The following is a 90,401-nucleotide window of genomic DNA, read 5'->3' as shown; positions in this document are numbered from 1 at the left end:
CGATTGCGTCACACATGACCACCGAGGTCAACGCCTGTCCGTTTCCTGAAACAATTTCTCCACAGCTTTGTCCACAGGCTGTGAGGATCGGACCGTCGCTGTGGACAACGCTCTCACAGGCTTGGCCCACCGCCCGCATTCTTCACAGTTCCTGCTGGTCAGAGGGCATTTTCGGGACTCTGTGACGGGGGTCACTCGGCGGTTCCGGAGTTGGCCGTGCGGGGGTGTCGGGGAGCCTCGGTGGTCCTGAACGTAACAAGGGCAGGGCCCCCGGATCAACCCGTCATCCACAGGTTGTGGGCGGCTGGGTTTGACCCCCTCTTCGAGCAACGCGTACCGTTGCTTGGTCACCCCCGGTGTCGACCGGTGCCGCATGTCCACGACTGTCCGGCCAGATCCGTCTGGCCGGCCTTGCGTGGGTGGGCGGTGCCAGCCGAAACAGAGCTGCCCGTCGTGTTGGGCATCGGCGGTGCAGACCAGCCGGACCAACTGTCCTGAACCCATCCTCCAGGGGAGATAAAGCTCGTGAGCAAGCGTACCTACCAGCCGAACAACCGCCGCCGTCACAAGGTGCACGGTTTCCGCCTGCGCATGCGGACCCGCGCCGGCCGCGCCATCCTGTCCTCGCGTCGTCGCAAGGGCCGCGGCAAGCTCGCTGTCTGAGCCTGCTGCTGAATCTGCGCGGCCTTGCTGCCCCGGGAGAACCGCCTCACCTCGGGTGACGACTTCCGGAACGCTTCTCGCAAGGGCCGCCGCGCCGGCTCGAAGACGCTCGTCGTCCACCTCTGGGTGGCCGACGGCCCCACCACTGATCCGGCCCGCGTCGGATTCGTGGTGAGCAAGGCAGTCGGCAACGCGGTCACCCGCAATCGAGTGCGACGTCGTCTACGTCATCTGGTCCGGGAGTTGCTCGCGCAGCTCCCGGATTCTGGCGTGCTCGTGGTCAGGGCCCTGCCGGCCGCCGCGGACGCGTCCGGCGATCGCCTGGCTGACGACCTGACCCACTGCCTGGCCCGGGTGGCGCCATGAAGTACCTGCTCATCGGGCTCCTGAAGGCCTACCGACTGCTGATCAGTCCCCTGTACGGTCAGGTGTGTCGCTTCCACCCGAGCTGTTCGGCCTACGCGCTGGAGGCGGTGACCCGACACGGGTCCATCCGCGGCAGCTGGCTCGCCGTACGCCGCCTGGCCCGTTGTCACCCGTGGTCCGCAGGGGGCTACGACCCGGTCCCCCCTGCTCGTTCCACCCCGGTGGAGGATGACCCCACCACCCCTCACAGCCCTCTTCAAGGAGTCTGAGTGTCCTTCATCGGCGACATCGGCCACTTCATCATGGTGCCGCTGTACTACGTGATCTCCGTCGTGCTGGTCGGCTTCCACAAGCTGTTCAGCACCTTCATGGACCCGGCTTCCGGGGCGGCCTGGGCGCTGTCGATCGTCGGCCTGACGCTGGTCATCCGGGCCGCACTGATCCCGCTGTTCGTGAAGCAGATCAAGTCCTCGCGCAACATGCAGCTGTTGCAGCCGAAGGTGAAGGAGCTGCAGAAGAAGTACGGCCACGACCGTGAGCGTCTGGCGCAGGAGACGATGGCGCTCTACAAGGAGGCGGGCACCAACCCGTTCGCGTCCTGCCTGCCCATCCTGCTCCAGATGCCGATCTTCCTGGCGCTGTTCCGCCTGCTCGACCAGGCCGCCAAGCACGGCAAGGCGCACGGTGTCCTCAACGAGACGTTGGCCAAGCAGTTCGGCAACTCCGAGCTGTTCGGCGTGCCGATCGCCGGCACCTTCCTGAAGGCCGACGGCGACCACGGTCTCCAGGTCCTGGCGCTGTTCTTCGTGCTGGCGATGCTGGTGACCACGTTCACCACCCAGCGCCAGCTGATGACGAAGAACATGCCCGCCTCGGCGATGACCGGCCCCTACGCCCAGCAGCAGAAGATGATGCTCTACGTGCTGCCGGTGGTCTTCGCGATCGGTGGCGTCGCCTTCCCGATTGGTGTCCTGATCTACTGGACCGTCTCCAACCTGTGGACGATGGGCCAGCAGTTCTACGTGATCCGCAACAACCCCGTGCCCGGCACGCCCGCCGCCGAGGCCAAGGCCGAGCGCGACAAGCACAAGGCCGAGCGCAAGGCGCTCAAGAGCGGTGCCCCGGTGCAGGTTGACGGTCTCAACGAGACGGCTGCCGCGACGGAGGAGCCGAAGGCCCAGCCCCGTGTCCAGCCCAAGAAGCAGACGCGCAGCCAGCGGAACACCAAGAAGAAGAACCCCCCGAACAATCGTTCCTGATCGAAACCGAGAACCAAGGAGTTCCACACGTGACTGACGAAGTGACCGAGGAGAAGGCCCGCCCCTCTCGTGTCGAGCGCCTCGAGCACGAGGGCGACATTGCGGCCGACTACCTCGAGGAGCTGCTGGACATCGCCGACCTCGACGGCGACCTGGACATGGACGTCGAGGGCGATCGGGCCGCGGTCTCCATCGTCGGCGCCGACCTCAGCCAGCTGGTCGGTTCGCGCGGTGAGGTCCTGGAGGCGTTGCAGGAGCTGACCCGTCTCGCGGTCTACCGGGAGACCGGTGAGCGCTCTCGCCTGATGCTGGACGTCAGCGGCTACCGGGCCGACCAGCGAGCGACGCTGGTGAAGCTGGCCCAGGCGACGGTCGCGCAGGTGAAGGAGTCCGGCGAACCGGTCTCCCTCGACCCGATGACGCCCTTCGAGCGCAAGGTGGTGCACGATGCGGTCGCCGAGGGCGGATGCCGCTCGGAGTCCGAGGGCGTCGAGCCTCGCCGCCACGTCGTCGTTCTCCCGGCGTGAATGTGACGTCCTGATCGTGGTTTCACGTGAAACACCCTCCGCGCCGCCGGCCACGCCGGATGTGGCCCGGAGGGTTTTCTCATCGGAGCGCCTGCCGTTGATCGAGGCGTACGCCGCGAGCCTCGCCGACGCGGGAACAGTGCGTGGCCTGATCGGTCCACGGGAGGTGCCCCGCCTGTGGGAGCGTCACCTGCTGAACTGTGCCGTCCTCGCCGAGGCGATCCCTGAGAGCTCTACGGTGTGTGACATCGGCAGCGGTGCGGGCCTGCCGGGCCTCGTGCTCGCCGTGGCTCGACCTGACCTGCGGCTCACGCTCGTGGAGCCACTGATGCGACGGACGACCTATCTGTCCGAGGTGGTCGAGGAGCTCGGGCTGGACACGGTCGAGGTGGTTCGCGGCCGCGCCGAGGTGCTGCACGGGGCGCGAACCTTCGACATCGTGACGTCACGTGCCGTGGCGCCCCTCGACCGGCTGCTGGAGTGGTCGATGCCCCTGGTCGCCGACCACGGTCAGCTGGTGGCGATGAAGGGATCGTCGCTCTCCGAGGAGATCGAGGTGGCTCGGACCGTCCTCTCCCGGTTCCACTGCACCGAGCCGGAACCACTCACCTTGGGCACCGGCGTGATCGACCCTGAGACTTTTGCGGTGAGGGTGGCATGGGCGGAGGGTCGGAGGGTAGGTTTGGTCGCTCCGGCCACGTCCGCGAGCAAGAAGAAGAACTCGGGTGCTGGGGGTCGAAAGGGCCAGCGGAGCGGCGGTCGTCGCTGAGCGCAGTCCGCGCTTGCACCATTCCCGAGAAATAGTTATCCACCGGCAATTTGCCGTCTGCTGAGCGTGGTTCTCCACAGAAGCAGGACCACTATCCACAGGAAGGTCGTCCCGTGGTTTCACGTGAAACGTCCTCATCGGCACCGGGATTCGTCGTACGGACCGCCGCGGACCTGGCCGAGAACACGCCGGGCTTCCAGGACGAGACCACGCCGCTGGCCCGGGCCACCGAGCACTCCATCCTGGCTCGACGTACGGCGTACGGCCGCTCCTCGGTCGGTCGACCGGCTCGCACTCGCGTGATGGTGGTGGCCAACCAGAAGGGCGGCGTCGGCAAGACCACCTCGGCGGTGAACCTGGCGGCCGCGCTGGTGCAGCTCGGCCAGCGGGTCCTGCTGATCGATCTCGACCCCCAGGGGAATGCGTCCACCGCGCTCTCGATCGACCACCATCGCGGCATCCCGGGCACCTACGACATGCTCGTCGACGGGACTCCCCTGCAGGAGGTCGCCCAGCAGAGTGGTGACCTGGAGAACCTGTTCGTCGTCCCGGCGACGATCGACTTGGCGGGCGCGGAGATCGAGCTGGTCTCCGCCGTGGCCCGCGAGAGCCGCCTGCACAAGGCGATCAACGCCCATCCGCTCGTCGGGGGCGAGGAGGCCGGCGAGGATCGATTCGACTACGTGCTGATCGACTGCCCGCCGTCCTTGGGGCTGCTCACCCTCAACGCACTGGTCGCCGGCGAGGAGATGCTGATCCCGATCCAGGCCGAGTACTACGCCCTCGAGGGTCTGGGCCAGCTGCTCGAGACCGTGGAGATGGTCAAGAAGCACCTCAACAACCGTCTCGAGGTCTCCACCATCCTGATCACGATGTACGACGCTCGCACCCGGCTCGCGGCGGGAGTGGCGGACGAGGTGCGGGAACACTTCGGCGACACCGTGCTGAAGACGTCGATCCCCCGCTCGGTGCGCGTCTCGGAGGCCCCGTCCTACGGCCAGACCGTGATGACCTACGATCCGGGATCACCAGGCGCACTCAGCTATCTCGAGGCCGCGCGCGAGGTGGCGACCAAGGGAGCGAAGCCATGAACCAGAAGCAGACGCAGCGACGCGGGTTGGGCCGAGGACTCGGCGCGCTGATCCCAACCAGCCCCGTGGTCGAGGAGCCCGAGGCACGCAGGGACGACCACGCGTCCGATGCCGCCTCGTCCTCCTCTTCCTACGCCACTCCGTTGCGATCGGGTGGCGCCACGCCGACCAACGGGTCGGATCGGGCGGCGTCCACGTCGTCGTCCGCTCCCGCGGCCGACCCCTCGGCTGCCGCCGACGGCCAGGACGTCGCGCCCGCCGACTCCGTCGAGGAGCCCGCGCTGGTCGCCGGGGCCTACTTCGCCGAGCTGCCGCTGACCAGCATCACCGCGAACGCCCGCCAGCCCCGCCAGGTCTTCGAGGAGGAGGCGATGGCGGAGCTGGTCCACTCGATCCGCGAGGTCGGGCTCCTCCAGCCCGTCGTCGTACGCCGTCTCGCGCAGGATGACGCGAAGGGTGAGCCCGCCTACGAGCTGATCATGGGTGAGCGTCGTTGGCGCGCCTCGCAGGAGGCCGGGCTCGACGTCATCCCGGCGATCGTTCGCCAGACCGACGACAACGACATGCTCCGCGACGCGCTCCTGGAGAACCTGCACCGATCGCAGCTCAATCCCCTGGAGGAGGCGGCGGCGTACGGCCAGATGCTGGAGGACTTCGAGTGCACGCACGAGGAGCTCGCCAGCAGGATCGGCCGTTCCCGCCCCCAGATCAGCAACACGCTGCGCCTGTTGAAGCTGTCGCCGGCTGTCCAGCGTCGGGTGGCCGCCGGGGTGCTCTCCGCGGGTCACGCGCGTTCGCTGCTCGCGGTCGAGAATCCCGACATCCAGGACCGGCTCGCCCAGCGGGTCGTCTCCGAGGGCATCAGCGTCCGTGGACTCGAGGAGATCGTTGCCGTCGGTGACCACGGTGGCAAGGGTCCCCGCACGCAGCGCAGCAAGCCGTCCGCCCCCGGCCTGAGCGAGCTGGCCGATCGGCTCTCCGACCGACTGGAGACGCGGGTCAAGGTCGACCTTGGCCGCAGCAAGGGCAAGATCACCGTGGAGTTCGCCTCCATGGAGGACCTGCGGCGGATCATGGACATCATGGACCCGCGCAACCGTAGCGACAGGCCGATCTAGCCACAAGTCGTTTTGTCGACAAAGCGACAAGACGACAGATCGCTAGGTCTATAAACGTCGCAATCCCGGGTCCGCGCGGGAGCTGCGAGGGCCCGGTGGGACGGGCGAGCCAGCTCAGCCCTTCTTGGCGGCGCGCTTGGCCGCCCGACGGGCCGCGCGTTCCTTCTTCTCCGCGATGTCGAGGCGCTCGGCCTCCTCCGGGGTCGGCGCCGAGCCACCGTGGGAAGCGGGAAGCCACCACGCGCCCTCGGGCTGCTCCTCCGCGGGATAGCTGCGGATCGTCTCGTCGAGCAAGGCCTCGAGCCGGCGCTTCAGCTCGGCAGTCTCCGACACCGGGTCCTTGCCCGTGGGGAACATCGGCTCGCCGACGGCCAAGGCGATGGTCTTTCCGCGCGAGAAGTCCTTGGGGTGGTCCTTGGTGATCAGTCGGTGCGTGCCCCACATGATCACGGGCAGCAGCGGAACGCCGGCCGCGGCCGCGATCCGGACGGCACCGGACTTGATCTCCTTGATCTGGAACGAGCGCGAGATCGTGGCCTCCGGGAAGATCCCGACCGCCTCACCCTCCTTCAGGTAGCGCACCGCGTCGTGGAACGACTGGATGCCCTCGCCCCGGTCGACCTCGATGTGGTGCATCGACCGCATCACGGGTCCGCCGACGGGGTGGTCGAAGATCTCCTTCTTGGCCATGAACCGGACCTTGCGGCCGGAGGGGTTCGCCGCGAGACCGCCGAAGACGAAGTCGGCGTACCCGATGTGGTTGCAGGCCAGCAACACCCCACCCTTGCGCGGCACGTGCTCGGCACCGGAGAAGGTGAACCGCAGTCCGAGCGCCCGGAAGGCCACCTTTGCGGTGGCAATGATCGGCGGGTAGGTGAAGTCGCGCAACGGAGCTCTCCTCGACGTGGTGGAAGCACTAGCATGGAGCATCAGTGGTCATCGTGCACCGCCAGCACCCCATCTGAGAACGCACACCCACGAGCAAGCGAGGCAGCCCATGTCGCGCAGGACGGTTCCGCTCACGCTCGACAACCTGGACGGACTGCCGAGCGGCTGTCGACGCTGCCTGTTCTGGGAGCTGGACCCGGTGCGCCGACAGCGCCTCGACGACGACGAGAGCGTCGAGCAGAAGCAGGCCTGGCTCTCGGAGGTGCTGCGTGACTGGGGATCCTGCGGGCGGGTGGCCCTCGTCGACGACGAACCGGTCGGACACGTGGTCTGGGCGCCGACTCGCTACGTCCCGGGGGCGAGCAACTTCCCCACGGCGCCGGTCTCACCGGATGCCGTGCTGCTGACCACGGCGTACGTCGACCCGGAGTGGCGCGGGCACGGCATCGGACGCCTGTTGATCCAGGGCCTGGCCAAGGACCTGATCAAGCGCGGGGACGTGCAGGCCGTCGAGGCCTTTGCCTCCACCCGGAGCGGACCGTTCGGTCACTGCGTGGTGCCCCAGGGGTTCCTGGCCAGCGTCGGGTTCAAGACGCACCGGACGCACCCGGTCCATCCGCGGATGCGGATGGAGATCCGGTCGATGCTGACCTGGAAGGACGAGGTGGAGCTGGCGATCGAGCGTGTGCTGGGCGTCGTACGTCCGAAATCACCAGCGCCGAAGGCAGCCCCTGGGGGACTGCCTCCGGCGCGAAGCGGACTGGGCCGATCAGGACTGGGCCGATGAGGACCGGACCGATCAGGACCGGGCCGGGATCGACTCAGTTGATGAACTGGTCGAGCTCCTTGAGCAGCGCAGCCTTGGGCTTGGCGCCGACGATGGACTTCACGACCTCACCGTTCTGGTAGACGTTGATCGTGGGGATGCCGGTCACGCGGTAGCTCGCCGGGGTGACGGGGTTCTCGTCGACGTTGAGCTTGAAGAAGCCGAGCTTGTCGCCGTGCTCTCCGGCGATCTCGTCGAGGATCGGGGCGACCTGGCGGCACGGGCCGCACCACTCGGCCCAGAAGTCCACGAGGACGGGCTTGTCTGACTTGAGGACCTCGGCGTCGAACTCGGCGTCGGTCACGGCTGCAATGTTGCCCACGGTTATCCCTTTCTGGTTCCCGGGCTGTCCGGGCTGGAAGCTTGGACTGGTGTTGCTCTGATGGAACAGCAAGCCACCGACGATCATTCCCGCGGCGGCAGACGTCGGCCCGACGTGCGGGCCCAGCGGTCAGGCTCCGGCGGTCTGCGCGGCCTCGATGACGGCCTCGGCCTCGACTGCCGTCTCGGCACTGGCAGCGGCGTGGTCGAGGTCGGCGATGTAGCGCTCGGCGTCGAGTGCGGCCGAGCAACCAGTGCCGGCAGCGGTGATCGCCTGGCGGTAGTGGTGGTCGACCAGGTCGCCGGCGGCGAAGACGCCCTCGATGTTGGTGCGGGTGGAGGGGTGGTCGACCAGGACGTAGCCGTTCTCGTCGAGGTCCACCTGGCCGGTCAGCAGCTCCGAGCGCGGGTCGTGCCCGACGGCGATGAACAGGCCGGTGACGTCGAGCTGACGCTCCTCACCGGTCACGGTGTCGCGCAGGGTCAGGGACTCGAGGCCGTCGGTGCCGTTGATCGAGGCCACCTCGGAGTTCCAGGCGATGTCGAGCTTCGGGTCGGCCAGGGCGCGCTCCTGCATGATCTTGGAGGCACGCAGCTCGTCGCGTCGGTGGATCAGGGTCACCTTCGAGCCGAAGCGGGTCAGGAAGGTGGCCTCCTCGACGGCGGAGTCCCCGCCGCCGACCACGGCGATGTGCTGGTCGCGGAAGAAGAAGCCGTCGCAGGTGGCGCACCAGGACACTCCGCGGCCCGACAGCTCCGACTCGTTGGGCAGGTCGAGCTTGCGGTAGCCGGAGCCGGTGGCGAGGATCACCGAGCGGGCGAGGAACTCACCGTCGGCGGTGCGCACCACCTTGGGCGACGCGGTCAGGTCGACCGAGACGACGTCGTCGGCGATCAGCTCAGCGCCGAAGCGCTCGGCCTGCGCTCGCATCTCGTCCATCAGTGCCGGGCCCATGATCCCGTCCCGGAAGCCGGGGAAGTTCTCCACCTCGGTGGTGTTCATCAGCGCGCCGCCGGCGGTCACGGACCCCTCGAAGAGCAGGGGCTGCAGGTTGGCACGGGCGGCGTAGACGGCTGCGGTGTAGCCGGTCGGCCCGGAGCCGATGATGATCACGTTGCGGACGTCGTTGCTCATGGTGCGGTGGCCTCCCTGGCCTGTCGTCGATCGGGGCTGGAAAACCCGGGTGCTGGAACGGTACGTCCCTGCACAACCGATCCTAGAGGTGGATCATTCCTCGAGCGGCAGCGAGAGGGAACGCACCGGCTGCTCCGAGTCGGAGCCGCACACGTAGACCTCGACCCGGCGCTCCGAGGGCGTCGGCGGCAGGTAGAGGACGACGGCGTCCTTGCCGCGGAAGCTGGCCGGGCGGACCAGGCTGTCAGGGGGTACGTCGTGGGGCACGCACCGCTGCGCCAGGCGGAGTGCGCTGCGTTCCGATCGCTGGGCGTCCTTCAGCTCCTGGGTCCGGGGGCGTGGTTCGAGACCCTTGATGTCGGGCAGCGGGACCGACTTGGCGGCGTAGCCGGGAGCGCTCTCGGCAGCGTTCGGGGCCTCTGACGGCGGACGGACCGAGTCCTGGCTCCCACTGCCCGCGCCGCTGCTGGGCCGGGCGTCCTCCGCAACGCCCGAGTCGGCGTCGCCGGAGCCGGACTGCTGCGCGCTGGGAATCATCTGGCTCACCCCGAAACCGATCGCCACGACCGCCGCCGCGGAGAGCAGGTACGCCGGCCAGCGGCGGGGCCGTCGTGACGGCGCGGAGCCGATCGCGACGACCTCGTCGGTGCCGATCGCGACGACCTCGTCGGTGCCGGGAGAACCGGTCTCGGCCGACAGCTCGGCGAGGACCCCGTCGAGGCGCGCGACGACATCGGCCGGCATCGGCTCGTCGTGGCGCGCGGCGGCCAGCAGGCGGCGTACGGCCTCCTGCTCGGCGTCGCTCAGCTCGGGCTCGGTCAACGGGGACTCACCTCCTGGGGTCGCGGTCACGGGTGGGAAGGGACACTGCATCACGCCGGTCGTCGGGGTGGCCCGCGGGAAGGATCCGTTGATGGGACGGCCGAGGGGCCGGGCGGGTTCCCCGGCGTGGGGGGAGTCACCTCCGGTGCGCGCAGGACGCCCAGCAGGGGCGCCAGCCTGGCCCGCCCCCGAGCGCAGCGTGACTTGATGGTCCCGACCGCACACTCGAGGATCTCGGCGGCCTCGGCGACGCCGTACCCCTCCATGTCGACCAGGACGAGGGCGGCGCGCTGCTCCTCGGGCAGGGTGCGCAGCGCGTCCAGCACCACCGCCCGCTGCTCGGAGTCACTGGCCGCCTGCTCGGGCGTGGCGGCATCGTCGGAGGTGCTCAGCGCCCCGCGCCCGGCGTGCTCCTCGAGGTCGTCGGGCAACGCGTCCGCGGCGCGCACCTTGTTGCTGCGGATCCGGTCGAGGCAGGCATTGACGACCACGCGGTGCAGCCAGGTCGTCACCGCGGCGTCCCCGCGGAAGCCGTCGGCCCGGCGGAACGCGGAGATCAGGCCGTCCTGGAGCGCGTCGGCCGCCTCCTCGGGGTTGCCCATGGTGCGCAGCGCCACCGCCCAGAGCCGGTCGCGGTGGCGCGCGAACAGCTCCCCGAAGGCGTCACGATCACCGTCGACGTGCGCGCGCAACAGCTCCAGGTCGGTCCGGGTCATCCCCGGACCTGTACCTCGGCGATGCGTCCACGAAACCTGTCCTCGTGGGGAACCGAGGTCAACCACACCACGACGTAGCGGCCGGTGACGTCCTCCTCGGGACTGAGCTGGACGCGCCGATCCGACGAGACACCGGTGGCCACCGGGGTGAGGTCGTCCACCCGGGTCGGGGCCGTGGTGCCGGAGGTGACGTAGAGGTCCATCGCCGTCGGGTCGGCGCCGACGCGGACGACGACGTTGCGGACGAGGTGGTTGCGGCCCAGGTCGAGCACGATGCCGACCCCGGGCTTGAGGCCGTCCGGACCGAAGTCCTGCAGGTAGCCCGAGGTCTGCCACGAGGTGCCGGGGTCACCGTCGACGGCCAACCCGACGTCCTCGGGATTCTCCTGCGCAGGACTGCCCCACGGATCGAGGTCGCGCGCACCGGCCACCTTGATCGTCGAGATCGTGCCGTCGGTCCGCGAGGCCGTGCCGGAGTCGTCGGCGGGATCGGAGGAGTCGGTGCTGCGCCCGCGGTTGAAGGCATAGATCGACACCACCAGGATCACCAGGGCCGCGGCGATGATCCACGCCGTCCGCATCCAGTTGCGCCCGGGGACGGTGTCGTCCTCGGTGTCCTCCTCCGCGTCGAACGAGGGCGGCACCGAGCCGGTGCCGGTCTCCCACGGCCAGTAGCCGGTGGCGGCGTCGGCTCCCGGTCGCGTGCGACGGGCGGCCTCGCCGTTCGCCGGCTCGGGAGCGAAGAGCGGGCGCTCGGGAGCCTCCTCGAACGGTGGCGGCGGAGGTGCCGGCTCGGGATCCTTCTGCAGCCAGGCGAGGTCCTCGATGTCGTCGTCGAAGACGGGAACGCCGGCCACGGTCTCCTCGGCGGGCGTGGGGGTGGGCGGGGGTGCCTCGGGGGTCGGCTCCGGCGTCGGCTCGGGCTCGGGCTCGGCCCGGGGGCTCGGCTCCGGGTCCGGGGCCAGCACCAGTGCCTCGATCCTCGGGATCCGCGGGTGGGTGTTGCCGCGGGTGTGCGCGGCCTCCGCCTCGGCCATCGCGGCCGGGTCGCCGACGTACTCCATCAGGGTGGCGGCGATCGCGGCGGCCGAGTCGTAGCCGTGGTCGTGGGGACCGGGGTAGGGACTGAGCACCTCGTCGCACAGCGTGTCGAGGATGCGCGGGACCCCCGCACGGACCTGACGGGGACGCAGGGCTCTGCCGTGCTCCTGCGGCGCGGGCTTCACCGTGGAGGTGGAGATGCCCGGCCACTTGCCGGTCAGCGCGGCGTAGAGGAGTCCGGCCAGGTCGACCACCTCGGTGGTGGTGCGCCCCTCGGGGAGGCCGTGCAGGGCGGCGTCGACCGCGAAGCCGATCACCTTGACCGCCCCCCGGTCGTCGATCATCACGTTCTCCGGGACGAGTCGGCCGTGGGCCACCCCGGCGGCGTGGGCGTGCGCGATCATCTCGCTCACCTCGCCGATCACCCAGGCCGCGCGACGCGGCGCCAGTGGGCCCTCGGCGAGCATGTTGTTCAACGACACGCCCTGGCCCCACTCGTTGACCACGTAGCAGGTGTCGGCGAAGGTGCCGATGTCGAGCACCCGCAGCATCCGCCGGTCGAGCAGGGTGGCGGACCGTCGGGCCGCCGCGCGCAGCTCCTCGGCGCGTGGGTCGTCCTCGTTGATCAGGTGGAGGGCGACGTGGCGGGCCAGGATGTTGTCCCAGGCCAGCCAGAAGTGGGCGCCGCGGGCCTCGTTGAGGAGGTCGATGAGGCGATAGCGGTCGACGATGACCTCGCCCGGCCCCATACGTGTCGGCACGAACGCCCCCTCCTCCCCTTCCAGCACCCTGGATGAGCTCCTTCGGGTCATCGTAGGCCGGAACTCAACCCCGGCGTGGGAGGGGAAGCCGCTGAGTCACGGCGGCGACCAGCTCGTTGACCTCCTGGATGCGCATCAGCCGGGCCAGGACCAGGAAGCTGACCCCGTCCGCGGCCGCCACCAGCGCCAGGAACACGACCGAGGCGACCAGGCTGTCGGGCTCGAGCAGGGCTTCGTAGCCCCGGGCCACGGCGTACGCCGCCAACGCAGCCACCAGTGCGGCGATCACCACCCGCACGAGGAAGCGGGCCAGGGCCGGGGTCTGCAACCCGCCGAGGACGTGGCGCAGCAGGAGGTAGGACCCGCAGGCGCCCACGCCGTACGCGCCGGCGTACGCGATGGCCAGCGCGGGCGCGGTGAACGCCGCGTCCGTCGTGCTGACCAGGGTGATGGCGAGGACGATGTTGACCACGGCGATGACGCACTGCACCCAGAAGACCGTGCGGGTGCGCTCGAGGGCGTAGAAACCGCGCAGCATCAGGTAGTGGACGGTGAAGAACAGGATGCCCGGTGCGAAGAGGGCCACGGTGGGAGCGAAGTCGTCGTAGGTGTCCGCCGCCGCGCCGTAGCCCCAGACCACGCGCGAGATGTCGTGGGACAGGATCGGGAGCAGCAGGGTGAACGGGACGATGAACGCGAGCGTGGTGCGCAAGGTGTGGGACAGCGAGCGGGCCAGCTCGGCCGGGTTCCTGTCGGCCGCGCTGCGCGACAGGGACGGCAGCACCGCCGTGGCCAGCGACACCGTGATGATGCCGTGCGGGACCATGGTCAGCAGGAACGCGCCGGAGTAGATCGTGTAGCCGGTCCCGCCGGAGCCGTCGGCGGTGCCGCTCGAGGCGAGGCGTACGACGACGGTGTAGGCGATCTGGTTGACGATGACGAACAGCACGGTCCAGGTGCCCAGGCGCAGGGTGTGGCCGAGCCCGCTGCCGCGGAAGTCGAAGCGCGGTCGATAGGTGAAGCCGCACTTCTTCAGGTAGGGCAGCAGGATCAGGAACTGGGCCACGATGCCTGCGGTGGCGCCCAGGCCCAGCAGCGCCTCCTCGCCGGGGCTGTAGGCGCCGACGGCCGACGGGCCGAAGACCAGCAGGTAGGCGACCAGCACCACCATGGAGATCACGTTGTTGGCGATCGGCGCCCACATCATCGGGCCGAACCGGCCACGGGCGTTGAGGACCTGGCCGACCAGCACGAACATGCCGTAGAAGAACACCTGCGGCAGGCAGTAGCGGGCGAAGACGATCACGCTCTCGCGCTCGTCACCTGCGTGGCCGCTGTCGAGGTAGAGCGCCATCACCCACGGCGCCGCGATGACGAGCACCGCCGTCACCCCGGCCAGGAAGAGCCCGGCGAGCGTGATGACCCGGTTGGTGTAGGCCTCGCCGCCGTCCGGATCGTGCTTCATCGCCCGCACCAGCTGGGGGACGAGCACGGCGTTGAAGACGCCACCGGCCAACAGGATGTAGAGCATGTTGGGGATCGTGTTGGCGATGTTGAAGAGGTCGGCGTGGCCGGCCGTGCCGAGCGCGGCCGCCAGCAGGAAGGTGCGGATCAGGCCGCTGAACCGGGAGACGATGGTCCCGGCGGCCATCACCGCGCTGCTGCCCAGGACCGACTTCTGACTGGTGCTCAACCGCCCACCTCGCCCTGGGCCGACCTCTTCCTGCGGTACCGGCGGATCCACCGCACCGGGATGGCCAGGAACAGGATGCCCACGCCGACGCCGAGGATCACCCAGATCACCCTGCCGACGCTGTTGGAGCGCACACTCATCTGCTCGGAGCTGCCCACCGGCCTGCCGTGGAGGTCGGTGGCCAGCAGCTCGACCGGGTGCACCCCGATCGATTGCGCCTCGGCGTCGAGCTGGATGGTGCGCGACGCATTCGCGCCGAGCTCGATCTCACCCGGGGCCAGGATCTCCAGGTCATCGTGGGTGTGGGCGACGATCGCGACCGTGACCGGCACGTCGAGCCCGTTGGTCACGGTCACCGCGAAGGGGCCGTTGGCCGCGGACAGGATCACGAACTCCGGGGCGTCGATGGTGACCAGGTCGAGCCGGTCCTGGAGCCACCCGCGCGCGGCGATGGCGCGCCGCTGCGCCGAGGTCTGGTCGTCGCGCACCATGTAGGAGGTGTAGCTGAGCGCCTCGGCGAGGCTGTGGCTGGCGATGGTGTCGCTGCTGGTGACGATGTCGTCGAGGGTGGCGCCGGCGGTGATCAGCTCGTCCGCCGCGGTGAGGAGGGTCGGGCTGAGCTCGCGGACCTCCTGGCGCTCGGGGTAGTCAAGGTGGTCGGCCTCGACGCGGGGGCCAGCGGTGTTCCTGGAGAGCCTGCGGAGGTCGATGAAGGGCTGGTCGAGCCCGCTGAAGAACGCCTCCGGGTTGGCCCCCGGGTCGAAGTCGGAGGGCAGGTTGGCGACCAGCGCCTGCTTGCTCCCGGAGAGCGACCTGACGCTCGCCTCGGCCAGCACCCGCTGGCGGGCGTCGAGGGCGTTCAACGTCTCGCCCTCCTGCACCACCATCAGGGCGGGGTCGTAGACGGACATCGTGTGGCGCCCGACCTGGAGTGTGGACGGGACGTTGATGTCGTCCGTGGCCCCGGGCACCGCCTCCGACGACATCAGCATCAGCGTCCTGTCGTCGATGGCGTCCAGCGCGTCCACCGGCAGCAACCCGGACGGCGGCACCACGGCCGGGGTCGACGGGATCGAGCGCGCGGCCAGGGATCGCTGCGACAGCTTGCGGGCCCGGTGCAGGAGCGACTCGTCGTACGTCGCAGCGGCGGCGACGTCGAGGTCGCCGTAGGGAAGACCGAGCACCTGGTTGTCGTCGGCGACGGAGACCACCGTGTCGAGCCACTCCTGGGCCGGCATGGTGAGGTTGGAGTCGGCCGACGATCCGGCCGGGTCCTCCTCGGTCTCCTCGAGGGCACGGGGCTCGTTGCCCCCGGCGAGCTGCTCCGCCGCGGAGAGGACCGACGGGTCGACCAGCATGGTCACCGGCGCACCTCCGGTGCTGGAGAGCAGGGAGGCCAGGTTGGCCAACCGTCCGTCGGTGTCCAGCTCCTGGGCCCAGGTGGCCTCGTCCGCGAGCGACCCGTCGGCGTTGCGGGCCACGGGGCGGCGGATCGGGACGACGACGGAGGTGGCGACCTTGGCGTTGCCCGGCCCCATCAGGGGGATGAAGGTGCGGGCCCTCCCGACGGCGTTCTCCGGGCGTCCGTCGTCGGTGGCGCCCAGGGCCTGCACCCCGATCTGGTAGCTGCCCTCGGAGCCACTGATGCGGGAGGCGACCACGGACCGGGGCAGCCGGATCCTCCACGTGCGGGTCTCCCCGGGCTCCAGCACCGTGGTGCGGGAGTCGAAGTTGCCCTCGGTGGTGATCCGGTCGCCGAAGGGCAGGCGTGGGTCGGACTCGGAGGCGAGCTCGACCTCCTCGGACGTGGTGAAGGGGGCGTAGGAGAGGCGCGGGTAGACCTTGATGTCCTCCCAGACGTCCAGGGAGTCGTTGGTGACCGTGCCGGTCATCGTGATCGCCCCCTTGCGGGGGATCACCGCCGGGGACAGCGAGTCGATGGTCAGGGTCAACGGGTCGGCCTCGGCCCGTGGCCGCTCCGACGCCGCGGAGGCCAGCCCCGCTGACGCGGGATCCTGGGCCGCGGTGGCCACCGACCAGGGCCCCAGGAGCGAGCCCAGCACCGTCAGCGCGATCACCACTGGCAGGACGCGTGCTGCTGCCACTGGTCGGATCACGGCGCCGACTCTATCGGCCCGCTGGAGGTCTACCCTGTCTCCCGTGTCCAGTCCCACCCCTTCCCCGATTCTCGTCAGCGACGTGCAGCAGACCGTGACCCGGGAGCTGCAGCGGATCGCGCCGATCATCGACGAGCTGGGCGCCCGTTTCACCGGGGCCGGACACCAGCTGGCGCTGGTCGGTGGCCCGGTCCGCGACGCGATGCTGGGCCGGTTGCAGAACGACCTCGACTTCACCACCTCGGCCCACCCCGACGTGACCGAGAAGCTGCTGAAGGGCTGGGCCGACGCGATCTGGGACATGGGCCGCAGCTTCGGGACCATCGGCTGCCGCAAGGGCGAGTGGCAGGTGGAGATCACCACCTACCGCTCGGAGGCGTACGACGCCGGCTCCCGCAAGCCGGAGGTGGCCTACGGCGACTCCTTGGCCGGTGACCTCGGCCGGCGTGACTTCACCGTCAACTCGATGGCGCTGACCGTGCCCGACCGTGGGTTCGAGGATCCCTTCGGGGGCATCGTCGACCTGGCCTCCCGCGTGCTGCGCACCCCGGGTCGCCCGGAGGACTCCTTCTCCGACGACCCGCTGCGGATGTTGCGGGCGGCTCGCTTCGCGGCGCAGCTCGGCTTCGACGTGGCGCCGGAGGTGGTCGCCGCGATGACGGAGATGGCCGGCCGGATCGAGATCATCTCCGCCGAGCGGGTGCGCGACGAGCTGGTCAAGCTGATCTGCGCTCCGTTCCCACGGCGGGGGCTGCTGCTGCTGGTCGAGACCGGGTTGGCGTCGTACGTCCTCCCGGAGCTGCCGGCCCTGGCCCTCGAGCGCGACGAGCACCACCGCCACAAGGACGTCTACGAGCACACGCTGATCGTGCTCGAGCAGTCGATCGACCAGGAGTCCCGGCTCGGCGGACCCGACTTCATCTCACGGTTCGCGGCGCTGATGCACGACGTCGGCAAGCCGCGGACGCGTCGCTTCGAGGCCGGCGGGGTGGTCACGTTCCACCACCACGACGTGGTCGGCGCCAAGATCACCAGGAAGCGGATGAAGGCCCTGCGCTTCTCCAACGACGAGGTCGAAGCGGTCTCCAAGCTGGTCGAGCTGCACCTGCGCTTCCACGGCTACGGCGAGGGCGAGTGGACCGATTCCGCCGTGCGTCGCTACGTCCGCGACGCCGGTGACCAGCTCGAGCGGCTGCACATCCTGACCCGGGCCGACTGCACCACCCGCAACCAGCGCAAGGCAAACCGGCTGCGGGCGGCGTACGACGACCTCGAGGCCCGCATCGAGCGGCTGTCCGAGGAGGAGGAGCTGGCCTCCATCCGGCCCGACCTCGACGGCACCCAGATCATGGAGATCCTCGGGATCCCGCCCGGCCGCGAGGTGGGCGAGGCCTACAAGTTCCTGCTCGAGCTGCGGATGGACGACGGCCCCCAGTCGGAGGAGGCCGCGCGCGACGCACTGCTGGCCTGGTGGGGCTCCCGCAGCTGAGGCGGCCGGGGCGGTCCATACCGTGAGCATGCTGGAACAGGTTCTCGTTGCTGGGCTAGCGTCGCGCGGCATGAGCGACGTCAAGCCCCTGATCGAGGAGTCCATCGAGATCGACGCCACCCCGGAGGCGGTGTGGGCGCTGGTCACCGACCTGCCGCGGATGGCGTCCTGGAGCCCGCAGGTGGTGAAGACCATCGTGCGTGGCGACGGCATCAGCCTGGGCACCAGGGCCGTCAACATCAACCGGCGCGGATTCCTGGTGTGGCCCACCCGGTCGAAGGTCGTCCGGCTCGCCCCGCACACCGACTTCGCCTTCCAGGTCCTTGACAACAACTCGGTCTGGTCCTTCCAGCTCGAGCCGACCACGGCCGGCACCCGGGTGACCCAGCGCCGGGAGGCACCCAACGGCACCACCAGGATCTCGAGCGTGCTCGTCGACAAGGTGCTCGGCGGCCAGGACACCTTCCAGAGCGAGCTGCGCGACGGCATGAGGCAGACCCTGCGCCGGATCAAGGCCGACGCCGAGCGGTGAGCCGTAGGCTTGGGCCATGAAGAGCGACCTTTTCGACCAGGCGAACCTGCGCGTCCAGAGCAACGAGCGGTTCACCCTGCAGAACGACCAGATGTTGCGCGTGGGCCTCGGTCCCGACGTCCTTGCTGCCAAGGGCGCCATGGTCGCCTACACGGGCCAGGTGCAGTTCCACCACGAGAAGTCCGGGTCGATGGCCAAGCTGGCCAAGAAGATCGTCACCAGCGAGGACGTCTCGCTGATGCGCGTCACCGGGCAGGGTGAGGTCTACTTCGCCTCGGACGCCGGCTACGTCTTCCTGCTCGAGCTGGAGAACGAAGGCATCAGCCTCAACTACCGCAACCTGCTCGCCTTCGACGCGAACCTGACCTGGGACATCAACCGGGTCAAGGGCGCTGGGCTGATGACCGGCGGCCTGTTCAACACCACCGTCGGCGGGCAGGGCACCGTCGCGGTCGCCTGCATCGGCAAGCCGACGGTCTTCGACTGCTCCCAGCAGCCGGTGTTCGTCGACCCGAACTCGGCGGTCTGCTGGTCGGCCGGCCTGGCCCCGGGCATCAACAGCTCGATGAACATGGGCTCGATGCTGCGTGGTGGCTCGGGCGAAGCCGTGCAGTACGTCTTCCACGGCCCGGGGTTCGTCGTGGTCCAGTCCTTCGAGTGGACGCCGGTCGCGACCGGGGCACGCTGATGAAGAGCCGGATCTTCGACGCCGAGCACTTCCCCGTCCGCAGCGAGGAGCGCTGGGCGCTGCAGAACAACCGCACCCTGCGCGTCGGCCTGGGCCCCGACGTTCTCGCTCCGAAGGGGTCGATGGTCAGCTTCCTCGGCCAGCTCGCCTTCCACCACGAGAAGGCCGGGTCGATGGGCAAGCTGGCCAAGAAGGTGGTCACCGGTGAGGACGTCTCGCTGATGCGGGTCTCGGGGCGGGGTGAGGTCTTCTTCGCCCAGGAGGCCGGCTACGTCCACCTGCTGCACCTCGAGAACGAGGGCGTCAGCGTCAACTTCCGCAACCTGCTCGCCTTCGACTCGTCACTCACGTGGGACATCAACCGGGTCAAGGGCGCCGGGCTGATGACCGGGGGACTGTTCAACACCACCATCGGCGGCACCGGCACGATGGCGGTCCACGTGGTCGGCAAGCCGATCGTGCTCGACTGCTCGCAGCAACCGGTGCACGTCGACCGCAACGCCGCGGTGTGCTGGTCGGCCGGCCTGACACCGACGACGCACAACTCGATGAACATGGGCTCGATGCTGCGCGGCGGCTCGGGCGAGGCGGTGCAGATGGTCTTCCACGGGCCGGGTTTCGTCGTCGTACAGGCCTATGAGTGGCGGCCACCGCCGGCCCCGGAGAAGAAGGGCGGCGTGCTCGGCACGATCGGTGACCTGATCCCGTGAGAGTGCCCTCCGACCGGTCCTCCGGCCGTTAGGAAAATGCCCCGGGAAGTGGCTATCGTCACAGCATGACGAACCACGACGAACTCGCAGGAGTCAGTGAGGCACAGCAGGCCGCGATCGCGGTCGTGGAGGCCCACGCCGCGCACAACTACCACCCCCTTCCGGTGGTGGTCTCCGAGGCCAGCGGTGCCACGGTCACCGACATCGACGGCAAGGTCTACCTCGACTGCCTGGCCGCCTACTCGGCGGTGAACTTCGGCCACGCCAACCCGAAGCTGACCCAGGTCGCCAAGGACCAGCTCGACAAGGTCACGCTGACCAGCCGCGCCTTCCACTCGGCCGCACTCGGTCCCTTCGCCGAGGCCCTCGCCCGGCTGGCGAAGAAGGACATGATCCTGCCGATGAACACCGGTGCCGAGGCCGTCGAGTCCGGCATCAAGGTGGCGCGCAAGTGGGGCTACGAGGTGAAGGGGGTGGCCGCCGACCGGGCCAACATCATCGTCGCCGAGGGCAACTTCCACGGCCGCACCACCACCATCATCTCCTTCAGTGACGACCCCGAGGCGCACGACAACTACGGCCCCTACACGCCCGGCTTCACGACCGTGCCGTACGGCGACGCAGACGCGATCGAGGCGGCCATCGACGAGAACACGGTCGCGGTGCTGATCGAGCCGATCCAGGGGGAGGCCGGCGTCGGCATCCCGCCCGCCGACTACCTGCCGCGGGTTCGTGAGATCACCACGGCCCACAACGTGCTCTTCATCGCCGACGAGATCCAGTCGGGTCTCGGCCGCACCGGCGCGACGTTCCAGTGCGACAACGTGGGCGTCGTGCCCGATCTCTACCTGCTCGGCAAGGCACTCGGCGCCGGCATCGTGCCGGTCTCGGCCGTGGTCGGCAACAAGGACGTGCTCGGCGTGCTCCAGCCGGGCCAGCACGGCTCCACCTTCGGTGGCAACCCGTTGGCCGCCGCCGTCGGCCTGGCCGTCGTCGAGCTGCTCGAGACCGGCGAGATGCAGGAGCGGGCGCGCACCCTGGGTGAGCGCCTCGACTCCGGCCTGCGCGCCTTCGAGGGCAAGGGTGTCACCGAGGTGCGGTGCCAGGGCCTGTGGGCCGGCATCGACATCGACCCCGAGGTGGCCACCGCTCGTGAGGTCTGCCAGCGTCTGCTCGAGCGCGGGATCCTGGCCAAGGACACCCACGGCCAGACCGTGCGCCTCGCGCCGCCGATCGTGATCACCGAGGAAGAGCTCGAGTGGGCGATCAACCAGTTCGGCGAGGTCCTCACCGAGCTCCTCACCTGACCACCTGCGCCGTCCTGCTGCGCGAACGGGCAACTCTTGCTGCGCGAACGGGCAACTCTTGCGCGCCGAACACGCAGTTCTTGATGCCCTGACGTCGGATGCCGACACCGCTGCTCGCCGTACGCCGGCCTGCCCGGCCCCGGGTGTGGGCCGAGCCTGCAGATGCAGAACCGCCGCCCACCCCAGACAGGGGTGAGCGGCGGCTCAGTCAGCAAGAACTGCCGGTTCGGCGCGCAACAATTGCCCGTTCGCGCAGCAAGAGTTGCCCGTTCGCGTCACTCTCCGGCGATGAACTTCTCCAGCTGGGCGCGACCCTCGGTGTCCTCGATCTGGACCGGCGGGGACTTCATCAGGTAGGCCGAGGCCGGGATGACCGGGCCGCCCTGGCCGCGGTCCTTGGCGATCTTGGCGGCGCGGACGGCGTCGATGATGATGCCGGCACTGTTGGGGGAGTCCCAGACCTCGAGCTTGTACTCGAGGTTCAGCGGGACGTCACCGAAGGCGCGACCCTCCAGGCGGACGTAGGCCCACTTGCGGTCGTCGAGCCACGCCACGTAGTCGGAGGGACCGATGTGGACGTTGCGGCTGTCCTTGAGCCCGGCCAGCGAGCCGGTGAGGTTGGAGGTGACGGCCTGGGTCTTGGAGACCTTCTTGGACTCCAGGCGCTCGCGCTCGAGCATGTTCTTGAAGTCCATGTTGCCGCCGACGTTGAGCTGGTAGGTGCGGTCCAGCGTGACGCCACGGTCCTCGAACAGCTTCGCCATCACGCGGTGGGTGATGGTGGCGCCGACCTGCGACTTGATGTCGTCACCGACGATCGGGACGCCGGCGTCCTCGAACTTCTTGGCCCACACGGGGTCGGAGGCGATGAAGACGGGCAGGGCGTTGACGAAGGCCACGTTGGCGTCGATCGCGCACTGCGCGTAGAACTTGTCGGCCTCCTCCGACCCCACGGGGAGGTAGGAGACGAGGACGTCGACCTCGGCGTCCTTGAGGACCTGGACCACGTCGACCGGCTCGGCGTCGGCCTCCTCGATGGTCTGGAGGTAGTACTTGCCGAGACCGTCGAGGGTCGGGCCACGCTGGACGATGACGCCGGTCGGCGGCACGTCGGTGATCTTGATGGTGTTGTTCTCGGAGGCCTGGGTGGCCTCGGCCAGGTCGAAGCCGACCTTCTTGGCGTCGACATCGAAGGCAGCCACGAACTTGACGTCGGAGACGTGGTAGTCACCGAACTTGACGTGCATGAGCCCGGGAACGCTGCTCTCCGGGTCGGCGTCCTTGTAGTACTCGACGCCCTGGACCAAGGAGGTGGCGCAGTTGCCGACTCCCACGATTGCTACGCGTACCGAACCCATCGGTTTTCCTCTTCCTGCTCTGGTTGTGGCTGTGATGCCCTGTGTTCTGATGCCGGTGGTGCTTGACGATCTTGTGACGACTGCTGTGGCGGACTGCTGCGGGGCTCAGGTCTTCTCGGGCCGGGGCACCGGCTCGACCGACTGTTGCCTGCGCTCAGCGTTGATCAGGTCGGAGAGCCAGCGGACCTCACGCTCGACCGACTCGACGCCGTGGCGCTGCAGCTCGGAGGCGTACTGGTCCATCTCCTTCTGGGTGAGCTGGAGCTGGGACTGCACCTTCTCGAGACGCTCCTGCAGGCGGGTACGACGACCCTCCAGGACGCGCAGCCGGATCTCCATGTCGGTGCGCCCGAAGAAGGCGAACCGGATGTCGAAGTTGTCGTCCTCCCACGCGGTGGGACCCACCTCCGACATCAGGCGGACGAACTCCTTGTCGCCCGTCTCGGTCAGCTGGTAGACGATCCGCGGACGCCGGGTGGTGACCGCGGCCGGATTCTTGACGGTGCGTTCCTCGATCCACGAGGCCCGCAGCATCTTCTTCAGCGCCGGGTAGAGCGAGCCGTAGGACAGCACCCGGCCCCACCCGAGCATGAGGTTCAGGCGCTTGCGGAGCTCGTATCCGTGCATGGGTGACTCATGCAGCAGTCCGAGGACTGCCAGCTCGATCGTCTCTCCGCGCCTTGCCACCGACCTATCGTAGCGATATATCGACCATGGTTCTAAATATTTGCCGATCGGGGGTGTTGCTGGTCACTGATCCGGGTGAACAAGGGCTGTCCGCGTACTCTTGCTGATCGGTCCATGACGCACCCGTGCCCCTGCGGTACGACGCACCCCCCACGGAGATCCACAGGTGACTGGAAAGCGCAAGGCTGCCTCGTCGGCGAGCAGGAGGAAGTCGACGGGGAAGCCGCAAGACTCCACCGTGAAGCGACGGCTCAAGAAGACACTGAAGTGGACCTCCGTCAGCGGCCTGGTCCTGGTCCTGGTCGGCGCCATCTCGTTCGTCGTCCTCTACAACATGATCGAGGTCCCGGACCCGAACGCCGACTTCCAGACCCAGACGACCTACGTCTACTACGACGACGGCAAGACCGAGCTGGGGCGCTACGCCCAGCAGAACCGCAACTCGATCCCGCTCAAGGAGATGCCGGGCACCATCAAGGAGGCCGTCGTCGCCGCGGAGAACCAGAGCTTCTGGACCGACAAGGGCATCGACCCGAAGGGCATCCTGCGCGCCGCGTTCAGCAACGCCAGCGGCAACGCCAGGCAGGGTGCCTCCACGATCACCCAGCAGTACGTGAAGATCCTCTACCTCAGCCAGGAGCGCTCCTACACCCGCAAGGTGAAGGAGGCGATCATGTCGCTCAAGCTGCAGCGCCAGCAGAGCAAGGAGGAGATCCTCGAGGGCTACCTCAACACCATCTACTTCGGGCGGGGTGCCTACGGGATCGACGCTGCCGCCAAGACGTTCTTCGGCGTCCCGGCCAAGAAGCTCACCCTCCGGCAGAGCGCCGTGCTCGCCTCGGTGATCAACAACCCGACCCGGTTCGACCCGGCGAACGGCAAGTCGAACAGGCGTGATCTCAAGGGTCGCTACGACTACGTGCTCAGCTCGATGGCCAAGACCGGGGCGATCAGTGCGAACAAGGCCGACAGGGCCGCGCGCAGGCTGCCCAACTTCCCCGAGATCAAGAGCGAGCAGACGTACGCCGGCCAGAAGGGCCACATGCTCGAGCTGATCAAGAAGGAGCTCGTCCGCCTGGGCTTCGACGAGCAGCAGATCAACGGTGGTGGCCTCCGGGTGACGACCACGCTCGACCAGCAGGCCATGCGGGACGCCGAGGAGGGCGTCAACGAGGCCCGCCCGGCCGACCGTCCGGAGCTGCACGTCGCCTCTGCCAGCGTCGAGCCCGGCACAGGAGCGCTGCGCAGCTTCTACGGCGGCCAGGACTACCTGAAGTCGCAGATCAACTGGGCCGTCGCGGGCGGCCAGCCGGGCTCCACGTTCAAGGCGTTCGCGGTGGCGGCCGGCATCAAGCAGGGCTTCTCGCTCAAGGACACCTTCGAGGGCGACTCGCCGTTCTACTACGAGAGCGGCGTCAAGGGGCCCCGCAACGAGGGCGTCGGACCCGACGGCCAGGGCAACGACTACGGCACGGTCAGCCTGCTGACCGCCACCGAGGAGTCCATCAACACGGCCTTCGCCGACCTCACCGAGTCGATGGACAACGGCCCCGAGGCGATCCTGGACATGTCCCAGAAGATGGGCATCCCGCGCTGGAAGCGGAACGCCGGCGGCCTGGACCACCTGCACAACTCGCCGGGGCTCGAGGCCAACATGGGCATCGCGCTGGGATCCGCCACGGTCAGCCCGATCAACATGGCCAACGGCTACGCCACGATCGCGAACGGTGGTGAGGCCGCGCCGGTCTACGTGATCGAGAAGGTCGAGGACCAGGACGGCAAGCAGCTCTACCGTCACAAGGTGCACACCGAGCGCGTGCTCGACGAGGACGTCGCGGCCGACGTCTCCTACTCGCTGCAGCAGGTGGTCACCACCGGGACCGGCGCCAACGCCCAGTCCCTGGGTCGCCCCGCCGCCGGGAAGACGGGCACCGCGACCAACGGCGACGACGAGGTCTCCTCCTCGTGGTTCGTCGGCTACACACCGCAGATGTCCACCGCGGTGATGTACGTCCGTGGCCGGGGCAACGAGAGCCTCGAGGGCTACCTCGAGCCGTTCTACGGCGCGACCTACCCGACCCAGACCTGGACCGCGATCATGTCGCGGCTGATGGACGGCCTCGAGGTCGAGGACTTCCCGGAGCCGGTGTTCGTCGACGGGGAGGCGCCCGACGAGGGCCACGCCCCCTACACCCCGCCCCCGCCGCCCCCGAAGACCAAGAAGCCGGAGACCAAGAAGCCCGAGCCGAAGCCGACCAAGACCGAGGAGCCGGAGAAGCCGAAGCCATCGAAGACGACACCCCCGCCGACTGAGGATCCCTCAACGAGCGACAGCCCCTCGAATCCCATCCCGACAGGGCCGTCCGAGCCGACCGACTCGACGACCACCAAGCCGAAGTCGAGCCCGAAGCCAGCTTCCGACGGCGGGTGACGCGGGGGTGAGTGGCGCACACCCCGACGACGTCGCCGCGCCGTCCCGGGAGGACCCGGCCGCGGCGGCGTTGAGCGAGGGCATCGGCGGCCCCGTGGGTGACCACGCCGCGCCTCACCGGTGGTGGACGCCGGTGCGCGTGCTGCTCGCCATCACGGCGGTGATGTTCGTCTTCGGGATGCTGCAGAAGGTGCCGTGCTGGGACACCCAGTGGACCGACAACGACACCCGCTACTCCCGGATGTGCTACTCCGACGTGCCCTACCTGTACGTCGGCCGCGGCTTCGTCGAGCTGAACTGGCCCTACTCCGACGACGAGGAGACCCGGGCCCGGTTCGACGTGATGGAGTATCCCGTCGGCATCTCCTACTTCGCCTGGGGCACCGCCTGGGTCACGCACTGGGTGAGTGGCTCACCCGACATCAGCGACCGGCCGGAAGTGCCGGTGGGAGATCTCTACGGCGACCCCCAGGTGCTGGAGGAACGCAACAACTACGTGGCGGTGACCGCGGTGGTCCTCGGCGGGGCGGCACTCCTCGGCGCGTGGTTCCTCGCCCGCACGAACCGGCGACGGCCGTGGGATGCCCTGCCCTACGCGCTCTCGCCGGTGCTGGTGTTCAACGGCCTGGTCAACTGGGACGTGTTGGCGGTGGCGTTGGTGGCCGGGGCGCTCTGGGCGTGGTCGCGCGACAAGCCCGTGCTGACCGGCGTCCTGATCGGCCTCGGCACGGCCACGAAGCTCTACCCGCTGTTCCTCCTCGGCGGGGTGCTGGTCATCTGCCTGCGGCGACGGGCATGGACCGACTTCTTCGCCGCGACCGTCGCGGCGGCCGGGGCCTGGGTGCTGGCCAACGCGCCGGCGTACGTCTCGGGGCCCGATGAGTGGAAGGTCTTCTGGACCTTCAACTCCGAGCGGGGTGCGGACCTCGGGAGCCTCTGGCTGGTGCTCAGCCAAGCCGGTCACGACTTCAGCGACCACGAGATCAACAAGGCCTCGTGGATCTTCTTCATCGGTTGGTGCGCGGCGGTCCTGGTGATCGGGCTGCTCGCCCCCCAGACGCCACGGCTGGCCCAGCTGGGCTTCCTCGTGGTGGCCGGCTTCCTGCTGGTCAACAAGGTCTACTCACCGCAGTACGTGCTCTGGCTGCTGCCCCTGGCCGTGCTGGCCCGTCCGCGGTGGCGCGACCAGATCATCTGGCAGTCCGGTGAGCTCCTCTACTTCTGCGCTGTCTGGTGGTATCTCGGCGGTTTCCTGCAGCCCGGCTCGGGGGACCACGCCGGCTTCTACTGGCTGGCGATCGTGCTCCGGATGGCGTGCGAGGTCTATCTGGTCGCGATCGTCGTCCGCGACATCCTGGTGCCGCGCCACGACCGGGTGCGGCACCAAGGAGTCGAGCCTCCACGCTCCCGGCGACTTCACGATTCGGCCACGCACTCGCCCCGGGCCTCCTAGGGTGAGTCGAGGAAACGGAGGAAGTGAGGTGGGCCATGAGCGGGTTGCATCGTCGCCTCGCAGCAGCGGGTGTGAACGCCCTTGCGGTGGCTCTCATCCTCGCGCCTGTCTCCGCCGGGAGCCCCGCGCAGGCTGAACCGTTGTCATGCCGGGGTGAGGTTCCGACCATCATCGGCCAAGCCGGTCAGACAGTGTCCGGCACCGACGGGGTGGATGTGATCGTCACCCAGGGCGCTTCCGAGGTCCACGCCGGTGCCGGCGACGACCTGATCTGCGTCACGAACATCGCGGATGCCCACAACCCTGGTCGTGTCGAGATCCTGGCAGGGGCTGGCGACGACACGGTCGACGCCACAGCCGCGCGAGGTGTCGTCCCCACGGCCGTCCTCGGCACGGGGGAGGACACCTACCTGGGTGGACCGGGCCGGGACTGGGTCGAGGCTGCCGGTTACTGGGACGAGCCCGACCCGGCCGAAGGTCATGACAGCATCCTCACGGGTGACGGAGCCGACTACGTCCTCACCGGTGGCACCACTGCGAGACCGGACGGCGACCGCATCGACCTGGGGGCCGGCGCTGACGAGATCGAGGTCACCGGGGCGCTCGTGCCGGCGGCCTGGACGGCAGGAAGCGGCACCGACCAGCTGACCGTCGTGCGTCTCCAGCCGCGTGGAACGTGGGTCTTCGACAACTCGTTGGGCCGTGCCAGCCATGACGGATCGCTGATCGCCACGTGGACATCGCTGGAGCGGTTCGAGTTGCAACAGGCCCGCTCCAGTCGCATCTCCTTCCACGGAGGCTCCCGGAGCGAGTTCCTGAGCACGCTCGTTCCCCTCGACCACGTGGCCCTTGGCGACGGGAATGACGTCCTCCAGCTTCGGACGGACAGGCTGCGCGACGGGACTGCGATGCGGGTCTCCGGCCAGCGTGGCGACGACCTGCTGCGGCTCGGGCACGGCTACAACCAAGGCGCCGTCGATCTCGACCTGGCCGCGGGCAGTCTCAGGTTGACGCGTCCGGGCAAGTCGGGCTCCACCTCCACGGTGCGTGGCTTCGAGCGGACCCACGTGTTTGCCATGTGGGCCCGAGTCCTCGGGACACGGCGGAATGACGAGATCGGGTGGAACGCCTGCAAGGGCTCGGTCAAGGGTCGGGGCGGGGACGACACCCTGGCCTACCTGCGGATCCAGGAGAACTCCTGCGGTTACATGGGCGATGCCGCGGACATCCCGATCCGCGGAGGCCGCGGAGACGATCGTCTCCTCGGTGGACTCATGCCGGACGTGCTCATCGGCGGCCCGGGAAGCGATGTGGCCCGTGGGCGTCGAGGCAACGACGTGTGTCGAGTCGAGTCGTCGAGGGGTTGCGAACGGCGTTGACCGGCGGGTGGTCATCGACGGGTGCCGCAGGGTCAGGCGATGACGACCCGGTCGAACGACGTCGCGGTGTAGCGGACCCGCACGTCGATCTCGTCGCCCACCGCGGGCACCGGAGCACCGAGCGGGCTGAACAGCATGCTGGCCTGCATGTGGGGCGGCTCGGCGAAGAGCCGCTGCTTGCCGCCGATGCTGTACGGCGACCGAACGAAGCCGGCTGCATCCATGCCGCCGCGGGCGATCGCGCCGGCCCGGGCCTTGATCGTGCTCGCACCGGTCGGTGACTCGAGACCGATGCCGTGCGCAGTGCCTCCGCTGACGACGAGGATCGTGCCGGCCTTGGGCGCCGTACGTCCCCGGTAGCCGAAGAGGTCGCCCTTCTCGACGTGGTGCACGTCGAGCACGGTCGAGCGCACCTGCAAGGCACCGCGGTCACCCAGCCACAGGTCGGTGCCGATGCGCGGTCGGATCGTGTAGTCGGGCCAGGTGCGGACCAGCTGGACCAGCTCGGAGTCGCTGAGGTGGCTGACCCAGATGGTGGTGGGCGGAAGTCCCGCGGCGACCGCATCGGTCATCAGGCGCTGCACCTCGGAGAGGTGGGAGGCACCCTCCATGGGCAGGTGGAAGGCGACGCCTTCGAAGCGGGCCTGCGGGTGTGAGCGCAGCAGGTCGCCCGCCTCGCGCAGCTCGCGGGGCTGGAAGCCGTGGCGGAGCATGGAGGTCATCCGCTCCAGGACGAAGCGGGCCTCGGGGTCGCGTTGCAGCAGCCCGACCAGGTCCTCGACGCGTCCGACGGTGTGGATCAACCGCGGGTTCGGCTCGGCGGGAGCCTCGAAGGAGCGCCACGGGGTGAGCACCAGCAACGACCCGGGGAACGCGTTCTCCACGTCGGCGATCTCGGCGTAGGTGCCCACGGCCAGCGTGTCGACACCGAGGTGCCGCGCCTCGACGGCCAGCTGGGCGTTGCCCAGGCCGTAGCCGTTCCCCTTGGCCACCGGCACCACCTCGGGCTGGGTGGCCAGGATGCGGTGCTGGTTGGCGCGGAACCGGGCCGCGTCGACGTAGAGGGTCAGGGACATCGCGTCACCGCCTGCTCATGTAGAGCTCGAAGAGCTTGTGGATCGCCCGGTTGATCGCGAAGTCCCACTCGCCGGCGTACTCGACGGCCTCGCCACCGGTGCCGACCTTGAACTGGATCAGCCCGACGTGGCTGTCGTCGGCGTCGAGGGTGTCGGTGATCCCGCGCAGGTCGTAGACGTCGGCCCCGGCGGCCAGCGAGTCCTGGATCATCGCCCACTGGGCGGCGTTCGACCCGCGGACGTCACGCTTCTCGGTGGACGAGGCGCCGTAGGAGTACCAGGTGTGGGCACCGACGCGGATCCAGATCGTCGCCGCCACTAGGTCACCCTCGTGCCGGGCGAGGTAGAGCCGGATCTCGTTGCCCTCGCCCTGCCCGGAGAGGGCGTCGAACATGGTCCTGAAGTAGGACAGGGGTCGCGGTGTGAAGTGGTCGCGCTGCGCGGTGTGCACGTAGAGGTCGTGGAACGCCGCCAGGTCGGCCGCGGAGGACACGTCGCCACGGGTGACCTCGACCCCCGACTTGGCGGCCTTCTTGATGTTGCGACGCCACTGCTGGTTCATCCCCTTGAGCACGTCGTCCTCGGTGCGCGCAGAGCCGTCCTCGTGGCGCAGCGGGATCACGAAGTTGAACTGCGGCTGCCCGGCCGCGAAGCCGCCCTCGGCGACCAGCTGCTTCCAGCCGAGCTCGTTGAGCTGGCTGACCACCTGCGCGCCGACCTGGTCGCGCTCCAGCGGCGCGACCTCGCCCAGTCGGCGTACGGCGTCGTCCGCGATGCCCTCCTTGACCTGGGCGGCCGACCAGCGGGCGGTGACCACCGGGGGACCCATGCGTACGCCGAACGCCCCGGCCTTGCGCACGTGGGTGACCATCGGTGCCAGCCAGCAGGCGAGGTTGGGGGCCGACCAGTCGATGACCGGGCCCTCCGGGAGATAGGCCAGGTAGCGCTTCACCTTGGGCAGCTGGCGGTAGAGCACCAGCGCCGCGCCGACCATCTCCTCGCCTCCCGACCCCCGGGTCGAGGAACCGAGGGACGAGGCGTCCCGAAACCACCCGATCGACTCCCGGCGCCACTCGGCCTTCACCTGTCCCCAGGCGGGCGTCTGCAGGAAGCTGGCCGAGCGCTGGTCGCGCAGGAAGGTCAGGTGGTCGTCGGCCGAGATGGTGCGGACGGTCAGCGGGGCGGCGGTGGAGGAAGACACGCGGCCGAGGCTACCGGGCGGCACGGCCGAGTGAACCCCCACGTCACTCGATGTGTGCCCCGGCACCTGCCGGTCCCCGGTTGCCCCGTTCGTCGGCTCAGGAGTACCCCGCTGCCGGCCAGATACACGGATCGGAAGAACTTCTGGCGCAGAGGTATCTGCAGAAGGTGCTGACACACCTGTACTGGTGTGACCACAATGCAGGTGATGAGCTCCCCTCCGCGTGACTCGGCGCGCCCGGCCGGTCAGGTCTGGGCGGACGCTGCCTCCTGCTTCCGTGGCTGGTCCGAGGGCGACACCGGCGAAGCCGGGCTGCACGGCCTGGTGGAGGTGATGACCCCGGTGCTGTGGCACGTGGTGCGGGCCTATCGCCTGCCTCCGGACCTCGCCGAGGACGTCGTGCAGACCACCTGGCTGGCGCTGGTACGTCGCCGGGACGCGATCGACGACCCCGTCGCGGTCGGCGGATGGTTGACCACCACGGCCCGGCGCGAGGCCTGGCGGTTGTCGAAGGTGAAGGCGAAGTCGATCCCGGTCGACGACGAGGACATCGCCGTGCACCTGCCGCGGCAACGCTCGGCCGAGTCCGAGGCCGTGGAGTCCGACGAGCAGGACCGGTTGTGGCGGGCGGTGGACGGTCTCCCGGAGCGTTGCCGCCGCCTGCTGCGGATCGTCGCGTTCGAGAACCGGCCCAACTACACCCAGGTGGCCGAGACGCTGGACATGCCCGTGGGCAGCATCGGCCCCACGCGCAGTCGCTGCTTGGCGAAGCTACGGATCGCCCTCATCGGAGCCGACTCGGAGGCCCTCTCATGATCAAGGGAACGGACGGACACATGGGCAGGGACACCCTCCTCGGCCTCGTGCGCGAGGTCTGGGAGCGTCGGGACCCGGTGCCGGACGGCATGGTCGAGCGCATGCAGGCGGCGGTGGCCGCCGAGTCCGCCTTCGCGGGCACCGATCTCGACCTCGAGCTGATGGTGCTGGTCTCCCGCCAGGACGAGCTGGTCGGAGCGCGGGGCACGGCGGCGTACACATTGCGCTTCAGCAGCGACGACGTCGACCTGCTGGTGCGGGCCGTCGGCACCGGTGGGGGTGAGGCCAGGCTGGACGGTTGGGTCTCCCCGGCCGGGCCGCTGCGGGTGCAGGCGGTGACCGTGCCCGACGACGGGCGGAGCTGGCAGGTGGACAGCGACGACACCGGCCGCTTCGAGTTCACCGGGCTGCCGGCCGGCCACATCCGCCTGCAGCTCGCTCCCCACGACCGGGCGCTGAAGCCGTTCGGCACCCCGACCTTCGAGATCTGAGGACCCCCCATGCAGGCGAAGAGCCCCGACGAGCCCGAGCAGGTCGACAAGCCGCATCGTTCCTTCGACCGCGAGCCCGAGCCGCCCCCCAAGTGGCGGATCGCGCCGGTCGACGGCCGCGTGCTCGACCCGGCCACGGCCCTGGTGGTCAAGGGAGTGCAGCCCCGGTCGACGGTGTACGTCGGCCCGCGACTGACCATCTCCTTCGCCAACGACTACGCAGAGACCCTCGACGTGCTGCGCGACGTGGCGGCTGACCTGGGGTGGGACGTCGACCCGGACGACGGCGGGGGGCCGACCGACGGGCGCTTCGGGGTGAGGCGGGTGAGCCTGTCGGTGTCGTCGCGTCGAGCGGCCCTCGCCCCGGACGGTTGGATCCTGCTGCAACAGGCGCGGGCGAAGTACGGCATCGACCGGCTGCGGGGAGTGGGGCTCGACCACGTGATCTCGGTGGCATCCACCGAGTCGAACCCGTTCCACCAGGGCAACCCGTTCCACCAAGGGAACCCGTTCCATCAGGGGAACCCGTTCCATCAGGGCAACCCTGCCCGTGGCAGCAGCTCGGCCGCGGTGTCGACCTACGGGCTGCCGGGCAGCGGAGGACGTCAACCGATCGCCTACGTGGGGCCGAAGCCACACCGGTGCACCGACGAGGAGCTGACCGGTCGGCGACCGGTGGTGGCCGTCCTCGACACCGGGTGCGCCCCGCACCCGTGGCTCGACGGAGTGGTCGAGACCGACGTGAGGCTGGACGGTCGCCCGATCGGCCACACCGACCAGGCAACGGACCCGGAGATCATGGGCGACCTGGTGGGACCCCTCGACGGATCCATCGACACGCTGTCGGGCCACGGCACCTTCATCTGCGGTCTGGTGCACCAGGCCTGCCCGGATGCCGACATCCTGGCCTGGCGGGTGGTCTCGTCGGAGGGACCGATCGTCGAGTCGGAGCTCGTCCTGGCCCTGTCGCAGATCGCCGAGCTGGCTCGCCGGCACCGCGAGGGAGAGGAGGGCGGGCGACGCATCGACGTGCTCAACCTGTCGATGGGCTACTACCACGAGACGCCTGAGGACGCGCTGTTCGACCCGACCATGCACGACATCCTCGAGGACCTGGGCCGCAGCGGCGTGATGGTGGTCTGCTCGGCCGGGAACGACGCCACCAGTCGCCCGCTCTTCCCGGCCGCGTTCACCCCGTGGCACGACGGTCGGGGACCCTACGCCGCCGCCGCCGACGTCGTACCCCTCGTGTCGGTCGGTGCCCTCAACCCCAATCAACGCACCGATGCCCTGTTCAGCAACGCGGGGCCATGGGTCCGGACCTACGTCCCCGGCGCTGCCGTGATGTCGACGATGCCCGGCTTCCAGGGCGGGTTCCAGTCGATGGCGGCGACGACCGCCTACGGCCGGTCCCGCGACTCGATCGATCCCGACGACTTCCGGGGTGGCTTCGCGGTCTGGAGCGGCACGTCCTTCGCGGCGCCGTTGCTCGCCGGGATCCTGGCGGCCAACCTCCAGGGCGAGCTCGAGGCTCCCGGCGAGACCGTGACGCCGGAGACGGCCGTGAAGCGCGCGTGGGCCGTGGTGGAGAACTGCACGGGGATCACGCCATGATGGGGCGTGCTCTCGAGTGAGGAACTGCATCAGCGCGGCGTAGCCGCGATGAACAGGGGGATGTTCTCCCGAGCCAGGCAGCTGCTCGAACGCGCCCGGGGCATGGTCCGTGACGACGTGGACCTGCTGGCCCGCATCGACCTGAGCCTGGCCCTGGTCCGGAGTGAGACCGGTGAGTCCCGCCAGGCGCTCGAGCTGTTGCGCGACGTCGCCGCCCGGCCCGGGATCGAGGCTGAGACCCAGGGGCTGGTGCACAGCCAGGTCGCCTTGATCCACATGTTGCGTGGCGACAACGACGAGGCGTTGACCTGGTTCAGGTCCGCGATCGGCGCCCTGACCGACGACCTCCCGCTGGGACGCGCACACCTGAACCGCGGCGGTGTGTACCTGCAACAGGGGCGCACCCGAGAGGCCATGGACGACTTCGAGCTGGCCGGAGCCAGGTTCACAGCGGCCGGAGACGCCTCTTCTGCGGCCATGGCCATCCACAACCTGGGCTACATCCAGCTCCTGGTGGGTGAGCTGGCAGCCGCTCTGAAGAGCATGAACCAGGCCTACGCGGTGCTCGCCCAGGAGAGCCCGGTCGTGCGCGCCACCTGCGAGCAGGATCGTGCCGAGGTGTTGATCGCGGCCGGGCTGGTGACCGAGGGACGTGCCGCGCTCGTCGAGGCTGCCCGCGCCTACTCCTCCCGTCGTCTCCACCAGCGCCGAGGAGACGCGATGCTGGCGCTGGCCCGGACCCTGGTGCTCGCGGACCCTGCCGAGGCACTGGCCTCCGCGCGTCTGGCAGGAAGGCTCTACGACCGGGTGGGCAGCGACGCGTGGCGGGTGCGCGCAGACGCGGTCGCCCTGGCCGCCGAGGTCGAGCTCGGCCGCAAGGGGCCGTCGCTGATCTCGCGTGGAGACTCGATCGCCGATGCCCTCGACGACCAGGGCCTGGTCTCGGCGGCGGCGCTGGTTCGCCTGCACACTGCTCGGGTGCACGTCCGCCGTGGGCTGCTCGACGACGCCGGTGCACGGATCCGCCGGGTCCGGCTGGGCAGCTCGTCGCCGTTGGGGGTGCGGTTGCTGGCGCGCACGGCACGCACCGAGCTGGCCACCGCACAGGGCCGTCGCAGCTCGGCGCTGCAGCAGGTCCGTGCGGGTGTCTCCGACCTGCATGCCTGGCAGAGCACCTTCGGCAGCCTCGACCTGCAGACCGCCGTGGTGGGGCAGGGCCGGCGCCTCGCGGTGCTCGGTCTCGGCCTGGCCGTCGACGCCGACGACCCGGCCGTGCTCTACGAGTGGTCCGAACGCGGCCGGATGCTGGCCAGCCGGATCCTGCCGGTCCGGCCACCGGTCGACGACCAGAGCGCTGCCGACCTCGCCGAGCTGAGGCAGCTGCAAGCCGGGGGTGACGACGTGAAGGTGCCGCGTCCGCGCCGTGAGGCCGAGCTGCGGCGTCGGGTCCGGGAACGAGCCTGGCACAGCCCCGGCTCGGGCGAGGTCACCGAGCCGGCTCCGTTGGACGACGTACGCCGTGGGCTCGGCGCCGACACTGCGCTGGTCGCGTGGGTGATCAGCGACGACCGGGTGGTCGGACTGGTGGTGACCGACGAGGGCGAGTGGGTCACCGAGCTGGGCTCCTTCGCGCGGGTCCGCACCCTGTTGGCCGGCCTGCTGCCCGACCTCGACATGGCCGCGTCGAAGCTGCCGGACGGCTTGGCCGACGTGGTGCGTCAGGGACTGTCCGCGCGCCTGGAGTCGCTCTCCGACCTGCTCGTGGCGCCGCTCCTCGACCACCTCGGCGACCGGTGCGTGGTGGCCACTCCGTCCGGTGGGTTGGCCGGGACCCCGTGGAGCCTGCTGCCCGGCCTGGTCGGCCGGCCTCTCACCGTGGCCGGCTCGGCAACCGCGTGGCTGGGGGCTCGACGGCAACCGCTGGGCCTGACCCGGGTGGGGCTGGTCGCCGGACCACGGGTCCCGCGCGCGGTCGAGGAGGTGACCGCGGTGGCCCGGCGCTGGGCTGGTGCCCGGGTGCTGACCGGGGAGGACGCCACCGCGAAGGAGGTCACCGCCCTGGCCGGGCAGGTCGACATCCTCCACGTCGCGGCGCACGGGCGGCACTCCGCGGAGAACCCGTTGTTCTCGGGACTGGAGCTCGCCGACGGCCCCTGGTTCGGCTACGACATCGATGCGCTGCCGAACGTGCCTGCCGTGGTGCTGCTGTCGGCCTGCGAGGTCGGCCGCTCGTCGGTGCGCTTCGGTGAGGAGCTGATCGGGATGACCGCCGCCTGGCTGCATGCCGGGGCGCGTTGCGTGATCGCCTCGCCGACAGCGGTTGCCGACGACGCGGCGCACGACGTGCTCACCCAGCTCCACGCCGGGCTGGCTGCCGGTCTCGACCCGGCCGCTGCGCTTGCTGCCGCGGTGGCGAAGGGGGCGTCGTCCGGTGCGGGGTCAGGCAGTGCGGGGTCAGGCAGTGCGGGGTCAGGCAGTGCGGGGTCAGGCAGTGCGGGGTCAGGCAGCGCGGTGGCACCTTTCGTCTGCTTCGGCGCCGCCTGGTGACGCGAACGGGCAATCGTTGCTGCGCGAACGGGCAGTTGTTGTTGCGCGAACGGGCAATCGTTGACGGCGTACGGCGGCCATCTCGCGGATGCGCGCGGATCACTGTCACCAGGTGACTGCAGATCGCGCGTGAACCCGGCCGACGGGGTCGGGCCGGCATGGTCGGCGTACGCCGCTCAGAGGCGCTCGCGCAGCCAGGTGAAGTCGGCCAGGTGTTCCTCGGCACCGCCCGGGGTCTCGCAGACTGCCGGGGCCTTGGCATCGCGGATGACCGAGGCCAGCAGGTCGGGCTCGATGCGGCCGGCTCCGAAGTTGGCGTGACGGTCGGCACCCGAGTCGAAGTCGTCGCGCGAGTCGTTGGCGTGCACCAGGTCGATGCGCCCGGTGATCGCCAGCACGTCGTCGACGATCGTCTCCAGGCTGTTGCCGCCGGCGTGGGCGTGGCAGGTGTCGAGGCAGAAACCGACCTGGTCGGCCTGCTCCTCACCCTGGATCGCGTCCCACACGCCCTTGATCCGCTCGAGATAACGCGTCATCGCGTTGTCCCCGCCGGCGGTGTTCTCGATCAGCAGCGGGATCTTGAGGTCGGTCGCGGCGATCGCCTTGCGCCAGTTGTCGAAGCCGATCGACGGGTCCTCGTCATCCTTGAGGTGGCCTCCGTGCACGATCAGGCCCTTGGCGCCGATGGAGGCCGCGGCGTCCATGTGGGACTGCAGCAGCTTGCGGCTCGGGATCCGCAGCCGGTTGTTGGTGGTGGCGACATTGATCAGGTACGGCGCGTGCACGTAGAGGTCGACGCCCGCCGCCTCGGCGTCGGCCTTGAGCCCCTCGGCGCCCCCGGCGTACTCGATGACCGGGCCCTTGTAGCTCTGCGGGTTGCCGAGGAAGAACTGCACCAGCGTGGTGTCGCGTGCCTTGGCCTCCGCGATGGGGTCGGTCTGGTCGACGTGGGCTCCGACAGAGATGCTCATGGGCTCCATCGTAGGAGGCCACCGGGAGACGGCGTACGCACGTCAAGAACACGCAGTTCGAGCATCAACAATTGCCCGTTCGCGCAGCAAGGATTGCCCGTTCGCGCAACAAGAACTGCCCGTTCGCGTCAGGTGATGTCGGCGGTGACCCGGGTCAGAGTGTCGAGGTCGCAGTTCCCGCCGGTCTGCACCAGCGCGATCCGGCGCCCCTCGAGCTGGTCGCGGTCGGCGAGCATTCCGGCCAACGCGAGGGAGCCCGCGGGCTCGGCCAGGTTGTGGGTGGTGCGGTAGGTCAGCGCCATCGCCTCGGCGGCCTCCTCCTCGGAGACCCGCACGATGCGCGCGGCACCACGGTTGATGATCTCGACGGCCACCGGGTCGGGGGTCCGGCACGCCACCCCGTCGACGAACGTGTCGGCGCTGTCGGTCGACACCGGGCGGCCGGCCTCGAAGGACAGGGCGTACGCCGGGGCGCCGGCGCTGACCACGCCGACGATCTCGGTGCGCAGGCCGAGCAGGTCGCGCACCAGGATGTTGGCGCAGATGCCGGATCCCATGCCGACCGGCACATAGATCGTGTCCAGGCCCGAGACCGCCTCGTGGAGCTCCGCGGCGTACGTCGCGATGCCCTCCACCAGCCAGGCGTGGAACGGCGGCACCATCAGCAGGCCGCGCTCGCCGGCCAGCTGGGCGGCGTGCTCGCGGGCCGCCTGGAAGTCGGCCCCGTGCTCGATGACCTCGGCACCGTGACCGTCCATGGCGTCGACCTGGTCGGGATTGTTGCCCTCCGGGACGACGATCGTCACCGGGACGCCGTACCTGGACCCGGCGAAGGCCAGGCTCTGGCCGTGGTTGCCCCGGGTGGCCGAGATGAGTCCGCTGGGCGCAGGCATTCCCGAGACCCGCAGGCGCTCGAGGAAGTTCAGCCCACCCCGCACCTTGAAGGCGCCGGTCGGTGAGTGGTTCTCGTGCTTGATCCAGGTCTCGGTGCGGGTGAAGCGCTCGATGAGCGGCCAGCGGTAGGTCGGGGTCGGAAGGACGTGGCGACCCACGACGGAGCGGGCGTAGCCCAACGACGTCGGCGTGATCACAGGAGCCTCACCGGTGCCGGGGGCGACCACCGGGCGTCGTGGGCTGGTCGGGTTCCTCGTCTGCGACCCGACCGGTTCCTTCCCGGCGAGCGCGGTAACCCGACTGGGCCGGGCCGGCGTGGTCGAGGCCTTGATCTGCGCCAGGGTCAGCGGGATCTCGTCGCGACCGGCCTCCCCGCTGATCAGCTGGTCGGCGAACTCCTGCAGCCGGGTCAGTCGGCCCATCGCGACCTGGTTGCCGATGCCGACGCGCTCGGCGTTGAGCAGCTTGTGCAGCATCGGCACCGAGAGACCGATGATGTCGGCGAGGTCGGGGACACCCAGCCCCATGAGCTGTTGCACCTTGGTCGCGAGGACGTCGATGGAGTCGCCGTACATCTCGGCCTGCTGGCGGCGCCGAGCCGCGAAGATGTCGTTGCCTGGGCCGTGCCCCGGGTCGTTCATCGACTCCCCCTTCCGTCGTGGCCAAGGCTACAGACCATGGACAGGATGTCGGGGCTTCGGCTGGCGATGTGGAAAAGTGGGGGCCATGACGCGTTCACGACGGCTCGCCGTGCCCCTCGGTGCCGGCCTGGCCGCCGCGTGCCTGCTCGCGCCGGCTGCTGCCCACGAATCCTCGGCTGACGAGAAGCCGATCGTGCTCGGGGACTCCTACGACACGACCACCGTGGTGGAGCCCGGGCTGCACCCGTTCGTCCCGCCGGCGAGCAACGCGGAGGGCTACCTGAGCGTCGAGCGCACCATCGACAACTCCACGATCTGGCTCGGCGAGACCCTGCTCAGCCCCGAGCCGGTCGAGACCAGCTACTTCGTCAGGCCCACGACCGACGAGTCGGGCCAGAGCTGCGGCACGGGTTGGTCGGTGGAGGCCACCTACTACTTCCACGAATTCCTCGGTGGCGGTGGCTTCGGTTCCGCGGCCTGTCGCAAGAGCGACCAGGTCACCTTCGTGCACAACGGACCGCTCGAGGGTGATCTCTCCGGCGCAGAGGCGCAGCTGGTCGTCTGGGAGGAGCCCCCGGTCACCGACCGCTCGATCCTCCCGCCACCGGCGATCACCTCGAAGTGGTCCGCCAAGGCCCCGCCGGCGAAGGGAACGGTCGAGCTCGGCACCGACTTCGCCTCCGCGCCCGAGCTGGCCGGCGGCAGGTGGGACGTGCACGTCGACCCGGGCAGGACGGCGCTGTTCAAGGTGCCGCTCGACTGGAACCAGCACATGCAGGTCCACCTGACCTACGACGGCGTACGCACCGAGCAGAGCGTCCCGATCGAGCCCGTCCTCATCACGCCGATCGGCGCGACGTCCTACTGGGGCGACCACTTCGCCGGGAAGGACGTCGAGGCGCCGGACTTCACCGACCTCAACCTCGCCTACAGCGGTCCCGAGGGTGCCGGCGCGGTGTCCCCGTCGATCACCTGGCGCAACCGTGAGGAGAGCGGGATCAAGGCGGCCTTCCCCGGCAACTACTACGTGCTCCTGCGGATGAACAAGAACAACGTGGACGACAAGGCCAACCCGAAGAACGGCGCCGACATCACGGTCGGTGTCAAGGTGATCACCGACAAGCCGCCGCGCTCGCCGTACTCCCAGGACCCGGAGCCGATCCCGGACCTGAACGGGGAGGAGCCGGCTGACGAGGAGAGCGAGACGAAGGCGTCCGACTCGTCCTCGTCGGCTGACACCACGTCGTGGGGAGCAGTCGGGGGACTCTTCGGTGGCTCCGCGGTGATGGCTGCGGCAGGCTTCGTGGCGCTCGGCAAGCACAGGAGGAGTCGCGCATGACCGTGTGGGCAACCGAGTCGTGGGGCCTGGTCTGGGCGCTGGTCGTCGCCGCCGCGGTGCTGACCGTCGTGGGGATCGTGCTGCTGCGGCGCCAGTGATCCGGGCGGCGGTGATCAGGCGGCGGTGGTCAGGCGGCGGTGATCCGGGCGGCGGTGATCAGGCGAGCATCAGCCACAGCGCGCTGCCGGCCATCGCGATCGCAGCCACGAAGCAGATGATCGCGACGATCAACGCGGGACTGGTGCTGCTCGACGAGGACGACGAGGCCATGGTCGCCGGGTAGGTCCCACCGGTGGCCGCCGGGCCGACGAACGCCGCCCGGCCCGCTGAACCGTGCCCGGAGCTGGCGGGTGCGCTCGATCCTGCTCCGGAGTGGGCCGGTCCGGGGTGCGCCGGGCCGGAATGTGCCGGGCCGGGGTGGGCCGGGCCGGCGTAGCTGTTGGGTCGGCTGCGAGGGCCCCCGCTGTGGGCGCCGCTGTGAGCCCCACCGTGGGCGCCGGAGCTGTCCGGCCGTGCGCCTGAGTGGGCGCCCGACTGCGGTCCGGGTGGCCCGAAGGGGGAGGACTGCTGGGGGAACGGCGTGGGCGTGGCGAAGCTGGCCCCCATCGCGTTGCCCGTGGTGTAGGACGGGTAGTACGACGGGGGCGGCGGCGCCACGTCGACGAGCTGGTTGAACACCTCGGGGGGCTCGGAGTCGCTCTGCCACGGCGTACCGGGGGGCACGCCGGCCGAGCGCAGCAGCTGCAGCGCCTCGGACGCTGTCGCCGGACGCTTCTCGGAGTCCTCCTGGGTGAGCGCCTCGAGGAACTCCCGGTAGGGGCCGTCGGGAGCACCCTTCTGGTGACGCGGACTGAGGCCGGTGAGCATCTGGATGCCGACCACGCCGAGTGCGTAGAGGTCCTGCTGCGGCTCCGGCGCCGCCCCGTGGGCCTGCTCCGGTGCCATGTAGCCGTCGGTGCCGATGGCGCCGGGGAAGCGGGTGAGGCGCACCTCGTCGATGAGCGCGGCGACGCCGAAGTCGCCGAGACGCACGTGGGGACGACGGGTGCCGGTCGGCTCGAGCAGCAGGTTGGCCGGCTTGACGTCGCGGTGCACCACGCCGGCCGCGTGCACGGCCTCGAGCGCCTGGAGAGTCTGGTCGAGCACGACCGCGGTGTAGCTCTCGGGCAGCCTGCCGTGGTCACCGAGCAGGGTGTGGATCGATCCGCCCTTGACCAGGTCCATGGTGAAGATGACCAGGTTGTCCTCGGCGGCCCAGCCGCTCGGGGCGACCACGTGGGGGTGGCGGATGCGCACCGACTGCTCGCGCACGAAGCGCAGCAGCATGCCACTGTCGTGCTGGCCGAGGAGCTTGGCGGCCACGAAGGTCTGGCTCTTCAGGTCCCAGGCGCGCCACACGGAGCCCATGCCGCCGGCGCCGATCTGGTCGATCAGCACGTAGCGGCCGGCGAGCGGCGTGTTCCCCATCGAAGTCATCGGGGCACACCCTACCCACTTCGTGACGGTCTACTCGTGCTCCGGCGACCGGCGCGTGCGGGGTGGACGTCGACGGATTACCCCGGATCCGCGCTGCGCTGATAACCTGCACTGTCCTCGTGGCCCTGTGCCCCCGAGCGGTACATCCCGAGAACATTCGCAGAGCCCTCCTGCCACGGAGAGACCGTGGCCGCTGAGTCCAGAGGAGGTGGAGACCGCTATGCGTGCATATGAAGTGATGGTCATCCTCGACCCGAACCTCGAAGAGCGGACGATCGAACCGTCCCTCGACAAGTACCTCAACGTGATCCGCAAGGATGGCGGCTCCGTCGAGTCCGTCGACGTCTGGGGACGTCGCCGCCTCGCCTACGAGGTCAAGAAGAACGCCGAAGGCATCTACGCCCTCATCTCGCTGCAGGCCGAGCCGGCCACGGTCAAGGAGTTCGACCGCCAGCTCTCGCTGAACGAGTCGATTCTTCGCACCAAGGTCCTGCGCGCCGCCAAGGCGTGATCCGGCGTACGCCGGCAACGGCATCGGTGGTTGAGGAGGTCGCTCTGCGGCCGTCTCGAAACCCGCTGTGGACAACTCTTCACAGTGTCGGTGCCGACGTACACCATGGACCTCGACACACTCGATTGAATCCAGAGGAGACCTGAGATGGCAGGCGAGACCGTAATCACGGTGGTTGGCAATCTCGTTGACGACCCGGAGCTGCGCTTCACCCCGTCGGGTGCGGCCGTGGCGAACTTCCGGATCGCGTCGACGCCGCGCACCTTCGACAAGCAGAGCAACGAGTGGAAGGACGGCGACGCGCTGTTCCTGAGCTGCTCTGTCTGGCGACAGGCCGCGGAGAACGTTGCCGAGTCCCTGCAGCGCGGCATGCGTGTCGTCGTCCAGGGTCGCCTGAAGGCCCGCACCTACGAAACCCGCGAGGGTGAGAAGCGCACGGTCTTCGAGATCGACGTCGAAGAGGTCGGTCCCAGCCTGAAGTACGCCACGGCCAAGGTCACCAAGGCATCCCGCGGTGGCGGCGGTGGCGGTGGCTACAACCAGGGCGGCGGCTACAACCAGGGTGCTCAGCAGAGCGCTCCGGCCAACGACCCGTGGGCCACGCCGGCCCAGGGGCAGTCGCAGGGTCCGTCCGGCAACTCGGGTCCCTCGGACCCGTGGGCCGCTCCCGGTGTGTCATCCGAAGAGCCTCCCTTCTGAGGAAGGCTCCCGGCCCGCAGGGGCCACGGTCGCTCAGACCACCAGCACCACAACAAGTTCATCAGCCAGTACCCATTCCGGCGTGAGCCGGGCTCGAAAGGAGCACCACAATGGCAAAGGCAGTGATTCGCAAGCCCAAGAAGAAGGTTTGCCAGTTCTGCAAGGAGAAGGCGACCGGTGTCGACTACAAGGACACCACCCTGCTCCGCAAGTTCATCTCGGACCGCGGCAAGATCCGCGCCCGTCGGGTGACCGGCAACTGCGTGCAGCACCAGCGCGACGTTGCGATTGCGGTCAAGAACGCCCGCGAGCTCGCCCTGCTGCCCTACACGTCCACCGGTCGCTGAGAGAGGATTTGCGAACATGAAGCTCATCCTGACTCAGGAAGTTGACGGCCTCGGCGCCCCCGGCGACGTGGTTGAGGTCAAGGACGGCTACGGCCGCAACTACCTCATCCCGCGTGGCCACGGTGTCCGCTGGACCCGCGGTGGCCAGAAGACGATCGACTCGATCAAGGCTGCGCGCTCGTCGCGTGCCGTGCGCGACCAGGACCACGCCGCGGAGGTCAAGACCAAGCTCGAGGCCTCGCCCGTGCAGGTTGCTGTCCGTGCTGGTGAAGGTGGCCGTCTCTTCGGTGCCGTCACCGTCGCCGAGATCGCTGACGCCCTGTCCGCGACCTCCGGTGAGAGCGTGGACAAGCGCACGATCGTGGTCACCAACCCGATCAAGTCGCTCGGTGCGCACACCGTTTCGGTGAAGCTCTACGAGGGTGTCTCCGCCACGGTGGCGCTCAACGTCGTCGCCGGCTGACCCAGCTCCACACGTTCCACCGGTTCGGCCCGCTGCCCCTCGGGGTGGCGGGCCGTTCCGCATTCTCTGCGACCTTCGCATGCGCCGCCGCCGTGCCCGGCCCGGTGGGGTGGCCGCCGTGCTCGGCGCCGTGGGTGGGCCTGGTGCGTCATACGTGCGGGTCGCTCGGGCAGCCGCTTTGTATGACGTTGCGCTGGGGGGCCCCGGTGCGTCATACGTGCGGGTCGCTCAGGCAGCCAGTTCGTATGACGTTGCGCTGGGTGGCCCCCGTGCGTCATGCGTTGCGGTCGCTCGCGCTGCTGCTTTGTATGACGTTGCGGTGGGTGGCCCCCGTGCGTCATGCGTTGCGGTCGCTCGCGCTGCTGCTTTGTATGACGTTGCGGTGGGTGGGCCTGGTGCGTCATGCGTTGCGGTTGCTCGCGCTGCTGCGTTGTATGACGTTGTGGTGGGTGGGCCCGGTGCGTCATGCGTTGCGGTTGCTCGCGCTGCTGCGTTGTATGACGTTGTGGTGGGTGGGCCCCGTGCGTCATACGTGCGGGTCGCTCGGGCAGCCAGTTCGTATGACGTTGCGGGGCGCGGCCAGGATGACGTTGCGGGGCACGGGCAGGGGGGCGGCGAGGGTGGCTGTTCAGTCGCGGGCGGCGACGTACGGCTTGGCGTGGGCCGCGAAGAGGTTCCAGATGAACCAGATCCACAGCAGCACGAACGCCACGTCGGCATAGCCGAGCAGCACGTCGTTCTTCGCTGCGTCGGCGACGGGTGGCATGGCCGCGACGATGCAGGTGGCCCACATGATCACGCCGAACCGTCCGGCGAACTTGGGGTCCGGGTCCTCCTTGGCGGCGGTGGCCAGCGAGCGCGAGGCCAGGAAGATGAACAGCAGGTCCGGCAACGAGACCGCCCACTTCAAGGCGAGCTCGGCGTCCTGGAGATGATCCTTGGCCTGTGGGAACCAGACCGCCAGCGCGACAACCGCGCAGACTGCCGCCGACGTGAGCAGGGTGGTGCGTTCGGGAAGGCGGATCGAGACCAGCCCCCAGATGACCATGGCCCAGCCGATGAAGTCGGGGAGGATGTCGACGGTGCCGAGGGTGTCGATCGCGACGATGACGAGGCCCATGGCCATCTTCTGCAGGGGGGTCATCCCGTTGCGCTCGGGGCGGCTGCGCTCCGCCGACTGGTCGCTCACGCGCCGAACCCTATCCGTCGGGTCTTCTCTCGGCCCCCACCCCTGCGAGTAACGCGGTGTCCATGTCACTTCGCGAGCGATCGGTCACCTGCGAAGTGACCACAGCACCGCACAAGTGCCGCCGTACGGGGACCGGGTGGCGCCCATCCGCGGAGCGGTGAGCCGAACCGAGCGACGGGTCAGCCGGCGCCGAGGCGCATCCACGCGTCACTGCGCGCGCGCAGGCCGAGGACGACGGCCCGGCCGAGCATGAAGCCGAAGCCGAACGCCACCCAGAGCCAGGTCAGGTCGTCGGCGAGCAGGGCGAACGGCGTGTAGACGATGAGGACGGCGAGCCCTCCCCAGGCGAGGTAGGTGCCGTCCCCTGCACCGATGAGCACACCGTCGAGCACGAAGACATAGCCGGCGATCGGTTGGGCGAGAGCCGCGATCAGCAGCACGGGGACCAGCTGCTGGATGACGTCGCGGTCGTTGGTGAAGAGGTGGCCCAGCACCGGGCTGAGCGCGGCCAGACCCAGCCCGGTGACCACCCCGGAGGCGAGCCCCCACTGGACCATCCGCCGGGTGATGTCTCGGGTCCCCGTGGCATCACTCGCGCCGAGGTAGCGCCCGGTCAGTGCTTGGGCAGCGATGGCGACGGCGTCGAGGACGAAGGTCAGGAACCCCCAGATCGTCATCGCCAGCTGGTGGGTGGCGATCGGGGTCTCGCCACCGGCCTGCACGGCGGCGTACGTCGTGACCAGCAGGGCGGCGCGCAGGGTGAGGGTGCGCACGACGAGGGCGATTCCGGCATGGGCCGCGGTGCGGATGCCGGGGAGGTCAGGGCTCAGCGTCGCGCCTTCGCGACGGGCGCCGCGCACCACGACGACCAGGAGGATCAGCGCGGTCAGCACCTGCGCGATCACGGACCCGAGCGCGGACCCGCGCAGGCCGAGCGCGGGCACCGGGCCCGCGCCGTAGACGAAGGCGAAGTTGAGGATGACGTTCAGCAGGTTGCCGATCACCGCCGCGACCAGTGGGGTGCGCGTGTCGAGCATGCCGCGGAGTACGCCGGTCGCGGCGAGCATGACGAGCAACGGCGTCGTGCCGAGGAAGGCGATGCGCAGGTAGTCGCTGGCCTGGTCGGTGACGGTGCCGTCGGCGCCGAAGAGCGTGACCAGCCACGGAGTGCTCCACATGCCGACGACCGTGGTGACCACGCCGATGATGACGGCCAGCCAGATGCCGTCGATGCCCTGGCTGATCGCGGCACGCAGGTTCCCGGCACCGATCTGTCGGGCCACCGATGCGGTGGTGCCGTAGGCGAGGAAGACGCACAGGCCGACCGCGGTCTGCATCACCGCTCCGGCGATGCCGAGACCGGCCAGCTCGGAGGTTCCCAGGTGACCGATGATGGCGGCGTCCGCGAGCAGGAACATCGGTTCCGCGATCAGGGCGAGGAACGCCGGCACCGCGAGGTGCAGGATCTCCCGGTCCACGCCCTTGGGGGCACGGGTCTCGGGGGCGTCGGCACTCACCCGCACACCCTAGCGGCCGTAAGAGGCACCGGTGCTTCTGGTCATGACCTGATGGGGAGTGGTGGTGCCTGTGTGTAACTGGTGCGTATCTGTGGGTAGTCGAAGCGCCAGGGCGCCATGTCGACAAAGTTACATGCGGCTGTCCGGTGACTGGAAGGTGAACAAGAAAGTTGCCCACAAGTTTTCCTCCACAGCGTGGGAGAGGCGTTTGTGCAGGTCAGGCGGCATGTGTGACGCGTGGTTTCACGTGAATCCACAGGTGCCTCCCCAGGCTGTGCACAAGTCGGGGCGTGTCGTCCACGGCGAGTCGTGGGTTATCCCCAGCCCCTGTGGATAACCCACTTTCACTTGCCGAGTTTTCCGACGTACGGTCACACGTCCGCAACTTTCAGGGCCCCTTGTCGGTGGTCACATCTAGCGTGCTGGCCAGCCCAGAATCGGCCGGAAGGGGAGCGTGAGCGATGAGCATGACTGATCACCAGAATGACCTGCCTCCGGAGCCGGAATGGGGCGATGGCCCCTCGTCGTACGAGCCGGGCGAGGCGCCGCGGGGACCCAACGACCGCACCCCTCCGCAGGACAACGCCGCCGAGCAGAGCGTGCTCGGCTCGATGCTGCTCTCCAAGGACGCGATCGCCGACGTCAGCGAGGTGATGCGAGGCACCGACTTCTACCGTCCGGCGCACGAGATCATCCACGACGCGATCATCGACCTCTTCGGTCGCGGCGAGCCGGCCGACCCGGTCACCGTCGCTGCGGAGCTGCAGCGCCGGGGCGAGCTGCAACGCATCGGCGGGGCACCCTACCTCCACACGCTCTCGGCCAACGTGCCGATCGCAGCCAACGCGGGTTACTACGCCGAGATCGTCCGCGAGAAGGCGATCCTGCGTCGCATGGTCGACGCCGGCACCAAGATCGTGCAGATGGGGTACGCCGGCGAGGGCCAGGTCGACCACATGGTCGACAACGCCCAGGCCGAGGTCTACAAGATCACCGACAAGCGTTCGTCGGAGGACTACGCGCCCCTGGTCGACATCATGGAAGGTGTCCTCGACGAGATCGAGGCGATCGGAAACCGTGAGGAGGGCATCTATGGCGTGCCCACCGGGTTCGCCGACTTCGACGACCTGACCAACGGTCTGCACAAGGGTCAGATGATCATCATCGCGGCGCGTCCTGCCATGGGCAAGAGCACCCTCGCTCTCGACCTGTGTCGCGCGGCGTCGATCCACAACGGCCTTGCCAGCGTCTTCTTCAGCCTCGAGATGGGCCGCTCCGAGATCACCATGCGCCTGCTCTCGGCCGAGGCGAAGGTGCCGCTCAACCACATCCGCAACGGCAACATGACCGACGACGACTGGGCGAAGCTGGCGCGCAAGATGGGCGAGGTCTCCTCGGCGCCGATGTTCATCGACGACTCGCCGAACATGACGATGATGGAGATCCGCTCGAAGGCGCGGCGGCTCAAGCAGAACCACGACCTGCGCCTGATCGTGATCGACTACATGCAGCTGATGAGCTCGGGCAAGAAGGTCGAGTCCCGCCAGCTCGAGGTCTCGGAGTTCTCGCGTCAGATCAAGCTCCTGGCCAAGGAGCTCGAGCTCCCGATCATCGCGTTGTCGCAGCTCAACCGTGGTCCCGAGCAGCGCACCGACAAGCGCCCGATGATGTCCGACCTTCGGGAGTCGGGGTGCGTCACGGCTGACACCCGCATCATGCGCGCCGACACCAACGCGGAGGTCACCATCGGTGAGCTGATGGAGTCGGACGCCAAGGACATCCCAGTCTGGGCACTCGACGACCGCCTCAAGCTCGTGCCGCGCACGATGACCCACGCGTTCCCGAGCGGCACCAAGGAAGTCTTCGAGCTCACCCTCGCCTCCGGGCGCACGGTCAAGGCCACCGCCAATCACCCACTCCTGACGTACGACGGGTGGATGCCGCTCGGCGAGTTGGCTCCGGGAGCGCGGGTCGGTGCGATTCGTCACGTGCCGCCGCCGCTGCAGATCACCCCTCGCGACGAGGACGAGATCGTGCTGCTTGCCCACATGCTCGGTGACGGCTCGTTCGTGAAGCGCCAGCCGATCCGCTACGCCAGCATCGACGAGGCGAATCTCAAGGCCGTGGGCGACGCGGCGTCTCGGCGCTTCGGCATCACGCCGATCCGTGATGACTACGAAACTGCGCGCGTGACCACGCTGCGCCTCCCTGCTCCCTATCGACTTGCCCGGGGACGCCGCAATCCGATTGCAGCTTGGCTCGACGAGGATGCGCTCTTCGGTCTGCGCAGCCATGAGAAGTTCGTCCCGGAGTGGGTCTTCAGTCTGCCGAAGGAGCAGGTCGGTCTCTTCCTGCGCCACATCTGGGCGACCGATGGCTCCATCGGCTACGACGCGAAGAACAATCTGGGACGTGTCTACTACGCATCCACCAGCCGCCGACTGGTCGACGACCTCGCACGTCTCCTGGGCCGGTTCAACGTCTTCACGCGGGTGAAGCGGGTGCGCAAGCCTGGATATCGGGACGGCTGGCACCTCTTCGTGTACGGCGCGGAGAACCAGCTCCGATTCTGCGACGAGATCGGCGTCCATGGATTGCGAGGTGCGAAGGCCGATGCCTTGGCCGAGAAGCTGCGTGACGTTCGCTCCAACACCAACCTCGACACAGTTCCTGTGGAGGTGTGGGGGAGAGTCCGGGAACTCCTGACCGAACAGCAGGTGACTCACCGTGAGTTCGCGTCGGCCATGGGCACCCAGTTCTGCGGATCGACGATGTGGAAGCACGCACCCAGTCGGGAGCGACTCTCCAAGGTGGCCGGGATCCTGGACGACGCAGACCTCGAAGTGCTCGCGACCAACGACGTCTACTGGGACTCGATCGCTTCCATCAAGTCACTTGGCGAGCAGCCCGTGTACGACGCCACCGTGCTCGGCGTACACAACTTCGTGGCCGAAGGGATCGCGCTGCACAACAGCCTTGAGCAGGATGCGGACATGGTCATCCTGCTGCACCGCGAGGATGTCTACGAAAAGGAATCCACTCGCCCGGGTGAAGCGGACCTGATCGTGGCCAAGCACCGTAACGGTCAGACCCGTGACATCACGGTTGCGTTCCAGGGCCACTACAGCCGCTTCGTCGATATGGCTCACTGACACTGCTGTCGAGCCATAGTCGAGCACTTGGGCGACGACCTCGCGCGGGTCTTGTCGCGCTTGAGCTCCAACAGATTGAAATTGCCATCGGCGTCGATTGCCAGCAGGTCCAGTCGTGAGCCGTACGGCGTGATCACCTCGCTGCCGATCGACTGGGTCAGGGAGACGAGGTGGGCGAGGACTTGGCGTCGCTTGGCGCCGAGGCGAGCACAGGGCTGTCATCACACTGGATCGCGATAACACGCTGAGTGACCATTGGATCATGGTGAGTGATGACGTGCGGGGCGACTACGCGAGTTTCATGCGGGCGCGTCGCGCGATCCTGGGGTTGTCGCAGCGAGATCTTGCCGAGCGATCAGGTGTCAAGCAACCGCTGATCGCAGCCATCGAGTCGGGACGGCGCCATCCCTCGCCCCAGGCACGTGCCCGCTTGGAACGGGCGCTGACCACACGCCCGTCGGTGGCCTTGGCAGCGCGGCGTCAGCAGGTCCGGGAGCTGTTCGAACGCGCCGGCCTGCCCGAGCCTCGGGTCTTCGGATCGGTGGCCCGCGGAGATGATCACAGCGACTCCGACATCGACTTGATGGTGGAGTTCTCCGATGCGCACGACATCGTCGACCTGCTGAGCCTGGAGCACGAGCTGGAACTCCTGCTCACCTTCAACGTCGATTTGGTTGACGCGCGAGTGCAGGGGGCTGTCACCGGGCACGGGCTGACTGAGGCTGTCGCCTACACCGTGGGGCTGGGCCTCGACTCCTACCTCGCCGACAGTCCACAGGGCCGGGTGCTTCGCAACAGCGGTCGCCACATCCTCATCCAAGTGGCCACGGTGGCCGAGAAGCTGCCCAGCGACTTCAAAGACGCCCACGGCTCGGTCGATTGGGTAGCCCTGGCGCGGATGCGTAACCTCATTGCCCATCACTACGACAAGGTCGACGATCGCCTCGTGTTCGCCGCGCTGGAGCGCCGCATACCGGCCCTCCTTGGGGTTCTTGGGTTGACGGACTGACGCCAGTCGCGCACGGATGCAGCCTGTCACCAGGGCGTACGTGTTGAAGCGCTTCGCTGACCGATCGACACGTTGGAGGATGCCTGATCGTCTCGCGTCCTGCCATACCCTCTTGGCCCACGTTGGACGCCGGGCCCGCGTGTCCGGGCGGTGGGGCGTGCGGTAGGGCGGTGAACAGCCCCGCCTACGTGGCGGCGCCGGCATAGCCTGAGGGAGGGTGGAATCCCGAACCCGATGAGAGGAACCCTCATGAGCAAGGACTTCGCCGTCGGCGACCACGTCCGCTGGAATTCCGAGGCCGGCAACGTCTCCGGTGTCATCACGAAGAAGCACACCAGCGACACCGAATACAAGGGTCATACGAGACGTTGCTCGCCGGACGACCCTCAGTACGAGATCAAGAGCGACAAGACCGACCATGTCGCGATGCACAAGGGCGACGCCCTGGAGAAGATCGACTGACCGGATCAGGCCGGCGACTCGTCACGCTGGTGGGTCTCCGGGGAGAACAACCACGGCAGCACCGCCACCAGTGCCAGGGCACCGGTGGCCGCGAACGCCCAGTCGAACCCGGCTCGGTCAGCGATCAGGCCGATCAGCACCGGACCCAGGATCGCCCCGCCGTCCTGGAACATCTGGAAGGTCGACAGCACCGTGCCACCACTGCGGTCGTTGCCGATCACGTCGGCCACCGTGGCCTGCTGGCCCGGGTTGACCAGCCCCGAACCCACGCCGGAGAGCACCGACAGGACCAACAGCACGGCCAATGACCCGCTCTGCCCGATCAGGCCGAGTCCGATCGCGGTGACGACCAGCCCGCTGATCACGACCGGACGTCGGCCGAGTCCGTCGACGAGTCGGCCGGCCACTTGCAGCGTGACCGCCGTACCGACCGCGGCGAGGGCGAGCACCACGCCCGCCACCCAGGGCGCGTCGTACAACGCGACGGCGAGCTGGGGCAGGACCGCGACGCGGACCCCGAAGTTGCACCACCCGTTGGCGAAGGCCGACGCGAGCGCCGCGCGGTATGCCGGATGGTGCATCGCCTCACGCACCCGCATCGGTGGCGCGGTGGAGGCCTGCGCACGGTCGCGCAGGGACGCCCCGGATAGCCGTACGCCGACCACGGTCGCGGCCACGACCAGCGCGGCGGCGTACACGATGAAGGGGACGCGCAGGCCGAACTCGGCGAGCAGACCGCCGAGCACCGGGCCGAGCATGCCGCCGAGCAGGAACGAGCTGGCGTAGGCGGAGGAGACCCGCCCGCGGGCTGACGGCGGCGCCATCCGCACGAGCAGGGACATCGCCGAGACGGTAAACATGGTCGAGCCGATGCCGCCGAGCCCCCGATAGATCAGCAGCTGCGTGTAGGACTGGGCGAACGCGGTCGCCAGCGACGAGGCCGCCACGATCAACAGCCCGGTGAGATAGACCGGGCGTTCACCCAGACGGGTGGTGAGGGCGCCGCCGGCGGGGGCGAACAGCAGTCGGAAGAACGCGAAGGCCGAGACCACGACCGAGGCGGCGGCGACACCGACGTCGAAGGACCGTGCGTACGCCGGCAGCACCGGCGAGACCAGTCCGAAGCCGACCGCGATCACGAAGGCCGCGGCGATCAGGACCTTGATCTCTCCGGGCAGCGCGGGTCGGTCGGTGGTCACGACAGATGACTATGGCATGGGGGTCATTGCCCCTTGAGCCACGTGTGCCAGTCCAGTCCACGGTCGGCACCTCCCATGCCTTCAGGCTGGCCAGCTGGTCCGTGCTCGCGGCCTCCGTCGTCATGACACTCGGTGTCGGCCGACCTAGACGGTCGCCTGTTCCTCGACGCCGCCCCGGGCTGGAACCCCCTCATTGCCTCCCTCTACACAATGACGGTGCTCAGCCTGCTCGTCCTTGCCTTCCTGCTCTCGCAGCTCTGGTTGCTGCTGCGTGCCGTCTCCCATGACGCACCATTCACCGACCAGGTCGTACGCCGACTGCGAGTCATGGGCCTCACCCTGATCTTGTGGGAGCTGCTGGAGCCGTTCCTGTGGTTGTTCCTCAGCCCCAAGGCTTGGGACTACAGCTTCCTCGTGGCCGGCGATCAGGGTGTGGCCTGCAGCTGGGATCGATGGAACCGGGCGGCCCGGAGCTCACGCGGATGTCTTCGGCGCCCTGCTACTGCTGCTGGCGGGAGTCTTCAGGCGAGGTGTGCGTCTGCAGAACGACCAGAGGTTCACGGTCTGATGGCCATCGACATCCGCCTTGACCACGTTCTGCTCGACCACCGGATGACGCTCACCGAGCTGCAGGGCGTGGCCATTCGTCAAGACGCGCGGCCCGGCCATCTCCTTCGCGCCCATCCCTAGCGCAGGGCAACGCCGACCTCGTCGGCCACGGCCTCCACCATCGTGGTGAGCCGAGCCGTGCGAGCGGGCATGGAGTCGCGATAGTCCGCAAGCGTCAGCAGGCCCGGCCCGACGAACGCCCACGCTCGCGCTCGCAGCCACGTGGCCTCGTCGGCACCGGACTCGGTGCGGAGAACCTCTCGAGCCGGCGCATCGAACAGGCTCCAGGCATAGAGGAGGTCGACGGCGGGGTCGCCGATGCCCAAGCCACCGAAGTCCACCACCCCGACCAGTTCCCCCTCGGCGGAGGTCAGCAGGTTCTCGGCCGACAGATCCGTGTGCACCCAGCACGCAGGTCCGGGTGCAGGCGGGACGTCGCGGATCCGCCGCCAGGCCTCCGCCACCCGGCGTGGGTCGAAGAGGTCCTTCAGCTCGCGGGCTGCACTGGTGGCCCAACCATCGATCACGTCCGTCACCGGTTCGCCCGCCCGATATCCCCACCGCGCCGCCCCGGCGGGCAACTCCCACGTGTCCGCCGCGTGCAGGCGGCCCACGAACCGACCCAGACCCAGCGCTGCACGCGCCTGCGCGGCCGGGTCGAGCTGCTCCGGGGTCTCGCCCGGGACCCAGGACACGACGGTCCACGGCCGCGGGAACAGTGAGGACCGTTCCGCCATGAAGCGAACGTCGGGCACGGGTGTGCTGAGGTGCGGCGCGAGAAGGGGGAGGAACTCTGCTTCCTTCAGCAGGTCGTCGACGTAGGCGTCCGACCGGGGCAGTCGTACGGCGTGCTCGTCCCCGACGCGGAAGACCCAGTTGCTGCTGCCCGAGGCCCGGCTGGGCTGCACGTCCTTGCCCGCGAGCTCCGGGAACTGTTCACGCAACAACCGCGCAACCAGGCTGGCATCGGGGGCGACGTCGTCATTGGCGTCTTCCACCCGCCCATCGTTGGCGTCGCCGACCTCGATCTCAACCGAGTTTCAGGGGGCAACGCGCGGTGGCGGCAGGGCCATCGAGAATCCTTCCGGAGCGAGCCAGCGCGCTCGAGATGCCGAGCCAGCCAAAGCCCAGGCAAACCTGCGGCCTCTGACCTGCAACGACACAACCCTGTGGACGAAAACCGGGTCGAAAGTGCCTCTGACCTGCGGAAATACTTCTCCACAGATCACCCGAACCCCTTGTCGTCGAACGTCCGTTCGAAGTAAAATCTGACCATGTCCAGCACCTTCGCACCCGCCTCCTCGACCGTCGCCGAGGTGCTCGAAGATGCCCGGGCGATGCGTCAGGTCTCCGACGACGCCGAACGGCTGATCCTGCTCCGAGCCACCGAATGGGCGGCCACCCACCCCGTCAGCGGCCCTCACGACACGGGTGCCTTCGAGGTCGTCCAGGTCGACGAGTTCCGGGTGCAGACCCTGCCCCAGATGGCCTACGACGCTGGTGCAGAGTTCGCGTTGGCCATCGGACTGTCCCACGAGGCCGGCGACCGGCTGATCCACGAGTCGATGGAGCTGCGTCATCGCCTGCCACTGGTCTGGGCACGCCTGGCGAATGGAGAAATCACCGCCTGGCGCGCTCGCCGGATCGCTGCGATGACCATCGGCCATCCCGACGACGTCGCCGCCCACGTCGATGAACACGTCGCACCCATCGCCCACAAGGTCGGGCTGATCACCATCGAACGCCTCATCGACGAAGCCATGTTGGTCCTCTACCCCGAACAACGCGAGCAACAACAACTCGAAGAGCTCGACAAGCGACGAGTCGACCTCGACACGAACTTCTCCCACACCGGCATCGCCCACATGCGCATCGATGGCGACATGAAGGATGTGCTCGACTTCAACGACGCCATCAACCGGATCTCGAAGATCCTCGGTGACCTCGGCGTTCCCGAGTCCCACGACGTGCGACGCGCGATGGCCATCGGCATCCTCGCCGACCCTGCTGCAGCCCTCGACCTGATCAACGACACGATGACCCCGGGGCGTCGTCCGAGCAAGAAGATGACGCTCGTCGTCCACCTCTCACAAGCCGCGATCGACGGAACCGCCATCACCGGCCGGTTCGAGAATGGCCGTATCCCGCTCCTGGTCCAGCAGATCCGTGACTGGGCGGGTCGTGAAGACACCCATCTCACCGTCACCCCGGTCATCGACCTGGCCGACCACGAGAACGTCGAACAATACGAACTCCCCGATCGGCTCAAGCACCGCATCGATGCCCGTGACCACACCTGTGTGTTCCCGTTCTGCACACGCACCGCGAAGCGCTGCGACCACGACCACACCATCCCGTTCCACGAGGGAGGCGCTTCGTGCGAATGCAACGTCGCAGCCCTGTGCCGACGCCACCACCGCATGAAGACCCACCAGGGTTGGACCTACACCATCATCGAACCCGGCGCCTACCTCTGGTGCTCGCCCGCCGGCCGCCGCTACTACCGCGACAACACCGGCAGCATCGACGTCACACCAGAAGACCGACCAACCTCCGACAACGGGTGCTTCCAACGACCATCAACTGGGTCGCCACCGACCAACAGTCCCTGACACGACCTCGAGGAACTGCCTCGCGCCGAGCTGGCTGTCAGGACCTGGCCCCCAGGAACGTGATCTCTTGACCGCGCCATGCACGCGTAACCGGAGGATGCGTGCTGGCGTTGAACTTGACGTGACCCTTCGCCGCCGTGCTGCCGCCTCTGCCCTCGCGCTCTCGCTCTCGCTCACCCTCGCGCTTGCTGTGTCCGGCGCGCTCACCGTGGGCACGAGTGCCACGGCAGCCACCAGCACCACCCCGTCGTACGCCCATCTGGGCAAGGCCGGACCGAGGCTTCGGGTACCGGCCGCCGACCTGCGGGCCTCCCTCGAGTGCCACGGCAACCCCGCCGCCAAGCGCCAGCCCGTGCTGCTCAACCCCGCGACCAGCGTGACGCCGGAGCAGAACTACTCCTGGAGCTACGAGCCCGCGTTCACAGCGCAGCACCGCTACTGGTGTGCGGTGACGATGCCGTTCCACACGTACGGCGACATCCAGGTCGCCGGTGAACACCTCGTGCACGCGATCCGGACGATGCACCGTCGGACCGGTCGCCGGATCGCCGTCCTCGGTCACAGCCAGGGCGGCATGAGCATGCGCTGGGCGCTGCGCTTCTGGCCCGACACCCGCGCCATGGTCGACGACGTGATCGGGATGGCCCCCTCCAACCACGGCACGACGGCGATCACCGGCTGCATCAAGGGGCTCACCACCTGCACGCCGGCGGTGTGGCAGCAGCAGAAGGACTCCAGGTTCATGAAGGCACTGAACTCGCGAGCCGAGACCTTCAGGGGCATCTCCTACACGGTGATCTACACGCACACCGACGAAGTCGTGACGCCCAACGGCAGCGCCGCCACCTCCTCCTCGGCGCTGCGGACCGGTCGCGGACGCATCACCAACGTGGCCACCCAGGACGTCTGTCCCACCGACGTCTACGAGCACCTCACCGTCGGCACGATCGACCCGACGACCTATGCCTTGGTCATGGATGCGTTGACGCACCGTGGCCCGGCGGACCCCGCGCGGATCGGCACCTCGAGCTGCGGCCAGCTCTACATGCCGTACGTCGACCCGACCTCCGTGGACACCTACCTGCAGCCGCTCCAGGCATTGCTCGGGCTGGCCAGCACGCCGCTGCCCCTGGTCAACCTCACCGGCGCGCCGATGGTCAGGGCCGAGCCGAAGCTGCGCTGCTACGTCTACGCCGGCGGCTGCTGAGGAGGCTCCACCCCACCGGCCCCCAGAGGCCGGGGTGGGCGAGGGTGCTCAGGTGGACCCACGACTCCTCGAGGTAACGGCCTGACTGATGCGCTTCGGCGCACGGGAACGGCAGCAACGGATGCGCTCGAGGAACGCGCCCGAGCGACGGCCTACACCAATTGAGGTAGATCCGGTCACCTCCCTGTCGGATCGGCGCGCTCGGACGTTCAATGGTGAGGTTGACCGCAGGAGCGAACATGGACGAGATCACGTGGGACCCTCCGGGCAAGGGACCGTGGGAGCTGGAAGCCACCCACTACCCCCGTCCGATGTCGAGGTTCATCCAGGCCGGGTTCTGCCGCGCCTTCGCCAAGGGCTTCGCGGAGGGAACCGCGAACTACGGTCTGCTGCTCGACCACCTGGAGCCGGGCGTGGTGAACGGCTTCATGTTCACCCAGCCCGCCGCGTTCGCTGCTCCGAAAGGGGCGATGGGGCCGCCGCCGGGGCCGATCCTGTGGCTGATGTGCCGCCTCCATCCCGGGATCCGGGCCCGCATCAAGGCCAACGTGCGCGCGATCGCGGAGAAGCGCTGGCGTCAGGAGATGACGACGTGGGACACGGTGGACAAGCCCGCGGCCATCGCCGCGCACCGCGCGATCCAGGCCGTCGAGGTCGGCGCGCTCTCCGACGACGAGCTCGCCGACCACGTCCTGCGATGTCGTGACCACATGGAGGACGCCGTACTCCTCCACCACCGCTACACCGTCACCTCGACCTTCGTGACCGGGGACTTCCTCGCCGGAGCGACCGAGTGGTCGGGGGTGCCCGCCGGCGAGCTGATGGCGCTGCTCCGAGGCACCTCTCCGGTCTCCACGGGATTCGCCAGCGACGAGCTCGACCGTGCGGCCAAGGCGATCACCGCCAGTGATCGGGCCCGGGACGTCCTCCACGGTGGCGGTGCCGCCGACGAGGTTCTGGCCGCGCTGGCCGCCGATGCCGCCGCGGGTGAGGAGGTCTCCGGCTACCTCGAGGCGGTGCGCCATCGATCCGTCGGGTACGACGTGGGCGACAGGACGGCGGGGGAGATGCCGGAGCTGTTGCTGGGTGCACTTCGCGCGGCTGTCGCCGGGACCTCGGCGGCGCCGGAGTCGGAGTCTGGTCTGGGCGCCGTGCGGGCCGCCGTACCCGCGGAGTTCCTCGCGGACTTCGATGACCGCTACGCAGAGGCGAAGCTGATGAACCGGTTGCGCGACGAGCGGGGCAACTACTCGGACGGCTGGGCCACCGGGCTGGCCCGTCGAGCTCTGTTGGAGGCGGGCCGTCGGCTCGCCGGCGTCGGGAAGCTGGCCGACGCCGAGCACGCGGTCGACCTCGAGGCCGCCGAGGTCGCCGACCTGCTCCGCGGCGGCTCGTCCCCGTCGGCCGCAGAGGTGGAGGAGCGCTTCCTCTGGCGTACGACGCACACCATCGCCGACGCCCCGCCGTTCCTGAGAGCGATGCCCGCGCCGCCACCGCCGGTGCACCTGCTCCCCAAGCAGGCCCGGCGAAGTGCCGTTGCCGTGGACACGATGATCTCGAACCTGTTCGTCCCTGCGGACAAGCCCAACACCGCGACAGTCCTCCACGGGCTCGCGGTCAACAAGGGCAGCTATGAGGGAACGGCTCGACTCGTCGACAACGCCGGTGACTTCTCGCGGATCGAGCAGGGTGACGTCCTCGTCACCCGGATGACCTCGCCCTACTTCAACGTCGTGCTGCCGTTGCTCGGCGCGATCGTGACGGACCGCGGCGGACAGCTGTGCCACGCAGCGATCGTGGCTCGCGAGTACGGCATCCCCGGCATCGTCGGAACCCGCGACGCAACGAGCACGATCCCGGACGGTGCCCGTGTCCAGGTGGACGGCGCGACCGGTGAGGTTCGGTTGCTCGCGTGAGCATCGTCGCCCTCTCCGACGCGTTGGACGGGGGCGCCTTCGGTGGAAAGGCGGTGCAGCTCGCTGCTGCCCTGCGTGCCGGACTCCCGGTGCCGGGCGGCTTCGCCCTGTCGTGCCAGGCGGTGGAGGCGGTGGCCTCCGGTGACGTCGAGCTCCTCGGCACCCTCGCAGGCGAGTGCACGCTGGACCGGCCGCATGCCGTCAGGTCGAGCGCCGTCGGCGAGGACTCGGAGGCGGCGAGCTTCGCGGGCGCCCACCTGACCGTCCTCGGTGCCTGTGGCCTGGCCGCGATCGCGGTGGCGGTCCGGCAGGTGCACGCCTCTGGTGTCGATCCGAGCACGCGCGTCTACCGGGAACAGCTCGGACTGGACGACGCCAGCCCGATGGCCGTCGTGGTGCAGCAGCTCGTCGACGCGGACGTCGCCGGTGTTCTCTTCACGCGCAACCCGGTCACCGGTGCCGCCGAGCGCGTCATCGAGGCGAGCTGGGGGCTGGGCGAAGCCGTCGTCTCGGGCGCGGTCACCCCCGACCACTACGTGCTCGACGAATCCGGCGTGCTTCAGCAGATGGTGCCGGGCGAGAAGGACGTCGCGCTGCGGCGCACCGAGCACGGAACGGTCGAGGTGGCGGTGCCCGCTCACCTGGTCTCCACGCCCTGCCTGGGCGCGCCCGAGCTGGCCGGACTCAACCAGCTGGCCCTGGCCTGCGACACCGTGTTCGGCTCCTCCGAGCACGACATCGAGTTCGCGTTCCGCGCAGGGAAGCTCTTCCTCCTGCAACGCCGGGCCATCACCGGTGGCTGACCGGAGCACCTCCCGCGGACTCGTCGCTGCCTGCCTGGCGGCGTCCCTGATGCCGCTCAACTCCACCATGATCGCGGTGGCCGTCCCGGACGTCTCGGCGGAGCTGGACCACGACCCGACCACGGTCACCCAAGCGCTGGTCACGACGTACCTGGTCGCGGCGATCGCCCTGCAGAGCCCCGGCGGAAAGCTCGGTGACCGGCTCGGGCAGTGGCGGGTGCTCACCCTCGGCCAGGTGGTGCTCGGCGTCGGAGCCCTGCTCGGCTTCCTCGCGCCAACCCTGGTGCTGCTCTCCGTCTCACGGGTGCTGATGGCCGTGGGGGGCGCGCTGGTCGTGCCGGCAGCAGTCGCCCTGATCCGGATCGCACTCCCCCCGGACAGGCGCGGCAGGGCCTTCGGGATGTTCGGTGCGGTGATGTCGCTGGCGGCGGGCATCGGCCCGATCGTCGGTGGTGAGCTGGTCCGGTTCTTCGGTTGGGAGTCGATCTTCCTGGCCAACCTCCCGGTGCTCGCCCTCTCCGCCGTGCTCGCCGTCGGAGCTCCCCACGGCTCGAGGTCGACGAGCAGCACCGGCTTCGACTGGCTCGGGTCCGTGCTGCTGACGGCGGCGGTCGCGACCGGGGTCCTGGCCGTCGAGGCCACGAGTTCCACATCGGCCACGCTCCTGGTCCTCAGCGTCGTGCTGTGGCTCCCGTTCGTGGTGTGGGAACGGCGGACACGCGACCCGGTGGTGGCGTTCGAGCTCTTCCGCGGCGCCTCCTTCACGGCCGGCACGCTCCTGATCGCCCTGCTCAACCTGGTCATGTACGCACTGCTCTTCGAGATCCCGCTGGTCCTCGAGACGGTCTTCGACCTCGATGCCCAGCACACCGGCAGGTTGTTGGTCTTCATGATGCTGGCGATGGTCGCCACCTCGATGCTGGCCGGGCGCCTGGTCGATCGCGTCGGCGCCCGGTTGGTGGCCCTCGTGGGCCTGCTCGTCTGCTTGGTGGGAACCGGGCTCCTGCTGGTGGGATCACTCGATGCACCCGACGAGGTCCGCCTCCCACTCGCGCTCCTGGGTGTCGGTCTCGGACTGGCGAACCCCGCGTCGCAGACTGCCGCCCTCGCGTCCGTCTCCCGGGAGCAGAGCGGCATGGCGGCCGGGATCGGGTCGACCATTCGCTACCTGGGTGGCATCGTCGGCGTGGCGGTGCTGGCCCGGGTGCTCGACACGAGCGGCGCGCACTCCGCAGTGCTGGCACAACACCACACGCTCCTGGCGATCTTCGTGGGGGTGCTGGTGGGCGGGCTCCTGTGCATCCCGTTCCTGCCGGGTGCGGACCGGGCCCTGGGCCAGGGGGAGGACGTGGTCAGCGGGCGCCGAGCTCGACGAGCAGGACTCCGCCGACGATGAGTGCGACGCCCAGTGCCATCAACCGGGTGAAGGGTTCGTCGAACACGAGCCTGGACAGCACGGCGGTGGCGGCGACTCCCGTCGCAGCCCAGATGCCGTAGGCGACACCGAGGGCCAAGCCCTCGGCCAGGGCGACGGACAGCGCGACGAACGCTGCGACGTAGCCCGCGGAGACACCGACGTACCACGTCGGCCGACCGGTGGCGGCCACCCGCAGCGACATCGTGGCCGCCACTTCGCAGGCGATGGCGAGGACCAGCGCGACCCACTGCATCAGGCGCTCGACCCGAGCTGCCGGGTGGCGTGCTGCGAGCCGATCTCGACCAGCAGCACCCCGGCGATGATCACGCCCAGCCCGATCAGCATCACCGGGGTCAGCGGCTCGTCGAAGATGAGAGCCGACAGGAGCGCCGTGCTGGCCACACCGGCGGCGGCCCAGATCCCGTAGGCGACACCCAGCCCCATGCCCCTCTTGAGCACGGCGGCCAGCAGCGCGAAGGCGCTGAGGTAGCCCGCAACGACGACGGCGTAGAACCAGCGCTGGTCGAGGGCGCCCTTCAGGGCCAGGGACGCGGAGACTTCGCTGGTGACAGCCCCGGCGAGGAGCAGCCACCTGTTCATGAACCATCTCCACGGAGCAGCGTGCGGGCGAGCTCGAGGACCGCGGCGCGGTCGGTCGGGGAGAGTGGAAGGGTGTTGCTGGCGTCAGCGAACCAGCACCCCTCCGCCAGGAGTCGCACCGCGTTGAGGCGCGCGCGGTCTGCCTCCGGAAGGTCGCCGGGAGGCTCCACCCAGTGCCGCATGCGTTCAGCCCACAGCTCGTTCATCTCGTCGGCGAGCCTGGGGTCGGAGAACATCACCAGGTCGGCTGCGTCATGGGGCGTGGTCAGGGCCCAGGTCAGGTAGGCGTTCATCCTCTCCCGTGGCGAAGGGTCGGCCCGGGGGAGCAGCCTGACGAGTGACTCCTCGTAGCCGTCGAGCACGTGCTGCAGGACGGCCGTCAGCAGCGCGGCCTTGTCCGGGAAGTGGTAGAGCAGCCCGGGCTTGGTCAGCCCGGCGGCGCGGGCGACGGCGTCCAGGGACAGGTTGTCACCGTTGCGGAGCACGTGGAGCGCGGCGTGGAGCACCTGGGGCCGCTGGGACGGGCGGTTGGCGGGACGCACGGTCACGGTCGTTACTTTACCAGTTGGTAGGTGAGCGACACGGCCCGTGGTCCTACGCTGGGCGACACCCCGACCACCGTCAGTGAGGGAAGACGCATGTGCCGAGTTCTCGCCTACATCGGACCCGAGATCGCGCTGGAGAACCTGCTGCTCAAGCCGGAGAACAGCCTGATCAACCAAGCCCTCGACCCGGAGCGCCACCCGGAGCTCCAGCTGGCGGGGTGGGGATTCGGGGCGTGGGGGGAGAGCCTGCTCAAGCCGGAGGAGCCCTTCATCTACCGCCGCCCGATGGCTGCGTTCCACGACGACAACGCCAGCCGCATCATCCCCAGTCTCCAGGTCAGCACGATGCTGGCGCACGTGCGCGCGGCCGCCTACGACTCGAAGGCCGTCCTGATCGACGAGAACTGCCATCCCTTCTCCTTCGAGGGTGCTCCCTGGATCGTTGCCCAGAACGGTTATCTCCCCGGCTGGCAGCTGCTGCAGAGAGAGCTGTTGCAGCACTGCAAGGACGACTACCTCAAGCAGATGCTGGGCACGACGGACACGGAGTTCCTCTACGTGCTCCTGCTCTCCCTGCTCGAGGGGGACAGCGATGAGGACACCCAGCGGGCGATCGAGGAGCTGCTCCGGTTGGTGGCTCAGGCGATGGAGGTCCTGGGGCTGCCCGGTCTCACCAAGCTCAAGATGGCCCTGGTCTCGCCCGATCGGATCATCGGGGTCAACTGGGGCCTCGGACTCCGGGGCGAGCTCGATCCGGCCGGCGACTGGCGGGAGCTGCGCAAGTCAGGCCCGGGCACGGACGACTTCTCCTTGTCCATGCTCCTGGAGCCGATGTACCTGCTGCTGGGCCGCGACTTCCAGCACGACGAGACGACGTACGACTTCGAGAGCTGCACGGAGGAGGAGGCCTCGGCGGCCGTATTCGCCTCCGAGCCACTCACCGACAGCGACGAGGACTGGTTGCGCCTGGAGTACGGCGAGATCGTGTTCCTCCACAAGGAGGGCGAGCACGTCACCCGAACCGTGAAGAAGCTCCAGGCCTGAGAGAGGCAGACACCGGGCCGGCCTGGTCGACGTACGCCAGGCGGAATCTGTGGAAGGAGATCTCGACTGGTGCGGTGTTGTGGGGCTCGCTCACCGTGGCGCGTGGCCGCCTCAGTTGATGATCTCGCCGCGTTCCTCGGTGGCCAGCAGCGCCAGCCGTTCGCGCCATCCCCGGAGCTCCTCGGGTGTCAGCCGGGGCCAGTCGATGACCTCGCGGAGGATCCGCAGCGGCTCGCCGCTGCGGTAGGACCGGGTCGGGTTGCCGGGGAACTTCTTGTCGGTCACGTTGGGGTCGTTGTCGAACTCCCCGGTCGGCTCCACGGCGTAGACCCGCGGCTCGCCGTCGCCCTGCGCGAGCTCCGCGGCCAGCCCGGCGCCGGCGACCAGTGCGGTGAAGTAGATGTGGTTCATCACCACGTCGGGTCGGTAGTTCGACCGGAACCCCGCGGTGAGCAGGTCGCCCGCCTGCAGGTCTGCCTTCGTGCCGTGGAAGAACGGGCCTCGGTCCAGGACATCACTCACTGCTCCAGCCTAGTCCTCGCCGACGGGTGACCACCTGCGCAACGTCGGCACGTGGTGCGGTGGACGATGATTCCTGTCGAGACCGATGGTCAGCCCCTGCATGACCACATCCACGCCCCCACCCCCGGAGAGCGCACCCGTGCCGATCGATGACGTTCCCGCCGATCCGGCGGCCCCGCAGGTCGAGGTGCACCTGCCGCCCGGTGTGGAGCGTGGTCCCGCCACTGTGGCGGCCTTCCGCGCGGTGCTGGCCAACACGCTCGTCGCCAACGTGACCTCGAGCTACCTGTGGTTCGCCCTCACCTTCTGGGCCTATCTCGAGACGCGCTCGGTGATGGCCACCGCGATCATCGGCGGCGCCTTCATGCTGCTGAGCGCGGGCTTCGGCGTGCTCTTCGGCACGTTGGTCGACCGCCACCGCAAGAAGCAGGTGATGGCGGCGTCCTCGCTGGTCACCCTGGTGACCTACCTGCTCGCCGGTGGCCTCTGGCTGTCCGTCGGTGAGGACCGGCTGATCGACTGGAGTGGCCCGTGGTTCTGGCTGTTCGTGACCGTGGTCCTGGTCGGCGGGGTCGTCGAGAGCCTGCGCAACATCGCGTTGTCGACCACGGTGACGCTGTTGGTGCCCGAGGGTGATCGCGACAAGGCCAACGGCATGGTCGGCACCGTGCAGGGGATCGCCTTCATGGTCACCAGCGTCTTCAGCGGGCTGTCCGTCGGCATCCTCGGCATGGGGTGGACCCTTGCCGTCGCCATCACGTTGACCGCCGTCAGCCTGGCGCACCTCGTGCCGATCGCCATCCCCGAGCTCCGCCCCGATGTGGAGGAGGGTGCCTCGCGCTTCGACGTACGCGGCGCCGTCATCGCGATCCGGCAGGTGCCCGGCCTGGTCGCCCTGATCCTGTTCTCGACCTTCAACAACCTGGTCAGCGGCGTCTACATCGCACTGATGGATCCCTACGGGTTGACTCTCTTCAGTGTCGAGTCGTGGGGCCTGGTGCTGGGCGTCACCGGTCTCGGCTTCGTGGTCGGCGGAGGGCTCGTCGCGAAGCTCGGCCTCGGCACGAACCCGGTGCGCACGCTGCTGCTGGTCAACCTCGGGGTGGCCGGCCTCGGGATGACCTTCACCCTGCGTGAGTGGGCCTGGCTCTACGTCGCCGGCATCTTCGTGTTCATGTGCATGATCCCCGCAGCGGAGGCCGCCGAGCAGACGATCCTCCAGCGGGTGGTGCCGTTCCGCATGCAGGGCCGGGTCTTCGGGTTCGCCCAGAGCGTGGAGCTGGCCGCCAGTCCGATCTCGGCGTTCCTGATCGGCCCGGTCGCGGAGTTCTGGCTGATCCCCTACATGGAGGGCGGGGAGGGGCAGCACACGTGGGGCTGGCTGCTCGGGTCGGGAGACGCCCGCGGCATCGCCCTGGTCTTCCTGTTCTCAGGGCTGATCATGCTGGTCACGGTCGTGTTGGCGCTGGCCTCGGCGCCCTACCGGCGGCTCTCGAGGGAGTACGCCGTCGCGCCACCGCAGGCGATCGAGGCCTGAGCGCCGATTCCTCCCCGCCGCCCCCGCGCCAGCGGTATGTTGACGGCACCCGCGACCGGAGGAGCCCCATGAGTGAGCCACGCAAGTTCCTGTTGGACGAGTCGGAGATGCCGACGCACTGGTACAACATCGTGGCCGACCTGCCGACGCCTCCTCCTCCGCCGCTCCATCCGGGCACCCACCAACCGGTCGGCCCGGACGACCTGGCTGCGCTGTTCCCGCCGGAGCTGATCGCCCAGGAAGTGAGCGCCGAGCGGTTCATCGAGATCCCCGAGCCGGTCCGCGAGGTCTATGCGCAGTACCGCCCGTCGCCGCTGATCCGGGCTCGGACGCTGGAGCAGAAGCTCGGCACCCCGGCCCGGATCTACTACAAGTACGAAGGGGTCTCGCCGGCCGGCTCGCACAAGGTCAACACGTCGGTGCCGCAGGCCTACTACAACAAGATCAACGGCATCGACCGGTTGACCACCGAGACCGGGGCCGGCCAGTGGGGCACCGCGTTGTCCTATGCCTGCTCGTTGTTCGACATGACCTGTGAGGTGTGGCAGGTCGGGGCGTCCTACGACACCAAGCCGCAACGCCGCACCCTGATCGAGGTCTTCGGCGGGAAGGTGCACCGATCCCCCAGCCGGATGACCGAGTCCGGTCGGGCGTTCGAGGAGGGCCACCCGGGCTCGTTGGGCATCGCGATCTCGGAGGCGGTCGAGCTCGCCGCCCAGGACCCGAACGCGAAGTATGCCCTCGGCTCGGTGCTGAACCACGTGCTGCTGCACCAGACGATCAGCGGTGAGGAGACGCTGCGCCAGCTGGCCAAGGCCGGCGAGTCCGGCGCCGACCTCGTGGTGGGCTGCGCCGGCGGAGGCTCCAACTTCGCCGGGCTGGCGTTCCCGTTCCTGCGCGAGAAGCTGGCCGGCAACCAGGACCCGCGCATCCTGGCCGTCGAGCCGACCTCCTGCCCGACGCTGACCCGGGGCGAGTACCGCTACGACTTCGGCGACACCGCGGGACTCACTCCGCTGATGAAGATGTACACGCTGGGCCACGACTTCGTGCCGTCCACCATCCACGCCGGCGGGCTGCGCTACCACGGCATGGCGCCGCTGGTCAGCCACGCCGTGCACGAGGGGCTGATCGAGGCCACCGCGCTGCACCAGGGTGAGTGCTTCGAGGCGGCGGTCGAGTTCGCCCGGACCGAGGGCGTCGTGCCCGCACCCGAGTCCTCCCACGCCCTGGCCCAGGCCCGGCGTGAGGCGCTGGAGGCCAAGGAGTCCGGCGAGGAGAAGGTGATCGTCATCCTGCTCTCCGGCCACGGCCTGCTCGAGCTCGGTGCCTACGACTCGTTCCTGTCCGGCCGGCTCGAGGACGACCCGTTGTCGGAGGACGCCCTCTCGGCCGCACTGGCCGGCGTTCCGGTGGTCGCCGGATCCTGATCAGGCCGGGCGGCAGTCGCTCGCGCAGCCGGTCGGCTCGCCGGCGCCGGGTGGCGGCTGCGGTCCGTCACCGTGGGACGCCGGCCGGTGAAGCACAGCGCTCTCCGGCGTGAACCGGATGGCGTGGTCGCCGCCGACCGCGGTTCCGTCGATCAGCAGGGTGTAGCCCCTCGGCTCCACGGGCGGGAACACCAGCGTCGCCGCAGGGTTGTCGACGAGGTTGCGGGCGGAGCCCTTGCTCGGCGGCAACACGATCGCACCCTCGGCGTCGCTGTCGCCGTCGCCGTCGCGCGGGTCGACGGTGACCACCTTGGCCCGGCCGTCGGCCGCGGTCGTGACCAGGTAGCCGGCGCCGAAGTCAGCGAGCGCGGCGGTGAGGCGAGCGAGATCGATGACGATGCTCATGCTGCGAGCCTACGCCGACCGCGACGTGTGATGCACCGAACGGGAGACTGCTCTTGATACCCCTACGGGGTATATGTACAGTGGTGGTCACGTCACAACGAAGGAGCAGCCATGAGCGAGAACGCCTACACCGTCGGCGGAATGACCTGCGGTCACTGCGTCACCTCCGTCACGGAGGAGGTCGCTGGGATCAGCGGCGTCCACGGGGTCACGGTCGACCTGGAGTCCGGCGCGCTGACCTTCACTTCCGCCCGACCGGTTGCGCGCGACGTGGTCGACGCCGCGGTGCGCGAGGCCGGCTACCAGCTCACATGAACGCGGCGACCCGACTGGCGACGTACGTCGCCGGGCTGGTCGTCGTCCTCGCCGGCGGCTGGCTCGTCGGCGACCGCACCGGCCTCGGCGACGTCGAGCAGGAGCCCGCGAGCCACTCCACCCACGGCGACGACCACGGTGACAGCCACGGGGACCGGACCGACCCGACGATCGGGCTGCCCGGAGGCCTGCAGGTCTCCCAGGACGGCCACACGCTCGAGATCGTCGATTCCGGCTTCGCGCCGGGCAAGCAGGAGATCAGCTTCCGGATCGTCGGCCCGGACGGCGAGCCCGTCACCTCCTTCGAGAGGGCGCACGAGAAGCTGCTCCACCTGATCGCGGTCCGTCGGGACTTCAGCGGCTTCCAGCACGTCCACCCCGTCCTCGACGCCGACGACGGCACGTGGTCGGTCGACCTGGACCTCGACGCCGGGGCGTGGCGGATCTTCGCCGACTTCGTGCCCACGGGTGGCGCGGGGCTGACCCTGGGTGCAGACCTCCTGGTCTCCGGTCCGGTCGACCGGGCGAAGCCCGACCAGCAGGCACTGCCCCGGTCGACGCACACCGACCGCGTCGACGGCTTCACCGTGGAGCTCGACGGTGAGCTGGTCGCGGGAGAGCACGCGATGCTCGAGCTCGAGATCACCAAGGATGGTGAGCCGGTCACCGACCTGCAGCCCTACCTGGGCGCCTACGGCCACCTCGTCGCACTTCGCGAGGGAGACCTGGCCTACCTGCACGTCCACCCCAGCGGTGAGCCCGGCGACGGGTCCACCGAGCCGGGGCCGAGCATCGAGTTCGGCGCCGAGGTGCCGAGCGTCGGCCGCTACCACCTGTTCCTGGACTTCAAGGTCGACGGACAGGTGCACACCGCGCAGCTCGCGCTCGACACCCACGATCACGACCACTGAGCAACAATGAGTTCCGAGGAGGACCAGGCATGAGCGCGACCACCGACGCGACCGGCACCGACGTCGAGCTGCTGCTGACCGGGATGACCTGTGCCTCCTGCGCCAACCGGATCGAGCGCAAGCTCAACAAGCTCGACGGCGTCAGTGCCACCGTCAACTACGCCACCGAGAAGGCCAAGGTCACCTTCGGTGACACGGTGACCCCCGACGACCTGGTCGCGGCGGTCGAGGCCGCCGGATACGGCGCCACGCTGCCGCCACCCCCTCGGTCGAGCGCCGACGACGCCGCCCCCACCAACGCCATCGAGGAGGAGGCAGAGCGCGACCTGCGCTCGCTGCGCAACCGCCTGGTCGTCTCGGCCCTGCTGTCGGTCCCGGTGGTCGCGATGGCGATGGTGCCGGCGCTGCAGCTCACCAACTGGCAGTGGCTCTCGCTCACGCTCGCGGCCCCGGTCGTGGTGTGGGGAGCGTTCCCGTTCCACCGGGCGACCTGGGTCAACCTCAAGCACGGCGCCGCCACGATGGACACCTTGGTCACGATGGGTACGACGGCCGCGTTCGGCTGGTCGGTCTGGGCCCTGTTCTGGGGCGATGCCGGCACCCCGGGCATGAAGCACCCGTTCGAGCTCACCATCGAGCGGAGCAGTGGCAGCGCCAACATCTATCTCGAAGCGGCCGCCGGGATCATCACCTTCATCCTGCTGGGCCGCTACCTGGAACACCGGTCGAAGCGGAACGCGGGCGCCGCCCTGCGCTCGTTGCTCGACCTGGGTGCCCGTGACGTCAGCATCCTGCGCGACGGCGTCGAGCACAGGATTCCCGTGCCCCAGCTGGCCGTCGACGACCTGTTCGTCACCCGTCCGGGCGAGAAGATCGCCACCGACGGTGTGGTGACGGAGGGACGATCCGCGGTCGATGCGTCGATGCTCACCGGTGAGTCCGTGCCGGTCGAGGTGGCGGTCGGCGACCCCGTGGCCGGTGCCACGGTCAACGCGTCCGGTCGCCTGGTGATCCGGGCGACCCGGGTCGGTGCCGACACCCAGCTGGCCCAGATGGCCAGGCTGGTCGAGGACGCCCAGACCGGCAAGGCGGCCGTGCAGCGGTTGGCCGACCGGATCTCCGGCATCTTCGTGCCGGTCGTGATCGCCGTCGCCGTGGGCACCTTCGGCTTCTGGCTCGGCAGTGGTGCCGGGGTCTCCGGCGCCCTGACCGCGATGGTCGCCGTGCTCATCGTGGCCTGCCCCTGCGCGTTGGGCCTGGCCACGCCGACCGCCCTCATGGTCGGCACCGGCCGCGGCGCCCAGCTGGGGATGCTGATCAAGGGTCCCGAGGTGCTCGAGCAGACCCGCAAGGTCGACACCGTGGTCCTCGACAAGACCGGCACCGTCACCACCGGCGAGATGAGCCTGGCCGAGACCCACGTCGCCGTCGGGGAGTCCGAGGCCGAGGTCCTGCGGCTGGCCGGAGCGCTCGAGGACGCCTCCGAGCACCCGATCGCCCGCGCCGTCGCCGACGGCGCCCGCGCGGCCGGGGAGCTGGGGACCGTCGAGGACTTCGGGAACGTCGAGGGCCTCGGCGTGCAGGGCCAAGTCGACGGCCACGCCGTGCTGGTCGGTCGCCCACAGCTGCTGGCCGAGTTGTCCCAGCAGCTGCCCGACGACCTGCAGCGCGCCTTCGACGACGCCTCGGACCGCGGCCTCACCGCCGTGGCCGTGGGGTGGGACGGTCGGGCCCGTGCCGTGCTCGTGGTGGCCGACCGGGTCAAGGACACCTCGGCGGAGGCGATCCAGCAGCTGCGTGACCTCGGACTGCGTCCGGTCCTGCTGACCGGCGACAACGAGCGGGTGGCCCGCACGGTCGCCGGACAGGTCGGCATCGCGGCCGAGGACGTGTTCGCCGAGGTGCTGCCCAGCGACAAGGTCGACGTGGTCAGGCGCCTCCAGACCGAGGGCAGGGTGGTGGCCATGATCGGCGACGGGGTCAACGATGCCGCCGCCCTGGCCCAGGCCGACCTCGGGCTGGCCATGGGCACCGGCACCGACGTGGCCATCGAGTCCAGCGACCTCACCCTGGTCCGCGGTGACCTTCGCGTGGCGGCCGATGCGATCCGGCTCTCGCGCAGCACGCTGGGCATCATCAGGAGCAACCTCGTCTGGGCCTTCGGCTACAACGTGGCCGCGATCCCGCTCGCCGCGGCGGGTCTGCTCAACCCGATGCTGGCCGGAGCGGCGATGGCCTTCTCGTCGGTGTCGGTGGTGGGCAACAGCCTGCGGCTCAAGAGGTTCCACAGCTCGCTCTGAGCGTCCCTGCGGGTCAGTCGGGAAGAGCGAGGACCAACGACGGGGTGGCCTCCGCAGTCGTCGAGCCGGACCGGTCACACTTCCGGTGGCGCGATCGTCACCACCATGACGAGACGAAGTGGAAGGGTGGAGCCATGGACGAGACCGAGGCCTTCGAGCAGGAGCGGCCGCGACTGACCAGGATCGCAGCCCAGGTGTTGGGCGACCACGCCGAGGCGGAGGACGTCGTGCAGCAGGCTTGGTTGCGGCTGCACCGCAACCAGACCGAGATCGAGAACCTCGCCGGTTGGTTGACGACCGTGACCACGCGACTGTGCCTGGACCGGTTGAAGGCGAAGACGCCCTTCCCCGTCGAGGACGAGGCGTTGGAGTCGGCGACCACGGCAGAGACGACCGACGACGTGCTGGGCGACATCGTGCTGGCGGACACCGTGGGTGTTGCCCTGCAGGTGGTGCTCGACCGGCTGTCGCCGCGAGAGCGGGTCGCCTTCGTGCTGCACGACAGCTTCGGCTTCGACTTCCCCACGGTTGCTGCGGTCCTGGAGACCACGCCCGCCGCGGCCCGCAAGCTCGCCTCCCGGGCACGAGGCCGGATCGGCCAGCCGAGCTCCGAGGATGCGCTCGCCGACTGGGAGGTCGTGGACGCCTTCATGGGTGCTGCCCGGGAGGGAGACTTCGAGCGCCTGCTGGAGCTGCTGGCCCCCGATGCGACCGTGCGCGCCGATGCCGCCGCGATCAGGGCCGGCACACCGGAGCGCATGGACGGACGCGACCAGCTGGCCGGCTTCTTCAACGGCAGCGCCCAGGCTGCGCTGCCGGTCTACGTGGGCGACCAACCGGGCTCCGCGTGGTTCCACAAGGGCCGGGCCATGGTGGTCTTCGACTTCACCGTCGTCGGCGGCCGGGTCCAGGGCATCACGTTCCGGGCCGAGCCGGAGACCCTGGAGCGCGTCGTACGCCGTGATGGCGAGGCGCGCCGCACCTGAGTACCGGGCAGCGGTCACACCCGGGCGCTGCCGATCGTCACACTGTTGAGAGCACGACCAGGACCGAAGGAGAACATGATGAAGACGATGACCTGCCGCCAGCTGGGTGGACCCTGCGACCTCGAGCACCGCGGCGAGAGCGCCGACGACGTGATCAACGCGCAGGACAAGCACCTCAAGGACGCCGAGAAGGCCGGCGACGAGGCACACCTGCCGGCCCGCAAGGAGATGAAGGGTCGTTGGCGGCACCCGAAGAAGTCGCTCGGCTGGTACAAGGACATGAAGCAGGCCTTCGCCGACCTGCCCGAGTCCTAGGGGCAGGCGCCTCGGGCAGACGCGTGGGCCGGGCCGGTTTCGGCCCGGTCCGCGGCGGGTAGTCTCCGCAGGCCCCTGCCGGCCCGTCCCCAAGGAACTCCCGATGTCCCAGCTCCGCGCACTCCTCCTCTGCACGCTCCTGGTGCTGACCGCCTCGGCGGTCACCGCCTCACCGACGTCGGCGGTGGCCGGGACCAGCGACCGCATGATCCAGGTGATCCAGCACAACACCGACGCGTTGGGCCCCGGGCCTGCCATGCAGGCCGCCGCCGACTGGGGCAACGTCGACGCGATCACGTTCCAGGAGCTGTGCAAGAAGCACATCGTGGACCTGACCAACGCGGGCTACAACGTGCACTGGAGCCAGATGCGGGACCGCGGCGCGCACGGCTGTCGCAAGGGGAACGCCATCGCCTCCACGCGCGCCTTCGGCGCGACCAAGGTCTACACCCTGCTGACCCGCGGCAAGGACGAGCAGAAGCGGATCTTCAAGCTGCTCTGCGCCGACCTGCGCGGCACCGGCGTGGCTCGCACGACCGTGTGCACGTCGCACTTCCCGCTCGACTACAACGGGAAGGCGGCTCCCACCGGCGAGCAGAACCGGATCAAGGTGGCCAACAAGATCCGGGGCATCGTCAACGCCAAGATCACCGCTGGCCGCCGGGTCGTGCTGACCGGCGACTTCAACGACAACCCGAAATCGCGCCCGCTGGACCGCTTCTACAAGGCCAACGGCGACGGCCGGTTCTGGGAGGGTGACCAGCGGTGCGGGAAGACCCGGGTCTGCCGTGACATGGCGGTGACCACCGACAACCAGCGCAAGCTCGACTACTTCTTCGCCAGCTCGCCGGGGGTCTCGAAGCTGAAGGGCATGTCGAAGCTGGCCGTGCCGGCCTACGACCCCAAGGGCCACTACGTGATCCGTGGGTGGGTGAAGTTCGCCCGCCTCGGCTGAGGTCGGACCCCGGGGCTGGTCGGCGGCGCTGCCGTCAGGGTTGCTGCGGTCGCGACCGGTCGGGTTCGTCGGACGCTGGCTCCGGCGCGGTCGGCGTCAGCTCGACCTGCGTGATCCGGTGCCCGTCGATGCCGGTGACGCGCAGCGTGGCGTCGGAGACCTCGACCTGGTCGCCGACCTCCGCGACACGACCCAGCTGGGCCAGCAGGTAGCCGGCCACGGTCTCGTAGCCGCCGTCCGGCAGCACCAGACCGGTGTGCTCGGCCAGCTCCTCGATGGTCAGGGAACCGGAGACGAGTGCGGTGTCCTCCAGGCTGCCGGTCGGCTCGGGCAGGGCATCGCCCTCGTCGTCGTACTCGTCCCGGATGTCTCCGACGATCTCCTCGACGAGGTCCTCCAGGGTGACGATGCCGTCGGTGCCGCCGAACTCGTCGATCACGATCGCCAGGTGGCTCCCGGCCTCACGCAGCGGCACGATGGTGGGGAGCAACCGGTTGCTGCCGGGCAGGTGGACGACCTCACGCTGCACGTCGGCGACCGTGCGGGCACCGGGGGGCCGCACGCCCAGGAGGTCGCGCACGTGGACGAAGCCGGTGACGTCGTCGAAGTTGGCCCCGGTCACCGGGTAGCGCGAGTAGGGCTGGTCGGCGACGAACCCGGCGACGTCGTCGAGCGGCATCGACCCGTCGACGAAGGCCACGTCGGCACGAGGCCGCATGACTTCCTTGAGGTTGTTGTTGCCGGCGGCGAAGACATCGGTGAGGATCTGTCGCTCCTCCGGCCCCAACCCCTCGTTGCCCGCGACGATCTCGCGGAGCTCCTCGCGCGTCACCTGGTCGCTGGCGGCGTCCGGGTCGCCGCCGAGGAGCCGCACCAGCGCATTCGTGGAGACCGACAGCAGCCAGATGACCGGGCGCATCATCGTCGCGAACCGGTCGAGCACCGGCCCGGTCGCCATGGCCACCCCGGCGCCACGCTGGAGGGCGATGCGCTTGGGCACCAGCTCCCCGAGCACCAGCGACAGGTAGGCGATCAGCAACGTCATGACCACGAGGGCGACGGTGTCGGCCGCGTCGTCACCCAGGCCCAGGTCGGTGAGGTACGGCGCCACGTCGGGTGCCAGCGTCGACCCGCCGTACGCCGCGGAGAAGAAGCCCGCGACGGTGACCCCGATCTGCACCGCCGACAGGAACCGGTTGGGGTCGCGGGCGATGGAGGCCACGCGCTGCCCCCGGCTGCCGCGTTGCTCGAGCTGGTTGACCTGCGTCTCCCGCAACGACACCAGGGCCATCTCGGTGGCTGCGAACACGCCGCCGACCAGCACGAAGAGCACGACCAGGGCCAGGTTGAAGAAGGTCTGGGCGTCGATCACGACCGATCACCCCGCTCCACCCCGGGAACTGCTCGGCGGCGATGTCGGCTCTCGTCCATGCAGAGAGCCTAGTGGGACGCTCAGACCGCGGCCGCCACGAGGCTGGCGACCATCACCAGCGGCAGCGACACGACGGCACCGAGCGAGGTGGCCATGGTCAGGGTCTTCAGCGTGCCCTTCGTGGACAGGTCCAGCAGCTTGCTGAACATCCAGAAGAAGTTGCTGTTGACGTGCAGCGCGAACATCGCGCCGGAGGCGATGGCCAGGGCGATCACGACCGGGTCGACGCCGAGTGACCCCACGATCGGGCCGATGATCCCGGCGGCGGTGATGGCGCCGACCGAGACCGAGCCGATGGCGAAGTGCAGCACCGCGGCGATCACCCAGGCGAGCAGGATGCTGACGATGACGGCGGCGTTCTCACTGGCGGTGAACAGCTTCTCGAGGGACCTGTCCATGCCGCTCGCCGAGATGACCGCACCGAGGCTCCCGCCGACGCCGGTCACCAGCAGGATCTCGCCGGTGGTGTGGAATCCCGCGGACAGGACCGAGCCCGCGCCGTCGGCGCCGACCGAGGCCCGGACCATGAGGAAGGCGATGAGCAGGCCGAGGAACAGCGCGATGTTGGCGTCCCCGAGGAAGGTGAGCACCGGGTGGGTGAACCCGGCCACGCCGGTGATGGCGGTGGTCGCGATCAGGACCAGCGGCACGAGGATCGGGAGCAACCTGACGACCAGCGGGAGCTGGTTCGCGCTCTCGGCGATCGGTGCGTCCGTGCCCTCGTCGTGCACCTCCCCGTCCTCCATCCGGGCGTCCTCGTCGACGTCGGTCTCCGCGTTCCACCAGCCCATGGTGAGCAGCAGCCGGAAGAGGTACGTCGTGACCACGGCCGTGACCAGGCCGATCGGTGCGCCGTAGAGGAGGTAGGTGCCGAGCGGCACGTCCATGAGCCCGGCCACCGCGACGGCGGCGAGGCCGGGGACCACGAAGACGTAGCCGGCGAAGATGCCGATGCCCATCGCGCCGGCCAGCCAGGGCAGCCCGTGGCGCCTGTCGACGGCCGGGGCGGCCTCCTTGGCCATCGGGGCGGCGAGGACCACCTGCACGTCGACATAGATCGAGGGGAAGATCGTCGCGAGGGCGGCGGTCATCGCGTAGGGCAGCTTCCGCCCGACGCGTCGCGCGAGGATGTCGACGAGGTCGCGGAACGTGCCCATCGCGTGCAGCAGTGCCCCGATCAGGACGCCGAAGCCGATCAGCAGGCCGACCTCGGCCATGATCTCGCCGAAGCCGCCGGTGATCTCCGCGACGGTGCCCTCGGCGCCGAGCCCGGTCGCCAGGCCGAGGTAGATGCAGGCGATCACCAACGAGATCACCGGGTCGACCTTGAATCTGATGATGAGGAGGATCGCGCCGAGGATCGCGATCGCTGAGTGCAGGATCTCCATGAGTGCTCCAGTTCGAGAGGTGTGGCAGGGGTCACGTCCCTGTCGCACGCTCCCGCGTCAGGGGCGCCGCGTGAAGGTTCTGTTCATTGAGTTCTCACCGCTCAGCGGGTGACGTCGCACTGCTCCTGCCACGACCGGGTCAAGAGCTGCTGTTTCGGGCGCGGGGGAACGAGGGGGACGAGCACGTCCTCGGCCACGCCGGTGATCCGCAGCCGCGCGGCGAACTGGAAGCCCATCGAGGTCTCCCACACGTGGGCGTCACAACGGTTGGGGCGGAACCGGACGTCGACCAGCCGGGTGTCGCCGACCGCGAGGTCCAGCGGCAGCCGGTCAGTCTCGGGAACGAAGATCACGGATCCCTCGACGGCGACCAGCCGGGCCGCCGTCCCGGAGGAGACCGGCCCGACGTGCAACGGCGCGTGGAGGACGAGGTCCTCACCCGCGCCGGTGGCCCGCCAGCGTGCGCCCCACACGAGCGGGAGCTCCTCGACGGCAGTCTTGGCTGCACACTCCTGCTGATGGATGGAGGCGAGGGTGTCGCTTCCGGCCGGCTCCTCCACGACGACCCGGTCGCCGTGCACCCGGAACTCGACCGAGACGTCGGCGGGGGACAGGTCGTGGTCGCACACCGGGTCGCCCAGGGGGACACGCAGGTCGAGCGTTGCGTGCGGGGACACCGTGGCGTCGTACTCCCTCGGACCGGTGCCGCTGAATGCCCCTGAGACCACCTCCACTCCCTGCACCCGGACGGGCTGGTCCCCGGCCTCGATCTTCACCACCAGGACCCGGTTGACCCGGTCGTGGGTGTACTGCATGAGGGTGGTGGTGGCGTTCTCGACCGGCTCCGCCCCGCTCGGAGAGGGCGGGGCGTCGGGGCTGCACCCGACGAGGGCCGAGGTGACCAGGGCGAGGGCGGCCACGGCAACCGGGACGTTTCGCGCGAGCGGCGAGCAGGTGGCCACGACGGCCTACATCTCGGCGCTGAGCAGGCCGATGAACTCGTCGGCCATCTCGAGCTGGCGTTGCAGCGTGGCGCGACGTTCGGCGGCTTCCCGGGCGATCGTCCCCAGCCGGTCCCGGGCCTGCTCCAGCGACTCTCCGGAGCCGTCGTGCAGGTGGTCGAGGTCGACCATCACGGACCGCATCTGCTCGAGGGTGAAGCCGAGGGGCTTCATCCGGCGGATGACCAGGATCCGCTCGACGTCTGCCTCGGTGTAGAGACGGAACCCGCCCTCACTGCGCCCGGAGGGTCGCAGCAGTCCGACCTCGTCCCAGTGGCGCAACGAGCGCAGGGAGAGCTCGGTCCTCGTCGCCACCTCGCCGATGTGCATCGTGCCGGCAGACCGCCCGGCGGGCTCGTTGGTGCTGCTCACAGTGGTCACTCTCGCTCCCGGGATGATGGCCACTCAACCCTTACGCAAGGGTAGGGTTTGCTCGGACTTCCGCTGGCGCTGCCTGCCAGCGCGCACGCACGGTGCGCACCGCCCGTTCTGCTGCCCACCGAGAGCCTGCCATGCCCCTTGCCACACCGACCGCCGCAACACCTGCACTCGAGCCCACGGTCCGCAACGCCTTCCGCTCACCACGGCTGCTGCGCACCGAGGTGCTGGGCGGACTGGTCGTGGCGCTGGCGCTGATCCCGGAAGCGATCTCGTTCTCCATCATCGCCGGCGTCGATCCGCGGGTGGGCCTCTTCGCCGCCTTCACGATGGCCGTGTCGATCTCCTTCCTGGGCGGGCGACCGGCGATGATCTCTGCCGCCACCGGAGCGGTGGCGCTGGTGATCGCACCGGTGATGCGCGACCACGGCATGGACCACCTCATCGCCACGGTCCTGCTGGCCGGTGTGCTGCAGGTCGCCCTCGGACTGGCCGGTGTGGCCAAGCTGATGCGGTTCATCCCCCGGCAGGTGATGGTCGGCTTCGTCAACGCGCTGGCGATCCTCATCTTCCTGGCCCAGGTGCCGCACATGGTGGACGTGCCCTGGCCCGTCTACGCGATGATCGCCGCCGGGATCGCGATGATCGTCGGCTTCCCCCGGATCAACAAGGTCATCCCGGCACCACTGGTCGCGATCGTCGCGCTGACCGGCTTCACCATCCTGGCCGCCGTCAACGTGCCGAACGTCGGTGACGAGGGGGAGCTGCCCGACAGCCTGCCGTCACTCTTCCTCCCCGATGTCCCGTTGACGCTGGAGACGCTCAGGATCCTCGCGCCCTATGCGTTGGCGATAGCCCTGGTCGGCCTGCTGGAGTCGCTGCTGACCGCCAAGCTGGTCGACGACATCACCGACACGCACTCCAACAAGACCCGGGAGGCCTGGGGCCAGGGGGCCGCCAACGTGATCACCGGGTTCTTCGGCGGCATGGGCGGCTGCGCGATGATCGGCCAGACCATGATCAACGTGAAGGCCTCCGGTGCGCGCACCCGCATCTCGACCTTCCTGGCCGGCGTGTTCCTGCTGATCCTCGTGGTCGGCTTCGGTGACGTCGTCGCGCTGATCCCGATGGCCGCGCTGGTCGCCGTGATGATCATGGTCTCGGTCGGCACCTTCGACTGGCACTCGATCCGGCCGCGCACGCTGCGGCGGATGCCGAAGTCCGAGACCACCGTGATGATCGCGACCGTCGTCCTCACCGTCGCGACCCACAACCTGGCCATCGGCGTCGTCGTGGGTGTCCTCGTGGCGATGACGCTCTTCGCCCGTCGCGTCGCTCACCTCACCGAGACCCATCGTGAGCTGGTCGAGGACGAGGACGGGCCGACCGCGGTCTACCGGGTCACCGGGGAGCTGTTCTTCGCCTCCAGCAACGACCTCTACACCCAGTTCGCGTACGCCGACGACCCCGACCGGGTGGTCATCGACCTGTCGGCCTCGCACGTCTGGGACGCCTCGACGGTGGCGGCCCTCGACGCCATCACCACCAAGTACGAACGCAGGGGCACGTCCGTCGAGATCACCGGGCTCAACGCCGCGAGCGCGCAGCGCCACGGCCGGTTGAGCGGGGAACTGCCCTCGCACTGACCGGAGGAGCCGGCGGTCCGGCATCTGCCCCGAGCAGTTCTGCTCCGGGCAGCACACCCTTCTGCGCTCGAGCCTGCCGCGGCACGCTCGAGCCATGACCGAAGAACACCGACCCCCGGCCCTGGGCAGGCGCACCTCGGAGGACCTGCTCCGCCAGCGCATCCTGCTCCTCGACTCCCCTCTGGACGACGAGATCGGCGCGCTGCTGTGTGCCCAGCTCGTGCTCCTGTCGACCGACGACCCGAGCACCGACATCAGCCTCTGGATCAACTCACCGGGGGGATCGGTGACCGCGATGCTGGCGATCGCCGACACCATGCGCCTGGTGCCCAACGACGTCTCCACGGTGGTGCTGGGCATGGCCTACTCCGCCGGACAGTTCCTGCTGTGCTGCGGAGCCGACGGCAAGAGGTATGCGCTCCCGCACGCCAAGGTGCTGCTGCACCAGGGCTCGGCCGGGATCGGTGGCAACGCCGTCGACATCGAGCTGCAGGCCGACGACCTGCGCCACATGCGCGACACGGTGCTCGGGATCGTCGCCGACCGCACCGGGAAGACACCCGAGCGGGTCTTCGAGGACTCCCTGCGGGACCACATGTTCAGCGCCGAGGAGGCCCTCGACTACGGCTTCGTGGACCACCTCGTCACCGACCTCGACCAGATCCGTCCACTCCCACGTCGTACGACGGGACTGCGGCAGGAGGCGACCCGATGAGCAGCTACACGATCCCCAACGTGGTCAGCCGCACGCCGCGTGGCGAGAAGGTGATGGATGTCTACAGCCGGCTCCTCGAGGAGCGGATCGTCTACCTTGGCACGGAGATCGACGACGGCGTCGCGAACGCTCTCATCGCGCAGATCCTGCACCTCGAGTCCGAGAGCCCGGACGTCCCGATCAACCTCTACATCAACTCGCCCGGCGGATCGATCACCGCGACCTTCGCGCTCTACGACACGATCCGGTTCTGCCGGGCGCCCGTGGCGACCACCTGTGTGGGGCAGGCCTTCTCGAGCACGGCGCTGCTGCTCGCCGCGGGCGAGCCGGGGCAACGCTCGGTGCTGCCGCACGCACGGGTGATGCTGCACCAGCCGTCGGGCCAGGGACGCGGGACGATCCCCGACCTGATCCTGGCCGCCGACGAGATCCTGCGCGTGCGCGAGGAGATGGAGCAGGCGCTGAGCCTGCACACCGGCCAGGACGTCGCGGCGCTGCGCCGCGACACCGATCGAGACCGGATCTTCCGTGCTGACGAGGCGGTCGCCTACGGCTTGGCGGACGCGGTGATCAGCAGCCGATGACGCGTTCTGGTCGCCGTCAGGCGGCGAGTGCGAGGGGGGGCTGCGGCACGGCGTGCAGCCTGCGGGCGGCGGCACCGGCCAGGTCGCGCAAGGTCAGGTCGAGGGCACCGGCCACCGCCGAGAGCACCTCCGAGGACGGGTCCTTGCGGCCGCGCTCGATCTCGGAGAGGTATTGCGTGGAGATGCCGGCTCGGCCGGCCGTCTCGCTCAACTTCTCCCCGCGCTGGTGGCGGCGCTCGCGGAGCAGGTCACCGGTCACCTCGCGCCACAGCGGCTCCGGCTCGACGGGCATGGTCTCGGGAGCGGACGGCACTGGCAGCGGCAGCAGGTGACCCATGCCTCGAGGTTAGCCACCTGACTGCCCGAACGGTCGAGCGTTCTGCTGTCAGCGGAACCGGGCAGGTGCGGCAGGCGCGGCAACCTCGGGTCGGGGGCGGGCCCAGGCTGCCGCCGGCACGACCCCGGAGTGGGAGGCTGTGACCCATGGGCATCTCGGTCGCAGCGCTGCGTCGCTATCCGGTCAAGTCGATGGGTGGCGAGGCGCTCGAGACTGCCGTGCTGGACGCGCGCGGCCTCAAGGGCGACCGCTGGTTCGCCGTCGAGGACGACGACGGCCACTTCGCCTCGGGCAAGAACACCCGCCGCTTCCGCCGGCGTGACCAGGTCTTCTCCTACGCCGCGACGACGGCCCCATCCGGTGAGGTCGTGGTGGCGGGCCCGGGTGGTGAGTGGCAGGTCGGGGACGCGGGTCTCGACGAGGAGCTGAGCACGGCGATGGGTGTGCGTGTCCGGATCGCCCCGGAGGGGGAGGTGCCGCACCAGGACTCAGGAGCGGTGTCCCTGGTGGGCACGGCGACGCTCGCGTGGTGTGCTGAGCGCTGGGGCATCAGTGTCGATCCGCGAAGACTGAGGGTGAACCTCCTCCTGGACACCGACGAGCCGTTCGTCGAGGAGCAGTGGGTCGGGCGGGACATCGCGCTCGGTGACGTGCTGCTGCGAGGGGTGCAACGGCTTCCCCGGTGCCGGATGGTCGACCTCGACCAGGACGGCGCCCGCGCCGAAGGTCGACTGCTCAAGCCGTTGACGCGGGAGCGTGACATGCTCCTGGCCGTCTGTGCCGACGTGGTGAGGACCGGTGTGATCCGGGTCGGCGACGCGGCCAGCACCTCCCCGTAGGCCTCGTGCGGGGGTCTCAGGCCAGCTCGGCGCGCTTCGCTTCCAGGTGGGCACGCTCGGCGCGGTTCTGCGTCGCGGCGAGCGCTTCGTCGTACGCCGCCCTCGCCTCGGCCCTGCGACCGAGCCGACGGAGCAGCTCCGCACGGGTCGCGTGCCAGGCGTGGTAGCCGGTGAGCGGAAGTCGATCCACCAGGGCCAGGGCCACCTCGGGGCCGTCCAGCTCCGCGATCGCCACCGCGCGGTTGAGTGCGACGATCGGTGAGTCGTCGAGCCGGGTCAGCTGGTCGTAGAGCGCGACCACCTGGGCCCAGTCGACGTCCGCGGCGCTCGGGGCGTCGGTGTGGACGGCGTTGATCGCGGCGAGGATCTGGTAGCGACCGGGTTGGTTGATCGCGAGGCACTCCCGGACCAGTGTGTGCCCCTCGGCGATCAGGTCCCGGTCCCACCCCGCCCGGTCCTGCTCGGGAAGGGGGACGAGCTGCCCGTTCCTGACCCGTGACTCACGCCTGGCGTCGGTCAGCAGCAGCAGTCCGAGCAGCCCGGCCACCTCGGGCTGGTCGGGGAGCAGCCCGCGCAGGATCCGGACCAGTCGGATCGCCTCGCCGGTGAGCTCGACGCGAACGGGGTCACCGTCGCCGCTGGCGAGGTAGCCCTCGTTGAAGACGAGGAACAGCACCGTCAGCACCCCGCTGAGTCGCTCCGGGAGGTCGTCGCCCTCGGGCACCCGGTAGGGGACGTTGGCTGCGGAGATCTTCTTCTTGGCGCGGGTGATGCGTTGGCCCATCGTGGTCTCGGGCACGAGGAAGGCCCGGGCGATCTCGGGGACGGTGAGCCCACCGAGGAGCCGCAGGGTCAGCGCGATCCGGGCCTCCGGCGCCAGTGCCGGGTGGCAGCAGGTGAAGAGGAGGCGCAGCCGGTCGTCCTCGACCGGTCCGGTGGGATCCGGAGGCGTGTCGTCGTGGTTCATCAGTGCCGCCCGGTGCTTCGTGTCGCGCAGCTTCTCGCGGCGGATCCGGTCGATGGCGCGGTTGCCGGCCGTGGTGGTGAGCCACCCTCCCGGGTTGGGAGGTACGCCGGAGGCCGGCCACTTCTCCAGCGCGGCGACCAGGGCCTCGCTCGCCGCCTCCTCGGCGATGTCGATGTCACCGAAACGGCGGACGAGCGAGGCGATCAGACGGCCGTACTCCTCGCGGAAGACCCGCTCGACCGCCGTCCCGGTCTGCATCGTTCGATGGTCCGACCGGGTCAGGCCAGGCCGTCGAACGGACGGACCTCGACCTTGCCCCGGCAGGCCTTGGACGCCGCGGCCGCGAGCTCGAGCGCCACGTCGAGGTCGGGTGCGTCGATCACCCAGAAGCCGCCGATGAGCTCCTTCGTCTCCAGGTAGGGGCCGTCGGTCATCACCGGCTTCTCGCCCTGGCCGTCGACGACGGTGGCCGTCGACGCGGGCTGGAGCCCGCCGGCGAAGACCCAGTAGCCATCGGCCTTCAGCTGGTCGTTGTAGGCGCTGGTGGCCTCGAACGCCTCCTCCATCGCCTCCTTCGAGCCGTAGTTGCCGTAGTCCTCCATCTCGGCCGGACCGTGCACGGACATCAAGTAGTGCGTCATCCTGCGTCTCCTCTGTCGGCGGCAGCCCTGATGACTGCCTTCAGCTCCACCACGAACGGCACCCCGTCAATACGACAACCTGCCACACGTGATCGGGAAGAGATCTCGAGAATTCCTTCCGGCCGGTGTCGAATCGGTCCTCGTCCGTTCGTGGAGAGGGCATGAGCGGGTCGCACCGGCGACCTGCCGAACACATGGGAGTTCCGACATGTCCACCACGCAGATCCCCAGCACCCACGCCACCGGTCCCGTCGCCGGTCCCGTCACCGGTCCCGTCGACCGCCCGGGGCGTCGTACGGTCTGGAAGCACGGAGTCGCCGCGGCCGTCGTCGCGTCGGTCGCCACCACCGTCCTGGCGGCGATCGCGTCGTCCGCCGGCGTCTCGTTCGCCGCCGAGGCCGGCGGTGAGAGCATCCCGCTCGCCGGCTTCGCCCAGCTCACGCTGGTCTTCTCGCTCGTCGGCGTCGCGATGGCCGCCGTGCTGGCCCGCAAGGCACGCCGGCCGCGCACCACGTTCGTGCGGACCGCCGTCGCCCTGACCGTGCTCTCCTTCGTCCCGGACCTCACCTTCGGGTTCGACGCCGGCTCGGCGGCCACACTGATCGCGCTGCACGTCGTCGCCGCGACGATCGTGGTCCCGACCCTGGCGCGTCGGCTGCGGTGAGACCCGGGGCCGGTCAGACCGGGCGCGGAAGCCAGAGCACGAACGTGCTGGTGGCAGCCGCGTGGTCGATGGAGAGGTGGCCCCCGGCGAGCTCGGCCAGCTCCGAGGCGACGGCGAGACCGACGCCGTGACCCTCTGCGTCGTCCCTCGTGGTCACGCCGCGTCGGAACACGTCGAAGGTCAGCTGGGAGTCACCCTCGTCGGCGACCCGGACCTCCAGGTGGGTGCCGACATCGCGGGTCGCGACGGTGATCCGGCCGGATCCGTGGGTGAAGGCGTTGTCGATGAGGACGTCGAGCACCTGGCTCACCGGGCCGGGGGCGACGCGGGCCGGGACCACGTCGGCACCCACCGAGAAGGGCCCCCGGGCACTCTCGCCCAGGATGGTGCGCCACCGCTCGCTGGTCTCGTTGACCAGCGCGGCCAGGTCCACGTCGATCTGGTGCCCGAGCTGCTGGCCGCGGGCCAGGCCGAGCAGGTCGTCGATGGACGTGCTGAGTCGATCGAGCTCGGCCAGGCCCAGCTCGAGCTCCTCGCGGAGGGTCGGTGAGGTGTCGGGCCACAGCGTCAGGTCCTCGAGCTGGAGCCGCAGCGCGGTGATCGGGGTGCGCAGCTGGTGCGACGCGTTCGCGGCGAACTCACGCTCGCGGCGCACGAGCTGGTCGAGCCGAGCCGCGGTCTGGCGCAGCGACGTGGCGATGGCGTCGGCCTCCGGCACGGCGTAGCGGGGGACCTCCGCGTCGAACCGGCCGTAGCCGAGCATCCGTGCGCTGCCCGCCAGCTCGCGGAACGGCCGGGACAACCGGCGGGCCATCACGAAGCCGACCACCGCGGCGAGGGCGGCCAGGGCGAGCCCGAGGAGCACCAGGGGAAGGATTGCTCGCCAGATCTCGTCCTGCACGCGGGAGGCGGAGGCGGTCAACGTGAGCCGGGAGCCGTCGGCCAGGTCACGGGTCACCGTGACGGACTGGTCGGAGTCGGTCTCGGGACGCCCGACCACCACGGGATCACCGTCGGCCGGTGTGTAGGTGACGGAGTCCGCGGACGAGAGCGCGCTGCGCAGCAACGCGGCGTCGACCTCACCCCCAGCAGCGGCGCGCTCGCGGATCGACACCGACACGAGCGTGGCCGCGTCGTCGAGCTGGGACTGCGTGTTGTCGCGCACCAGGTCGGCCAGGAAATAGGCACGGGGTACGCCGTACAGGCTGATCACGGCAATCGTCAGGCCGACGAGCGTGGCGATCAGGCGTTCACGCATGGTGAGAGGTGTCCTCCAGTCGGAATCCGACGCCGCGCACCGTGGTGAGCTCGACCGGGGCGTGCTGGTCCTTGAGCTTCTGGCGCAGCCTGCCGATGGTCGCGTCGAGGGTCTTGGTGGAGCCGAACCAGTTCTCGTCCCAGACGTCGGCCATCAACGTCTCCCGGCTGATCACCGCACCGCGTCGCTCGTCGAGGCGCACCAGCACGTCGAACTCCTTGGCGGTCAGCGGCAGCTCGTCGGCATCGACCCAGGCCCGGCGGGCGGCGGAGTCCACGCGCAAGCCGGTGGCCGTCGTGATCGCTGGGGCCGGTTGGGCTCCGGGGACGCCGGGATCGCCGGCACGCACGCTCCGGCGGAGGAGGGCACGGACCCGAGCCATCAGCTCGGACAGGCTGAACGGCTTGGCGAGGTAGTCGTCGGCGCCGACGTCGAGTCCGACCACCCGGTCGAGCTCACCGGCGCGGGCGGTCAGGATCATGATGCCGCCGTCGAACCCGTCCTCCCGGAGCCGCCGGCACACCTCGAGGCCGTCGAGATCGGGGAGCCCGAGGTCGAGCAGGACCAGGGACACCCCACCCGAGGAGACCCGGGCCAGGGCGTCGCCGCCGGTCGCGACCCGGGTCACGTCGTAGCCCTCGCGTTCGATGGCCCGAAGCAGTGGCGCGGCGATGGCGTCGTCGTCCTCGACGATCAGGATGGACACGGGCATTCACAGAGCATAGGGGGGCCTCGGGTCCGTATCGAGCGTCCTCGCCCGGGTTCGGGCGTCGATCGTCAGCAGCAGCAGGATCGTCGCCGAGACGACCAAGGCGACGACGGCCTGGCGGTCCACGGGGTGCCGGTCGTGACCGGGCAGCCCGAAGAGGAGCGCCAGCAGCATCAACCCGAACTGGGCGCAGGCCATGATGACGGTGCCCATCCGTGCCTCGAAGCTGTTGGTCCGCGCCGACGCCGTGGCGGCGATCAGCGTGAGCAGGCCGAGGAACGCGGCCAGGCCACGGATGCTGCCCTCGTCCGCGCGTACGCCCGCCCAGAAGAGCTGGAGGGTGGCCAGGACGATGGTGGCGATCACCGCCGCCCGCGAGAGTCGGGTGTGCTTCGACATCAGAACTCCCGGTCCGCGGTGCCGGTCTCGCTCGCCGGCGCCACTGAGCACGCGATGCCGTCCGGCGTCCGGGCCGACGCGGAGGGGGACCACACCATCGTGGACGGCAGGCTCACGGTGCGCAGCGAGTTGCTCTTGCCGGACGCCATCGCACCGAGGCGCAAGGTGATGGTCGTGCGCTCGACGCCGTCGACCGTCGAGGTGCTCGCGGTGAGCGTGGCGGCGAAGGTGACCGTCTTGTTCGAGGCGACGTAGTCCTCCTTCAGGTTGACGCTTCCCAGGTTGAGGGTGGTGCCGCCCCCGACCTGGATGTCGAGGGTGTCGCCCTTGCTGCCGGCGCCGACGCCGGAGACGTTGCCGTCACGGAACCGGGCGACGACGCCGAGTGCGGAGCCGGTCCAGCCCGAGTGGACCGTGCCGAGGGCGACGACTCGGCTGTAGGTGAAGGTCATCGTGTCGCCGTTGCTGATCCGGCCCGCGGTGCCGGTGCCGTTCGTGGACTGCACGTCGACGCCGCGCAGCGGTGCGTTGTCGACACGACGTCCGGTGACGGTGGCGGAGACGGTCTGCTTCCCCGTGCCGTCGGTCAGGACGGCCCGGAGGTCGTAGGGGCCGTCGGCCACCACGGTGGTGTTCCAGACGCAGGTGTAGGGCGCGGTGGACACGGAGCAGACGTCGCTCCACGTGGTCGATCCGCTCGGGGCGCGCTGGATGCGCACCGAGGTGACGCCGGCGCTCGAGCTGGCGCTGGCCCTCAGCGTGGCCGACCCGGTCAGGAACGCGCCCGGGTCCTCCATCGAGACCGAGGAGACCGTGTTGTCGACCGTTCGGGGGGTCACCACGGCGGAGGTGCTGGTGTTGCCGGCGACGTCGGTGGCCACCGCACGGAAGCTGGTGGCGCCGTCGAGCAGCGTCGTGGTGTCGAAGCGGCACGAGTACGGCGCCGAGGTGATCGTGCAGGCGTTCCGGAAGCTGCCGGACCCGGTCGCGGACTGGATCACCACCTGGGCGACACCGGACTCGTTCGCCCCGTCGGTCGCGGTGGCGGCCAGGGTGATCGTCCCGCTCAGCGGCGATCCGGGATCGGTCATCGTCACAGTGGGGGCGGTGTTGTCGACGAGGACCTCCTCGATGATCGTCGAGGTGTAGGCGGTCGGGGTCGAGACCGCTCTGGCGCGCAGGTCGTAGAGCCCGTTGGCCAGAGCGGTGGTGTTCCACTGGCACGTGGCGGGGTTGACCAGCAGGCCATTGCAGAACGAGGTCCACTTGCCGGTGCCCGTGGCGGCGTACTCGAACGTCGTGGACAGGGACAGCCCGAGCAGCGCGTTGTAGACGGTGGCCGTGAGGGGCACGGTGCCGTGCACGACAGGACCCGGGTTGGCCAGCACGACCAGCACGTTGTTGGCCACGACGGTCCGGGCCGGGTCCGTGGTGGCGCGGAGCCCCGCCCTGTCGACGGCAACGGCGCGGACGTCGTACGGTCCGTCGGCCACAGCCGTGGTGTTCCAGGAGCAGGAGTACGGCGCAGAGGTATCGGTGCACACCGCCGTCCAGCCGTCGGCGGCGGCCGGCTGGACCTGGATCTCGACCGACGCGACGCCGCTGCGGTCGTCGGAGGCGGTGGCGGTCAGGGTGGTGGTTCCACTGAGCGAGGAAGCCGGAGCGGTGAGCGTCACCGTCGGCGGGGCCCAGTCCTGGGCCGCCTGCACCGTCGAGGTGTTGGAGCTGCTGGCGACGTAGGCCGCCGAGGAGAACGACGAGCCACCGGCCGCGATGCCGAGGGCCAGGGCGACGAGCACGACGAGCGTAGGCAGGGTGCTGCTGGTGCGGCCCATGGCTCCTCCTCGGCTGGTCGTTCGGTTGGTGAAGACGCTACGGATCCGTGGGCCACAGGAGATCGACACGATCTCCACGCGTTCTCCACAAATCTGGCGGGAGCGGACGTTCTCGCCCGCGGGCGCACAACATTCCCCGGGACCCTCCCGGCCCGGGGAATGCGCGCCTCCCTCAACTGCCCGCAGCTGCGACCGTCGCCCCCGGACGACGATCACGCGCGGGACGTCCACGCCGGGGCCGGATCGCCCCGATCAGCTGGAAGATGGCCGTCAGGCCCACCAGGCCGGCCGGCACTCCGATCAGCAACCTGCGGTTGTCCCGGTCGGCCAGCGCGATGAAGACATGGCCGACGTGGGGAACGCTGAAGGCGACCACGGCCTGGTCGATGTCCGTGAGCGTGAAGCGCCACGGGTCCGGGTCGGGGTTCGCGTCTCCCCGGGTGCGCAGGACCCGGCGCCCGAGCTCGTCGTGCCCGATGCGGATGATCCGGTGCGTGACCAGGGTGTCCACACCACTGCTCGGGGGCGGCAGGTAGGTGATCACGTCACCGACCCGGAGGTCCTCGGCGGGCACCACCTTCGAGAAGACCACCGAACCGCGCTCGAAGGTGCCCGACATCGACCCCCCGGTGATGACGTAGCGCTGGTAGCCGAGCAGCGAGGGGAGCGTGTAGGCCGCCGCTCCGAGCAGGGTCGCGACCAGCAGCAGGTTGACCGACAGGGAGCCCAGGCGCCTGAGCAGCGCCACTGCCCCGGTGGCGCGCGGCCGTGCGCGTGTCACTGGTCGAAGGTCTCGCCGTCCAGCTGCACCGAGTCCCACTGGTAGGCGGCGGAGGCGGTCTTGCCCTGGTCGTCGTTGTTGGTGGACTGGGCGAGCTTCACGGTGAAGCGGTACGTCGTCGCAGCCTCGGGCTGCATGGTGCCGAGGTCGGTCTTGGCGCCGTCGACGAGGCCGCCGAAGGTGCCCGAGTAGACGTCGAGGCCGGTGGCGGTGTTGGTGATGGTCAGCGACAGGTTCTCGCCGGTGAAGCCGTTGGTCGAGGAGGTCTCGGTGAGGCTGAACGCGGCCGGCAGCGTGCCGGTGTTGGTCAGCGTCAGGGTGCCGTTGACGGTGTCACCGGGCTTCATGTTCGGCAGGGTGAAGATCGCTGCCTTGTCCTTGGAGTTCGTGTGGCTCAGCTTGCCGGTGGTGACCGAGCTGATCGAGTTGTGCGTCGACGAGGTGAAGGTCGCACCGGAGCCGACCACGATGGCGCCGGCGGCGGCCAGGGTGGCGAGCGGGACGAGGATCTTCTTGGAGTTCTTCATGTGTCTGCTCCTGTGCAGCGAGTCGTTGTCCTGAGGTTGAGCAGAACGCTATGGAGACCCGGACCACGGGAGCTCGACACCTTTTCCACACGTGCGCCACATTTCGCCACTGCTGTTCGTCGGGACCACACGCGGCCTACCCGGAATTGGGGAAGACCGGCCGCAGGGCCGCCCCGGGCCGAAGTCGCAGCTAGCGTCGGACCCGCTCCTGGAGGGTGCTTCGATGGCGAAACCGGCAATCCTGGCGGTCGACGACGACGTCGCGGTCTCGCGCGCCATCACCCGCGACCTGCGTTCGCGCTACGGCGGCGACTACAGCATCATCCGGGCGACCTCGGGCGCCGAGGCCCTGGCCACGATGGCCGAGCTCGCGCTGCGCGACCGGTCCGTGGCGCTGGTCGCCTCCGACCAGCGGATGCCGCAGATGACCGGCATCGAGCTGCTCGAGCAGGTGCGGCTCCGGACCCCCGACACCAAGCTGCTGCTGCTCACGGCGTACGCCGACACGGACGTCGCGATCAAGGCCATCAACGACATCGGGCTCGACTACTACCTGCTCAAGCCGTGGGACCCGCCCGCGGACCGTCTCTACCCGGTGATCGACGACCTGCTGGACGACTGGAGCGAGGACCACCCCGACGACACGGCCACGGTGCGGGTGGTCGGCCACCGCTGGTCCGACCGCAGCCAGGAGCTCAAGACGTTCCTGGCCCGCAACCACGTGCCCTACCGGTGGTTGGACGTGGAACGCGACGAGGAGGCACAGCGGCTGCTGCAGCTGGCCGACGGCGGGCCGGAGGACCTGCCGTTGGTGCTCGTGCCGGACCGGGAGGCGCTGCGCACGCCGACCACCCTCGCGGTGGCGGAGGCGCTCGGCCTGCGCACCCGCGCCGAGCAGCCGCTCTACGACCTGTGCATCGTCGGGGGCGGGCCGGCCGGCCTGGCCGCCGCGGTCTACGCCGCCTCCGAGGGCCTCCGCACGGTCGTGGTCGAGCGTGACGCGCCGGGGGGACAGGCCGGCCAGAGTGCCTCGATCGAGAACTACCTGGGCTTCCCCAAGGGCCTGACCGGTGCCGACCTCACCCACCGGGCCGTCGCGCAGGCAGCCAGGTTCGGAGCCGAGATGGTGCTGGCCCGCGACGTCCTCGGGTTCGAGAGCCGCGGCCCGGTGCACGCCGTGCGCTTCGACTCGGGAGAGATCGAGGCGCGGGCGCTGCTGGTCGCGACCGGGGTCTCCTACCGGCGGCTCGACGCCGAGGGGCTCGACGCACTCGGCCTGCAGGGCGCGCGCTACGGCGCCACCGCGAGCGAGGCCGACGAGTGCCGTGGGGAGGAGGTGTACGTCGTGGGGGCGGCCAACTCGGCCGGTCAGGCGGCGCTGAACCTGGCCCGTTTCGCCAAGCGGGTGGTGCTCGTGGTGCGTGGCGAGTCCCTGACGCAGACGATGTCGCAGTACCTCGTCGGCCGGGTCCTCGCCACGGAGAACATCGAGGTGCTGGTGCGCACCGAGGTGGTGGCGGCCCGTGGCGACGGGCACCTGGAGGCGATCACCCTGGCCGACCGGGCCAACGGGACCACTGCGGAGGTGGCGACGTCGTGGTTGTTCGTCTTCATCGGGGCGATGCCACGCACCTCGTGGCTGGGTGACGCGGTGGCCCGCGACGACAAGGGGTTCGTGCTCACCGGTCCGGAGCTGGTCGGCGCGGACCACGCGGCCGGGTGGCCGTTGGCGCGGCCGCCGTACGCCCTCGAGACCAGCGTGCCGGGAGTGTTCGCCGCGGGCGACGTGAGGCTGGACTCGATGAAACGGGTGGCGTCCGCGGTCGGTGAGGGCGCGATGTCGGTCCATCTCGTGCACCGCTACCTGGCGACGATCTGAGGGAGGGGCCGTGACCTATGCGGACGTGCGGGCGCTGGCCCTCTTCGACGGGTTGGCCGACGAGCAGGTGCACCAGCTCCTGGAGGTGGGCGACGAGCTCGACTTCGTCGTCGGTCAGGAGCTGTTCAGTGAGGCGCAGCCGGCGGACGACTGGTGGCTCCTGCTCGACGGATCCTTGGTGCTGACCCGGCACGTCGGGCACGAGGAGACCGTGATGGGGAGGATGGCCAC

Annotated in this window: 88 protein-coding genes (1 of these 88 cut by a window edge); 51 read left to right on the top strand and 37 right to left on the bottom strand. The window is 69.5% G+C overall.

Translation table 11 applies throughout. The annotated features are described in order from the left end of the window. The first annotated feature begins 525 nt into the window (after window positions 1-525). The 8 genes from rpmH (at window position 526) to ncot_RS19365 (ending at window position 5,793) form a co-directional block, all read left to right on the top strand. Window positions 526-663 (top strand): 50S ribosomal protein L34, encoded by a 138-nt coding sequence (gene rpmH, locus ncot_RS19400; protein WP_057322304.1) that lies wholly within the window; start codon window positions 526-528, stop codon window positions 661-663. A gap of 24 nt (window positions 664-687) precedes the next feature. Next, entirely contained in the window at window positions 688-1,029 is a 342-nt protein-coding gene (gene rnpA, locus ncot_RS19395) for a ribonuclease P protein component (protein ID WP_168619079.1), read from the top strand. After that, a complete protein-coding gene (gene yidD / locus ncot_RS19390) occupies window positions 1,026-1,298 on the top strand; it encodes a membrane protein insertion efficiency factor YidD (RefSeq protein ID WP_168619078.1) in 273 nt (90 codons plus the stop codon). Before rnpA ends, yidD begins: the two co-directional genes overlap by 4 nt. Then, on the top strand, window positions 1,299-2,288 hold the full coding sequence (yidC, locus tag ncot_RS19385; RefSeq protein ID WP_168619077.1) for a membrane protein insertase YidC: 990 nt from the start codon (window positions 1,299-1,301) through the stop codon (window positions 2,286-2,288). Between the two features lie 29 nt (window positions 2,289-2,317). Further along, a complete protein-coding gene (locus tag ncot_RS19380; RefSeq protein ID WP_168619076.1) occupies window positions 2,318-2,815 on the top strand; it encodes a R3H domain-containing nucleic acid-binding protein in 498 nt (165 codons plus the stop codon). A gap of 97 nt (window positions 2,816-2,912) precedes the next feature. After that, the gene (gene rsmG, locus ncot_RS19375) at window positions 2,913-3,584 is read left to right on the top strand and encodes a 16S rRNA (guanine(527)-N(7))-methyltransferase RsmG (RefSeq protein ID WP_240937988.1); all 672 of its coding nucleotides are present in this window, start codon (window positions 2,913-2,915) and stop codon (window positions 3,582-3,584) included. 113 nt (window positions 3,585-3,697) lie between these two features. Next, complete coding sequence (locus ncot_RS19370) at window positions 3,698-4,675, top strand: ParA family protein (RefSeq protein ID WP_277345771.1); 978 nt, start codon at window positions 3,698-3,700, stop codon at window positions 4,673-4,675. Further along, window positions 4,672-5,793, top strand: a complete 1,122-nt coding sequence (locus ncot_RS19365; RefSeq protein ID WP_168619074.1) for a ParB/RepB/Spo0J family partition protein — start codon at window positions 4,672-4,674, stop codon at window positions 5,791-5,793. The genes ncot_RS19370 and ncot_RS19365 overlap by 4 nt, the downstream gene beginning before the upstream one ends. Before the next feature lie 114 nt (window positions 5,794-5,907). On the opposite strand, the gene ncot_RS19360 is transcribed toward ncot_RS19365, so the two are convergent. Continuing rightward, complete coding sequence (locus ncot_RS19360) at window positions 5,908-6,681, bottom strand: lysophospholipid acyltransferase family protein (protein WP_168619073.1); 774 nt, start codon at window positions 6,679-6,681, stop codon at window positions 5,908-5,910. A gap of 109 nt (window positions 6,682-6,790) precedes the next feature. Between ncot_RS19360 and ncot_RS19355 the strand changes: the two genes are divergently transcribed. Next, a complete protein-coding gene (locus tag ncot_RS19355) occupies window positions 6,791-7,468 on the top strand; it encodes a GNAT family N-acetyltransferase (RefSeq protein ID WP_168619072.1) in 678 nt (225 codons plus the stop codon). 34 nt (window positions 7,469-7,502) lie between these two features. Here ncot_RS19355 and trxA read toward each other — a convergent pair whose 3' ends face one another. From trxA to ncot_RS19320, 7 genes are all read right to left on the bottom strand, one after another. Beyond that, window positions 7,503-7,829 carry a thioredoxin gene (gene trxA / locus ncot_RS19350; RefSeq protein ID WP_277345770.1) on the bottom strand — a complete coding sequence of 109 codons (327 nt, stop codon included), beginning with the start codon at window positions 7,827-7,829 and terminating at the stop codon, window positions 7,503-7,505. Window positions 7,830-7,958: 129 nt separating this feature from the next. Then, window positions 7,959-8,963, bottom strand: coding sequence for a thioredoxin-disulfide reductase (gene trxB / locus ncot_RS19345; protein WP_168619070.1), 1,005 nt, complete (start codon window positions 8,961-8,963; stop codon window positions 7,959-7,961). 93 nt (window positions 8,964-9,056) lie between these two features. After that, window positions 9,057-9,815: a hypothetical protein gene (locus tag ncot_RS19340; RefSeq protein WP_168619069.1), complete on the bottom strand. Its 759-nt coding sequence runs from the start codon at window positions 9,813-9,815 to the stop codon at window positions 9,057-9,059. A gap of 20 nt (window positions 9,816-9,835) precedes the next feature. Then, window positions 9,836-10,501 (bottom strand): RNA polymerase sigma factor SigM, encoded by a 666-nt coding sequence (gene sigM, locus ncot_RS19335; RefSeq protein WP_168619068.1) that lies wholly within the window; start codon window positions 10,499-10,501, stop codon window positions 9,836-9,838. After that, entirely contained in the window at window positions 10,498-12,303 is a 1,806-nt protein-coding gene (locus ncot_RS19330) for a protein kinase family protein (protein WP_168619067.1), read from the bottom strand. The genes sigM and ncot_RS19330 overlap by 4 nt, the downstream gene beginning before the upstream one ends. A 64-nt stretch (window positions 12,304-12,367) precedes the next feature. Then, the gene (murJ, locus tag ncot_RS19325) at window positions 12,368-13,996 is read right to left on the bottom strand and encodes a murein biosynthesis integral membrane protein MurJ (RefSeq protein WP_240937987.1); all 1,629 of its coding nucleotides are present in this window, start codon (window positions 13,994-13,996) and stop codon (window positions 12,368-12,370) included. Continuing rightward, on the bottom strand, window positions 13,993-16,113 hold the full coding sequence (locus tag ncot_RS19320) for a DUF6049 family protein (RefSeq protein ID WP_168619066.1): 2,121 nt from the start codon (window positions 16,111-16,113) through the stop codon (window positions 13,993-13,995). Before ncot_RS19320 ends, murJ begins: the two co-directional genes overlap by 4 nt. Window positions 16,114-16,180: 67 nt before the next feature. On the opposite strand from ncot_RS19320, the gene ncot_RS19315 reads away from it, so the two are divergent. The 5 genes from ncot_RS19315 to rocD all read left to right on the top strand — a co-directional run bounded on the left by ncot_RS19315 (window position 16,181) and on the right by rocD (window position 20,839). After that, the gene (locus ncot_RS19315; RefSeq protein ID WP_240938203.1) at window positions 16,181-17,602 is read left to right on the top strand and encodes a CCA tRNA nucleotidyltransferase; all 1,422 of its coding nucleotides are present in this window, start codon (window positions 16,181-16,183) and stop codon (window positions 17,600-17,602) included. Between the two features lie 70 nt (window positions 17,603-17,672). Next, window positions 17,673-18,134, top strand: a complete 462-nt coding sequence (locus ncot_RS19310) for an SRPBCC family protein (protein ID WP_168619064.1) — start codon at window positions 17,673-17,675, stop codon at window positions 18,132-18,134. Between the two features lie 16 nt (window positions 18,135-18,150). Continuing rightward, window positions 18,151-18,822, top strand: a complete 672-nt coding sequence (locus ncot_RS19305; RefSeq protein ID WP_168619063.1) for an AIM24 family protein — start codon at window positions 18,151-18,153, stop codon at window positions 18,820-18,822. Beyond that, on the top strand, window positions 18,792-19,532 hold the full coding sequence (locus ncot_RS19300; protein ID WP_240937986.1) for an AIM24 family protein: 741 nt from the start codon (window positions 18,792-18,794) through the stop codon (window positions 19,530-19,532). The genes ncot_RS19305 and ncot_RS19300 overlap by 31 nt, the downstream gene beginning before the upstream one ends. Before the next feature lie 65 nt (window positions 19,533-19,597). Continuing rightward, on the top strand, window positions 19,598-20,839 hold the full coding sequence (rocD, locus tag ncot_RS19295) for an ornithine--oxo-acid transaminase (RefSeq protein ID WP_168619062.1): 1,242 nt from the start codon (window positions 19,598-19,600) through the stop codon (window positions 20,837-20,839). A 275-nt stretch (window positions 20,840-21,114) separates the two neighbouring features. Here rocD and ncot_RS19290 read toward each other — a convergent pair whose 3' ends face one another. Together ncot_RS19290 and ncot_RS19285 are read right to left on the bottom strand one after the other, a co-directional pair. After that, window positions 21,115-22,197, bottom strand: coding sequence for an inositol-3-phosphate synthase (locus tag ncot_RS19290; RefSeq protein WP_168619061.1), 1,083 nt, complete (start codon window positions 22,195-22,197; stop codon window positions 21,115-21,117). Window positions 22,198-22,302: 105 nt separating this feature from the next. Then, window positions 22,303-22,884: a PadR family transcriptional regulator gene (locus ncot_RS19285; protein WP_168619060.1), complete on the bottom strand. Its 582-nt coding sequence runs from the start codon at window positions 22,882-22,884 to the stop codon at window positions 22,303-22,305. 238 nt (window positions 22,885-23,122) lie between these two features. Here ncot_RS19285 and ncot_RS19280 point away from each other — a divergent pair, with 238 nt between their 5' ends. The 3 genes from ncot_RS19280 to ncot_RS19270 all read left to right on the top strand — a co-directional run bounded on the left by ncot_RS19280 (window position 23,123) and on the right by ncot_RS19270 (window position 28,147). Further along, window positions 23,123-25,315: a transglycosylase domain-containing protein gene (locus ncot_RS19280; RefSeq protein WP_240937985.1), complete on the top strand. Its 2,193-nt coding sequence runs from the start codon at window positions 23,123-23,125 to the stop codon at window positions 25,313-25,315. 7 nt (window positions 25,316-25,322) lie between these two features. Then, a complete protein-coding gene (locus tag ncot_RS19275; RefSeq protein WP_168619058.1) occupies window positions 25,323-26,768 on the top strand; it encodes a glycosyltransferase 87 family protein in 1,446 nt (481 codons plus the stop codon). 191 nt (window positions 26,769-26,959) lie between these two features. Further along, window positions 26,960-28,147: a hypothetical protein gene (locus tag ncot_RS19270; protein WP_168619057.1), complete on the top strand. Its 1,188-nt coding sequence runs from the start codon at window positions 26,960-26,962 to the stop codon at window positions 28,145-28,147. Window positions 28,148-28,179: 32 nt separating this feature from the next. Here ncot_RS19270 and ncot_RS19265 read toward each other — a convergent pair whose 3' ends face one another. Beyond that, window positions 28,180-29,223, bottom strand: coding sequence for an alanine racemase (locus ncot_RS19265; RefSeq protein ID WP_168619056.1), 1,044 nt, complete (start codon window positions 29,221-29,223; stop codon window positions 28,180-28,182). Window positions 29,224-29,227: 4 nt separating this feature from the next. After that, on the bottom strand, window positions 29,228-30,424 hold the full coding sequence (locus ncot_RS19260; RefSeq protein WP_168619055.1) for a peptidoglycan bridge formation glycyltransferase FemA/FemB family protein: 1,197 nt from the start codon (window positions 30,422-30,424) through the stop codon (window positions 29,228-29,230). Between the two features lie 207 nt (window positions 30,425-30,631). Between ncot_RS19260 and ncot_RS19255 the strand changes: the two genes are divergently transcribed. The 4 genes from ncot_RS19255 to ncot_RS19240 are packed head-to-tail and all read left to right on the top strand — an operon-like array spanning window position 30,632 to window position 35,892. Further along, window positions 30,632-31,240, top strand: coding sequence for a sigma-70 family RNA polymerase sigma factor (locus tag ncot_RS19255; RefSeq protein ID WP_206065055.1), 609 nt, complete (start codon window positions 30,632-30,634; stop codon window positions 31,238-31,240). Beyond that, on the top strand, window positions 31,237-31,731 hold the full coding sequence (locus ncot_RS19250) for a hypothetical protein (protein WP_168619054.1): 495 nt from the start codon (window positions 31,237-31,239) through the stop codon (window positions 31,729-31,731). Before ncot_RS19255 ends, ncot_RS19250 begins: the two co-directional genes overlap by 4 nt. A gap of 9 nt (window positions 31,732-31,740) precedes the next feature. Beyond that, window positions 31,741-33,345 (top strand): S8/S53 family peptidase, encoded by a 1,605-nt coding sequence (locus tag ncot_RS19245; RefSeq protein WP_168619053.1) that lies wholly within the window; start codon window positions 31,741-31,743, stop codon window positions 33,343-33,345. A gap of 60 nt (window positions 33,346-33,405) precedes the next feature. After that, window positions 33,406-35,892, top strand: coding sequence for a CHAT domain-containing protein (locus ncot_RS19240; RefSeq protein WP_168619052.1), 2,487 nt, complete (start codon window positions 33,406-33,408; stop codon window positions 35,890-35,892). 176 nt (window positions 35,893-36,068) lie between these two features. Here ncot_RS19240 and ncot_RS19235 read toward each other — a convergent pair whose 3' ends face one another. After that, window positions 36,069-36,863 carry a deoxyribonuclease IV gene (locus ncot_RS19235; protein ID WP_168619051.1) on the bottom strand — a complete coding sequence of 265 codons (795 nt, stop codon included), beginning with the start codon at window positions 36,861-36,863 and terminating at the stop codon, window positions 36,069-36,071. A gap of 128 nt (window positions 36,864-36,991) precedes the next feature. Continuing rightward, window positions 36,992-38,398 carry a threonine dehydratase gene (locus tag ncot_RS19230; RefSeq protein WP_240937984.1) on the bottom strand — a complete coding sequence of 469 codons (1,407 nt, stop codon included), beginning with the start codon at window positions 38,396-38,398 and terminating at the stop codon, window positions 36,992-36,994. An 85-nt stretch (window positions 38,399-38,483) separates the two neighbouring features. Here ncot_RS19230 and ncot_RS19225 point away from each other — a divergent pair, with 85 nt between their 5' ends. Then, window positions 38,484-39,737, top strand: a complete 1,254-nt coding sequence (locus tag ncot_RS19225) for a hypothetical protein (protein WP_168619050.1) — start codon at window positions 38,484-38,486, stop codon at window positions 39,735-39,737. Window positions 39,738-39,893: 156 nt separating this feature from the next. On the opposite strand, the gene ncot_RS19220 is transcribed toward ncot_RS19225, so the two are convergent. Then, window positions 39,894-41,213: a serine/threonine-protein kinase gene (locus ncot_RS19220; protein ID WP_168619049.1), complete on the bottom strand. Its 1,320-nt coding sequence runs from the start codon at window positions 41,211-41,213 to the stop codon at window positions 39,894-39,896. Window positions 41,214-41,433: 220 nt separating this feature from the next. Here ncot_RS19220 and rpsF point away from each other — a divergent pair, with 220 nt between their 5' ends. The 4 genes from rpsF (at window position 41,434) to rplI (ending at window position 43,233) form a co-directional block, all read left to right on the top strand. Beyond that, on the top strand, window positions 41,434-41,724 hold the full coding sequence (gene rpsF / locus ncot_RS19215) for a 30S ribosomal protein S6 (protein ID WP_168619048.1): 291 nt from the start codon (window positions 41,434-41,436) through the stop codon (window positions 41,722-41,724). A gap of 147 nt (window positions 41,725-41,871) precedes the next feature. Beyond that, window positions 41,872-42,423, top strand: a complete 552-nt coding sequence (locus ncot_RS19210; RefSeq protein WP_168619047.1) for a single-stranded DNA-binding protein — start codon at window positions 41,872-41,874, stop codon at window positions 42,421-42,423. A gap of 110 nt (window positions 42,424-42,533) precedes the next feature. Further along, window positions 42,534-42,770: a 30S ribosomal protein S18 gene (gene rpsR / locus ncot_RS19205; RefSeq protein WP_057322350.1), complete on the top strand. Its 237-nt coding sequence runs from the start codon at window positions 42,534-42,536 to the stop codon at window positions 42,768-42,770. A gap of 16 nt (window positions 42,771-42,786) precedes the next feature. Continuing rightward, window positions 42,787-43,233, top strand: coding sequence for a 50S ribosomal protein L9 (rplI, locus tag ncot_RS19200; RefSeq protein WP_168619046.1), 447 nt, complete (start codon window positions 42,787-42,789; stop codon window positions 43,231-43,233). Between the two features lie 628 nt (window positions 43,234-43,861). Here rplI and ncot_RS19190 read toward each other — a convergent pair. Both ncot_RS19190 and ncot_RS19185 read right to left on the bottom strand, forming a co-directional pair. Next, window positions 43,862-44,422 carry a hypothetical protein gene (locus ncot_RS19190; RefSeq protein WP_168619044.1) on the bottom strand — a complete coding sequence of 187 codons (561 nt, stop codon included), beginning with the start codon at window positions 44,420-44,422 and terminating at the stop codon, window positions 43,862-43,864. Between the two features lie 179 nt (window positions 44,423-44,601). Continuing rightward, entirely contained in the window at window positions 44,602-45,939 is a 1,338-nt protein-coding gene (locus tag ncot_RS19185; protein WP_240937983.1) for an MATE family efflux transporter, read from the bottom strand. A 461-nt stretch (window positions 45,940-46,400) separates the two neighbouring features. On the opposite strand from ncot_RS19185, the gene ncot_RS19180 reads away from it, so the two are divergent. The 3 genes from ncot_RS19180 (at window position 46,401) to ncot_RS19170 (ending at window position 50,562) form a co-directional block, all read left to right on the top strand. Then, window positions 46,401-49,091, top strand: a complete 2,691-nt coding sequence (locus ncot_RS19180; RefSeq protein WP_168619043.1) for a replicative DNA helicase — start codon at window positions 46,401-46,403, stop codon at window positions 49,089-49,091. Window positions 49,092-49,353: 262 nt separating this feature from the next. Beyond that, window positions 49,354-50,100 carry a helix-turn-helix domain-containing protein gene (locus tag ncot_RS19545; protein WP_206065054.1) on the top strand — a complete coding sequence of 249 codons (747 nt, stop codon included), beginning with the start codon at window positions 49,354-49,356 and terminating at the stop codon, window positions 50,098-50,100. Between the two features lie 249 nt (window positions 50,101-50,349). Next, on the top strand, window positions 50,350-50,562 hold the full coding sequence (locus tag ncot_RS19170; protein ID WP_168619042.1) for a DUF2945 domain-containing protein: 213 nt from the start codon (window positions 50,350-50,352) through the stop codon (window positions 50,560-50,562). A 5-nt stretch (window positions 50,563-50,567) separates the two neighbouring features. On the opposite strand, the gene ncot_RS19165 is transcribed toward ncot_RS19170, so the two are convergent. Beyond that, window positions 50,568-51,761, bottom strand: coding sequence for an MFS transporter (locus ncot_RS19165; protein ID WP_168619041.1), 1,194 nt, complete (start codon window positions 51,759-51,761; stop codon window positions 50,568-50,570). A gap of 132 nt (window positions 51,762-51,893) precedes the next feature. On the opposite strand from ncot_RS19165, the gene ncot_RS19160 reads away from it, so the two are divergent. Continuing rightward, the gene (locus ncot_RS19160; protein WP_277345769.1) at window positions 51,894-52,451 is read left to right on the top strand and encodes a DUF2975 domain-containing protein; all 558 of its coding nucleotides are present in this window, start codon (window positions 51,894-51,896) and stop codon (window positions 52,449-52,451) included. Here the strand turns inward: ncot_RS19160 and ncot_RS19155 are convergent. Continuing rightward, the gene (locus tag ncot_RS19155) at window positions 52,448-53,368 is read right to left on the bottom strand and encodes an aminoglycoside phosphotransferase family protein (protein ID WP_206065052.1); all 921 of its coding nucleotides are present in this window, start codon (window positions 53,366-53,368) and stop codon (window positions 52,448-52,450) included. The genes ncot_RS19160 and ncot_RS19155 overlap by 4 nt on opposite strands. A 276-nt stretch (window positions 53,369-53,644) precedes the next feature. On the opposite strand from ncot_RS19155, the gene ncot_RS19150 reads away from it, so the two are divergent. The 5 genes from ncot_RS19150 to ncot_RS19130 all read left to right on the top strand — a co-directional run bounded on the left by ncot_RS19150 (window position 53,645) and on the right by ncot_RS19130 (window position 60,304). Continuing rightward, window positions 53,645-54,982: an HNH endonuclease signature motif containing protein gene (locus ncot_RS19150; RefSeq protein ID WP_168619039.1), complete on the top strand. Its 1,338-nt coding sequence runs from the start codon at window positions 53,645-53,647 to the stop codon at window positions 54,980-54,982. 121 nt (window positions 54,983-55,103) lie between these two features. Then, window positions 55,104-56,189 carry a lipase gene (locus ncot_RS19145; protein WP_168619038.1) on the top strand — a complete coding sequence of 362 codons (1,086 nt, stop codon included), beginning with the start codon at window positions 55,104-55,106 and terminating at the stop codon, window positions 56,187-56,189. 239 nt (window positions 56,190-56,428) lie between these two features. Further along, window positions 56,429-58,105 (top strand): PEP-utilizing enzyme, encoded by a 1,677-nt coding sequence (locus ncot_RS19140; protein ID WP_168619037.1) that lies wholly within the window; start codon window positions 56,429-56,431, stop codon window positions 58,103-58,105. Further along, the gene (locus ncot_RS19135; RefSeq protein WP_168619036.1) at window positions 58,102-58,908 is read left to right on the top strand and encodes a PEP/pyruvate-binding domain-containing protein; all 807 of its coding nucleotides are present in this window, start codon (window positions 58,102-58,104) and stop codon (window positions 58,906-58,908) included. Before ncot_RS19140 ends, ncot_RS19135 begins: the two co-directional genes overlap by 4 nt. Beyond that, a complete protein-coding gene (locus ncot_RS19130; protein ID WP_168619035.1) occupies window positions 58,901-60,304 on the top strand; it encodes an MFS transporter in 1,404 nt (467 codons plus the stop codon). Before ncot_RS19135 ends, ncot_RS19130 begins: the two co-directional genes overlap by 8 nt. Here the strand turns inward: ncot_RS19130 and ncot_RS19125 are convergent. Genes ncot_RS19125 through ncot_RS19115 form a run of 3 tightly spaced genes read right to left on the bottom strand, consistent with a single transcriptional unit; the run spans window position 60,261 to window position 61,473 of the window. Then, window positions 60,261-60,578: an SMR family transporter gene (locus ncot_RS19125; protein WP_168619034.1), complete on the bottom strand. Its 318-nt coding sequence runs from the start codon at window positions 60,576-60,578 to the stop codon at window positions 60,261-60,263. The genes ncot_RS19130 and ncot_RS19125 overlap by 44 nt on opposite strands. After that, window positions 60,578-60,925: an SMR family transporter gene (locus ncot_RS19120; RefSeq protein ID WP_168619033.1), complete on the bottom strand. Its 348-nt coding sequence runs from the start codon at window positions 60,923-60,925 to the stop codon at window positions 60,578-60,580. The genes ncot_RS19125 and ncot_RS19120 overlap by 1 nt, the downstream gene beginning before the upstream one ends. Continuing rightward, window positions 60,922-61,473, bottom strand: coding sequence for a TetR/AcrR family transcriptional regulator (locus ncot_RS19115; protein ID WP_168619032.1), 552 nt, complete (start codon window positions 61,471-61,473; stop codon window positions 60,922-60,924). The genes ncot_RS19120 and ncot_RS19115 overlap by 4 nt, the downstream gene beginning before the upstream one ends. A 90-nt stretch (window positions 61,474-61,563) precedes the next feature. On the opposite strand from ncot_RS19115, the gene ncot_RS19110 reads away from it, so the two are divergent. After that, window positions 61,564-62,514 (top strand): class II glutamine amidotransferase, encoded by a 951-nt coding sequence (locus tag ncot_RS19110; RefSeq protein ID WP_168619031.1) that lies wholly within the window; start codon window positions 61,564-61,566, stop codon window positions 62,512-62,514. Window positions 62,515-62,625: 111 nt separating this feature from the next. On the opposite strand, the gene arr is transcribed toward ncot_RS19110, so the two are convergent. Then, on the bottom strand, window positions 62,626-63,036 hold the full coding sequence (gene arr / locus ncot_RS19105) for an NAD(+)--rifampin ADP-ribosyltransferase (protein WP_168619030.1): 411 nt from the start codon (window positions 63,034-63,036) through the stop codon (window positions 62,626-62,628). Between the two features lie 100 nt (window positions 63,037-63,136). On the opposite strand from arr, the gene ncot_RS19100 reads away from it, so the two are divergent. Together ncot_RS19100 and ncot_RS19095 are read left to right on the top strand one after the other, a co-directional pair. Then, a complete protein-coding gene (locus ncot_RS19100; RefSeq protein ID WP_240937982.1) occupies window positions 63,137-64,573 on the top strand; it encodes an MFS transporter in 1,437 nt (478 codons plus the stop codon). Window positions 64,574-64,641: 68 nt separating this feature from the next. Then, window positions 64,642-66,003: a TrpB-like pyridoxal phosphate-dependent enzyme gene (locus ncot_RS19095; RefSeq protein WP_168619029.1), complete on the top strand. Its 1,362-nt coding sequence runs from the start codon at window positions 64,642-64,644 to the stop codon at window positions 66,001-66,003. On the opposite strand, the gene ncot_RS19090 is transcribed toward ncot_RS19095, so the two are convergent. Next, window positions 66,004-66,408, bottom strand: coding sequence for a pyridoxamine 5'-phosphate oxidase family protein (locus ncot_RS19090; protein ID WP_168619028.1), 405 nt, complete (start codon window positions 66,406-66,408; stop codon window positions 66,004-66,006). A 111-nt stretch (window positions 66,409-66,519) separates the two neighbouring features. Between ncot_RS19090 and ncot_RS19085 the strand changes: the two genes are divergently transcribed. The 6 genes from ncot_RS19085 (at window position 66,520) to ncot_RS19060 (ending at window position 72,190) form a co-directional block, all read left to right on the top strand. Next, window positions 66,520-66,723, top strand: coding sequence for a heavy-metal-associated domain-containing protein (locus tag ncot_RS19085; RefSeq protein WP_168619027.1), 204 nt, complete (start codon window positions 66,520-66,522; stop codon window positions 66,721-66,723). After that, window positions 66,720-67,634: a hypothetical protein gene (locus tag ncot_RS19080; RefSeq protein ID WP_168619026.1), complete on the top strand. Its 915-nt coding sequence runs from the start codon at window positions 66,720-66,722 to the stop codon at window positions 67,632-67,634. Before ncot_RS19085 ends, ncot_RS19080 begins: the two co-directional genes overlap by 4 nt. 29 nt (window positions 67,635-67,663) lie before the next feature. Next, on the top strand, window positions 67,664-69,934 hold the full coding sequence (locus ncot_RS19075) for a heavy metal translocating P-type ATPase (RefSeq protein ID WP_168619025.1): 2,271 nt from the start codon (window positions 67,664-67,666) through the stop codon (window positions 69,932-69,934). 134 nt (window positions 69,935-70,068) lie between these two features. Beyond that, a complete protein-coding gene (locus ncot_RS19070) occupies window positions 70,069-70,920 on the top strand; it encodes a sigma-70 family RNA polymerase sigma factor (protein WP_168619024.1) in 852 nt (283 codons plus the stop codon). Between the two features lie 78 nt (window positions 70,921-70,998). Further along, window positions 70,999-71,235, top strand: a complete 237-nt coding sequence (locus ncot_RS19065) for a hypothetical protein (protein ID WP_168619471.1) — start codon at window positions 70,999-71,001, stop codon at window positions 71,233-71,235. Window positions 71,236-71,338: 103 nt separating this feature from the next. Further along, entirely contained in the window at window positions 71,339-72,190 is an 852-nt protein-coding gene (locus tag ncot_RS19060) for an endonuclease/exonuclease/phosphatase family protein (RefSeq protein ID WP_168619023.1), read from the top strand. Window positions 72,191-72,224: 34 nt separating this feature from the next. Here the strand turns inward: ncot_RS19060 and ncot_RS19055 are convergent, their stop codons facing one another. The 4 genes from ncot_RS19055 to ncot_RS19040 all read right to left on the bottom strand — a co-directional run bounded on the left by ncot_RS19055 (window position 72,225) and on the right by ncot_RS19040 (window position 76,383). Then, on the bottom strand, window positions 72,225-73,562 hold the full coding sequence (locus ncot_RS19055) for a hemolysin family protein (protein ID WP_240937981.1): 1,338 nt from the start codon (window positions 73,560-73,562) through the stop codon (window positions 72,225-72,227). A gap of 80 nt (window positions 73,563-73,642) precedes the next feature. Continuing rightward, on the bottom strand, window positions 73,643-75,010 hold the full coding sequence (locus ncot_RS19050) for an SLC13 family permease (RefSeq protein WP_168619022.1): 1,368 nt from the start codon (window positions 75,008-75,010) through the stop codon (window positions 73,643-73,645). Window positions 75,011-75,111: 101 nt separating this feature from the next. Continuing rightward, window positions 75,112-75,972, bottom strand: coding sequence for a hypothetical protein (locus ncot_RS19045; RefSeq protein WP_168619021.1), 861 nt, complete (start codon window positions 75,970-75,972; stop codon window positions 75,112-75,114). A 6-nt stretch (window positions 75,973-75,978) separates the two neighbouring features. After that, window positions 75,979-76,383, bottom strand: coding sequence for a MerR family transcriptional regulator (locus ncot_RS19040; protein ID WP_206065050.1), 405 nt, complete (start codon window positions 76,381-76,383; stop codon window positions 75,979-75,981). A 140-nt stretch (window positions 76,384-76,523) separates the two neighbouring features. On the opposite strand from ncot_RS19040, the gene ncot_RS19035 reads away from it, so the two are divergent. From ncot_RS19035 to ncot_RS19025, 3 genes are all read left to right on the top strand, one after another. Continuing rightward, complete coding sequence (locus ncot_RS19035; protein WP_168619020.1) at window positions 76,524-78,035, top strand: SulP family inorganic anion transporter; 1,512 nt, start codon at window positions 76,524-76,526, stop codon at window positions 78,033-78,035. Window positions 78,036-78,129: 94 nt separating this feature from the next. Then, window positions 78,130-78,750 carry an ATP-dependent Clp protease proteolytic subunit gene (locus ncot_RS19030; RefSeq protein ID WP_168619019.1) on the top strand — a complete coding sequence of 207 codons (621 nt, stop codon included), beginning with the start codon at window positions 78,130-78,132 and terminating at the stop codon, window positions 78,748-78,750. Then, a complete protein-coding gene (locus ncot_RS19025) occupies window positions 78,747-79,334 on the top strand; it encodes an ATP-dependent Clp protease proteolytic subunit (protein WP_168619018.1) in 588 nt (195 codons plus the stop codon). Before ncot_RS19030 ends, ncot_RS19025 begins: the two co-directional genes overlap by 4 nt. Window positions 79,335-79,350: 16 nt before the next feature. Here ncot_RS19025 and ncot_RS19020 read toward each other — a convergent pair whose 3' ends face one another. Further along, window positions 79,351-79,671, bottom strand: coding sequence for a helix-turn-helix transcriptional regulator (locus ncot_RS19020; RefSeq protein WP_168619017.1), 321 nt, complete (start codon window positions 79,669-79,671; stop codon window positions 79,351-79,353). A 146-nt stretch (window positions 79,672-79,817) separates the two neighbouring features. On the opposite strand from ncot_RS19020, the gene ncot_RS19015 reads away from it, so the two are divergent. After that, window positions 79,818-80,510: an MOSC N-terminal beta barrel domain-containing protein gene (locus ncot_RS19015; RefSeq protein ID WP_168619016.1), complete on the top strand. Its 693-nt coding sequence runs from the start codon at window positions 79,818-79,820 to the stop codon at window positions 80,508-80,510. Window positions 80,511-80,526: 16 nt separating this feature from the next. On the opposite strand, the gene ncot_RS19010 is transcribed toward ncot_RS19015, so the two are convergent. Together ncot_RS19010 and ncot_RS19005 are read right to left on the bottom strand one after the other, a co-directional pair. Continuing rightward, window positions 80,527-81,735, bottom strand: coding sequence for a sigma-70 family RNA polymerase sigma factor (locus tag ncot_RS19010; RefSeq protein WP_168619015.1), 1,209 nt, complete (start codon window positions 81,733-81,735; stop codon window positions 80,527-80,529). A 20-nt stretch (window positions 81,736-81,755) separates the two neighbouring features. After that, complete coding sequence (locus tag ncot_RS19005; protein ID WP_168619014.1) at window positions 81,756-82,118, bottom strand: YciI family protein; 363 nt, start codon at window positions 82,116-82,118, stop codon at window positions 81,756-81,758. A gap of 208 nt (window positions 82,119-82,326) precedes the next feature. Here ncot_RS19005 and ncot_RS19000 point away from each other — a divergent pair, with 208 nt between their 5' ends. Then, window positions 82,327-82,782: a DUF6069 family protein gene (locus tag ncot_RS19000; protein ID WP_206065049.1), complete on the top strand. Its 456-nt coding sequence runs from the start codon at window positions 82,327-82,329 to the stop codon at window positions 82,780-82,782. Window positions 82,783-82,795: 13 nt separating this feature from the next. Here the strand turns inward: ncot_RS19000 and ncot_RS18995 are convergent, their stop codons facing one another. The 6 genes from ncot_RS18995 to ncot_RS18970 form a co-directional block, all read right to left on the bottom strand. Beyond that, entirely contained in the window at window positions 82,796-84,040 is a 1,245-nt protein-coding gene (locus ncot_RS18995) for a histidine kinase dimerization/phospho-acceptor domain-containing protein (protein ID WP_168619013.1), read from the bottom strand. Further along, on the bottom strand, window positions 84,033-84,752 hold the full coding sequence (locus ncot_RS18990; protein WP_168619012.1) for a response regulator transcription factor: 720 nt from the start codon (window positions 84,750-84,752) through the stop codon (window positions 84,033-84,035). The genes ncot_RS18995 and ncot_RS18990 overlap by 8 nt, the downstream gene beginning before the upstream one ends. Next, the gene (locus ncot_RS18985) at window positions 84,753-85,148 is read right to left on the bottom strand and encodes a hypothetical protein (protein ID WP_168619011.1); all 396 of its coding nucleotides are present in this window, start codon (window positions 85,146-85,148) and stop codon (window positions 84,753-84,755) included. Next, the gene (locus tag ncot_RS18980) at window positions 85,148-86,983 is read right to left on the bottom strand and encodes an Ig-like domain-containing protein (protein ID WP_168619010.1); all 1,836 of its coding nucleotides are present in this window, start codon (window positions 86,981-86,983) and stop codon (window positions 85,148-85,150) included. The genes ncot_RS18985 and ncot_RS18980 overlap by 1 nt, the downstream gene beginning before the upstream one ends. 172 nt (window positions 86,984-87,155) lie before the next feature. Continuing rightward, window positions 87,156-87,764 (bottom strand): signal peptidase I, encoded by a 609-nt coding sequence (locus ncot_RS18975; protein ID WP_206065048.1) that lies wholly within the window; start codon window positions 87,762-87,764, stop codon window positions 87,156-87,158. Then, a complete protein-coding gene (locus ncot_RS18970) occupies window positions 87,761-88,291 on the bottom strand; it encodes a TasA family protein (RefSeq protein WP_168619009.1) in 531 nt (176 codons plus the stop codon). Before ncot_RS18970 ends, ncot_RS18975 begins: the two co-directional genes overlap by 4 nt. 223 nt (window positions 88,292-88,514) lie before the next feature. Between ncot_RS18970 and ncot_RS18965 the strand changes: the two genes are divergently transcribed. Together ncot_RS18965 and ncot_RS18960 are read left to right on the top strand one after the other, a co-directional pair. Beyond that, a complete protein-coding gene (locus tag ncot_RS18965; RefSeq protein WP_168619008.1) occupies window positions 88,515-90,170 on the top strand; it encodes an FAD-dependent oxidoreductase in 1,656 nt (551 codons plus the stop codon). A 10-nt stretch (window positions 90,171-90,180) separates the two neighbouring features. After that, on the top strand, window positions 90,181-90,401 hold the beginning of the coding sequence (locus ncot_RS18960; RefSeq protein WP_168619007.1) for an ATP-binding protein. 1,168 nt of this gene lie beyond the right edge of the window; the window shows 221 of its 1,389 coding nt (coding positions 1-221); it begins with the start codon at window positions 90,181-90,183; its stop codon lies beyond the right edge, outside the window.

The organism is Nocardioides sp. JQ2195 (assembly GCF_012272695.1).
Taxonomy (GTDB): Bacteria; Actinomycetota; Actinomycetes; order Propionibacteriales; family Nocardioidaceae; genus Nocardioides.
Note: the sequence above shows the minus strand (reverse complement) of the source record. Positions and strands in the feature narration are given on the sequence as shown.

Bases quoted from the DNA above. Each gene is read 5' to 3' on its own strand.
- ncot_RS19025 (WP_168619018.1), top strand. From the start codon at position 78,747: ATGAGCAGCTACACGATCCCCAACGTGGTCAGCCGCACGCCGCGTGGC.
- ncot_RS19150 (WP_168619039.1), top strand. From the start codon at position 53,645: ATGTCCAGCACCTTCGCACCCGCCTCCTCGACCGTCGCCGAGGTGCTC.
- ncot_RS19265 (WP_168619056.1), bottom strand. From the start codon at position 29,223: ATGTCCCTGACCCTCTACGTCGACGCGGCCCGGTTCCGCGCCAACCAG.
- ncot_RS19245 (WP_168619053.1), top strand. From the start codon at position 31,741: ATGCAGGCGAAGAGCCCCGACGAGCCCGAGCAGGTCGACAAGCCGCAT.
- ncot_RS19070 (WP_168619024.1), top strand. From the start codon at position 70,069: ATGGACGAGACCGAGGCCTTCGAGCAGGAGCGGCCGCGACTGACCAGG.
- ncot_RS19110 (WP_168619031.1), top strand. From the start codon at position 61,564: ATGTGCCGAGTTCTCGCCTACATCGGACCCGAGATCGCGCTGGAGAAC.
- ncot_RS19095 (WP_168619029.1), top strand. From the start codon at position 64,642: ATGAGTGAGCCACGCAAGTTCCTGTTGGACGAGTCGGAGATGCCGACG.
- ncot_RS19015 (WP_168619016.1), top strand. From the start codon at position 79,818: ATGGGCATCTCGGTCGCAGCGCTGCGTCGCTATCCGGTCAAGTCGATG.
- rocD (WP_168619062.1), top strand. From the start codon at position 19,598: ATGACGAACCACGACGAACTCGCAGGAGTCAGTGAGGCACAGCAGGCC.
- yidD (WP_168619078.1), top strand. From the start codon at position 1,026: ATGAAGTACCTGCTCATCGGGCTCCTGAAGGCCTACCGACTGCTGATC.
- ncot_RS19000 (WP_206065049.1), top strand. From the start codon at position 82,327: ATGTCCACCACGCAGATCCCCAGCACCCACGCCACCGGTCCCGTCGCC.
- ncot_RS19020 (WP_168619017.1), bottom strand. From the start codon at position 79,671: ATGGGTCACCTGCTGCCGCTGCCAGTGCCGTCCGCTCCCGAGACCATG.
- ncot_RS19210 (WP_168619047.1), top strand. From the start codon at position 41,872: ATGGCAGGCGAGACCGTAATCACGGTGGTTGGCAATCTCGTTGACGAC.
- ncot_RS19225 (WP_168619050.1), top strand. From the start codon at position 38,484: ATGACGCGTTCACGACGGCTCGCCGTGCCCCTCGGTGCCGGCCTGGCC.
- ncot_RS19170 (WP_168619042.1), top strand. From the start codon at position 50,350: ATGAGCAAGGACTTCGCCGTCGGCGACCACGTCCGCTGGAATTCCGAG.
- rpsR (WP_057322350.1), top strand. From the start codon at position 42,534: ATGGCAAAGGCAGTGATTCGCAAGCCCAAGAAGAAGGTTTGCCAGTTC.
- sigM (WP_168619068.1), bottom strand. From the start codon at position 10,501: ATGACCCGGACCGACCTGGAGCTGTTGCGCGCGCACGTCGACGGTGAT.
- ncot_RS19235 (WP_168619051.1), bottom strand. From the start codon at position 36,863: ATGAGCATCTCTGTCGGAGCCCACGTCGACCAGACCGACCCCATCGCG.
- rplI (WP_168619046.1), top strand. From the start codon at position 42,787: ATGAAGCTCATCCTGACTCAGGAAGTTGACGGCCTCGGCGCCCCCGGC.
- ncot_RS19050 (WP_168619022.1), bottom strand. From the start codon at position 75,010: ATGGAGATCCTGCACTCAGCGATCGCGATCCTCGGCGCGATCCTCCTC.
- ncot_RS19030 (WP_168619019.1), top strand. From the start codon at position 78,130: ATGACCGAAGAACACCGACCCCCGGCCCTGGGCAGGCGCACCTCGGAG.
- ncot_RS19005 (WP_168619014.1), bottom strand. From the start codon at position 82,118: ATGACGCACTACTTGATGTCCGTGCACGGTCCGGCCGAGATGGAGGAC.
- ncot_RS19065 (WP_168619471.1), top strand. From the start codon at position 70,999: ATGAAGACGATGACCTGCCGCCAGCTGGGTGGACCCTGCGACCTCGAG.
- ncot_RS19080 (WP_168619026.1), top strand. From the start codon at position 66,720: ATGAACGCGGCGACCCGACTGGCGACGTACGTCGCCGGGCTGGTCGTC.
- ncot_RS19220 (WP_168619049.1), bottom strand. From the start codon at position 41,213: ATGACTTCGATGGGGAACACGCCGCTCGCCGGCCGCTACGTGCTGATC.
- rpsF (WP_168619048.1), top strand. From the start codon at position 41,434: ATGCGTGCATATGAAGTGATGGTCATCCTCGACCCGAACCTCGAAGAG.
- ncot_RS19035 (WP_168619020.1), top strand. From the start codon at position 76,524: ATGCCCCTTGCCACACCGACCGCCGCAACACCTGCACTCGAGCCCACG.
- ncot_RS19365 (WP_168619074.1), top strand. From the start codon at position 4,672: ATGAACCAGAAGCAGACGCAGCGACGCGGGTTGGGCCGAGGACTCGGC.
- trxB (WP_168619070.1), bottom strand. From the start codon at position 8,963: ATGAGCAACGACGTCCGCAACGTGATCATCATCGGCTCCGGGCCGACC.
- ncot_RS18985 (WP_168619011.1), bottom strand. From the start codon at position 85,148: ATGTCGAAGCACACCCGACTCTCGCGGGCGGCGGTGATCGCCACCATC.
- ncot_RS19100 (WP_240937982.1), top strand. From the start codon at position 63,137: ATGACCACATCCACGCCCCCACCCCCGGAGAGCGCACCCGTGCCGATC.
- ncot_RS19085 (WP_168619027.1), top strand. From the start codon at position 66,520: ATGAGCGAGAACGCCTACACCGTCGGCGGAATGACCTGCGGTCACTGC.
- ncot_RS19120 (WP_168619033.1), bottom strand. From the start codon at position 60,925: ATGAACAGGTGGCTGCTCCTCGCCGGGGCTGTCACCAGCGAAGTCTCC.
- ncot_RS19010 (WP_168619015.1), bottom strand. From the start codon at position 81,735: ATGCAGACCGGGACGGCGGTCGAGCGGGTCTTCCGCGAGGAGTACGGC.
- ncot_RS19250 (WP_168619054.1), top strand. From the start codon at position 31,237: ATGATCAAGGGAACGGACGGACACATGGGCAGGGACACCCTCCTCGGC.
- ncot_RS19545 (WP_206065054.1), top strand. From the start codon at position 49,354: ATGGTGAGTGATGACGTGCGGGGCGACTACGCGAGTTTCATGCGGGCG.
- ncot_RS19090 (WP_168619028.1), bottom strand. From the start codon at position 66,408: ATGAGCATCGTCATCGATCTCGCTCGCCTCACCGCCGCGCTCGCTGAC.
- ncot_RS19140 (WP_168619037.1), top strand. From the start codon at position 56,429: ATGGACGAGATCACGTGGGACCCTCCGGGCAAGGGACCGTGGGAGCTG.
- ncot_RS18990 (WP_168619012.1), bottom strand. From the start codon at position 84,752: ATGCCCGTGTCCATCCTGATCGTCGAGGACGACGACGCCATCGCCGCG.
- ncot_RS19180 (WP_168619043.1), top strand. From the start codon at position 46,401: ATGAGCATGACTGATCACCAGAATGACCTGCCTCCGGAGCCGGAATGG.
- ncot_RS18965 (WP_168619008.1), top strand. From the start codon at position 88,515: ATGGCGAAACCGGCAATCCTGGCGGTCGACGACGACGTCGCGGTCTCG.
- ncot_RS19125 (WP_168619034.1), bottom strand. From the start codon at position 60,578: ATGCAGTGGGTCGCGCTGGTCCTCGCCATCGCCTGCGAAGTGGCGGCC.
- ncot_RS19255 (WP_206065055.1), top strand. From the start codon at position 30,632: ATGAGCTCCCCTCCGCGTGACTCGGCGCGCCCGGCCGGTCAGGTCTGG.
- ncot_RS19240 (WP_168619052.1), top strand. From the start codon at position 33,406: ATGTTCTCCCGAGCCAGGCAGCTGCTCGAACGCGCCCGGGGCATGGTC.
- ncot_RS18980 (WP_168619010.1), bottom strand. From the start codon at position 86,983: ATGGGCCGCACCAGCAGCACCCTGCCTACGCTCGTCGTGCTCGTCGCC.
- ncot_RS18970 (WP_168619009.1), bottom strand. From the start codon at position 88,291: ATGAAGAACTCCAAGAAGATCCTCGTCCCGCTCGCCACCCTGGCCGCC.
- ncot_RS18995 (WP_168619013.1), bottom strand. From the start codon at position 84,040: ATGCGTGAACGCCTGATCGCCACGCTCGTCGGCCTGACGATTGCCGTG.
- ncot_RS19310 (WP_168619064.1), top strand. From the start codon at position 17,673: ATGAGCGACGTCAAGCCCCTGATCGAGGAGTCCATCGAGATCGACGCC.
- ncot_RS19290 (WP_168619061.1), bottom strand. From the start codon at position 22,197: ATGGGTTCGGTACGCGTAGCAATCGTGGGAGTCGGCAACTGCGCCACC.
- ncot_RS19060 (WP_168619023.1), top strand. From the start codon at position 71,339: ATGTCCCAGCTCCGCGCACTCCTCCTCTGCACGCTCCTGGTGCTGACC.
- ncot_RS19230 (WP_240937984.1), bottom strand. From the start codon at position 38,398: ATGAACGACCCGGGGCACGGCCCAGGCAACGACATCTTCGCGGCTCGG.
- ncot_RS19075 (WP_168619025.1), top strand. From the start codon at position 67,664: ATGAGCGCGACCACCGACGCGACCGGCACCGACGTCGAGCTGCTGCTG.
- ncot_RS19305 (WP_168619063.1), top strand. From the start codon at position 18,151: ATGAAGAGCGACCTTTTCGACCAGGCGAACCTGCGCGTCCAGAGCAAC.
- ncot_RS19355 (WP_168619072.1), top strand. From the start codon at position 6,791: ATGTCGCGCAGGACGGTTCCGCTCACGCTCGACAACCTGGACGGACTG.